This window comes from Pseudomonas sp. 2957 (assembly GCF_031456345.1).
Classification (GTDB): Bacteria; Pseudomonadota; Gammaproteobacteria; order Pseudomonadales; family Pseudomonadaceae; genus Aquipseudomonas; species Aquipseudomonas siliginis.
Genome location: NZ_JAVDUL010000004.1, coordinates 513,112 through 625,124 on the forward strand (window position 1 = coordinate 513,112; position 112,013 = coordinate 625,124).

Genomic DNA, 112,013 nt, shown 5'->3' on the forward strand with positions numbered 1-112,013 from the left:
CGGACCTGGACGTGGTGCCGGACAAGACCATCACCGACATCGACGCTGAGCTGGCGCTGTTCAAGACTGCCATCGAAGGCGTGCGCGCCGACATGCGCGCCTTGTCCGCCAAACTCGCGACCCAACTGCGCCCGGAAGAGCGCGCGTTGTTCGACGTCTACCTGATGATGCTCGACGATGCCTCGCTGGGCAGCGAAATCACCACGGTGATCAAAACGGGGCAGTGGGCTCAGGGCGCGCTGCGTCAGGTGGTCACTGAGCACGTCAACCGTTTCGAACTGATGGACGACGCCTACCTGCGCGAGCGTGCTTCGGACGTCAAAGACCTTGGCCGCCGCTTGCTCGCCTATCTGCAGGAAGAGCGCCAGCAGAATCTGGTCTACCCGGAAAAAACCATTCTGGTCAGCGAAGAGCTGACGCCGGCGATGCTCGGCGAGGTGCCGGAAGGCACGCTGGTCGGTCTGGTTTCGGTACTCGGTTCGGGTAACTCTCACGTCGCGATTCTCGCCCGAGCCATGGGCATTCCGACGGTGATGGGCCTGGTCGATCTGCCGTACGCCAAGGTCGACGGCATCGAAATGATCGTCGACGGCACCCGTGGCGAGGTCTACACCAACCCGAGCGAAGTGCTGCGCAAGCAGTTCGCCGAAGTCGTCGAGGAAGAGAAACAACTGGCGCTGGGCCTCGACACCCTGCGCGACCTGCCGTGCGTGACCCTCGATGGTCACCGCATGCCGCTGTGGGTCAACACCGGCCTGCTCGCCGATGTGGCGCGGGCGCAGAAGCGTGGCGCCGAAGGGGTCGGCCTGTACCGCACCGAAGTGCCGTTCATGATCAACCAGCGCTTCCCGAGCGAGAAGGAACAGCTGGCGATTTACCGCGAACAGCTCGCCGCGTTCCACCCGCAACCGGTGACCATGCGCAGCCTCGACATCGGCGGTGACAAATCGCTGTCGTACTTCCCGATCAAGGAAGACAACCCGTTCCTCGGCTGGCGCGGTATCCGCGTCACCCTCGACCACCCGGAAATCTTCCTGGTGCAGACGCGCGCGATGCTCAAGGCCAGCGAAGGCCTGAACAACCTGCGGATTCTGCTGCCGATGATCTCCGGCACCCACGAACTCGAAGAAGCCCTGCACCTGATCCACCGCGCCTGGGGCGAAGTGCGCGACGAAGGTACCGATGTGCCGATGCCGCCGATCGGCGTGATGATCGAGATCCCTGCAGCGGTGTACCAGACCAAGGAGCTGGCGCGGATGGTCGATTTCCTTTCGGTCGGCTCCAACGACCTGACCCAGTACCTGCTGGCGGTAGACCGCAACAACCCGCGCGTCGCCGACCTCTACGACTATCTGCACCCGGCGGTGCTGCAAGCCCTGCAAACCGTGGTCACTGACGCCCACGCCGAAGGCAAGCCGGTGAGCATCTGCGGCGAGATGGCCGGGGATCCAGCGGCGGCGGTGCTGTTGATGGCGATGGGCTTCGACAGCCTGTCGATGAACGCCACCAACCTGCCGAAGGTGAAGTGGATGTTGCGTCAGGTGAACCTGAGCAAGGCGCAGGAGATGCTGGCGGAACTGATGAAGATCGATAACCCGCAGGTTATCCACAGCTCGCTGCAACTGGCACTGAAGAATCTCGGGTTGGCGAAGATGAATTCGCCGGTGGTGACCAAGGCTCTCTAAAGATCAAAAGCCCCTCACCCTAGCCCTCTCCCAGAGGGAGAGGGGACTGATTGGGGGATGCTGCAGAACTCCGTCGACCTGTAAGTGCTTTGCTGAATCCATAATCGACTCGATCTTTCAGGTCGATGTATACCGCAAGACACCTCGGTCGGCCCCCTCTCCCAGAGGGAGAGGCGACTGATTGGGGGATGCTGCAGAACTCCGTCGACCTGTAAGTGCTTTGCTGAATCCATAATCGACTCGATCTCTCAGGTCGATGTATACCGCAAGACACCTCGGTCCGCCCCCTCTCCCTCCGGGAGAGGGCTGGGGTGAGGGGCTGCTGTTAGACACAAACCTCAACTTCCCCGAGATGCCCGCCATACGGCCCAAAACTGCGCTCTACCATCCGCCGCGTGCCGTCCGCCTGTACAACCAACGCTGTACTCGCCCGCGTCCCGTAACTCTGGCTGGCAATAAACACGCTCGACAACAACGACTCCGTCGCCATGCCTACCCCGGTATCCGGCAACTCCGCCTCGGGTGCGGTCTGTGCATCGCTGAGCAAGGTCAACAAGCGCTCAGACTGCGGATCATCCAGCACCGCGCTCAACGCCGCCCTGGCCTTGAGCAGTTTCGGCCAGGGCGTATCCAGCCCCGCGTTGGATAAACCATAAACCCCCGGCTGCAACATCACCGGCTCTGACGCCCGCGCATTGAAGTGCCACAACTCATGGGCATTGCCCAGCAGCAGATTGAACCCGGCATATTCGGCGGCACGACCCACCACATCGCTCAAATAATCATCAATCGACAGATCGCCCGCAAGAAACCGCGCCACCAGCTCGCCCCGGGATTTGGTCGCGGGCGGCTGTTGCGGATCGCGGATATTGGTCAGCGCGGCGAAGCGTCCGTTGCTGCCGATCCCCAGCCACGTGCCGCCGGCTTCAAGATCGCGCCCGGCATGCACCTGTGACGCCTCGGGCCAAGGTGCCAATGGCAGGCTGGGGCGGGCGTAGAACTCGTCGCGGTTGGCCGCGACGATCAGCGGCTGGGCATGGCCCGGGCGCCAGGCGAAAACAATCAGGCACATAAGGTGGTCCTTGTGTGTTTTTTGCCCACTCTACGCATCCGGCGTCCGTGCATCCATCGCCAGTGGAGCAGAAGGCTGCGCATCCGTTAACATGCCGCTCCTGTTTTGCCGATGCGTGCTGGAGACGGTCATGGAATTTCTGCTCTACCTGGCGCTCGGCGCCTGTGCGGGCGTGCTCGCCGGGCTGTTTGGCGTTGGCGGCGGGATCATCATCGTCCCGGTGCTGGTGTTCAGCTTCACTTTGCAGGGCTTCGATCAGTCGATTCTTACGCACCTGGCGGTGGGCACGTCGCTGGCGACGATCATATTCACCTCGGTCAACGCCGTGCGTGAACATCACCGCCGTGGCGCGGTGCGCTGGGCGATTTTTCGCTGGATGACCGTGGGTATCCTGCTCGGTGCCGGTTTCGGTGCGCTGACCGCCGAAGCCATCTCCGGGCCGAACCTGCAAAAGATCATCGGCGTATTTGCCCTGGTGATCGCCGTGCAACTGGCGCTGGACGTCAAACCCAAGGCCAGCCGAACGGTACCGGGCAAACTCGGTCTGACCGCTGCCGGTACGGTGATTGGCTGGGCCTCGGCGATTTTCGGTATTGGCGGCGGCTCGCTGACCGTGCCGTTTCTGACCTGGCGCAGCGTGCCGATGCAGCAGGCCGTGGCGACCTCATCGGCCTGTGGCCTGCCGATCGCTCTGGCCAGTGCAGCAAGTTTCATGATTCTGGGGTGGCACGATCCGTTGTTGCCGGCCCATAGTCTCGGTTTTGTTTATCTGCCGGCATTGTTGGGCATCGCCCTGACCAGCATGGTCTTCGCTCGGCTCGGCGCGCGTCTGGCGCACAGGTTGTCGCCGCGCTTGCTGAAAAGGCTGTTCGCCGCTTTGCTGTTCTGCGTGGGTTTGAGCTTTCTGCTCTGACCGCGTGGCAATCCTGGCTTAATCCTGAGGTGGCAGCGTCACCCGGGAATTTTGCTTTCAACTCTAACAAGGAGTCGCAATGCTGCCTTACCCGCAGATCGACCCGGTGGCCCTGGCCATCGGTCCGCTGAAAATCCACTGGTACGGTCTGATGTACCTGATCGGCATCGGCGGCGCGTGGCTGTTGGCGTCGCGCCGGCTCAACCGCTTCGACCCGACCTGGACCAAGGAGAAACTCTCCGATCTGGTGTTCTGGCTATCGATGGGCGTGATCGTCGGCGGCCGTCTGGGTTACGTGCTGTTCTATGATCTGAGCGCGTACCTGGCCAACCCGACGCTGATTTTCGAAGTGTGGAAGGGCGGCATGTCGTTCCACGGCGGATTCATCGGCGTGATGCTCGCGGCCTTGTGGTTCGGCAAGCGCAATGGCAAGTCGTTCTTCCAGCTGATGGACTTCGTCGCGCCGATGGTGCCGATCGGCCTGGGCGCCGGGCGCATCGGCAACTTCATCAACGCCGAGTTGTGGGGCAAGGCCACCGACGTGCCGTGGGCAATGGTGTTCCCGCCGTTCAGCGATCCGGCGCAGTTGCCGCGCCACCCGTCGCAGCTGTATCAGTTCGCCCTCGAAGGCGTGGCGCTGTTCCTGATCCTGTGGATCTTCTCGCGCAAACCGCGTCCGACCATGGCGGTCTCCGGCATGTTCGCGCTGTTCTACGGCATCTTCCGTTTCATCGTCGAGTTCGTCCGCGTCCCGGATGCTCAGCTCGGCTACTTGGCGTGGAACTGGCTGACCATGGGCCAGGTGCTCTGCGTGCCGATGATTGTCGGCGGGCTGTTGCTGATCTGGCTGGCCTATCGTCGCGCCCCGGCAGCGCCGCTCGCGCCGACGGCTGAAACTACGAACCCCGGCGCGCGACGCCGGGGCTCCAAGGACACAGGTAACTCATGAAGCAATATCTCGAACTGGTCTCGCACGTCATTCAGAACGGCACCAAACAGGCCAACCGCACCGGCATCAACACCATCAGTTTCCCGGGGGCGATGCTGCGTTTCGATCTGCAGGAAGGCTTCCCGGCGATCACCACGCGCAAAATGGCCTTCAAATCGGCCATCGGCGAGATGTGCGGCTTTCTGCGTGGCGTGAACAACGCCGCTGAATTCCGCGCGCTGGGCTGCAAGGTCTGGGACCAGAACGCCAACGAAAACGCGCAGTGGCTGGCCAACCCGTTCCGTCAGGGCGACGACGACCTCGGTGAAATCTACGGCGTGCAATGGCGCAAGTGGCCGGCGTACAAGCAGATCCCGCTGAGCAATACCGCCGCCATCGAACAGACCCTGAGCAACGGCTACAAGCAGATCGCTCAGGGCGAAGAAGACGGCCAGGCCTACGTCGTGCTGTACAAGGCGATCGATCAGGTGCGCCAGTGCGTCGACACGATCATCAACGATCCGGGCAGCCGCCGCATCCTGTTCCACGGCTGGAACGTCGCCCAGCTCGATGAAATGGCCCTGCCGCCATGCCACCTGCTGTACCAGTTCCACCCGAATGTCGAGACCAAAGAGATTTCTCTGACCCTCTACATCCGCTCCAATGATCTGGGCCTGGGCACGCCGTTCAACCTCACCGAGGGCGCCGCGCTGCTGAGCCTGATCGGTCGCCTGACCGGCTACACGCCGCGCTGGTTCACCTATTTCATCGGCGATGCGCACGTCTACGAAAACCACCTGGACATGCTCAACGAACAGCTCAAGCGCGAGCCGTTTGCCATGCCGAAACTGAAGATCTCCGACCGCGTGCCGGAGTTTGCCAAGACTGGTGTATATCAGCCGGAATGGCTGGAACTGGTGGAACCGGGTGATTTCTCGCTGGAAGGCTATGAGCACCATCCGCCGATGACCGCGCCGATGGCGGTCTAAACCACACCGCAATATCCCTGTGGGAGCGAGCCTGCTCGCGAAGAGGGCGTGTCAGTCACAGATGTGTCGACTGATACACCGCTTTCGCGAGCAGGCTCGCTCCCACATTTGTTTTTGCGGTGTGCTTAGTGGCCGTGGCTACGGCCGACGTGGGAATGCTCAACTTCGGTTGCGACAACCCCGCCACTCACTTCCAGCCGCTGCAAGATCCCGCATTGATCCGCCTCCGGCCCTTCGCCACAGCGTTGGCGCAGGTCGAGCAGTTGTGTCTGCAAGGCCAGCAAGCCATCAATCCGCGCCTTCACATGCTGAATATGTTCGTCGATCAGCGCATTGACGCTCTCGCACTGATCCTGCGGGCTGTCGCGCAGGGCGAGCAGGCTGCGGATTTCTTCGAGGGTCATGTCGAGGGTGCGGCAGTTGCGGATGAAGGTCAGGCGCTCGGCGTGGGCTTGGGTGTAGACGCGATAGTTGCCGTCGCTGCGCGCCGGTTCCGGCAGGAGGTTTTCGCGCTCGTAGTAGCGGATGGTTTCAACCGCACAGTCGGTGAGTTTCGCCAGTTCGCCGATCTTCATGACCGCCATCTCCAAAAGGGTGCTTGACCCTATAGTGGCTACAGGGTCTTTACTTGGCAACAGGCACCTTCATGGACGCGACCAATGAGCGATTCCCTGCACACCCACAAGCCCGGCGACGGTCACGATCACAGTCATAAATTGCAGCCCGTGCATAAACATGCGCATGGCGGCGATTCCTGCTGCTCGTCAAAAGCCGCCGCACCTGCGCGGGTGCAACTGAGCGAAAAGACCAGCGCCGACGCGCGCCTGAGCAGCTTCCGCATCGAGGCGATGGACTGCCCGACCGAGCAGACGCTGATCCAGAACAAACTCGGCAAACTCGCTGGTGTGCAGCAGCTGGAATTCAATCTGATCAACCGCGTGCTTGGCGTGACCCACAATCTGCCGGGCACCGAGCCGATTACTGAGGCGATCAAGTCCCTCGGCATGCACGCCGAGCCGCTCGAGGCGGGTGTCGACGCGCCGGCACCGGCAGCGGTAAAAAAACACTGGTGGCCATTGGCGCTGTCCGGCTTGACCGCGCTGGGCGCCGAAGTCATTCATTTCACCAGCGCCGCGCCGGACTGGGTGGTGGCAGTCGTTGCGCTGGTGTCGATTCTCAGTGGCGGCCTCGGCACCTATAAAAAGGGCTGGATTGCCCTGAAGAACCGCAACCTCAACATCAATGCGCTGATGAGCATCGCCGTGACTGGCGCGATCCTCATCGGCCAGTGGCCGGAAGCGGCGATGGTGATGTTCCTGTTCACCGTCGCCGAGCTGATCGAAGCACGCTCGCTGGACCGCGCGCGCAATGCGATCAGTGGCTTGATGCAGATGACCCCCGAGCAAGCCACGGTCTTGCAGGCCGACGGCAACTGGCGCGAACAAGAGGTGAAAAGCGTCGAACTGGGCGCCCGCGTGCGGGTGAAGCCCGGCGAGCGCATCGCGCTGGACGGCGCGGTGGTCAGCGGCAGCTCGACCATCGACCAGGCGCCGATCACCGGCGAAAGCCTGCCGGTGGAAAAAACCGTCGGTGACAAAGTCTTCGCTGGCACCATCAATCAGGCCGGTTCGCTGGAATATACGGTGACCGCTGCGGCGAACAATTCGACCCTGGCGCGGATCATTCACGCCGTCGAACAGGCCCAGGGCGCGCGGGCGCCGACGCAGCGTTTCGTTGACCAATTCTCGAAAATCTACACCCCGGCGGTATTCGTCTTCGCCATGGCCGTGGCGATCATCCCGCCGTTGTTCATGGGCGCGGCGTGGTTCGACTGGATCTACCGCGCGCTGGTGTTGCTGGTGGTTGCCTGCCCGTGCGCACTGGTGATTTCCACCCCGGTGACCATCGTCAGCGGCCTCGCGGCGGCGGCGCGCAAGGGCATTCTGGTCAAGGGTGGCGTGTATCTGGAGGGCGGCTTCAAGCTTGATTATCTGGCGCTGGACAAGACCGGCACGATCACCCACGGCAAACCGGTGCAAACCGATTACCTCTCGCTCGACCCGACCGCAGACGCCACGGCACCGGCCATCGCCGCCGCGCTGGCCAGGCGCTCCGATCACCCGGTGTCGCTGGCGATTGCCAACGCCGCTGTGGATAAAAACTTCGCCGCGCTTACTGTGGATAACTTCGCCGCGCTGGGCGGGCGGGGCGTCAAAGGCGACATCAACGGCCAGACTTATCACTTGGGCAACCATCGTCTGGTCGAAGAGCTCGGCCTGTGCTCACCGCAGCTGGAAGAAAAGCTGTTCGCCCTGGAAAAGCAGGGCAAATCCGTGGTGCTGCTGCTCGACAGCTCAGGCCCACTGGCACTGTTCGCCGTGGCCGACACGGTCAAGGAAACCAGCCGTGAAGCGATTCGTCAGTTGCATGAACTCGGGGTGAAAACCCTGATGCTGACCGGCGACAACGTCCACACCGCGCAAGCGATTGCCGCCCAGGTCGGCATCGACGAGGCACGCGGCGATTTGCTGCCGACCGACAAGCTGCAAGCCATCGAAGATCTGTACAAGCAGGGCCACCGGGTGGGTATGGTCGGCGATGGCATCAACGACGCGCCGGCACTGGCCCGCGCCGAGATCGGGTTCGCCATGGCCGCCGCCGGCACCGACACCGCGATCGAAACCGCCGATGTCGCCCTGATGGACGACGATCTGCGCAAGATCCCCGCGTTCATCAGCCTGTCGCGCAACACCGCGAGCATCCTGAAACAGAACATCGCACTGGCGCTGGTGATCAAGGCGATCTTTCTTGCGGTAACCTTTGCCGGGCTCGCCACCATGTGGATGGCGGTGTTTGCCGATATGGGTGTGAGCCTGCTGGTGGTGTTCAACGGTTTGCGCCTGCTGCGCAAATAAACGTGAGGGATGGTTGTGCTGAGTGCCGAGCTGAAAGCGTTTTACATGGTCGCCCGCTTGGGCAGCATTACGCTGGCGGCGAAAAAACTCGGCCTCAGCCAACCGACCGTGACCACGCAAATCCGCAATCTGGAGAGTCAGTATTCGGTGGAACTGTTCTACCGTGGCGGGCGCCGCTTAAGCGTCAGTGACGAAGGCGCGCGCTTGCTGCCGATGGTCAAGACCCTGTTGCAGCAAGAGGCGGACATCGAGTTTTTCCTGCGCAACAGCGGCCAGGTGCAGGGCACGCTGCGCATTGCCGCGACGGCGCCCTATTACATCCTCGATCTGGTGAAGACCTTCCGCGAGCGTTTGCCGCAGGTGGAAGTGTCGGTGGAGATCGGCAATTCGCAGCAAGTGCTGGAAGCGCTGGAGGATTACCGCGTGGATGTCGCGGCGTCGTCACAGCTGCTCGACGATGCGCGGTTGATTCGCCGGGTACTCGGCACCGATCCGCTGGTGCTGGCGGTGCATCGCAATCATCCGTTGGCCTCGTTGGAGCATGTGAGGCTGAACGCGCTGGCCGGGCATACGTTGTTGATGCGCGAGCCGGGTTCGACCACGCGGCGGTTGACCGAAGAGTTGCTGGCCAGCGCCGGAGTGAGCTTCGGACCGCTGTTGGAAATCGGCAGCCGCGAGTCGATCCGCGAAGCGGTGCTGCGCAATATCGGCATCAGCATCATTGCCCGGCAGGAAGTGCCGCATGATCCGCAATTGCGCGTGCTGACCATCGAGAATGCGCCGCAGATTCCGGAGTATCTGTATTGCCTCAAAGAGCGCAAGGGTGCGCGTCTGCCGGCGGCGTTCCTCGGCTTGGCACAAGAGATGTCTCCGGCATGAGACCTTCAATGTCTGAGAAGGCCTCTTCGCGAGCAGGCTCGCTCCCACATTGGATTTGGGTTGTGAACACGATCCCCTGTGGGAGCGAGCCTGCTCGCGAAGGCGTCAGCCCAGGCAAAACACAATCTGAACCAAAATCCCCGAATACCACTATCAGCCGTTTTTGCCTCGCTGCCACATGACGGACGCATTACAACTCTAGGATTGGCCTCATCCGTTTGCTGAGGTCCGTCCATGAATCCTGCCATCGCAACTGCCCTGACCAACCCCGGCGCGCCGATGAAAGTGCGCGGCGTGCACAAGCGTTTCGGTGCGTTCACTGCGCTGGATAACGTCTCCCTTGATGTCGCCGCCGGCGAACTGGTGTGTCTGCTCGGCCCGTCGGGCTGTGGCAAGACCACGTTGTTGCGCTGCATCGCCGGGCTGGAGCAGCAGGACAGTGGCGAGCTGTACCTGGGCGATCGCGATGTCTCGCACCTCGCCCCGCAAGCACGGGATTACGGGATTCTGTTCCAGTCCTACGCGCTGTTCCCGAATCTGACGGTCGAGGCGAACATTGCCTACGGCCTCGCCGGCAGCGGTCGCGATGAAGTGCGCCGGCGTGTCGGTCAGATGCTGGAACTGGTCGGCCTCAGCGGCAGTGAGAAAAAGTACCCAGGCCAATTGTCCGGCGGTCAGCAACAGCGGGTGGCGCTGGCTCGCGCATTGGCGCCGGCACCGTCGCTGCTGTTGCTGGATGAACCGATGTCGGCCCTCGACGCGCGGGTGCGCGAGCATCTGTGCACTGAGCTGCGTCAGCTGCAACGCAACCTCGGCATCACCACGCTGATGGTCACGCACAATCAGGACGAAGCGATGTTGATGGCCGATCGCATCGCCGTGATGAACAACGGCCGCGTCGAGCAGTACGCCACGCCGCAGGAAATCTACAACCGTCCGGCCACGCCGTTCGTGGCCGAGTTTGTCGGCCAGGGCAACTGGCTGCCGTTCCAGCGCAGCAGCGACAGTCACGCCCAGGTCGGCGGGATGAATCTGCGTCTGGCCGAGGGCAGCGTGCACGGCGCTTCGGGTCGACTGTTCTGCCGCCCGGAGGCGATCAACGTCAATCCGCTGGTGCACGAAGAAAACCTGTTCCCGGCCAGGGTTCGCGAAATCACTTTCCTCGGCAATCGCTGCCGGATGAGCTTCGAACTTGATCAATTGCCGGGCCACGCACTGCTCGCCGAAATCGCGCCAGAAGCCATGCCGCGCCTCGGCGCCCAGCAGATCATGGTCGCCTTGCCGCCGCGCAGTTTGCAGGTGTTCGCCTGATGAACAGCAACCTCGCGCTGCCGCTACCGCACAAGCAGGTGCGACAGTCTTCGAAAGCCGAGATCGGCGATCGCCTGTTCGTGGTCGGCGGCAAAGTCGTTCTGCTGGTGTTGCTCGGCCTCGCGGTGCTGCTGCCGTTGTTGGCGATCTTCTGGCGCGGCTTCAGCAATGACGCCGGGCAGGGCGGTGGCTGGCTCGCGGCGAAAGAGTTGGTGACCAGTGCCAATTTCCATTGGTTGCTCGGCAACAGCCTGAAAGTGTCCCTCAGCGTTGCGGCCATTGTCGTACCGCTGGCCTACCTGTTTGCCTACGCGCTGCAACGCACGCTGATTCCGGGCAAAGGCATCTGGCGCGGGATCTCCCTGCTGCCGCTGATGGCGCCGTCGATGCTGCCGGGGATTGCGCTGGTCTATCTGTTCGGCAATCAGGGCATGCTGCGTGGGTTGCTCTCGGACAATATCTACGGGTTCTGGGGCATTGTGCTGGGCGAGGTGATCTACACCTTTCCCCATGCGCTGATGATTTTGCTCTCGGCATTGTCGCTGGCCGATGCGCGGCTTTTCGATGCCGCATCGAGCATGGGCGCCAGCCCTGCGAAGGCGTTTCGCAGCATCACCTGGCCGGCGACCCGTCAGGCGGTGTTCGCCGCGTTCTGTCTGGTGTTCACCCTGACCATCACCGATTTCGGCGTGCCGGTGGTGGTCGGTGGCGACTATCAAGTGTTGGCGCTGGAAGCCTACAAAGCCGTGGTCGGCCAGCAGCAATTCGGTCGCGGCGCGTTGATCGGCATGGTGCTGTTGCTGCCGGCGCTGTTCAGTTTCGGTGTCGATGCCTGGTTGCGTCGCCGCCATGGCGACTCCATGAGCGGACGCGCGCAGGTGTTCAAACCGCTGCCGTGCAAGCTGCGCGACGGCTGCTATCTGGCCATTGTTTTGCTGATCAGCGCGGCGTTGATTCTGGTGTTCGGCATGGCGGTGTTTTCGTCGCTGGTGAAGTTCTGGCCGTACAACCTGTCGCTGTCGCTCAACCACTATCAGTTCAACGATACCGCCGGCGGTGGCTGGCTCGCCTACGGCAACAGTCTGAAGATGGCGCTGGGCACGGCGCTGATTGGCAGTGTGCTGATTTTTACCGGCGCCTATCTGATGGAGAAAACCCGCACTCAGCGCGGGCTGAACCTGGCTTTGCGTATGCTCAGCTTCGTGCCGATGGCGGTGCCGGGGCTGGTGCTGGGCCTGGGTTACGTCTTCTTCTTCAACCTCAGCGGCAATCCGCTGCACGTGCTCTACGGGACGATGACGCTGCTGATCGTCTGCACCATTGCGCACTACCTGACCACCGCACAAATGACCGCGACCACCGCGCTGCGCCAGCTCGATGCTGAGTTCGAGGCTGCGGCGCTGTCGCTGAAGGCGCCGCTGTACCGGCATTACCTGCGCGTGACTGTGCCGATCTGCCTGCCGGCGCTGCTGGACATCGTGCGCTACCTGTTCGTCTCGGCGATGACCACGGTTTCCGCCGCGATCTTCCTCTACAGCCCCGACACCATCCTCGCGGCGGTGGCGGTGCTGAACATGGACGATGCCGGCAACGTTGGCGGCGCGGCGGCGATGTCGACCCTGATTCTGTTCACTTCGGCCGGCGTGTCCTTGCTGCTGGCGTGGGCTTCGCGCGGTTTGCTGCGCCGTTCCCAGGCCTGGCGGCAAACCGCGCCCGGTCACTGATTGCAACTCCGTTCAACTCATCTACAGGAAAACGCTCATGTTCAAGCCTATGGCCCTGGCCGCTGCTGTGCTCGCGACTTTCAGCCTGAATGCCTTTGCGGCAAAAACCGAGTTGACGGTGTACACCGCACTCGAAGCCGAACAGTTGAAGTCCTACAAGGACGCTTTCGAAAAGGCCAACCCGGACGTCGAGATCAAATGGGTGCGCGATTCCACCGGGATCATCACCGCCAAACTGCTCGCCGAAAAGGCCCGTCCGCAGGCTGACGCCGTTTGGGGGCTGGCCGCTTCCAGCCTGGCGATCCTCGACCAGCAAGGCATGCTGCAAAGCTACGCGCCGAAGGATCTCGGCAAGATCGGTGCAAACTACCGCGATGCCGCCAACCCGCCAGCCTGGGTCGGTATGGACGTGTGGGCCGCGACCATTTGCTTCAACACCGTCGAGGCTGAGAAGCAGGGTCTGAGCAAACCGGTCAGTTGGCAGGACCTGACCAAGCCTGAGTACAAGGGCAAGATCGTCATGCCCAATCCGGCGTCGTCCGGCACCGGTTTCCTCGACGTCAGCGCCTGGCTGCAAACCTTCGGCGAGAAACAGGGCTGGGCCTACATGGACGGCTTGCACCAGAACATCGGCCAGTACGTTCACTCCGGTTCCAAGCCGTGCAAACTGGCGGCGGCGGGGGAGTTTCCGATCGGGATTTCCTTTGAATATCCAGCCGTACAGTTGAAACGCCAGGGCGCGCCACTGGACATCATTCTGCCGAAGGAAGGTCTGGGCTGGGAGATCGAAGCGACGGCGGTGATCAAGGGCACGCCGCATGAAGAGGCAGCGAAAAAACTCGCCGACTTCTCCGCCAGCGCCGAGGCGATGGATCTTTACAAGGAGAACTTCGCCGTGCTCGCCCAGCCGGGGATTGCCAAGCCGCAAACCGAATTGCCAGCCGACTATGAGCAGCGCCTGATCAAGAACGACTTTGCCTGGGCCTCAAAGAATCGCGACGAGATCCTGGCTGAATGGCGCAAGCGGTATGACGGCAAGTCCGAGAAAGTTGTCGCCAAGTAAGATCTTTATCGACTGACAAGGCCTCTTCGCGAGCAGGCTCGCTCCCACAGTTGCAATGCTGTCCCCTGTGGGAGCGAGCCTGCTCGCGAAAGCGGTTTCTCATTCAGAGCACCTCTTCATGACACAACCCAAAGACCTGCTCATCATCGGCGCTGGCATCCTCGGTCTGTCCCACGCCTATGCTGCTGCCAAACGCGGCCTGAAAGTTGCGGTATTCGAACGCACCGCCACGCCCCTCGGCGCTTCGGTGCGCAACTTCGGCCAGGCGCTGGTGACCGGTCAGCCGCCCGGCATCATGCTCGAACTGGCCAAGGCCAGCCGCGAGGTCTGGGGCGACTGGGCGCAACTTGCCGGCCTGCAGATCAAGCGCAACGGCTCATACCTGTTCGCCCGCAGCGCGGCCGAAGAATACTTGCTCGAAGCCTTCTGCGCCGACCGCGCGGTCGAGCATGGCTACAACGTCGAGCTGCTGCGCGGCGCGGCGTTGCGTGATCTCTATGGCGGCCAGTTCAGCCATCACCGCGCCGCGCTGCACGGTATCGATGATCAGCAGTTGTACTCGCGCGAAGCGATTCCGGCGCTGATCGATTATTTGCGCCGAGATCTGGGCGTCGAGTTTCACTTTTCCACGCTGGTGCGCGACGTCGAGCCGGGGCGTCTGCACAGCACCGCCGGCAGTTTTACCGGCAAGCAGATCATCGTCTGCTCCGGCCACGATTATCAGACCCTGCTGGCCGAGCCGATTGCCGCGCTCAATCCGCAGATCTGTCGTTTGCAAATGCTCCGCGCCAGACCGCAGGCCGGTCTCAATCTGCAACACGCCGTGCTCACCGGCCTGAGCTGCGTGCACTACGGCGCTTTCGCCGATCTGCCGGAAGCCGCAGCGGTGCAGGCGCAGATCCTCCGTGAACAACCGCACCTGCACGCTAACGGCATTCACTTGCTGATCAGTCCGACGCCGTATGGCGAGTTGATCATCGGCGATTCGCATCATTACGGCAGCGATGCTTCACCGTTCAACGCCGAACAGGTCGACAACTGGATGCTCGAACTCGCCGAGCAGACGCTGGGCTGCCAGGTGCAAGTGGTCGAACGCTGGCAGGGCGTCTATGGTTCTCGGGGGCCAGGGCCGTTTTCATTCCTGCGTCCGGCACCGGGCCTGAGCGTGGCGCTGATGCACACCGGCGTCGGCATGAGCGTCGGCCCGGCGCTGGCCGAACGCAACATCGCGCAGTTACTGGAGGAGGCATGAATCACGAACAGGTGATCGCCCGGGTGTTCGGCCTGTATGAACGCTTCGGCGCCAGCGATTACATCGGCGAACCGGTGTCGCAGCTCGAGCACATGTCCCAGGCCGCAGAACTGGCCATGGCTGAAGGCTGTGACGATGAAGTGGTGCTGGCGGCGTTCTTTCATGACATCGGCCATTTGTGTGCCGAGGGCGCGGAAAACATGGGCGGTTATGGCGTGGTCAGCCATGAACGGCTCGGTGCCGACTATCTGCGTGAGGCAGGTTTCAGCGAACGGCTGGCGCGACTGGTGGAATATCACGTCCAGGCCAAACGCTATCTGACCTTACGCGAGCCGGGCTATTACGCGCGGTTGAGTGAGGCGAGTCGGCGCACCCTGGAATATCAGGGCGGGGTAATGAGCGAGGCTGAGGCGGATACGTTTGCGGCTGATCCGTTATGTGCGCTGAGTTTGCGCATGCGGTGTTGGGATGAGTTGGCGAAGGAGGTTGCAGTGCCGCTGGTGGATCTGAGTGTGTTAAAGCGCAAGGCTGAGAAATTGTTGTCGGCTGAGTGATTGCAGCCCTCACCCCAGCCCTCTCCCGGAGAGGAGAGGGAGCTGATCTCCATGCTTTTCAAACCTGAGTTCGACTGGATATCTCAGGTCGGTGTATGACCCAAGAGCAACACAGTCGGCCCCCTCTCCCTCCGGGAGAGGGCTGGGGTGAGGGGGTAGCGATCTAAAGCTCAAGCACCCGATCAACCAACGCCTCAACCTGCTCCTGCCTTTCCGCCTGATTCAACTTCGCCTGCGGATTGAGCGACGACCACTGCGGATGCGCGCGCGCCTTGTTCAGCGCTTCCGGCAACTTGCCTTCGCGCCAGGTCTTGTCCAGAGGCGTGGCCACCTGAATGCTGTCCATCGCCGCATGCCCGCGCTGATCCAGGGCCAGCAGCAACTGGCGCTGGCGCAACGCCAACAGGCGCAGCACGGCGTCATCCACTGTCAATTCCCGCTGGCCTTTGATTTTGCCGAGCAGGCGACTGCCATAACTGCGCGCGGTTTGCAGCGCACCGCCGGCGATCGCACCGGCCAACGCCGCCGCGCCAAGGGTAATCCCGCCGACCAGCAAATCCACCCCAGCCCCGGCCGCTGCACCGGCAGCAATGCCGCCGCCGACGCGCACGCCGAGTTGCTTCAGGGTTTCCGGGTTGAACAGATCATCGCCCCAGCGCCCGTCGAGCAACGGCAAGTCACTGGCCGCCGCGTCCTGCGGGCGAAACGCGTAGAGCTTGAGCAGCGCCTCAACGCACTTCTGCTCACGCTGACGTACGGCTTTGCGCAGCTCGCTGATCGCCTGTTGTTCCTGCTCGGCTTCGCTGACCACACTGCGTCGGCACGCAGCGCAGTCGATCAGCAATTCGGCAATCAAGCGCGCGGCGCTTTGCTGACGGGCGAGGCGCTGCGCCTGCTGGTCGGCGATCAACCGCTCCAGTTGCGGCCGGGCGTTTTCCAATAGCAGGGCGAGGCTCTCGTACAAGCGCCGCTCGCCATCCTCGGGCGGCGCGACGCTGTCGAAACGTACCAACGCATGCAGCCCCAACCGCGCCAGCGCTTCACGCCAATCGGGTTCGCGATGGTTGGCGCTGCTGACGAAATTCAGCACCGGCAGCAGCGGTTTGCCGCAACTGGCGAGCACTTCCAGCTCGTCGCGGTACTTGGCCAGCACCGGTTCGCGGGCGTCGATCACATACAGACCGGCATCGGAGGCCAGCAGTTGTCGCAGTACCTTGGCTTCCTGTTCGAAACGCTGGCGCGCCTCGCTGCCGTCGAGAAACCGCGCCAGTCGTGCCGGGCCGTCGAGGCGTTCGCCGGGGCGTTCCAGACGCTCGAGAAAATCCAGCAGGGCGATCGCATCTTCCAGCCCCGGCGTGTCGTACAGATCGAGCAACGGCTCGCCATCCACCGACAACCGCGCGCCTTCGACATGCCGGGTGGTGCTCGGCCTGTGCGAGACTTCGCCGAAGCCGACGTCACGGGTCAGCGTGCGCAGCAGCGAGGTCTTGCCGACGTTGGTGTGGCCAACCACTGCCAGTTTCAGCGGGGCCTTGCGTGCATCAGTCATGTCCGCTCTCCAGCCAGTTCATCGGCGCGCAATCGGCGAATGGCAGTTCCAGCTGTTGCAGCGCCGCGTGCCAGTCACCCAGACGTTGCCCGTCCAGCGCTTCGCCGGGTGGCGCTTGCAGCAGCCAGATGCGAGTGGCGCTGGCGTTGCGCGCGAGTTCGGCGATCAGCGCGAGGCTGCCGCGATCCGGCGAACGTCGCGGATCACAGGCGATGGCCAGCCGCGCTGGCGGGAAGCGACTGAGTTGCTCGAGCAGTTTGTGCCGCGATTCGCGACTGTCGAGGATGCCCGCGTTGCTGACGTTTTTCGGCAGCGCGGGTGGCCACGGACGCTGTTCGTCCAACTCGATCGCCACCAGCAGCGCGCCTTCGCTGGCGCGTTCGCCGATGTTGCTTTCGACGCGATGCAGTTGCGCCGGCTCCGGGTCGTTGACACCAAGGCGCTCGCTGGTCGGCATCAACCGTTCGCGCAGTTGCGCGTAGCCGGGCAGGTTCAGATCCAGGCGCAGCGCCGCTTTGCCGCTGTTCCAGCGCCACAGGCACAACAGCGCGAGCAGCAGGCGCGGCAGCACGCCGTAGACCACCAGCACACCGACCAGCCAGGTTGCCCAGGCTTGTCGTGCGCTTTCAATATCCAGTGCGCCGTCGCCGCTGGCGCGGATCATTTCCTCGGTCGGCACATTGAAGCCGAGCAGCGACGGCAGATAGCCAAGGGCCTGGGTGACATGGATAAAGGTGTCGGCGCCGAGGATCGTGGTTTCCCAGACAAAGCCGTAGCGCCGCGTGGCCATCAGGGTCAGCAACAGAATCAGCGCGCTGAGCATTGCCAGTAGCCACAGGCCATTGACCAACGCGCCGAGCGCCCAGCGGTTGAGTTTCTTGCGTTGCAGCAGCAACAGCAGGGCCGGTGCCAGTTGCGCGGCTTTGGCGTCGCGGGCGAATTTTTCGCTGAGCCACAGCCACAAGCGCCCGAGGGTGGCGCCGTGTTCGCCAGCGAAAATCAAGCCCAGCGCCCAGCTCAGCAGCAAAATCATATTGATCCCGAGCAGACTGCCCAGCGCCCAGAACACATTTACCGGCGTCTGCCCAAGTGCGGCGAATGCCAGACCGGCGCCGCTGAGCACGGCGACAATCATCAACAGCACCAGCGCCAGGCGCGCGCCTTGCAGCCAGTGCTTGAGCGCGGCGGTCAGTCCGTCGCGCTCGGCCAGCCATAGCGCCCGGCGCGCAATGCGGCTCGGCAGATCGCCACCAGCGGCGCGGGCCAGACGATTGGCTTCCAGGTCATCCAGCGGCCCCGCGTGTTCTTCGCGCAGGCGGATGGTTTCGGTGAGCCAGAGGTTTTGCAGTGGAGTCAGTTCAGTCACGCGGCGTCCCGTCGCTAAATCGAGCGCTGAGCATAACCGCTGTGGCGCTTATCGGGGTAAGCGCGGCTCTGGTATCCTCGCCGGCATGACTAAATCACTGCCCCTCAGCCTGATCGCAGCCCTCGGTGAAAACCGCGTGATCGGCGTCGACAACAGCATGCCCTGGCACCTGCCGGGGGACTTCAAATACTTCAAGGCGACCACGCTCGGCAAGCCGATCATCATGGGCCGAAAGACCTGGGATTCGCTCGGCCGGCCGTTGCCGGGGCGCTTGAACATCGTGGTCAGCCGTCAGCCTGATCTGCAGCTCGAAGGCGCCGAGGTCTATCCGTCGCTGGAAGCCGCCGTGGCCCGCGCCGAGGAATGGGCGAAAGCCCAGGGCGTTGATGAACTGATGCTGATTGGCGGCGCGCAGTTGTATGCGCAAGGGCTGGCGCAGGCCGATCGGCTGTACCTGACCCGCGTAGCGCTGAGCCCGGAAGGGGATGCGTGGTTTCCGGAGTTTGATCTGAGCGAATGGAAGCTGGTGTCGGATGTACCGAATCCGGCAGAGGGCGATAAACCTGCATATAGCTTTGAGGTTTGGGAGAAAGCCTAACAGCTTCGCGAGCAGGCTCGCTCCCACAGGGGAACGCATTTCAGTGTGGGAGCGAGCCTGCTCGCGAAGAGGCCCGCTCAGTCGCTGAGAAGCTTAAGCCTGGGCCAACTCTGCGTGTTCATCGGCATCCAGCAACGCTTTATCAGTCTGCTGCATGACCTGACTGGTAATCGCCCCTGCGGTAATCGAGCCACTCACGTTCAACGCGGTGCGGCCCATATCGATCAGCGGCTCGACCGAAATCAGCAACGCCACCAGTGACACCGGCAGGCCCATCGCTGGCAGCACGATCAGTGCGGCGAACGTCGCGCCTCCACCCACTCCGGCGACACCGGCCGAACTCAACGTGACAATCGCTACCAGCGTCGCGATCCACAGCGGATCCAGCGGGTTGATGCCGACCGTTGGTGCCACCATCACGGCCAACATCGCCGGGTACAGGCCGGCACACCCGTTCTGGCCGATGGTCGCACCGAACGAGGCAGCGAAACTGGCGACTGACGACGGAATGCCCAGACGACGGGTCTGCGCTTCGATGCTCAGCGGAATGGTTGCCGCGCTGGAGCGGCTGGTGAAGGCGAAGGTCAGCACCGGCCAGATCTTGCGGAAGAAGCGCAGCGGGTTGATCCCGGCGGCCGACACCAGCACGCCGTGCACGACGAACATCAGGCCCAGGCCGATATACGAGACCACGACGAAACTGCCCAGCTTGATGATGTCCTGCAGGTTGGAACCGGCGACCACTTTGGTCATCAGCGCCAGCACACCGTACGGGGTCAGCTTCATCACCAGACGCACCAGACGCATCACCCAGGCTTGCAGGGTGTCGATGGCGTTGATCACTTTCTGACCTTTCTCGACGTCGTCCTTGAGCAGTTGCAGCGCGGCAACCCCGAGGAACGCGGCGAAGATCACCACACTGATGATCGAGGTCGGCTTGGCCCGGGCCAGGTCGGCGAACGGGTTCTGCGGAATGAACGACAGCAGCAATTGCGGCACATTCAGGTCGGCGACCTTGCCGGCGTAGTCGTTCTGAATGGTTTGCAGGCGTGCCATTTCCTGAGTGCCGGCGACCAGACCTTCAGCGCTGAGGCCGAACAGGTTGGTCAGGCCGATGCCGATCAGCGCTGCGATGGCGGTGGTAAACAGCAGCGTGCCGATGGTCAGGAAACTGATCTTGCCCAGCGACGAGGCATTGTGCAGGCGGGCCACGGCGCTGAGGATCGAGGCGAACACCAGCGGGATCACGATCATCTGCAGCAACTGTACGTAACCGTTGCCGACCAGATCGAACCAGCCGATCGAGGCTTTCAGCACCGGGTTGCCGGCACCGTAAATCGTGTGCAGCGCGACGCCGAACGCCACGCCGAGGACCAGTGCAAGCAGGACTTTTTTCGCCAGGCTCCAAGTGGTGTGGCGGGTTTGCGCCAGACCGAAGAGCAAGGCGAGGAACACCAGCAGGTTGAGAATCAGCGGTAGATTCATGAGAACTCCAGTAAAGACTGTGCCAACAGCCATCCGGGGCTGCTGCGAACCGGCAAGCCTAACAGCTTGATTTGCAATGATTTAATACCAAAATGGCTGGGCAACCGTCGTTTTTGGAATAAGCGCGTGTCGCTGTCGGCAATGCAACTGACGCGCAGGGGACGTCAGCGGTCGCTGACAGGCGAGGCTTGTCACAATGATTTGTTAGCGTCGAACTCTTTGCATCGGGGAGTAGCGCTATGAAAATTGCACGCACGTTGTTGGCTATGGCACTGGCGGCTGGCCTTGCTGGCCAGGCATTGGCCACGGACCTCAAGCATTGGCCGGCGGATCAGGCCAAGGCGCTGGACGCGATGATTGCCGCCAACGCCAACAAGGGTAATTACGCGGTGTTCGACATGGACAACACCAGTTACCGCTACGACCTCGAAGAATCCTTGCTGCCGTTCATGGAAAACAAGGGCCTTATTACCCGCGACAAGCTCGACCCCTCGCTGAAACTGATGCCGTTCAAGGACACCGCCGAGCACAAGGAAAGCCTGTTCAGTTATTACTACCGGCTCTGCGAAGTCGACGACATGGTCTGCTACCCGTGGGTGGCGCAGGTGTTCTCTGGCTTCACCCTCAAGGAACTCAAGGGCTACGTTGACGAGCTGATGGCTTCGGGCAAACCGGTGCCGGCGACGTATTACGAAGGCGATGTGGTGAAGAAGCTCGATGTCAATCCGCCGAAGATCTTCACTGGCCAGCAGGAGCTGTACAACAAGCTGATGGAGAACGGTATCGAGGTCTACGTGATGACCGCCGCTTCAGAGGAACTGGTACGCATGGTCGCGGCGGATCCCAAGTACGGTTACAACGTCAAACCGCAGAACGTCATTGGCGTTTCAATGCTGCTCAAGGATCAGAAGACCGGCGAGCTGACCACTGCGCGCAAACAGATCACTGCTGGCAAATATGACGAGAAGGCCAACCTCGGCCTGGAGCTGACGCCGTACCTGTGGACCCCGGCAACGTGGATGGCCGGCAAGCACGCAGCGATCCTGACCTATATCGATGAATGGAAAAAACCGGTACTGGTCGGCGGCGATACCCCGACGAGCGACGGTTACATGCTGTTCCACGATGTCGATGTGGCCAAGGGCGGCATTCACTTGTGGATCAACCGCAAGGACAAGTACATGACGCAAATCAACGGCATGATGGCCAAGCACGCGGCGGCGCAGGCCAAGGAAGGCTTGCCGGTGACGGCGGACAAGAACTGGGTGATCGTCAAACCGGAAGACATCCAGTAAGCCACGATCGCATGTAGATACCGTCTTGAGCCTCACCGGGCAAGCGCAAGTTTCGGGTCATATGGCAGTCCTGACTTGAGCACTCCGTAAATGAAGTGCAGCAGCTTGCGCATTGCTGCGCAGATGATCTGCTTGGGGGCCTTGCCATTGGCTTCCAGGCGTTCTTTCATCGCCTTGATCGCCTTATTGTGTTTCAGCGCCACCATGCCAGGCATGTAAAGGCCTGCACGCAGCCGTGCTGACCCTACTCTTGAGATCAGGGTGTGACCTTTGAGCTTTCCTGATTCCTGCAGCTTTGGATTGAGCCCTGCGGCAGCGACCAGTTGGCGAGGATCACTGTATTTGCGCAGGTCACCCAGTTCGGCGAGCAATCGTTCAAGCGTTTTTTGTCCGATGCCGTCGATGGTTACGATGAGATCCCGCATCTGACGCATATCCGGGTCGTCATCGATGTGTTTTTTGATCGCCTTATGCGTTTCTACGATCTCTTTTTCGATATGGCGCAGAACGGAGTTGATCGAGTCTTTGACCTTTTCGTCGGAAACGTCCAGACGATTAAGCTCCATTTGTTCCATTTCCTGAAGGTCATCCAGGCGGCGCACCATTGCTTTTAACTGGCGGTATTTCAGCGGCTCAGGCGCCCATGGGTGAAGTTTTTGATCCTTTTCCCGGGCAAAGTCGGCGATCAGTTTGGCATCGCTTTTATCGGTCTTGATGCGGCGCAGTTCGCTGTCAGCGTACGCTTTGGTCGTAGCCGGGTTCACGACGCAGACCCGGAAGCCTTTGTTGTAAACGAATTCCGCGAGCTCCAAGTGGTAGACGCTGGTGGCTTCCATCACGATCAGGGCCGAACGCTCGGCGTTTTTTTCTAGCCACGCCTCAAACTCTTTAAAGCCCTTTGGATCGTTGGCCAGCTTGGCCTTGGTTTTGTGCTTGCCGTTGGGCTGGTGTGTAGCGATATCAAAGGTGTTCTTTGCGATGTCGACGCCAACGAAACCGGACATGATCGTTTCTCCACTTGTTCCCTGTTGCGATCATCACGTCACTCTGTCCAACCTTGCGAATGCGGGCTCTCGCCGCAGGCGGGCCCAAGATACCGTGCGAACTGTACGAGTGAGTGTGGAGGGCTGGAGCACGATCTACGTCACAGGCAAAAAGCCTAAGGAGCTGCGCGGCTTCCAAGTCCCTCCCTCGATGATCAGTCGAGAACTATCGCTCCTGACGGAGCGTTAGTCGAGATACAAGGAGCTGCCGAAGGCTGCGATCTTTTGATCTTGTTTTGGATCGTTCCCACGCTCTGCGTGGGAATGCAGCCCGTGACGCTCCGCGTCACTGGACGCGGAGCGTCCCTTGAGACATTCCCACGCAGAGCGTGGGAACGATCAGCCCCGCACATGGCGGGGCATTTTTGCATCGACGATTTGACGGTTACAGCCCGTCGAGCATCGCTTTGTTGCGCACCGCGCCCTTGTCGGCACTGGTGGCCAGCAGGGCGTAGGCCTTGAGCGCGGTGGTCACTTTGCGTGGACGCACCTCGACCGGTTTCCAGCCTTTCTTGTCCTGCTCGGCACGGCGTGCCGCCAGTTCTTCGTCGCTGACCAACAGGTTGATCGAGCGGTTCGGAATGTCGATCAGCACCTTGTCGCCATCCTGCACCAGACCAATCGCGCCGCCGGCCGCAGCTTCTGGCGAAGCGTGACCGATTGACAGGCCGGAAGTACCGCCGGAGAAACGCCCGTCGGTGAGCAGCGCACAGGCTTTGCCCAGACCTTTGGATTTCAGGTAGGACGTCGGGTAGAGCATTTCCTGCATGCCCGGGCCGCCTTTCGGGCCTTCGTAGCGAATGATGACGATGTCGCCTTCCTTCACTTCGTCAGCGAGGATGCCGCGCACGGCGCTGTCCTGACTTTCGAAAATTTTCGCGTTGCCTTCGAAGACGTGGATCGACTCATCGACCCCGGCGGTTTTCACCACGCAACCGTCCTGCGCGATGTTGCCGTACAGCACGGCGAGGCCGCCTTCTTTCGAATAGGCGTGCTCGAAGCTGCGGATGCAGCCGTTTTCACGATCGTCGTCGAGGGTTTCCCAACGGGTCGACTGGCTGAACGCGGTCTGGGTCGGAATGCCCGCAGGACCTGCCTTGAAGAAGTGATGCACGGCTTCGTCGCTGGTCTGGGTGATGTCCCACTTGGCGATGGCTTCTTCCATGCTGCGGCTGTGCACGGTCGGCAGGTCGGTGTGCAGCAGGCCGCCACGGGCCAGCGAACCGAGGATGCTGAAAATGCCGCCGGCGCGGTGCACGTCTTCCATGTGGTACTTCTGGATGTTCGGTGCGACTTTGCACAGCTGCGGCACGCTGCGCGAGAGACGGTCGATGTCGCGCAGGTCAAAATCGATCTCGGCTTCCTGGGCGGCTGCGAGCAAGTGCAGGATGGTGTTGGTCGAACCGCCCATGGCGATGTCGAGCATCATCGCGTTCTCGAACGCCTTGAAGTTGGCGATGTTGCGCGGCAGCACGGAGTCATCGTTCTCGCCGTAGTAACGCTTGCACAGCTCGACGATGGTGCGACCGGCCTGCAGGAACAGCTGCTCGCGGTCGCTGTGAGTGGCCAGAGTGGAACCGTTGCCCGGCAAGGCCAGACCCAGTGCTTCGGTCAGACAGTTCATCGAGTTGGCGGTGAACATGCCGGAGCATGAACCACAGGTCGGACAGGCGCTGCGCTCGTACTCGGCGACTTTCTCGTCAGAAGCGCTGGAGTCGGCGGCGATCACCATGGCGTCGACGAGGTCGAGGCCGTGGGAGGCGAGTTTGGTCTTGCCCGCTTCCATCGGGCCACCGGAAACGAAGATCACCGGGATGTTCAGGCGCAGCGCGGCCATCAGCATGCCCGGGGTGATCTTGTCGCAGTTGGAAATGCACACGATAGCGTCGGCGCAGTGGGCATTGACCATATACTCGACGGAGTCGGCGATGATCTCGCGGCTCGGCAGCGAATACAGCATGCCGTCGTGGCCCATGGCGATGCCGTCATCGACGGCGATGGTGTTGAATTCCTTGGCCACGCCACCGGCGCGTTCGATCTCGCGGGCGACCAGTTGACCCAGGTCCTTCAGGTGCACATGCCCCGGGACGAACTGGGTGAACGAGTTGGCGATGGCAATGATCGGCTTCTTGAAGTCGTCATCTTTCATGCCGGTGGCGCGCCACAGTGCGCGGGCGCCGGCCATGTTGCGGCCGTGGGTGGATGTTTTCGAGCGGTAATCTGGCATGGAGCACTCCGGGCGGCTAATCACGTACTAAAGGGGAGTGAGCTTCTGTTGACCTCTGAAACACCCGAAAAATGGCCGTGTGTCCGGAAGCTGCCGATGACGTTGCGGGATCGCCGCTGGTCTCAGCCTGAGCTCATAAACCCGCCGGGGATGAATGGCGATGAATGAGGCGATTCTACACCGCTGGCGTCGCGAGGGAATGGCGCAAAGCATCGTTGACTTGCTGATGCGGTGCGCGGGATGACGACTGGCAGGGTCAATGGTCGCCTCCGGGCATCAACCTGTTGCTGCGCAGGTTGCTGACGCGGCGGCCAATCACGCTGTTGAGCAACAGGGATATGCCGCTCAACAGGACGAAACCGTAGCCCAGCGTCGCTTGCAGGTTGGCCGGGCCGAGGCTGATCAAGGCGCTGACCAGCCCGCCACAGATAAAGATGATGGTGCTGCCGGCAGACGCCGATGCGCCGGCATTTTCGGCAAACAGGCTCATGGCGCGGGAGGTAGCCGGTGGCCGGGTAATGGTCGTGCCCACCGTGCAGATGAGCATTGGAATCAGCACAGTCGCAGCTGACAAATCATGGTTGGCGGCCAGATAGAGCATTACCAGTCCCGAGAGCAGGATCAGACTCAGCCCGGTAAAAATCTGCTGTTGCGCATTGATATGCCGGTTCAGCACGCTGGCGAGCACGCCGCCAAAGACATAGGCGGCGCCGTAGATCAGCAGGATCAAGGCGAAATCGTAAGGTGCCATCTGCAGCTGCTCCATGAAGATCAGCGGGGAAATGACGATGAAGGAAAAGTGGCAAGCGAAAGCGAATGCGGAAATCAGCCAACAGCCGACAAATTCGAAATTGCCCAAGACGCGCTGATAGGACTGGATGAAGCCAAGGCGGCTGGGATCATGAGGAGGACGGCTGTTATCGAGCAATCGCCAGGTCTTGATCAGAACTGCTGCGGCCAGGGCGATGAAGACCCAGAAGCTGCCGCGCCAGCCGAGCGTGGCCTGCAGAAACGTGCCCGCCAATGGTGATATCGAAATGAAGATGCCCGTTGCGGTGACCATCAGGATCCGCAGGCGATCACGCTCGTTGCCTTCGAACAGATCCTGCACCAGTGCCTGGGACAGCACGAAGCAACCGCATCCCAGCGCCTGCATCACCCGGAAAATCAGGAACAGCGTGTAGTCATTGCTCAGCACGCAGCCCAGTGCGCCGAGCAGCGACACGCTCATGCCGGCAAGCAGCAGACCTTTGCGCCCGATCACATCTGACAGCGGGCCGATCAATAACTGGGCAAATGCGATGCCCACGGCAAACAGACTGATCGACAGCGCGATGTCGTTAGACGATCGGCCAAAGTGTGCTGCCAATGCCGGAAAGGAAGGCAGCAGCACATCCAGCGGAAACACGCCAAGCAGGATCATCGCCAACAACAGGCTGACGGCACCGCGTTGTTGCCGGCGGGTAGCTACACGGCTGTGTTTATCCATCGATCAATCCTGCTTTGGCGAAGAGTGTCTGGTTATGGGGCAATGCAAAGAAGCCCGCCTTGTGCAAGGCCTCCACCGTAGGTTTGCAGCCAACGCGTGCACGGGCGCGGTTGGCCTGCACCGTTGCCGTGCCGCCGACAATCTCCATCACGTCGATCTCGGCAATACCGGCCGAACGCAGGCTTTGTTGCAGCCAGCCTTCATCTGCTTCGAAGAAGATGGAAATGATCTCCACGAGGGTCTTGCTGGCGAACAGGCGTTGACGACTGTTCATCGCAATCCAGAAGTAATGGAAGGCTTCGGCGAAATAGCGGCTGTGCCGGGCTTCGTCGGCAAGGTGATCACGCAACATGTCACTCACACTGGATACCAGCGTGTCGCGGCAGACCTCCAGCAACTCGCGGGCAATGATGGTTTCCGAGACAAATCCCAGCAGGAACCAGGCCAATGCACGGTTTTTCTCCGGCGTGCGCGCGATCAAAGCGTTCATGCGGCTGATCCGCTTCGGAATGACCGGTCGCCGGGTGATGCCGTAGAGCGCAGCGATCTGCTCGGCAATCTGGTTGGAAAACAGCGCGTGGTAGCCCTCGTCGGTATACAGCTGCAGTGCCGCATGTTTCATCGGTAGCGGTATATAAATGGGCAGTTCGCGGTGCACGATGACTTCCACCGCGCGGTTGACGATGCGGTGTTCGAGCAGGGTGGTGTAGTCGAGGAAATACACCAGATGATTGGCGGTAAGGCGGTGCAGGGTTTCGCGACCTTTGGCCTGGATGGCCGGATGCGCCAGATAGGGCACAAAGGCCGGGGGTAACCAGTAGCGGGTTTGCAATTGCTGCTCGACATCGCCCGGTAACCGATAGTCATGGACACTGCTGCGTACCGATGCACGGTTCTCCCAGCCTGGAAGCGTGAATTTGAGCGACCATGACACCGGGGCTTCGCTCTCGTCCATAGCCGTGGGAATCATGACTGTGCTCCGCTGAGCAGATCACGCATTTCCTGGCACATGGCCTGGCCATCGCTTTGTCCGCAACCGACGAAGAACAACGGTTGCTCGGCGCTGTCCGCGATGCCGAGCAGGGTTTCAATCTGTGCGTCGGCAAACGCGCCGGTCAACCAGGTGTTCAACCCTAGCGTCGTCGCTACCAGTTGAAAGGTTTGCGAGAGATGACCGGCTTCGATGAAGGCCATGCGATAGGCACGCGAGTGCTCGTACTTCCACCAGAGACGATCAAACCTTGCAGTGATGAACACGCCCAGTGGCAGGTTGTTGATGAAATGCTGGCCGCCGAGCAATTGACCCAGCTCCGGATCCGGCAGCGCATTGATCCGACTCAGGGCGTGTTCGGCAGGGTGATAGGCGTAGATGCCGGGTTCCAGTCCGCTGACATTTTGCGCCAGGACAAATCCCTCACAGGCGTTCAATCCGCCGCCGGACGGGCAGCTTCGGCGTGCCTCGAGACCCGGTGCGACCGGATCGTCGTGGGCATTGTCGCGTGGGGGAAGATAGCCGAGGGTCAAATACAGCAGCGTGCCAACCTCATCCAGTGTCACCGCTGCACCGGTGTAGGAACGACAGGTTTTGCGCCTCATCAGGGCCTGAGTCAGGCTGTCATCATCAATGGCGCCCGGTACGGGCAGGGTAATCAGGGGCTGCACTGATCGCCGCGCCCGGGTGTCTGCAGGTTCTGGCTTCGCCAGCACTTCGCTGCAGTGCGCCAGATATTGCCTGGACCACTCGTGGATATTCCGAGGCGTATGTGCGCAAGGTATGTTTTGTGTGCCGATGTGATAAATCTTCGACAATTCATCCCAGCCCCAATTCGGGCTGTCTATTTTTGAAGTTGTCAGAATTCCTGCGTCCAGAAGTTGTGTGTCTATTATGTTGTTCGGATCAAATAATTCAGGGTTGTGTATAAGTCTGGCGAGGCGATGGGAGTAATCAAGATCAAGTTCGTGTTGAGTGTGGTTCTTGTAGTTCCAGACAACTTGTCCAGGCGGGCGCGGCAATATAAAAAGAAAAGGATTGATATACATGGGCTCAGGTCACTCGGGAAAAAGTCTGATGGACGCCAGAGTGCCGGCACTCTCCGGCGTCCAGGCTTACTTAGCGGCCGGTGGCTGCAACCAGAAAGGCCAGGTTGGCGAGTTTGTCTGTTTCGAGATAAATGGTTTTCATGATGTGAACTCCTTGTTCGTTGGTAGTTGAGTCGCTTCGTTGCGACAACTTCATATTAGTTTGTAATCGAATATTGGCAAGCGGATATTAAGTAGGAATATTCCAGTAATTTTGTCGGAGTGATCTTTTGCAGGAGGCTTACTGTGTAGGTTTAATTTCCATGATTGACAGGCATGACGAAACTTCCTGCAAGGCAGCGAGAAAGAAGTTGTAGGAAGAGGGCAGGACACTCATGTCGAGTGTGAAAAAACGGGGGGAGGGCGCGCAAAAAAAACGGGGAGCTCAGTGGCTCCCCGGCGTTCAAGCGCAATCAGCTGTTGGGCAGCAGACGGCAGGTGATGCTTTTGATGTAACGGGTTTCAGCGATGGCCGGATGCACCGGATGATCCGGACCCTGACCGCCACGCTCGAGCATCTGGATATTGCGGTCCAGGTGACGGGCGCTGGTCAGCAGGATGTTCTGCAGATCATCTTCCGGCAGGTGCATGGAGCACGAAGCACTGACCAGAATGCCGTCCTTGGTCAGCAGGCGCATGGCTTGCTCGTTCAGACGACGGTAGGCGCCTTCGCCATTCTTCATGTCTTTCTTGCGTTTGATGAACGCTGGCGGATCGGCAACGATCACGTCGAAACGCTCTTCGCTGGCTTTCAGTTCCTTCAGCGCTTCAAAGACGTCGCCTTCGATGCAGGTCATCTTGTCAGCGAAACCGTTCAGCGCAGCGTTGCGCTCGACACCGTCGAGGGCGAATGCAGAGGCATCGACGCAGAACACTTCGCTGGCGCCGAACGCCGCGGCCTGCACGCCCCAGCCACCGATATAGCTATAGAGGTCGAGCACGCGTTTGCCTTTGGCGTAGGGTGCCAGGCGCGCGCGGTTCATGCGGTGATCGTAGAACCAGCCGGTTTTCTGCCCTTGAATGACCGGCGCTTCGAACTTGACGCCGTTCTCTTCCAGCGCGACCCATTCCGGCACCAGACCGAATACGGTTTCGACGTAGCGGTTGAGGCCTTCGGCGTCGCGGGCTGCGGAGTCGTTCTTGAACAGGATGCCGCTTGGCTTGAGCACTTGAGTCAGCGCGGCGATCACGTCGTCTTTGTGCGCTTCCATGGTCGCCGAGGCGATCTGCACCACAAGAATGTCGCCGAAACGATCGACCACCAGACCCGGCAGCAGGTCGGAGTCGCCGTAGACCAGACGATAGAACGGCTTGTCGAACAGACGCTCGCGCAACGACAGCGCGACGTTCAGACGGTGCACCAGCAACGACTTGTCGAGTGCCAGTTTGATGTCGCGTGACAGCAGACGCGCGCAGATCAGGTTGTTCGGGCTCATGGCGACGATGCCCAACGGCTTGCCGCCAGCGGCTTCGAGCACCGCCTGATCGCCGGCCTTGAAGCCGTGCAGAGGCGTGGCGGCCACGTCGATTTCGTTGCTGTAGACCCACAAGTGGCCGTTGCGCAGGCGACGGTCGGCGTTGGCTTTGAGGCGCAGGCTAGGCAGGGACATGACGTCGCTCCGGAAAAAAGAGCGGGAGTATAGCGTGTTGACGCGTGCTCCGGTCTGGCCTGCGATGAAAAGCGGATGGCCCCTTCGCGAGCAGGCTCGCTCCCACACTTGGAATGCATTCACCTGTGGGAGCGAGCCTGCTCGCGAAAGCGATTTCAGCTCTTATGCATCCAGTGCGTCAATCAGGGCCTGACTGAACGCCGGCACATCATCCGGCTGGCGGCTGCTGATCAGGTTGCCGTCCTTGACCACCTCCTGATCGACCCAGTTGACCCCGGCATTGACCAGATCGTCCTTGACCGTTTTGTAGCTGGTCATGGTCTTGCCATTGACCAGCCCTGCAGAAATCAGCAGCCAGCTGCCATGACAGATCACGGCAATCGGCTTGCCCGCCGAAGCGGCAGTCTTGACCAGATGCTGAGCATCCTGGTCGATACGGATGGTGTCGGAATTTTGCACACCACCCGGCAGCAGCACGGCATCGTATTGATCGATGCTCACGGCCTGAAAAGTGTTGGCGACCGGAAAGTCGTCCGCCGGTTTGTCATGGTTCCAGCCTTTGACCGTGCCAGCCTCGGCGGAAAGAATATCCACCTGCACGCCGGCCTGCTCCAGGGCATCCTTGGGGCCGGTCAGTTCGACCTGTTCGAAACCATCGGTAACCAAAATAGCGACGCGTTTGCCATTGAGGGAAGTTGCCATCGGTAAGCTCCTGAGCCTGTGGAGATTTTGCCTTCGCAGCGGACCGTTGAGGTCCGATGCGCCCTACAGATTCCGAAGCCTGGGCACAGATGAAAGTTCCGGCGATGTGCCCATCGGTGTGTCGCCCTGCGGTTTCAGCGGTTAGAATCGCCGCCTGCCCCGGAGTGTGTACTTATGTCCCAAGAGCTGACCACCGAACAGATTCAACAATCGCTGCAAGGCATCAGTGTGCCGGCGCAACCGCAGATCATGGTGGATCTGCAAATGGAGCAGTACATGCCCGATCCGGACCTGGAGGTGATCGCCAAGCTGATCTCCCAGGATCCCGGCCTGTCCGGCGCGCTGCTGAAAATCGTCAACTCGCCGTATTACGGCCTGAGCAACAAGATCACCTCGATCCAGCGTGCGGTGAACCTGTTGGGCAGCCGCTCAATCATCAACCTGATCAACGCGCAGTCGATCAAGGGCGAGATGAACGACGACACCATCGTCACCCTCAACCGTTTCTGGGACACCGCGCAGGATGTGGCGATGACCTGCCTGACCCTGGCCAAGCGTATCGGCACCCAGGCCGGTGACGAAGCCTATGCGTTGGGCCTGTTCCACGATTGCGGCGTGCCATTGATGCTGCAGCGGTTCCCCAATTACATGACCGTGCTGGAAGAGGCCTATGCCAGCGCCAGCCCGGAATGCCGTGTGGTCGATACGGAAAACCGTGTGTTCAACACCAACCACGCCGTGGTCGGTTACTACACTGCCAAGTCCTGGCGCCTGCCGGAGCATGTCAGCGCCGCCATCGCCAACCACCACAACGCGCTGGCGATTTTCAGCGACGAATCGTCGAAGAACAGCCAGCTGAAAAACTTGCTGGCGATTCTGAAAATGGCCGAGCACATCTGCGCCTCGTATCGGGTGCTGGGTAACCAGACCGAAGATTTCGAGTGGAACGCGGTCGGCCCGCTGGTGCTCGATTACGTCGGTCTGTCGGACTACGACTTCGAAACACTCAAACAAACGATTCGCGACCTCGGCGCGCATTGATCCGAGGACACCATGCCTGAACTGCCGGAAGTCGAAACCACCCGTCGCGGGATCGCCCCGCACCTGGAAGGCCAGCGGGTCAGCCGGGTCATCGTCCGCGACCGGCGCCTGCGCTGGCCGATCCCCGAAGACCTCGATGTGCGCCTGTCCGGGCAGCGCATCGTGCTGGTCGAGCGGCGCGCCAAGTACCTGTTGATCAATGCCGAGATCGGCACACTGATCAGCCATTTGGGCATGTCGGGCAATCTGCGTCTGGTCGAGGCCGGGTTGCCGGCGTTGAAGCACGAACACGTCGACATCGAACTGGAATCGGGTCTGGCCCTGCGCTACACCGACCCGCGACGCTTCGGTGCGATGCTGTGGAGCAACGACCCGCTCAATCACGAACTGCTGATTCGCCTCGGGCCTGAGCCGCTGACCGATCTGTTCGATGGCGAAAGATTGTTCAAGCTGTCACGCGGACGTTCGATGGCGGTCAAGCCGTTCATCATGGACAACGCGGTGGTGGTCGGGGTCGGCAATATCTACGCGACCGAAGCGCTGTTCGCCGCCGGCATCGATCCGCGCCGCGAAGCCGGGGGCATCTCCCGCGGGCGTTACTTGAAACTGGCAATCGAGATCAAACGCATCCTTGCCGCCGCCATTGAGCGTGGCGGCACGACATTGCGCGATTTCATTGGCGGCGACGGTCAGCCCGGCTATTTCCAGCAGGAACTGTTTGTCTACGGCCGGGGAGGGCAGCACTGCAAGGTCTGCGGCACCGGTCTGCGCGAAGTGAAGCTCGGTCAGCGCGCCAGCGTGTTTTGCCCGCGTTGCCAGACCTGAAAAAATCCTTGGGTCTATATTGAGAAGTCTCACTGTTCAGCCCGAAGGATCGTGCCATGAAACTCCTGCAAGTCTTCTTCGTCACGCTGCTGCTGTGTTCCAGTCTGGCTGCTCAGGCCTCGGAAAACGGCAGCGGTGACCCGCGATACACCATCCAGAATCCCCCGGCCTACGCCATGCTCGGCGACCTGCTGATTGCCCGACCTTTGCTGGTGGTGGCAACGGTGATCGGTGCGGGAGCGTTTGTGGTGTCGTTGCCGTTTACCGCGCTCGGCGGCGGTGTTGGCGATGCCGGTCAGGCGCTGGTGGTAGACCCGGCGAAAGCGGCGTTTGTGCGGTGTCTGGGGTGTACGGGGGAGGGGTTCGAGCAGCGCGAGTGAGCTAATCGGGTTTCAGGGGTGTGGCTGATGGCCCATTCGCGAGCAGGCTCGCTCCCACAGGAGAATGCATTGCAAATGTGGGAGCGAGCCTGCTCGCGAAGAGGGCCGGAACGGGCACTGAAGAGATCAGGCCTTGCCGGTGATCTTGCGGTACTTCTCCATCAACTGTTCTTCAGTTTCCGGATGGGCTTCGTCCAGTGGAATGCAATCCACCGGGCAGACCTGCTGGCACTGCGGCTCGTCGTAGTGGCCGACGCACTGGGTGCACAGGTTCGGGTCGATCACGTAGATCTCTTCGCCTTGGGAAATGGCGGCGTTCGGGCACTCGGGTTCGCAGACGTCGCAGTTGATGCAATCGTCGGTGATGATCAGGGACATGCTAACTCCAGCCGGGGCGGCAGGCCCGGGCGCTATAAATCAATGCGCGCAATTGTGCCGCATTGGCGAGCGCAGTGCACGCGGGGGCGATCAAGGGCACGAGACTGCAATCTTCAAAAGCAAAGATCGCAGCCTGCGGCAGCGCCTATTTCTTGAAGCGCAGGGTCAGCGCGTCGGCCACGGCCGGGTGGACGAACTTGCTGATATCGCCGCCCAGCGCAGCAATTTCCCGCACCAGCGTCGAGGAAATGAACGAATAACGCTCCGACGGCGTGAGAAACAGGCTCTCCACATCCGGTGCCAGTTGGCGGTTCATGTTGGCCAGCTGGAATTCGTATTCGAAGTCCGAGACCGCGCGCAGACCACGCAGGAACACATTGGCGTTCTGCTCTTTGGCGAAATGCGCGAGCAGCGTCGAGAAACCGACCACTTCCACGTTCGGCAGGTGTTTGGTGACCTCGCGAGCCAGTTCGACCCGTTGTTCCAGCGGGAACAGCGGGTTCTTTTTCGGGCTGGCGGCGACCGCAATGATCACGTGATCGAACAGGCGCGAGGCGCGTTCGACCAGATCGCCATGGCCCTTGGTAATAGGGTCGAAGGTACCTGGGTACAACACTCGGTTCATCGCGTCGTCCTGGCGGGAGTCCGTTGGGGAGTCGGATGGTATCGCAGCCTTCCCGGTCGGCCAAGTCGCCTGTTGGGTAAGAAAGCACTATAGACGATAGGAATATTCTGCTTTTTCATGGATTTTTCAGTCGGTCAGCCAAGGCTGTCGCCAGTTGCGCGGTCAGGCCATACACCGACAACTGCGGGTTGGCGCCGATGCTGGTGGGGAACAGCGAGCCGTCGTGAATCGACAGATTGCGCAGTTGATGATGGCGACCGAGGCTGTCGGCGACCGCGCTTTTCGGATCTTCCCCCATCGCACAACCACCCATCACGTGGGCACTGCCCAGCCGCGTGCGGTACAGCTCCAGGCTCAATCCGTCGATCAGCGAGCGCGCCTCAGCCAGTGTCTTCACATAGCGACCGTCGGCGTGCATCGGCATGACCGATTGCGCGCCGCCGGCGAACTGGATTTCGGCCATCACGTGAAAGGCCCGGCGCAAACCGTCCCAGGCGTACTGCGAAACCTGATAGTCGAGCACCGGCGAGCCGTCGCCGCGCAGCTCCACCGAGCCACCGCTGCTGTCCGGGTGGAAGCCATCGCGCAGCAGCGCCAGCATTGCGTGGGTGTGCGGCAGGTCGGCCATGTGTTGCGCATTCTCTTGACCGAAACCGCCGAGCAGTGTGGCGGCCAGCGCCGGGTGCAGCGGTGGCACTTCAAGTTTGAACGCCATCGGCCCGGTGGTGCCGTCCTTCCATTGAAAATGGTCGGAATAAATCGACTGCGGCGCGCCGTAGAACGGATTGACCACCTCGGCGAAACGCGCGGCGGACATGTTCACCGGGTGCAAAAAGGTGCGCTTGCCCACGCGCTCATGCGGATCCGGCACGTCGGAGCGCAGCAACAGCGCCGGGCTGTTGATGCCGCCGCCGGCCAGCACGTAATGCCGCGCCTTGACGGTGATGCTGCGCCCGGTCGGCTCGACGCAGCGTTGGTCCATCGCCACGCAATGCAGCCCGGTAACCTTGTCGCCACTGATCAGCAGTTTCTCCACCCGCGCCAGATACAGCAGCTCGCCGCCCTTTTCCAGCGTCGCCGGGATGGTCGTGACCATCATTGATTGCTTGGCGTTGCTCGGGCAGCCCATGCCGCAATAGCCAAGATTCCAGCAGCCGCGAACGTTGCGCGGGATCACGTGCCAGCTGTAGCCGAGTTGCTCGCAGCCTTTGCGGATCACATCGTTGTTGGCATTGGGCGGCACCATCCACGGCGCGACCCCGAGGCGCTGCTCCATTTTTTCGAACCACGGCGCCATCTCTGCCGGACTATGGCCTTTGACGTTGTGCTCGCTGGCCCAGTGTTCGAGGGTCGGCTCGGGTGTGCGGAAGCTCGAGGTCCAGTTGATCAGCGTCGTGCCGCCGACCGCGCGGCCCTGCAGGATCGTGATCGCGCCGTCCTTGCTCATGCGCCCGATGCCTTCCTGGTAGAGGCTGCTATAGGCCTCGTCTTCGAGCAGTTTGAAATCCGAGCTGGTCTTCAGCGGGCCTTCTTCGATCAGCAGGACTTTGTAGCCGGCCGCGCTGAGGATCTCTGCCGTGGTGCCGCCGCCGGCGCCACTGCCGATGATCGCCACGTCGGCTTCGAGGGTGAGGTCGTCGCTCAGTTGCGCGCCGTTGTAGGTTTTCCAGCCTCGGGCGAGGCCTTCGCGGAAGGGATCGGGTACGGGCATCGGTCAGGTTCTCTTTATTATTCTGGATGCTGAGGTGATGCAGCAGGCCCCTTCGCGAGCAGGCTCGCTCCCACAGGGACATGCATTTCAAATGTGGGAGCGAGCCTGTTCGCGAAGGCCGCGCCCTGGTTTCAGACCTTCGGCGGACCGGGATAACCGCAGTGAGCCCAGGACTCGGCGCGGGTGTACCAGGCCATCATCACCATCTGCTGCAACGAGCTGTGGCCCATGCGCAGCAAGCTCAGTGAACTGTTCTCCCAGCGTTCAAGGAAATGCCGCATCGCTTCAGGGCTGGCGTTTTCCCAACTGCCCCAGATGCCGGTGAGCGGGCCACGGGTCACGGCCATGCCGAGCACATCGAAGAGTTGCCGAGTGAGCTTGAGCATTTCCGGCGACACGTGATCAAGGCTGTAGTCCAGCGACTTCAGCGTGCCGTCTAGCGCTGCGGGCATTTCCCCGGCGGCGACGGCGCCGTCGAGCATCACCGGGATCAGCGCGCGCAGGAACAGCAGATCGCCGTCGCGCAAACTGACGAAGCCGTTGGCGCTGACGCTCGACGAGCAGCCAGTGAGGCTGGCGCCAAGGCCGGCGGTGGCGAGAAACGCGCTGGCGCCGAGGCTGAATTTCAGCAGGCCACGGCGCGACAGGGCAGGTGTTTCGGTCAGGCTTGGGTGCATTGTTTTTATTACCCGGCGTCGACGAACGTTTAGCGAATGAACAGCTTCTGAATCAGTTTCTGAATCGATGTGCCGTAGGGCGGGTAGATAAGCCGGGCCGCGTTGAAGCGCTGTTTGATCAGCACGCCCTTGGCCTTGCTGAAGGTCAGGAAACCTTCGTGGCCGTGGTAATGGCCCATGCCCGAGGGGCCGATGCCACCGAAGGGCATATCGTCCTGAGCGACATGCAACAAGGTGTCGTTCAGGCATACGCCGCCGGAATGGGTCTCGTGCAGCACGCGATGCTGTTCGCGTTTGTCGTAGCCAAAGTAGTAAAGAGCCAGAGGACGAGGCCGCTGATTGATGTAAGCGAATGCCTGCTCCAGATCGCGATAGGGCACGATCGGCAGCAACGGGCCGAAAATCTCGTCCTGCATCACCGTCATCTCATCGCTGACATTGAGCAGCACGCTGTGTGGCATGCGTCGGCCCTGGCCTTGTTCGAACAGTGGGATCAGCAGCGCGCCCTTGCTGGTCGCGTCGCTGACGTAACCGTTCAGTCGGGCCAGTTGGCGTTCGTTGATGATCGCGGTGTAGTCGGCGTTGTCGGCCAGGGTCGGGTAGAAGCCTTTCACAGCCTGACGGTAGGCCTCGACGAAGGCGCCGACGCGGTCTTCCGGCACCAGCACATAGTCGGGCGCGACGCAGGTCTGCCCGGCGTTGAGGGTTTTGCCGAAGGCGATGCGTTCGGCGGCGTCCTTGAGCGGTACGTCTGTGGAGACGATGGCCGGCGACTTGCCGCCCAGTTCCAGGGTGACCGGCGTGAGGTTTTCCGCCGCAGCGCGCATGACGTGTTTGCCGACGCTGGTGGAACCGGTGAACAGCAAGTGATCGAACGGCAGACGCGAGAACGCCACGCCGATATCTGCCTCACCCAGCACCACGCAAACCAGGTCTTCGGGAAAGATCCGCGCGAGCAGCTCTTTGAGCAACAGGCCGGTGGCCGGGGTCGATTCGCTGAGCTTGAGCATCACCCGATTGCCCGCCGCCAGGGCGCCGACCATCGGCCCTACGGCCAGATACAGCGGGTAGTTCCACGGCACGATCACACCGACCACGCCCAGCGGCTGGTAAACCACCTTTGCCGAAGCAGGCTGGAACGCCATGCCGACCTTGCGCCGCGATGGCTTCATCCAGTTCTTCAGATGACGGCTGGCGTAGTGAATGCCGTGCAGGCTCGGCATCAGTTCGGCGAGCAGGGTTTCGTCGGCGCTGCGGTGACTGAAATCGGCGCTGATCGCCTCGATCAATGCCTGACGCTCAGCGCTGAGCAGATCGCGCAAAGCCTTGAGCCATTGCTGACGTTGTGCGGCCGGCGGCATCGGGTTGGCGGCGTACGCGGCCCGTTGTGCCTGGAACTGCCGATCGAGGGTTTCAAGAGGCTGTTGCAGGGTTTGCAGGTAGGCAATGTCGGCAGTCATCGCGGGCTCCGGATTTTATTGTAATGGGCACTTTTTAGAGTCTAAGCTCTAGAAAGTCAAACGACTTCCGTGCACGGCAAGGTTTTATCCATTTCCGGTTAGGTCGTAAGATGCGCCGTCTACGCACTCTGAATTAAAGCTCAAGCCATGGCCCCACGAATAAAAACCAGCGAGCGCATCGTTCAGAACAGCCTGGAGCTGTTCAATCAGCAGGGCGAGCGCAGCGTCAGCACCAACCACATCGCCGCGCACATGGAGATTTCTCCGGGCAACCTGTACTACCACTTCCCCAACAAGCAGGCGATCATCGCCGTGTTGTTCAGTGAGTACGAAGCCCTGGTGGACAGCTTTTTGCGTCCGCCTCAGGGTCGCCCGGCGACCGTCGAGGACAAGCGTTTCTATTTGAAGGAACTGCTCTCGGCCATGTGGCGCTACCGTTTTCTGCATCGCGACCTCGAGCATCTGCTCGACAGCGATGCGGAACTGGCCGCGCGCTATCGGCGCTTTTCCCAGCGCTGCGTGATCCAGGGCGCAGCGATCTACGAAGGCTTCGTCGCCGCCGGCATCCTGAAAATGGACCGTGTGCAGATCGAATCGCTGACCCTCAATGCGTGGATCATCCTGACCTCGTGGGTGCGTTTTCTGTGCACCACCCGGGAAAACTCCAACCACCTCAGCGAACAGGCCGTGAAGCGTGGCGTGTATCAGGTGCTGGTGCTTGAGGCAGGGTTTGTCACCGATCAGGCGCGGGATGAAGTCAACGCACTGTTCGACGAGTTCTATGTGCCGCTGGCGCAGGCCCTTGAAGACGTGAAATAAACCGTTCAGCCGAATTCCACAGGAGCCCGTTATGTCGATTGCGCAGTTGATCAGCCCACAAGCTTTGGACGCTCGCAAAGAGCAGCCGGGGCTGGTGATTCTCGATTGTCGTTTCGCCCTCGAAGATCCGGATTACGGCCAGCGCAGCTACGCCGAAGGGCATATTGCCGGGGCGAGTTTCGCCGATCTGGAACGGGATCTGAGCGGTAAAGTCGAGAAGGGTGTGACCGGGCGTCATCCGTTGCCCGAGCCGGCGGTGTTGATCGAGCGCCTGCAAGCTTGGGGCATCAGCAACGACAGCGATGTGGTTTTGTACGACGACGGCCCTGGTGCGTATGCGGCGCGGGCGTGGTGGTTGCTGGCATGGCTGGGCAAGCGCGACGGCGTGTTCATTCTCGATGGCGGGCTCAAGGCCTGGCACGCGGCCGGCCTGCCGCTGAGCCTGGATCCGCCGAGCGTGACGCCGGGTAACTTCAGTGGCCAGCCGGACATGAGCCTGTTGCTCAGCGCCGAGCAATTGCAGCAGCGCCTCGGCCAGCCAACCCTGACCCTGCTCGACGCCCGCGCCTTGCCGCGCTTCAAGGGCGAAGTGGAACCGATCGATCCGGTCGCCGGGCACATTCCCGGCGCGCAGTGCGCGGCGTTCACCGACAACCTCGGCAGTGATGGACGTTTTTTGCCGGCGGAGCAGCTCAAGCAGCGCTTTGCGGCGAAGCTGGGTGATCGCTCACCGTCGGAACTGGTCGCCTACTGCGGCTCCGGGGTGACGGCGTGCCATAACCTGTTCGCACTGTGCCTGGCTGGCTATCCGCTGGGGGCGCTGTATGCCGGATCGTGGAGCGAGTGGATCAACGAACCGTCGCGCGGCATTGCCACGGGCGAATAAACACAGCGATCTCTCTGTAGGAGTGAGCCTGCTCGCGATGGCGGTGTGTCAGTGAGTTAAATGCCATCTGACCCACCGCATTCGCGAGCAGGCTCGCTCCCACATTGAACCAGGTTGTGCCATGCATTTTCATGCCGACACAAATCCCTGTGGGAGCGAGCTTGCTCGCGAAGGCGTCCTGTCAGGCATTGAATTTCCAGACTGACCCACCGCCATCGCGAGCAAGCTCACTCCTGCAAGGGCCATGCGGCGTTTATTGACCGAGTGCGGCCAGCCATTGCGGGACACGCCGCTCCAGGTAATACCCGGGCCGGCGAAACGAGCCGTCGACGAAGCCGACATGACCGCCACGCGCCTGCAATTCGAACCGGGTGCAGGCTGACAACTCATCGGCTTGCGGCAGGCTGTGGGGAAATACGAACGGATCATCCGCTGCCTGAATGATCAGCGTCGGCGTGCGGATCTCGCCGAGGTAGTAGCGGCTCGAGGCGCGGCGGTAGTAATCCTCGGCATCGGTGAAACCATGCAGCGGCGCGGTGACCCGGCCGTCGAAATCCCAGAACGTACGCATGTTTTCCAGCGAGCCGAGCGCGGCCAGTTTCGCCAGGCCGTCTTCGCGTCCGTCATGCTGGAACTGGCGCTGCTTGTTCTTGATGTAGGCGACCATTTCGCGCATGAAATGCGCCTGGTAAACCCGCGAAAATCCCTGGCCAATCCGGTCTGCGCACTGGTCGAGCCTGAACGGCACCGACACCGCCACCGCGCCGAGCACGCCGCTGTTGCTGCCGGTTTCGCCAAGATGTTTGAGCAGCACGTTGCCGCCCAGTGAATAGCCGACCGCGTACAACGGCGCCAACGGTCGTTTCGCGCGCAGATGCTGGATGGCTTCGGCAAGGTCTTCGCTGGCGCCGGAGTGGTAGCTGCGCGGCAACAGATTCGGCTCGCCGGAACAACCGCGCCAGTTCAGCGCGACGCTGGCCCAGCCCTGCTCGGCCAAGGCCTTTTGAATGCCCGCCACATAGGGCGAATTGGATGAGCCGGTCAAACCGTGCAGCACCAGTACCAACGGCGCCTCGGCGCTGTGCGGGCCGTGCCAGTCGAGGTCGAGGAAGTCGCCGTCCTCGAGCCACAGGCGTTCGCGTTCGCGCTCGATGTGCACGGTCTTGCGCCACAGCGGACCCCACAGGGTTTGCAGATGCGGATTGCCGAGGCCGAAGGCCGGAACGAAACGCGAGGCGGGAAGCGGGGACGGTGATTGCACGGCAAATCTCGACAGGTCTTGCGTAAAGCGACCGGCGCACAGGGCGGGCTGTCGCTTCTCAACGAAAGCGCCTAACTTGCCACAAAGCCCGGGTCGGCGCGACACATGTCCTCTTCAGCCTGACCGATCGGCGCAACCTCCGGTCCAGGCAGTGGCTGTTGCTCGACACTGGGGCCGACCGTAACCGACACCCAGCGATCAACAGACAAGTGACGGTTCATGGCGAGTTTGATGTCGTCCACCGTCAGCTTCTGCACTTGTTGCATTGTGTAATCCAGATCGAGCGGCAAGTCGTAGCGGTTGATCTCCACGAGTCTGGCCAGAATGTGCCGGTTGCTGGCGCTGGTGAGCACATTTCTGTTGGCCAGCCTGCGCTTGAGGTGCTCGAGTTCCGGGGCGGTCGGCCCTTCCCGAAGAAAATCATTGAGCATCGAGCGCACCAAAGCGACGGTGCTGTCGCTCATGGAGCTACCTGTCTGCAAGGTGACGGTCAGCAACCCGGCGCCACCAGCCCAATTGACGCTGGCGCCATACACGTCATAAACCTGTCCGCGCTTGTGCCGCAGTTCATTCATCAACCGACTGTTGCTGCCTCCGGCGAGAATCTGACTGGCGGCGTACAAGGCGGTGTGATCGGCATGTCGTCGCGGCACGCTGATTTGGGCAAAGGCAATGTGGGTCTGCAGTTGATTCAGTTCCAGGTGACTGGACTGGACGTTTCCGGGCGTTGCCATTGCTGAAGACACCAGCGCGTCAGGAGGCTTGGGCAGGGCATTGCTGATCTGCAGGCTGATCGCTTGTGCCTGGTCCAGAGTGAGGTCGCCGACCAGGGTGATTTGCGCATGTCGGGCAGCGTAATAGCGGCGATGGAAATCCTCCACGGCGGCCCGGGTCACGGCATTGAGGCCCCATTGCGTGCCATAGACCGGAAGGCTGTAGGGGCTGTCCGGCGCAAGCAGTGCCTTGATGTTCTGCGAGGCCAGACCCGCGGCATCGCCTTGCTCTGCGATGAGCGCGGCGCGCAGTTCGTCTTTCACTGGCGGCAGGCGCTGGGCGCTGAGCGATGGCTCGCTGAATATTCGCGTCAACAGATCCATCGCCGGTAGGCGCTTGGCCGGATCGCTGAGGCTGCGCAGGGAGAACACGGCGCGGTCGTGATCGATGTCCATTTCCCATTGCGCGCCGAGCCCGTCGAAGGTTTCGACGATGGCGGACAAATCCTTGCCGGGGATACCTTCATTGAGCATGGAAAAGGTCGTGGCAGCCAGGCCCGGCAGGCTACCGTCGCGGGCGCTGCCTGCGGCGAAGCTGACGTGAATATCGAACATCGGCAGATCGCTCGTGCGCACGAACAGCACCTTGGTGCCGGTCAGGGTTTTCCAGCCCCTGATCTGCAATGCGCGCGGCTTGATTTCCAGCGCCTGGACTTCGCTGAGCGATTGCAGGCGCGATGTCCGCGCTTGTTCAGGCTGGCCATCAGCGCAAGCCGCCGCAGCCGACAGCCACATCAGGATCAATCCCGTGCACCTTGAGAACCTGCTCATCGGACGTCCACCTTGCGCACTTGGGCAACGCTGAGACGCTCGGGTATCAGCCAGGTGGCGGCCACTTCGCGGATCTGTTGCGGCGTCACTTTCGCCAATGCAGCGGCATCTTCGTCGAGTATTCGCCAAGGCAAGCCGATGGCCTGGAGCCTGGCCAGCTGACGCGCCTGTTCCTGAATCGAATCGCGGGCATACACCTGCTGCGCAATCAGTTGCGTGCGTGCCCGCTCGAGCTCTTCCGGCGACGGTGGTGTGGTGCGCAACGTTTCGATCTGCTCCCACACCCGCGCTTGCGCACCTTCAAGATCGGTCAGCGGCGGATCGGCCAGCTCGGCAGTCAACATCAGCAGGCTGTCGCCGCGCGTCCGTTCGTCGTAGTGAGTGTCGACACGATTGAGCACGCGGTCGGTGAAAATCAGTTTCTTTTGCAGGCGCGCGCCATGTGCGCCGCCGAGTATCGCGTTGATCAGGCGCAGGGCGTGCACGGTGTGCAGGTCTTTGGCCGTGGCCAGTCCGGGCAGATTGAAAGCCATCAGTAACCGCTCTGCTGGGACATGGCGCTGCAAGGTCAGTCTGCGTTCGCCCGGCACTTTCAGCTCCACGGGCCGTAAGAGGCGCGGCACGGGACGATTTGCGAGCGCGCCAAAATAGCGCTCGGCCAGCGGCTGCACGTGTGCGAGCGTGACATCGCCGACGATCACCAGTACGGCGTTGCCCGGCGCATAACGGCTTTGATACCAATGGCGAAGTTCCTCGGCGTCCACGTGCTGCAGGTCGTGCATCCAGCCGATGACTGGCGTGCGATAGCTGTTGGCGACATGCGCCTGGCTGGTGAAGTGTTCCAGCACAGCGGCGTCGACATCGTCGTCGATGCGCAGCTGGCGCTCTTCGCGAATGACTGCCAGTTCGGTTTTCAGGTCGTCGACGTGCAAATCAGCAGTCGTCATCAGGTCGGCCATCAGCTCGAAAACCACGCCCAGATAGCGCGGCGACAAGGTCTGGTAGTAGCCGGTGACGTCCTCGGCGGTGAAGGCATTTTCTTCGGCACCCAGGGATTCCAAAAGACGCGAAGCCTCACCGGCGCAGGTCTTGCGGCTGCCTTTGTAGAGCATGTGTTCAAGAACGTGCGATAGCCCGGCTTGCCCCGGCGCCTCGTCTGCCGAGCCGACCTTGAACCACAAATGCGAAGTGACCAGCGGCGCACGGTGATCCTCGCGCACCAGTACCTGCAAACCGTTTTCCAGGGTGAATTGATGAGTCGGCGGGGGCGTGGCGGCCAGCGTCATGAACGGCGCGAGGCCAAGAAAAAGCAGCATCCGGCTGCAGAGCGTATCCATACGCGAAATCCTCAGTGGTTAACGCAGATTGCGGTAACCACTGTGGCGGACTGCGAGGCACTGGGTGCGGTAACTATCTACCGCACGCTAAAGCGCAGTACGGATGGTTCAAGCGCTGCGCTGCCACAGCGCGTAATACACACGACCGGATTTCTGTTCGCGGTGCAGGCGCCAGTTGCCCGGCAGGCCCAGCGTCGATGGCGCTGTTTCGCTTTCCGTGTAGATCCATGAATCGGCCGCCAGCCATTGGCGCTCTTCCAGCAAAGTACAAACCGCTGGTAACAGGTTCTGGTTGAACGGCGGGTCGAGGAACACCAGATCGAACGGCGTCGCGGCCTGGGTTTCCAGGTAGCGCAGCGCGTCGGCGGTTTGCACCTGGCCGTTGCTGCAACGCAAGGTGCCGAGGTGCTCTTTCAGGCTGGAAACTGCAACGTTGCTGGCGTCCAGCGCCTGGGCCGTGGCCGCGCCTCGGGACAGCGCTTCGAGAAACAGCGCGCCGCTGCCAGCGAACGGGTCGAGCACTTTCGCCCCTTCGACATAGGGCGCGAGCCAGTTGAACAGGGTTTCACGCACGCGATCCGGGGTCGGGCGCAGGCCCGGTGCGTCGGGGAAGCTCAGCTTGCGGCTGCGCCACTGGCCGCCAATGATGCGCAGCTGATTGACGCCGTTGTGCACGTTTTGCACAGGTTTTTTCGGTGCTCGAGTGGCCATTAATGCTCCGGAACCCCGAGCGGTTGCTCGGCAGGTTTATCAGATGGGGCCGGTAACGGCTTTTGCGGCACGGTCGGGCCAGCGGTGACGATGACCATTTTCTCCGTGCTCAGGTGTTTGTTCAGCGCAGCGCGGACCTGCTCTACGGTCAGGCTCTGCGACTGACGCATGAAATCGTCGAGATAGCTCAGCGGCAGATTATAGAAGCCCATCGCGCCGAGCTGACCAACGATGTCGGCGTTGCTCGCGGTGGACAGCGGGAAGCTGCCGGCCAGTTCGCGCTTGGCATCGTCGAGTTCTTTCTGTGTCGGCCCGGTTTTCAGGTAGTCGGCGAGCACGTCCTGCACCAGTTTCAGGGTGCCTTCGCTCATCTCGGCGCGGGTCTGCAGGTTGATCATGAACGGCCCACGGGCCTGCATCGGGCTGAACGCCGAATACACGCCGTAAGTCAGGCCGCGCTTCTCGCGCACTTCGCTCATCAGGCGCGTTCCGAAACCACCGCCGCCGAGGATCTGGTTGCCCAGCGACAGCGCGGCGTAATCCGGATCATCGCGATCGATGCCCAGTTGCGCGAGCATCAGGTTGGTCTGTTTCGACGGAAACTCGATGTGGTTGACGCTGGCTTGCGGTTCCTGCGGCGCGGCGATTTTCGCCAGTGCCGGGCCTTTCGGCAGGGACGAGGAAACCTGATTGGCAATCGCCTCGGCTTCGGCTCGCGACAAATCACCAACCAGCGCAATCACCGCATTGCCGGCGGCGTAGGCCTTGGCATGAAACTCGCGCAATTGCGCCAGGGTGATCTTCGGCACGCTCTGGGCAGTGCCATCGCTGGAATGCGCGTACGGGTGATCGCCGTACAGACGCTTCATCAGCTCCAGGCTGGCGAGTTTGCCGGGGTTCTGTTTCTGGTATTCGAAACCGGCGAGCAGCTGGTTCTTGATGCGCGCGAAGGAATCGGCGGGGAAGGTCGGTTTGCCGACCACATCGGCGAACAGCTTCAACGCCGGTTCACGCTGCTCAGGTGCGCTCAGGCTGCGCAACGAGGCCAGCGCCATGTCCTTGAACGCACCGTTGCCGAAGTCGGCCCCGAGACCTTCAAAGCCCTGGGCGATGGCGCCGACGTCTTTGCCGGCGATGCCTTCGTTGAGCATGGCGTTGGTCAGCACTGCGAGGCCGGGGACGTTGCCATCCTGGCTGCTGCCAGCGGCGAAGATCAGGCGCATGTCGAACATCGGCAGCTCATGCGCTTCGACGAACAGCACTTTGGCGCCTTCAGCGGTGTTCCAGGTCTGCACATCGAGCTTGCGGCTGGCCGGGGCCTTGCCGTCGAGTTCGGCCAGCGATTGCAGTTTCTGGCTGGACTTGGCGTTATCCAAGGCTTCGCTGGCGTGGCTGTCAGCGCCGGGCGACAGATACACAGCCGCCGAGCCGATCACCGCGACAGCAATCAGGCCAAGCAGCATCAGGCGTGGGGTTTTGCGCTCACTCATGAGTCGTCTCCAAAGGCAGGACGTGGGCGACGCTGAGACGTTCGCGGGTGAAATACTTTTTCGCGGCGTTCTGGATGTCTTGCGGGGTCACGCTTTCCAGATCGGCCAGTTCGGTGTCCATCAGCTTCCACGACAGACCGACCGTTTCCAGTTGACCGATCGCGGTGGCCTGGCTGGTGATCGAGTCACGCTCGTAGACCAGGCCGGCGATGACTTGAGCGCGGACGCGTTCCAGCTCTTCGGCAGACGGCGCGGTGGTTTTCAGTTGCTCAAGCAGTTTCCACAAGCCGGCTTCGGCCTGGGCGATGGTCTTTTTCTTCTGCGTATTTGGCGTGGCCGACAGGGTGAACAGGCTGTCACCACGGGTGTAGGCGTCATAGTCCGACGAGCCGCCGGAGACCAGCTCTTCGCCACGTTCCAGCTGCGTAGGGATGCGCCCGCTGTAGCCGCCATCGAGCAGCGCGGAGATCAGGCGCAGGGCGTTGACCGAGCGTTTGTCTTCAGCGGTAGCAATGCTCGGCACGTTGAAGCCAAGCATCAGGCTCGGCAGTTGGGTCTGCACGCGCAGGGTGATCTGGCGTTCGCCGGGCTCGGCCAGTTCCAGCGGTTTTTTCGCCGGTGGCACGTCGCGTTTGGCGACCGGGCCGAAGTAGCGCTGGGCGAGGGTTTTCACTTCGTCCGGAGTGACGTCACCGACCACCACCAGCGTGGCGTTGTTCGGCGCGTACCAGGATTGGTACCAGTGACGCAGTTCCTCGACTTTCATGCGGTCCAGGTCAGCCATCCAGCCGATGGTCGGCGTGTGGTAACCGCTGGCCGGGTAGGCCATGGCCTTGTAGCGCTCGTAGGCCTTGGACATCGGCTTGTCATCGGTGCGCAGGCGGCGCTCTTCCTTGATGACTTCGATTTCCTTGGCGAACTCGTCGGCCGGCAGGCGCAGATTGGCCATGCGGTCTGCTTCCAGCTCAAACGCCACGCCGAGGCGGTCACGGGCCAGCACCTGGTAATAAGCAGTGAAGTCGTCGCTGGTGAACGCGTTCTCTTCGGCGCCGAGGTCGCGCAGGATCAGCGAAGCTTCGCCGGGACCGACTTTTTCGCTGCCCTTGAACATCATGTGCTCGAGCGCGTGGGACAGACCGGTCTGGCCCGGAGTCTCGTAGCTGGAGCCGACCTTGTACCAGATCTGCGAAACGACCACCGGCGCACGATGGTCTTCGCGCACGACGACCTTGAGGCCGTTGTCGAGGGTGAATTCATGGGTCGGTTGCGGGTCGGCCGCCAGGGCCGAAAGGGGCAGGCAGACTGCGCTGAGCAGCAGGCCAGCAGCGCGGCGGGCTAGAGCATTCATTCGTTTTTCAACCTGTTGGGCTGCCCGCTTGGTCTTAGCGTCGGCGGGCGAGAGGTAGGGCGTGTCATTGATCATTACCAGTACCGCGCCGGCGCCTGATAGTGTGCAGGGCAAGGCGCGAGGAGTGTGGTTTGGTTGTTCCAAATAAACTCCGAGCAACGCAGCCCTGCACACTATCAGGCCCGGCCCTCCGGGTGGCGCCTGAAAACGGGCCATACTGCGTTGCAGTCCTTGGCAAGGAAAGCACATTCCCTGCGGCCTGCGCCTTGTCTGGCCCGTTTTCAGGCGGCCACGCGGTACTGGTAATGATCAATGACACGCCCTAGGATACTGATCCGTTTTACTGGCGGCCACGCCTATCAGGCTTCAGGGTTTGATAAGGCTGTATAGGTTCGCGGCGAAAAGCTGTGTTTTTCCCACTAAACTCCGCGTTTTCGCCGATCTTTGCCGGTTTAGATCAACGTTAATACGATCCTTGAGGTGCCTTCGGTGCCTCGACAAAATGTTGCGCGTGAACAAGCTGGGTGAAACACAGTCTGTTCTGCATCGAATATTTATTTGCCGGGGCGCCCTGTTGGCGCGTCGCTACCGTGAGATAGCCGTCCTCCATGTTTGGTTCCAACGACGACAAGAAGAGCCCAGCTGCGGCTGGCGAGAAGAAAAGCCTGTTCGGATGGCTGCGGAAAAAACCGCAGGAACCCGTCGTCGAACAGCCGCCCGCGATTCCTGAACCGGCCCCGGCGCCAGCTCCTGTAATAGAAGAAGAGCCGGCGCCGATTGTGCTGCCGATCGCCGAGCCGGTGCTGCAACCGGAGGCTGAAGCCGAGCCGGAAGCGCCCGCCGCTGCCGAGTTGCCGCTGACGCCCGCCGCCGAGCCGTGGCTGACCTTGCCGGTGGCAGAAGAGCCGGTCGCGCTGGTTGAAGAAGCAGCGCCGCATGTGACGCCAGTGATTCCTGCGCCGGTTGCCGAGGTGGCTACGCAGCCTGTGCCTGAGCCGGTTGTCGAGCCAGCGCCGGTCATTTCTGAACCAGCCGCCCCGGTTGTTCCGCCGTCCGAGCCTGAGCCCGCACCGATTGCCGCTGCGCCAGTTGTCGCTCCGGTCGTACCGGTCGAAGCACCTGTAGAAACGCCCGTCGAAACCCCGCGCACCGAAGAAACCAAAGCCGGTTTCTTCGCCCGCCTCAAGCAAGGCCTGTCGAAGACCAGCGCCAGCATCGGCGAGGGCATGGCCAGCCTGTTCCTCGGGCGCAAAACCATCGACGACGATCTGCTCGACGACCTCGAAACCCGTCTGCTCACCGCCGACGTGGGTGTTGAAGCCACCACGCAGATCATTCAGCGCCTGACCCAGAAGGTCGCACGCAAGGAACTGGCAGACGCCGACGCCCTGTACAAATCCCTGCAGGCCGAACTGGCCGCAATGCTCAAACCGGTCGAACAACCGCTGAAAATCGCCTCGCAGAACAAACCGTTCGTGATTCTGGTGGTCGGCGTCAACGGCGCCGGCAAAACCACCACCATCGGCAAACTGGCGAAGAAGCTGCAACTGGAAGGCAAGAAAGTCATGCTCGCCGCTGGTGACACCTTCCGTGCTGCGGCGGTAGAGCAATTGCAGGTCTGGGGCGAGCGCAACAAGATTCCGGTGATCGCTCAGCACACCGGCGCCGATTCCGCTTCGGTGATCTTCGACGCCGTGCAAGCGGCCAAGGCCCGTGGCATCGACGTGCTGATCGCTGATACCGCCGGTCGCCTGCACACCAAAGACAACCTGATGGAAGAGCTGAAAAAGGTTCGCCGGGTGATCGGCAAGCTCGACGCCGACGCGCCGCATGAAGTGCTGTTGGTGCTCGACGCCGGCACTGGCCAGAACGCGATCAACCAGGCCAAGCAGTTCAACCAGACCGTCGAACTGACCGGCCTGGCCCTGACCAAGCTCGATGGCACTGCCAAGGGCGGGGTGATTTTCGCCCTGGCCAAGCAATTCGGCCTGCCGATCCGCTACATCGGCGTCGGTGAAGGCATCGACGATTTGCGTACCTTTGAAGCCGAACCCTTTGTCCAGGCACTGTTTGCCGAGCGGGAGCGTTCATGATTCGTTTCGAACAGGTCGGTAAACGCTACCCGAACGGTCACGTCGGCTTGCATGAGCTGAGCTTTCGAGTCCGTCGTGGCGAGTTCTTGTTTGTCACCGGCCACTCCGGTGCCGGTAAATCCACGCTGTTGCGCCTGTTGCTGGCAATGGAACGGCCGACCAGCGGCAAATTGCTGCTCGCCGGGCAAGACCTGAGCACTATCAGCAATGCGCAGATTCCGTTTCTGCGCCGACAGATCGGCGTGGTGTTCCAGAATCACCAGTTGCTGTTCGATCGCACGGTGTTCAACAACGTCGCCTTGCCGCTGCAGATCCTCGGCCTGTCCAAGGTCGAGATCGCCAAGCGCGTCGATTCGGCGCTGGAGCGCGTGGCGCTGTCGGACAAATCCGATCTGTACCCGGGCGACCTGTCCACCGGTCAGCAACAGCGCGTCGGCATTGCCCGCGCCATCGTCCATCGCCCGGCCTTGCTGCTGGCGGACGAACCGACCGGTAACCTCGACCCGCGTCTGGCGGCGGAGATCATGGGCGTGTTCGAAGACATCAACCGTTTGGGCACCAGCGTGCTGATCGCCAGTCACGACCTGGCACTGATCGCGCGCATGCGTCATCGCATGCTGACCCTGCAACGCGGCCGCCTGATCGGCGACGGGGAGGCCGGGGTATGAGTGCGACACGCAGTCCGAAGGTATCCGAGCGCGTGGCCCCGAAGGCCGCCGATCCGCATCCGCAGAAAAAGAAAAAGCACGACGATGACGACGGCCCGGACTTCGCCACGCTGTTTCGCGCCTGGATCGAAAGCCATCGCGCCAGCCTGCTCGACAGTCTGCGCCGTCTCGGCAAACAGCCGATCGGCAGCTTCTTCACCTGCATGGTGATGGCCGTGGCGTTGAGTCTGCCGATGGGGCTGTCGCTGTTGCTCAATAATGTCGAACGTCTCGGCGGTTCCTGGCAGCGCGCGGCGCAGATTTCACTGTACTTGCAACTCGACGCCAGCCCGGAACAAGGCGAAGCGCTGCGTGAGCAGATCAAAGGCATGCCGGGCGTCGCTGATGCCGAATATGTCGGCCGCGATCAGGCGCTGGAAGAATTCCAGCAGCAGTCCGGCCTGGGCGAGGCCCTGCGTGAGCTGCCTGACAACCCTTTGCCGGGTGTGGTGCTGGTGACACCGAACGAAGTCGACAAGCCGACACTCGAAGCATTAAGACAAAAACTTTCCGAGCTGCCGAAGGTACAACAGGCGCAACTTGATCTAGTCTGGGTCGAGCGTCTGGCCGCCATCCTCAAGCTTGGCGACCGATTTGTCTTCGGTCTGACGGTGTTGTTGGTGTCTGCATTACTTTTGGTGATAGGCAATACCATTCGTCTTCATATTGAAAACCGCCGCACCGAGATAGAAGTGATTAAACTCGTCGGCGGCACTGACAGTTATGTGCGCCGCCCTTTCCTTTATATGGGCGCGTTGTATGGCTTCGGTGCAGGGCTGTTGTCCTGGGGCGTATTGGCGTTCGGCCTCAACTGGCTGAACGATGCGGTGGTCGGACTGGCCGGCTTGTACGGCAGTGATTTCGCCCTGGCCGGTGTGCCAGTGGCCGACGGTCTGTCGCTCTTGCTTGGCGCGGTGCTGTTGGGTTATATCGGTGCATGGATTGCAGTCGCACGTCATCTCAGGGAGCTGGCGCCGAAGTAGAATCTTTTTTGCGCGTGATTGACCTTGCGGTTTTTATGGGAACTTGTACCTGAGTTCCCGGTCAATTTTTCGCAGTGCCGAGAGGCACGAGTATGTGAGTGGGAGGTTTTTTCGTATGACCAATTCTTTGCAACCTGCGTATGCGTTGGTTCCGGGTGCGAACCTGGAAGCCTACGTGCACACCGTCAACAGCATTCCATTGCTGACGCCGGAGCAGGAGCGTGAACTGGCCGAGAGTCTCTACTATGAGCAGGATTTGGGGGCGGCTCGGCAGATGGTGCTCGCCCACCTGCGTTTTGTCGTACACATTGCCCGTAGCTATTCCGGCTACGGTCTGGCTCAGGCTGACCTGATCCAGGAAGGCAACGTCGGCCTGATGAAGGCCGTCAAGCGCTTCAACCCGGAGATGGGCGTGCGTCTGGTGTCGTTCGCCGTGCACTGGATCAAGGCGGAAATTCACGAGTTCATCCTGCGCAACTGGCGCATTGTGAAAGTCGCGACCACCAAGGCCCAGCGCAAGCTGTTCTTCAACCTGCGCAGCCAGAAGAAGCGTCTGGCGTGGCTGAACAACGAGGAAGTCCACCGTGTGGCGGAAAGCCTCGGCGTCGAACCACGTGAAGTGCGCGAGATGGAAAGCCGCCTGACCGGCCATGACATGGCCTTCGACCCGGCTGCCGAAGCCGACGACGACAGTGCTTTCCAGTCTCCGGCCAACTACCTGGAAGACCACCGGTACGACCCGGCGCGTCAACTGGAAGATGCCGACTGGAGCGACAACTCCAACACCAACCTGCACGAAGCACTGGAAGTGCTGGACGAGCGCAGCCGTGACATCCTCTACCAGCGCTGGCTGGCGGAAGAGAAAGCCACGCTGCACGATCTGGCGCAGAAGTACAACGTGTCGGCCGAGCGAATCCGTCAGCTCGAAAAGAGCGCGATGAACAAGCTCAAGTTGTCGATCGCCGCTTAACTGGCGAATCCGCAATAAAAAACGCCCCGATCAGCGATGATCGGGGCGTTTTCATTTCTGTTTCAACACAAATCCCTGTGGGAGCGAGCCCGCTCGCGAAAGCGGTTTATCAGTACCATCAATGCAAGCTGACACACCGCTTTCGCGAGCAGGCTCGCTCCCACATTGGAATTTCGGTGTTATTCAGCCCAAGGCGCCCGCCGCGAATCGTTCAGCCCGAGCAAGTAACTGTCTCCGCCCAACTGACTCATCTGCTGCCGAATCCACCCAGCCCGGCGCGATACATAACCGGTCGGATGACTCGCGCTCCACACCCGTGGATTGGGCAGTACGGCAGCCAGATAACTCGCCTGCTGGCGCGACAACGACTTTGCGCTCACACCAAAGTGATGGCGGGCCGCCGCTTCAGCGCCAAATACGCCGTCATCCCACTCGACGCTGTTCAGGTACACCTCGAGAATTCGCTGCTTGGGCCAGAACACCTCGATCAGCGCGGTAAACCACGCCTCCAGGCCTTTGCGCAGATAACTGCGGCCCGACCACAGAAAGAGGTTTTTCGACACCTGTTGGCTCAAGGTGCTGGCACCGCGAATCGAACCGCCCAGTTCGTTGTGGGCCAGAGCAGCCTGAATCGCGCGCAGATCGAAACCCCAGTGCTCAGGGAATTTCTGGTCTTCGCCGGCAATCACCGCCACTTTCAGGTCATCGGAGATCTCGTTCCACGGTTTCCAGGTGCGCTGCAGGTCAATCGGCTCGCCGTCGACCCAGGATTCGACCTTGCGCTCGACCATCAACGCCGTGCCCGGCGGTGGCACAAAGCGAAACACCAGCACCAGCAAGACACTGCCGCCGGCGAACCAGAGCAGGGCCTTCGTGAGACGACGGAAAATTGAACGCAGCATAGAGATGGCTTGGCCGAACCCGTGGAGCGGGCCATTATACAGACCCTGCCGATGGCGTCTGACTGGAGTTCCCCATGCTGCGTGGCTTTTTGATGCTGGCCGCTTTTTTCGGATTCACCGGTGTTGCGCTGGGCGCGTTTGCCGCCCACGGCCTGAAAAACCGCCTGACGCCGGAATACCTGACGATCTTCCACACTGGCGTCACCTACCAACTGGTGCACACGCTCGCACTGTTCGGCGTTGCGCTGCTGGCCACGCAGATTCCAGGGCGGCTGGTCACTTGGGCCGGCGTGTCCTTCACCGTCGGCATTGTGTTGTTCTCCGGCAGCCTGTATCTGCTGACCACCACCGGCATCAGCAAGCTCGGCATCATTACCCCTTTTGGTGGCCTCGCGTTTCTCATCGGTTGGGTTTGCCTCGGCCTCGCCGCCTGGCGCTTGCAGCTAACCGCTTGACGCTTGGTACTGACCTTTAGGTCATGATCGGGCTAGAATGCCAGCCCCTAAAAATGATGGCGGCGTTGTGCATGCGCATTCAGTTGAACGGTGAGTCCTTTGAACTGCCCGACGGTGAAACCGTTGCGGACCTGATCACCCGTCTGGATCTGACCGGACGTCGGGTGGCGGTCGAGCTCAATCTGGACATCGTCCCGCGCAGCCAGCATGCCGACACCACGTTGAACGACGGCGACAACGTCGAAGTGGTCCACGCCATCGGCGGCGGCTGATTGTCCCGGCCCGCAAGGGCACAGAATTCTGCAAGACCCTCACCCTTAAAGAGGATTCCCCATGAGCATCGTTCGTAGCGACAAGCCTTTTGTGCTGGCCGGTCGTACTTACCAGTCGCGTTTGCTGGTCGGTACCGGCAAGTACCGTGACATGGAAGAAACCCGCCAGGCCATCGAAGCCTCGGGTGCCGAAATCGTCACCTTCGCCGTGCGCCGCACCAACCTGGGCCAGATCGAAGGCGAGCCGAACCTGCTCGAAGTGCTGTCGCCGGATCGCTACACCTTCCTGCCGAACACCGCCGGTTGCTACGACGCTATCGAAGCCGTGCGCACCTGCCGCTTGGCGCGTGAGCTGCTCGATGGCCACAATCTGGTGAAGCTGGAAGTGCTGGCCGACCAGAAAACCCTGTTCCCCAACGTGATCGAAACCCTCAAGGCCGCCGAAACCCTGGTCAAGGAAGGCTTCGACGTGATGGTCTACACCAGCGATGACCCGATCATCGCCCGGCAACTGGCGGAAATCGGCTGCATCGCCGTGATGCCGCTGGCCGGTCTGATCGGCTCCGGTCTGGGTATCTGCAATCCGTACAACCTGCAGATCATCCTCGAAGAAGCCAGGATCCCGGTGCTGGTGGATGCGGGTGTCGGTACCGCTTCCGACGCGACCATCGCCATGGAACTGGGTTGCGACGCCGTACTGATGAACTCGGCCATCGCCCACGCCCAGCAACCGGTCATGATGGCGCAAGCCATGCAGCACGCCATCGTTGCCGGTCGCCTGGCGTACCTCGCCGGTCGCATGCCGAAAAAACTCTATGCCAGCGCCTCTTCGCCGCTGGATGGTCTGATCAAGTAAGAGCCATTGATGACTGAATCGAACGACACGCCTGTCCAGCCGGACGAAGGCGACGAGCGCCAACACCGCCGCATCAAGAGTTTCGTGATGCGCGCCGGGCGCATGACCGAAGGCCAGCAACGCGGCCTGGATCAGGGCGCGCCGCTGTATGTGCTGCCGCTGGCCGATGCGCCGGTCGATTACGACCAGGTGTTCGGCCGCTCGGCGCCGCGCTCGCTGGAAATCGGTTTCGGCATGGGCCACTCGCTGCTGGAAATGGCCGCTGCTGCTCCAGAGCAGGATTTCATCGGTGTTGAAGTACACCGTCCGGGTGTCGGCGCGCTGCTCAATGGCGTGCTGACCCAAGGGCTGACCAACCTGCGGGTCTACGATTGCGACGCGATCGAAGTGCTCAACCGCTGCATCGCCGACAACAGTCTCGATCGCCTGATGCTGTTTTTCCCGGATCCGTGGCACAAGAGCCGCCACCACAAGCGCCGCATCGTCCAGGCCTCGTTCGCTGAGCTGGTGCGCAGCAAGTTGAAGGTTGGCGGCATTCTGCACATGGCCACCGACTGGGAGCCTTACGCCGAGTACATGCTGGAAGTGATGAACGTCGCCCCGGGGTACCGCAACCTTGCCGAAGACGGCAAATGCGTCCCACGCCCGGCCGAACGCCCGATCACCAAGTTCGAACGCCGTGGCGAACGACTTGGCCATGGCGTGTGGGATCTGAAGTTCGAGAAGATCGCTTAAGCATCACGCAAAAAAAACTGTGGGAGCGAGCCTGCTCGCGAAAGCGGTCTGACGTTCAACGATGATGTTGGATGTCAAGACGCCTTCGCGAGCAGGCTCGCTCCCACAATTGTTTTGTGTATGAGGAGATTACAGGGGGGCAAGAAATCGAGCGGGCACCTGCTCTGTCAACCAGACGCCATTTTCGGCCTGATAGAACTTGAAGCCCTGTTCTTCCATCTGCTTCGCGGCAACCTTCAGAACGACTGGCGTTCCGTAGCGTTGACCCACGGCCGACGCGGTGGCGATTTCGTCGGACAGATGCACCTGATGGCGTTGTCCTGGAATCAGGCCTTGTCTGTGGATCGAGTCGAGAAAACGCGTCGCTGTTCCGTGGTAGAGCGTTTGCGGTGGCTGTTTCTGCTCGAATTGCAGATCAACGCTTTTCGTCGAGTGGCCTTGAACAGCGCGTATACAGTGGCCATCAGCGGAAATCGTAAAACGCTTCTTGTCACTGCTGGTCACGACGTTTTCAATCAGCTCACGACTTAAATGCCTGCCATCACGCGCCGCGCCGCTGATCAGTGCTTCGATATTTGCCCAGCCTTCCGAATTCAGATTCAGTCCGATCGCCTGAGGCTCGTGACGCAACACGAAGCTAAGAAATTTGCTCGTCTCATCCAGTAGTTTTTTACTCATGAACTTCCCTTTCATTGCGATCAACAGTGGGAGCGAGCCTGCTCGCGAAAGCGGTCTGACAATCAACGATGATGTTGGATGTAAAGACGCCTTCGCGAGCAGGCTCGCTCCCAAATTTTGTTTTGGGGTGTTTGCGGGGTCAGCGGCGATCAGCAACCACACCGATCAACACCAGTACCACCAGCAGCACCGGCGCCAGGCTGTAGTTGTTGAACTGGCTCAGGCCTTTGATCACCCATGGCGTGGCGTAGATCAGCGCGGCGCCGCTGCCGATCAGGCAGAGCAGGGCCATCAGGGGCACGCGCAGGGCGCCGGCGATGCTGCCCAGGCGTTGCTCGACCCAGCCTTTGAAGTCAGCGCCGAACAGCACCAGCAGGCAACCGACCAGCGCCAGGGCGATTTCCGAGAGATTGCTGCGGCTCCAGCGGGAGACGGTGGCCAGCAGGTCGAGTATCAAATCCATGCGTTTTCCCTTTGAGCTGAAGTCAGTTCAGAAATTGTTGCAGCAAATCGTTGAGAAACAGCTGGCCGCGTTCGGTCGCCGCCAGGCGTGACGGTTCGACCTGCAACAGGCCGCTTTGTTCGGCTTCGCGCCGGCCTTCGGCGAGGGTCTCCAGCGACAAACCGGTGCGTTCCGGATACAGGCGCGACTCGACCCCGGCAGTCAGGCGCAGGGCGTTCATCAGGAACTCGAACGGCATCTCGTCATTGCTCAGCGATTTCTCGCCGGCCTGAAAGCTTTTCGCCGGGTTCAGATAATCCTTCGGCAGGCGGGTTTTCCATGTGCGCACGATGCGCCCGTCCGGGTGGCTCAACTTGCCATGGGCACCGGCGCCGATGCCGATGAAGTCGCCAAAACTCCAGTAATTAAGGTTATGCCGCGCCGGTCGACCGGCCTGGGCATACGCCGACACTTCGTATTGCGCGTAACCGTGCTCGGCCAGCAGCGCCTGACCGGCTTCCTGAATGTCCCACAGCGTGTCGTCTTCCGGCAGCACTGGCGGCTGATTCCAGAACACCGTGTTCGGCTCCAGCGTCAGCTGATACCAGGAAATGTGCGTCGGCTGCAGCGCAATGGCCTGACGCAGATCGCTCAAGGCATCGTCCAGCGACTGATCGGGCAAACCGTGCATCAAGTCCAGGTTGAAGTTATCGAACCCTGCCTGTCGCGCCATGCCCGCCGCACGCACGGCTTCGTCACCGTTGTGGATGCGGCCAAGGGCCTCAAGCTTCTCCTGCTGAAAGCTCTGGATACCGATCGACAGCCGATTGATCCCCAGCTTGCGATAGGCGACAAACTTCTCTTGCTCGAAGGTGCCTGGATTGGCCTCAAGGGTGATTTCGATGTCGGCGGCGAACGGGATGCGTTGTTCGACGCCCTTCAACAAGCGCCCGAGGGCTTCGGCGCTGAACAGGCTCGGCGTCCCGCCACCGAAGAAAATCGAAGTCAGCTCACGGCCATACACCGCATGCAGATCCTGATCGAGATCGGCCAGCAGCGCGTCGACGTATTCCTGCTCCGGCAGCACCGGGCTGGCGGTGTGCGAGTTGAAATCGCAATACGGGCATTTGCGTACACACCACGGAATGTGGATGTACAGCGCCAGGGGCGGCAGGGTTGGCAGCGGCGCCCGAGGCGAGGACGCGGCGCCGCCGATAATCAGCGACGACGCGGAAGAATCAGTGGTCATTTCAAGCCCAGACGCTGGCGCAGCAGATCCATTGCACGGGCGCGGTGGCTGATCTGGTTCTTGTCGGCCGGGCTCAGTTCGGCGCTGGAGCAGTCGCGCTCCGGCACCCAGAACAGTGGGTCATAACCGAAGCCGTGCTCGCCGCTGGCAGCGGTGAGGATGCGCCCGTGCCACAGGCCTTCGCAGAGAATCGGCAGCGGATCATCGGCGTGGCGCACCAGTGCCAATACGCAGACGAACTGCGCGCCGCGCTCGGCTTGCGGTACGTCCTTCAGCGCATCGAGCAGTTTGGCGTTGTTCGCCGCATCGCCCTGGCCGTCGGCGTAACGCGCCGAGTAGATACCCGGCGCACCGCCAAGGAAATCCACCGCCAGCCCGGAATCATCGGCCAGTGCCGGCAGCCCGGAAATACGCGCGGCGTTGCGCGCCTTGAGAATCGCGTTCTCGACGAACGACAGGCCGGTTTCTTCCGGCTCGACCTTGCTCCATTCGCCAATCGAGCGCAGTTGCACCGAGTCACCGAGCATGGCCTGAAGTTCTTTGAGTTTGCCGGCGTTATGGCTGGCCAGTACGAGCTGCTTGATGTTCATCATTCGCCGGGAAAGAGTTCTTGGTTGAAGTTGATGGTGTTGATCTTGTCGCCGTTCTGCACCTTGATTTCAAAGGTGCGGGTTTCCTGCTGCGGCACCGGGTACTGGGCGATGTAGTAGATCGCGCCCTGTTCGGTGACCTGGCGAAAGTTCAGCGGCACGCTGTTGCTGGTCAGGTCCTTGATCGTGCCGGTGACGCTGGCGATCACCGGTTTGCCGTCCTTGACCACCGAGACGTTGATCACGCCTTGGTTCTTGCTGCGGATCAGCTCGGCAGCCTTGGCGATGTCCGGTTGCAGGAACGTCGAGTTGAAGGTGTTGTAGTGCACCGTGATGTCGCCGAAGGTTTCCTTGCGCTCACCTTTGATGACGTCCGCCGCCATGGTGCTGGCGCTCAGGCAGGCGGTGAATAACAGCAACGCTAGACGGCTCATGTTCGTGCTCCTTCAAATGCCCTGGCTCAGACCGCGACTCGGGCGTCCGCCAACTGCGGACTGCTGACGCGGTAGATACCGATTTCACCTAACAGATTAGGCCATAGCTTACTGGCCCACCCGTGGCGGTGCTGTTGATCCACGGCAAGCCGATCAATGACCTTGGCGTCACGTTCGCGGCACAACTCTTCGAAGTCCTCGAAGGTGCAGAAGTGAATGTTCGGCGTGTTGTACCAGGTGTAAGGCAGGAATTCCGAGACCGGCATGCGGCCCTTGCTCGCCAGATACCAGCGGCAGCGCCAGTGGCCGAAGTTGGGGAAGGTAATGATGCACTGGCGACCGACCCGGAGCATTTCGTCGAGGATCTTGTCCGGGTAATGCACCGCTTGCAGGGCCTGGGTCATGACGACGATGTCGAAACTGTTGCTGGCAAAATTGCCCAGGCCTTTGTCCAGATCCTGCTCGATGACGTTGATGCCCTTGGCCACGCACTCGGCGATGTTGTCGGCGTCGTTTTCCAGGCCATAACCGGTGACGTTCTTGTTGTCGCGCAGCCAGGTCAGCAGCTCGCCGTCACCGCAACCCAAGTCGAGGACGCGGCTGCCGGCGGGGATCCATTCCTGGATGATTTCCAGATCAGCTCTCATGGCTTTCTCACAACGAAATGCGGTTCATGTAATTGCCGAACGCCTGCAAGTAACGCGGGATCGGAATCAGGAAGGCGTCGTGGCCCTGCGGTGCGTCAATTTCCAGATAACTGACGTCCTTGCGCGCGGCCATCAGCGCATCCACCAGTTCCCGCGAGCGCGCCGGGGAGAAGCGCCAGTCGGTGGTGAACGACATCACGCAGAACTTGGCCGTGGCGTTTTCGAAGGTTTTCGCCAGATCATCGTCGAAGTTCGCCGCCGGATCGAAGTAGTCCAGCGCTTTGGTCATCAACAGATAAGTGTTGGCATCGAAGCGCCCGGAGAACTCTTCGCCCTGATAACGCAGGTAGCTTTCGACCTGGAACTCGACACTGTGGAAGTCGTAGTTGAGCTTTTCGCTCTTCAGGCCACGGCCGAATTTCTCACCCATGGAATCATCGGACAGATAGGTGATGTGCCCGACCATGCGCGCCAGCATCAGCCCGCGCTTGGGGATCACGCCTGCTTCCTGGAACGAGCCGCCGTGGAATTCCGGATCGGTGAGGATCGCCTGGCGCGCGACTTCGTTGAAGGCGATGTTCTGCGCCGACAGTTTTGGTGCCGAGGCGATGGCCAGGCAGTGCCGCACGCGATCGGGGTAGGTGATGGTCCATTGCAACGCCTGCATGCCGCCGAGGCTGCCGCCGATCACCGCCGCCCACTGGCCGATGCCGAGCAGGTCAGCAAGGCGCGCCTGGCTGTGCACCCAGTCTTCCACGGTGAGTACCGGGAAGTCAGCGCCGAACGGCTTGCCGGTCTCCGGGTTGATACTGCTCGGGCCGGTGGAGCCGTTGCAGCCGCCGAGGTTGTTCAGGCTGACCACGTAGAACTTGTTGGTGTCGATCGGCTTGCCGGGGCCGATGCAGCTGTCCCACCAACCGGGCTTGCGGTCGTCGACGCTGTGATAACCAGCGGCGTGATGATGACCGGACAGCGCGTGGCAGATCAGCACGGCGTTGCTCGCCTGGGCGTTCAGCGTGCCGTAGGTTTCATAAATCAGGTCATAAGCGGCCAGCGAACGGCCACAGGCCAGCGTCAGCGGTTCGCTGAAATGCGCGGTTTGCGGCGTTACCAGACCAACAGAATCGGCGGGAAAGGCAGTTGGCATCGACCCTGCTCTCGTTGAAATGAGGCGTAAGTCTAAAGACCGGGGGGGTTAGCGGCAAGCAGCCCTCACCCTAACCCTCTCCCGGAGGGAGAGGGGACTGACCGCGGCGATCTTCAGAGTGATGCTGACCTGAGATATCGAGTCGAACACAGGCCTTGAAAACAACCCGATCGGCTCCCTCTCCCTCGGGAGAGGGCTGGGGTGAGGGGCGCAGACGACGCCATATCAAGCCGAGCGCCAATCCCTCTCACCTCACATCAGCAAGCGCAGGATTTCCGGCATCATCGTCATCGCCGCCAGATTGTTGATCACCAGCATGTCGATCAATTTCAGCGCAAGGAAAGCGAAGATCGGCGACAGATCCAGGCCGCCGAGGTTCGGCAGGAAGCGGCGGAACGGTGCCAGCGCCGGTTCGCAGATCTGGTTGACCAGCTCAGCGCCCGGATTGTGGCTGCCCGGTGCGACCCACGACAGAATCACGCTGATGATCAGAGCGAAGAAGAAGATCTTCAGGAACAGCGCAGTGACGCCGATCAGCGACCAGATCAACAGTTGCAGCGGGTTTCCGGTGGTGCCGTAGGTCAGCAGCAGGGTCAGCGCCATCAGCAGCAGTTGCACCAGAATCGCCAGCACCAGCGACGACATGTCGAGGCCGAACAGGCTCGGGATGATCCGGCGCAAAGGCTTGAGCAGCGGCTGGGTGGCCTTGACCACGAACTGGCACAGCGGGTTATAGAAGTTCGCCCGCACCAGTTGCAGGACGAAGCGCAGCAGCACGATCAGCAGGTACAGGCTGCCGAGGGTTTGCAGCACGTAAACCGCTGCGGTGTTCAATCCGATCATGTAAGGCTCCTTTATTTGCCCAGTTGTTCGGCCATTTCGGCCGAGCGGTGCGCGGCGGCGCCGAGTGCGGTTTCAACCAGCGCTTCGAAGCCGCCAGCCTGGAATGATTTGATCGCAGCTTCCGTGGTGCCATTCGGCGAGGTCACGCGGCGGCGCAGTTCGGCTGCATCGACATCGCTGGACACCGCCATGTGCGCGGCGCCCAGAGCAGTCTGCACGGTCAGTTGCTCAGCGATCTCTTTTGGCAGGCCAAGTTTGACGCCGGCGGCGGTCATCGCTTCGATCAGCAGGAAGAAGTACGCCGGGCCGGAGCCGGACACTGCGGTGACTGCGTCCAGTTGCTGTTCTTCTTCCAGCCACAGGGCGATGCCGACGGCGGACAGCAGCTCTTCGGCTTGCTGACGCTGCTCGGCGGTTACTTCGCTGGTCGCGTACAAACCGCTGACACCCTGACGCAGCAGCGCCGGGGTGTTCGGCATGCAGCGCACGATTGGCTGTTCGCCGAGCCACGCGGTCATGCTCGCGCAGGTAATGCCGGCGGCGATCGACACCACCAGTTGATTCGGTTTCAGGCTTGGGCGAATCGCCTCGCACACGGCTTTCATCGCCTGTGGCTTGACCGCCAGCACGATGACATCGACGCCGTCGATGGCCTGGGCGTTGTCAGCGAAGGTTTCGATGCCGTGTTCGGCGCTGACCTTGGCACGGGTGTCTTCGCCCGGATCGCTGGCGCGGATCTGCGCCGCTTCCAGACCTTTGGCGCGCAAGCCGCCAATCAGACTGGCCGCCATGTTGCCCGCACCGATAAACGCAATACGTGTGTTGCTCATGTGTGGTCCTTATCTGGAAACGTTCAAGACTGGGAATAATCTCTGGCGCCAAACAGCGCGGTACCGATCCGCACCCAGGTGGCGCCTTGGGCAATGGCCGACTCGAGGTCGTGGCTCATGCCCATGGACAATGTGTCGAGCGGCAGAGCGAGGCTCGCCTGCAATGTCTGCACGGCGGCGAAGGCAGCGTCCTGTTCAGCGCGCTCTTCGGTCGGCTCGGGAATCGCCATCAGTCCGCGCAATTTCAGCCGGGGCAGGGCGCTGATGGCCTCGGCCAGCGCCGGCAGATCGGCCGGGGTGCAACCGGATTTGCTCGCCTCGCCGCTGACATTGACCTGAATGCAGATGTTCAGGGGCGGCAGTTCGGCCGGGCGCTGCTCGGACAGGCGTTGGGCAATTTTCAGACGATCCACGGAGTGCACCCAGTCGAAATGCTCGGCAATCGCGCGAGTCTTGTTCGATTGAATGGGGCCGATGAAGTGCCAGATCAAGGGCAGGTCGGCCAGCTCCAGCTGTTTGCCCAAAGCTTCCTGCAAGTAGTTCTCGCCGAAGTCGCGCAGGCCGGCGGCATAGGCTTCACGCAGGGCCTGGGCGGGTTTGGTCTTGCTCACGGCGAGCAAATGGATGCTGTTTTCGTCGCGGTGCGCAGCTTTCGCCGCTGCCTGGATGCGCGAACTAACCTGAAGGATGTTGTCTGCTATCGTGGACATCAAGAGGCGCCGGCGGTCTGTAGGTTCGCGGCATTCTACTGGAATTGAGGGACGCTATGGATATCACTGAACTGCTGGCCTTCAGCGCCAAACAGGGCGCTTCCGACCTGCACCTGTCGGCCGGCCTGCCGCCGATGATCCGTGTCGATGGCGACGTGCGACGGATCAATCTGCCGGCGCTGGATCACAAGCAAGTGCACGATCTGATCTACGACATCATGAACGACACCCAGCGCATCGAATTCGAGAAAAATCTGGAAACGGATTTTTCCTTCGATGTACCCGGCGTGGCGCGCTTTCGGGTCAACGCATTCAACCAGAACCGTGGCGCCGGCGCCGTGTTCCGCACTATTCCGTCGAAAGTGCTGAGCATGGAAGACCTCGCCATGGGCGATGTTTTCCGCAAGATCACCGACGCGCCGCGCGGGCTGGTGCTGGTCACCGGGCCGACCGGCTCCGGCAAATCGACCACGCTGGCGGCGATGATCGATTACCTCAACACCCATCGCCATCACCACATCCTCACCATTGAGGACCCCATCGAGTTCGTCCATGAATCGCGCAAATGCCTGATCAATCAGCGCGAAGTCCATCGCGATACGCGCAGCTTCGCCACCGCACTGCGTTCGGCCTTGCGTGAAGACCCGGACGTGATTCTGGTCGGCGAAATGCGTGATCTGGAAACCATTCGCCTGGCGCTGACCGCCGCCGAGACCGGGCATCTGGTGTTCGGCACCCTGCACACGACCTCGGCGGCGAAGACCATCGATCGCGTGGTTGACGTGTTTCCCGGCGACGAGAAGTCGATGGTGCGTTCGATGCTGTCGGAGTCGTTGCTGGCGGTGGTGTCGCAGACATTGATCAAGAAGATCGGCGGCGGGCGGGTGGCGGCGCACGAAATCATGCTCGGGACGTCGGCGATCCGTAACCTGATCCGCGAGGACAAGGTGGCGCAGATGTATTCGGCGATTCAGACCGGTGGGTCGTTGGGGATGCAGACACTCGATATGTGCCTGAAGGATCTGGTGACCAAGGGCCTGATCAGCCGCGAGCATGCGCGGGAGAAGGCGCGTACGCCTGATAATTTCTGAGGGTCGCTGGTGCGGCTGCCGGCCCCTTCGCGAGCAGGCTCGCTCCCACATCAAACCGCATTCCTTCAGCTGGAATGCATTCTTCTGTGGGAGCGAGCCTGCTCGCGAAAAGGCCGGTACTGCTGAAGCTGATTCAGGAGATCAAACAGCTCAGCGCTGGACTACGCGCAGCTGCTGTTGTTCTTTCGGCAATACGCGCTTGGCCACGACGTAATGCTTTTCCCAGTACGGCTTGTTCAGCGTGTCGATGCTCACCGCTTTGCCACGGCGCGGGGCGTGGATGAAGCGGTCGTTGCCCAGGTAGATGGCAACGTGGTTGACCCGACGGCTCTTGATGTTGAAGAAAATCAGATCGCCCGGCTTCAGATCCTTGCGCTCGACTTTCTCGCCGTGACCGCTGGCCATGGCGTTGGAGGTGCGTGGCAGGTCGAAAGTAGCGTCGTTGAACGCGTATTTCACCAGACCGCTGCAATCGAAGCCTTTACTTGGGCTGCTGCCGCCCCAACGATAAGGTGTACCGAGGACGTTTACCGCACGGCTCAGCACATTGCTGCTTTCCTTGCTCGCCATCGGTGGCACCAGCTTGCTGCGGCTCTTGCTGCTCAGCGTGGTGGTCTTGCTCTTGCTGCTTTTGCTCGAGGGAGCCGAAGCATGGGATTTAGGGGTGAAGCCGTTGACGTTGGGAAGACGTTGCTCACGATTGGTGGCGTGGGCGGCCAGTGGCATTAATAGGCAAATAGTCAGCCATGTCTTGAAAAATGGTCGCATTAGGCGTGGCTCATAAGTGATAGCGCGCAACTTTATAACAGCTTTTTTTGCCGTTCCGAGGCCGTTCATCGATTCATTCGGCTGGCTACGGAACCAAAAACGCTCAAAAAGTACGCAATTGTCCGACAGAAGTCAGGTTCTATAAGGGTTTCGCGCTAGCAACGGTAACATTTGCCATACGTCGGCCACCTGTAAAAAAGTCACAAAGAAATGAAGAATATTTATCTATCGAGTGCAATGAGGTCTTAATGAACAGCTATCAGCTACCCCGCGTGAAAGAAAAAGACACTCACAGCAAAGTCATCGGCTACCTGCTGTGGATTTTCGGATTCACTGGCGCGCACCGCTTTTATTACGGCAAACCGGTGACCGGGACGATCTGGTTCTTCACCTTCGGTTTGCTGGGGATTGGCTGGCTGATCGACCTGTTTCTGATCCCGGCGATGGATCGCGAAGCGGATTTGCGCTTTGCTGCCGGGCCGATCGAGTACAACGTCGCGTGGATTCTGCTGACCTTCCTCGGTGTGTTCGGCGTGCACCGGATGTATCAGGGCAAATGGATCAGCGGCCTGCTGTATCTGCTGACCGGCGGGTTGTTCTTTATTGGCGTGCTGTATGACTTCTGGACGCTGAACGATCAGGTGTCGGTGCGCAACGCGCAGAATCGGGGCGCCTTTCAGTAAGCTTTCGCGAGCAGGCTCGCTCCCACAGGAATCATCGCAATACCTGTGGGAGCGAGCCTGCTCGCGAAGGGGTCAACTGGCTATCAAGCCTGGTGCGTAATCCGCCCATCCACCAGCGTATAGCGCACCACGCCCGGCAGACTATGCCCGATGAACGGGCAGTTCTCGCCCTTCGACAGCCATTGTTCACCGGCCACCGTGGATGACTTCGGATCGAACAGCACGATATCCGCCGCACCGCCCACCGCCAGTTTGCCCGCCGGCAGGCGCAGCGCTTCGGCCGGGCCTGCGCTCAACCGAGCCAATAGCGTCGGCAAGTCGAGCAAACCATCCTCAACCAGCGTCATCGCCAGCGGCAGCAGCAACTCAACACTGCTGATGCCCGGCTCGGTGGCGCCGAACGGGGCCAGTTTGGCGTCGCGCTCGTGGGGCTGGTGATGGCTGGAAATGGCCGAGACCACCCCGGACTTCACTGCCTCACGCAGGCCATCGCGATCGGCGCGGGTGCGCAGCGGCGGTTGCACATGATAGAGGCTGTTGAAGTCGATCAGCGCTTCGTCAGTCAGGATCAGCTGATACAGCGCTACATCGGCGGTGACTTTCAGGCCACGGGCCTGCGCTTGGGCAATCAGGGCAACACCGCGCGCACTGGTCAACTGGCTGAAATGCGCACGTACGCCGGTTTGCTCGACCAGCAGCAGATCGCGAGCGAGCGCCACGGTTTCCGCCGTCTCCGGGATGCCCGGCAGGCCAAGGAAACTGGCGACCGCGCCTTCGTGGGCCAGACCGCCCTCGGCCAGATCGTGATCCTGCGAGTTGAAGATCACCGTCAGGTCGAAAGTCGCCGCATATTCCAGCGCCCGGCACAGGGTGCGAGTGTTGCGGAAGCTTTCCAGATCGTTGCCGAACGCCACGCACCCGGCGTCGCGCAGGGCGACCAGTTCGGCCAATTGCTCACCGTCCAGTCCTTTGCTCAGGGCGCCGATCGGGAACACCTTGGTGTTGCCGGCCTCGCGGGCGCGGTCGAGGATCAGTTCGGCGACGGCCGAGGTGTCGAGCACCGGTCTGGTCTTCGGTGGGCAGCACAGGCTGGTCACGCCACCGGCAGCGGCGGCGCGGGTTTCGCTGACGATCGAGCCTTTGCGGCTGTAACCCGGCTCGCGCAGGGCGACATTGAGATCGACCAGGCCAGGTGCGGCGACCAGACCTTGGGCATCGATGGTTTCTACTGCGCTGAAACCGGCCGGTGCGGCGCCGAGGGCGACGATCTTGCAGGCTTCAACGTGGATGTCGGTGATTTGATCCAGGCCGCTGCTGGGATCGATAACGCGTGCGCCGAGAATGCTGAGCTTCACTGGGCGTTCTCCTGCTCGAATTGACGTTGCGCAGTCTGCCCGCTCATGGCCATGGACAGCACAGCCATACGAATCGCGATGCCGTAGGTCACTTGATTGAGGATCACCGAGTGCGGGCCGTCGGCCACCGCCGACTCGATCTCCACGCCACGATTGATCGGCCCCGGGTGCATGACGATGCAATCGGGTTTGGCCCCGGCCAGACGCGCGGTGGTCAGGCCGAACAGGCGATAGAACTCGCCTTCGCTGGGCAGCAGGCCGCCGGTCATGCGCTCACGTTGCAGGCGCAGCATGATCACCACGTCGACGTCTTTCAGGCCTTCAGCCATGTCGGTGTAGACCTTGACGCCGTATTGCTCGATGCCGATCGGCAGCAGGGTTTTCGGCGCGATCACGCGGATGTCCGGGCAGCCGAGGGTTTTCAGCGCGAGCATGTTCGAGCGCGCCACCCGCGAATGCAGGATGTCGCCGACGATGGCGACCGAAAGGTTTTCGAAACCGCCCTTGTGCCGACGGATGGTGAGCATGTCGAGCATGCCCTGGGTCGGGTGCGCATGCCGGCCGTCGCCGCCGTTGATGATCGCCACTTGCGGGCAGACATGCTCGGCGATGAAGTGCGCCGCACCGGAGTCGCCGTGGCGCACGACAAACATGTCGGCGGCCATGGCCTCAAGGTTGCGCAGGGTATCGAGCAGCGTTTCGCCCTTGCTCGCCGACGATGTCGACACGTTCAGGGTGATCACGTCCGCCGACAGCCGCTGGGCCGCCAGTTCAAACGTGGTGCGGGTGCGCGTGGAGTTTTCGAAGAACACGTTGCACACGGTCTTGCCGCGCAGCAACGGGACCTTCTTCACCGCCCGGGCACCGACTTCAAGGAACGAGTCGGCAGTGTCGAGGATTTCCGTCAGCAACTCGCGGCGCAAACCGTCGAGCGAGAGGAAGTGGCGCAGCTGGCCCTGATCATTGAGCTGCAGCGGGCGCTTGGTATCTAGAGGCGTCATCGCGAGGGGGACTCTCAATAGGGCGGATTAAAGGGTGACGTCTTGCAGTTCGAGCGTCAGCGGCTCGGGGCCGGACAACTTGACCCGCTGGTTGCCGGCCAGGGTCAGGGTGGCGCCGACCACGTTCGGGCGGATCGGCAGCTCGCCGGCGTCCAGGTCCAGCAGGCAAACCAGGGTGACGCTGGCCGGGCGGCCGTAATCGAACAATTCATTCATCGCGGCGCGGATAGTCCGACCGCTCATCAGCACGTCGTCGATCAGCACCAGATGCTGGCCTTCGATCTCGAAGGGCAGGGCGGACGGGCGCACTTGCGGGTGCAGGCCATTCTGGCTGAAGTCATCGCGATAGAAGGACACATCCAGCGTGCCCAGTGGCGCATCGCTGTTCAGTTCCTTGAGCAGCGCCTGCGCGACCCAGATGCCGCCGGTGCGGATGCCGATGTAACGCGGTTCGCTGATGTCACGCTGGGCAAGGTGCGCCTTGAGGCGGGTCGCCATCTGGCTGATCAGATCGGCGGGATTGGGCAGGCTCATGGTTGCTCCTTCGTGATTCCGCGCTGCGTCCTGCCGGACGAAGCTCGGTTTATAACCAAAAGAAAAGCGCCGAAGCGCTTGTCAGGATTCAAACAATGCAGTGTTTTCATCGAGCCAGCCCTGCAGCAGCAGGGCAGCGGCGATGGCGTCCACCGGGTTGTCGCGGTAACTGCCTTTCTGCCCGCCACGCACCAGTCGCTCGCCCTTGGCTTCGAAAGTGGTCAGGCGTTCGTCGTGGGTATAGAAGGGCAGGTTGTAGCGGCCGTTGAGGCGGCGGGCGAATTTCTCGGCGCGCACGCACATGTCGCTCGGCGTGCCGTCCATGTTCAGCGGCAGGCCGACCACCACGGCGTCGGGTTTCCATTCTTTTATCAGCGCTTCGACCTGATCCCAGTTCGGCACGCCGTTCTGCGCTTTCAAAGTGCACAGCTCGCGGGCCTGGCCGGTGATGACCTGGCCGACCGCGACGCCGATCTGTTTGGTGCCGTAGTCGAAGCCGAGAATCAGGCGCAGGGCCATCAGGCGTGACCTGCCTGGCTGGTGAGCAGATTGAGGTCGATGCCCAGATGCCGCGCTGCCGCTTCCAGGCGCAATTCGCTGCGAGTGTTGAACAGGATGTCGGCGTTGAACGGGCAGGTCAGCCAGGCGTTGTCGGCCAGTTCGGCTTCCAGTTGCCCGGCTTCCCAGCCGGCGTAACCCAAGGTAATCAGGCTCTGCGCGGGGCCGACGCCGTCAGCGATGGCGAACAGCACGTCCTGCGAAGTCGACAGGGCCAGGTCGCCATCCAGTTGCGCCGTGGCCTGGAACGTTTGGCCCGCCGGGTGCAGGACAAAACCGCGATCGGTCTGCACCGGCCCGCCGATGAAGATCGGCACATCCTGGCAGCGTGCCGGCGGCTCGATGTCCGGGCGCAACTGTTCGAGGATGTCGGCCAGGTTCAAGTCTTGCGGCCTGTTGACCACCAGCCCCATCGCGCCATTGGCCGTGTGCTCGACGATGTAGGTCAAGGTGTGGGCAAAGTTCGGGTCGGCCATGTGTGGCATGGCGATCAGGAAGTGATGCTTGAGGTAGCTGGGGCTGACGTTTTTCATGAGCGCTAGTGTGGCGTCGAAGGGGCAAACTGACAAGCTGAGGCTTTAAAAGATCGCAGCCTTCGGCAGCTCCTGCAGGGTGTACGCAGGCCCACTGTAGGAGCTGCCGAAGGCTGCGATCTTTTGATTTTGCTCTTAATTGCTTGAGAGCTTGTCGCCCCGGGCAAATTTCCAGGTGCGGATGATTTCCAGGCGGTCGATGTCCGACAGATCGCCGGTAAACGGTGCAAACGGCGCGGCCAGGCGGACAATGCGCTGCGCCGCCTGATCGAGCAGCGGCTGGCCGGAGGATTCCAGCACCAGCACCTCATACAGCGAACCGTCGCGGTTGATCGAGACCATCAGGCGCAAATTGCCGTAGATCTGCTTGCGCCGTGCTTCTTCGGGGTAGTTGAGGTTGCCGATGCGCTCGACCTTCTTGCGCCAGTCGTCCTTGTACCAGGCGCCCTTGTCGCGCATGGTCGAGGCCGCGCTCAAGCGGTGGATGCGCGGGCGTTTGGCGTACAGCTGTTGTTCCTTGGCCAGCTCTGCTTCGAGGCTGGCGATGTCGCTGGACAACTGCGAGCTGTCGAACACCGGCGCGTCGACGGTCGGTTTGACTTCGGTTTTGCTTTCTTCTTTCTTGGTCGGCGCCTTTTTCGGTTTCGGCGCGACGGTGGTCACCGCTGCCTTCGGTGCCGCTTCCTGCACCACTGGCTTGGCGGCGGGCGGCGGGGTGACCTTTTTGACCTGATTGTCCTGGAAAGGCGCGACTTCAGTGGTCTTGGGCAGGGCCTTCTTATCGAGCGTGCCGCTGCCTTCCTGGTTTTCCTGGGCGAGAAAATCTGCCTTTTCCGGCTTCTTCTCGGCCTTGAAGGTGGCCAGGGTGATTTCCAGGGTTTTGCTGATCTGCTGCGGCTCGACCATGGTGAAGCCGACGCCTAGCAGCAGCGCCAGGTGAATCAGCGCTGCCAGAAACAGTGTAAAACCGAGGCGATCGGCCGGGCGCACGCCACGATGGGCGAGTTCAGCGGGCAGATCGGACGGAAGGGTCATGACAAGAAAACCAACATCGCGTTTTTCAGAGGCTGCGCATGATAACGCAATGTTGGTTTCGCGCCTTGGGCTTCACGCTTCAAGCGACAGGCTGCATGTGACGTACATCAAGCTTGTGGCTTTTTGCCGGCCGCTTGCAGCTTTTTATCGATCGCATCCATCAGCATGCCGCCGATATCAGTGCCGAACGCATTGTCGATTTCGCGGATGCAGGTCGGGCTGGTGACGTTGATTTCGGTCAGGTGCTCGCCGATTACGTCGAGGCCGACAAACAGCAGGCCTTTCTCGCGCAAGGTCGGGCCGACCTGGGCGGCGATCCAGCGATCCTTCTCGGTCAGCGGACGCGCTTCGCCACGGCCACCGGCGGCGAGGTTGCCACGGGTTTCGCCCAGAGCCGGAATCCGCGCCAGGCAGTAATCCACCGGCTCGCCATCGATCATCAAAATGCGCTTGTCGCCATCGACGATCGCCGGCAGGTAGCCCTGAATCATGATCTGCTGCTTGCCATGCAGGGTCAGGGTTTCGAGGATCACCGAGAGGTTCGGGTGCCCGGCGGTGTGGCGGAAGATCGACGAACCGCCCATGCCGTCCAGCGGCTTGAGGATCACGTCACCGTGATGGTCGGCGAACTCACGCAATACGTCCGGGCGGCGGCTGACGATGGTCGGCGGCGTGCACTGCGGAAACAGCGTGGCGAACAGCTTTTCATTGCAGTCGCGCAGGCTCTGCGGCTTGTTCACCACCAGCACGCCGGCGGCTTCGGCCTGTTCCAGCAGATAAGTGGAATAGACGAATTCCATGTCGAACGGCGGATCCTTGCGCATCAGGATCACGTCCAGGTCGCTTAGCAGCTTGTCCTGTTCGGCGTCCAGCTCGAACCATTTGTCCGGGTTGGCGAAGACTTTCAGCGGGCTCATCCGCGCCCGCGCCTGGCCTTCGGCCTGATACAGGTCTTTCTGTTCCATGTAGAACAGTTCCCAGCCACGCTTCTGCGCGGCCAGCAGCATGGCCAGCGAGCTATCCTTTTTATAGGAGATGCTGGCGATAGGGTCCATGACAATCCCGACGCGAACGCTCATTGGGTTTTCCTCGAAATTTGGCTACCGGATCGGTATTGAAAAAGTGCCGCCAGAGTGGCGCCGGGCGGGTTTCGGGTCAAGGAAAAACCCGTCGATAGATTGCATCTGGAGACTGTGCTAAAAAGGCTGGCAGATCGCGCCGCCCCATGGGTTTCAAGGGTTTCAGGCCATTATTCACAGCAAAACGGACAATTTGATTCGCAAAGGCGACGGTAGAACCCTCTTATGGAACAGCAGTCCAGCGCCTTGAAGGTCATGGTGATCGACGACTCGAAAACGATTCGCCGCACCGCCGAAACATTGTTGAAGAATGTCGGTTGCGAAGTGATCACCGCCATCGACGGTTTCGACGCGCTGGCGAAGATTGCCGACCACCATCCCGGGATCATCTTTGTCGACATCATGATGCCGCGTCTGGACGGTTATCAGACCTGCGCCCTGATCAAGAACAACAGCGCCTTCAAGGCGACGCCGGTGATCATGCTGTCGTCCAGGGATAGTCTGTTCGACAAGGCCAAGGGGCGGATTGTCGGCTCTGATCAATTTCTGACCAAGCCGTTCAGCAAAGAAGAACTGCTCAACGCGATCCAGGCCCATGTTCCGGGCTTCGCCGCCGTTTTGCCGCAGTAAGACACGCACAGTGACGCTCGGCCAGCGGGCCGGCAGTCGACCAGAAAAATGGGGAAGACCATGGCACGTATCCTGATCGTCGATGATTCGCCGACTGAAATGTACAAACTCACCGGCATGCTCGAAAAGCACGGCCATGAAGTGCTCAAGGCCGAGAACGGCGCCGACGGCGTGGCCCTGGCCCGTCAGGAAAAACCCGACGCGGTGCTGATGGACATCGTCATGCCCGGCCTCAACGGTTTTCAGGCGACCCGGCAGTTGACCAAGGATGCCGACACTGCGCACATCCCGGTGATCATCATCACCACCAAGGATCAGGAAACCGACAAGGTCTGGGGCACCCGCCAGGGCGCCAAGGATTACCTGACCAAACCGGTCGACGAAGACACCCTGATCAAGACCCTGAACAACGTACTCAACGGCTGATCGCGCGATCATGAACGAATCGCTGACCGCGTTCGAACTGCTCTGGCAGATCGACCAGCGCTGCCGCCTGCTGGCAGCGGACCTGCCGTCGCAAGCGGCGCGCCCGGATCGCTGGAGCGGCATCGGCTTTCGCCTCGGCGAACATTGGTATGTGGCGCCGATGGGCGAAGTCAGCGAAGTCCTGCATGAACCGCGCTTCACCCAGTTGCCCGGGGTCAAGCCGTGGGTCAAGGGTGTCGCCAATCTGCGCGGGCGGCTGCTGCCGATCATGGACCTGTGCGGCTTCTTCGGCCATGAGCTGTCGCCGCTGCGCAAACAACGGCGGGTATTGGTGGTGGAACATGAAGACGTGTTCGCCGGGGTAATGGTCGACGAAGTCATCGGCTTGCAGCATTTCGAACAGGGCAGTTTCGAGCCTCTGTCGATCAGCAAGCGCCAGGGCTCCAAGGCCGAATTCGTCAAAGGCTATTTCCGCCGTGAACAGAACTGGCGGGTGTTCAGCCTGTTCGCACTGGCCAGGTCTCCGGTGTTCATGGGTGTGGCTCTATAGCACGAACAACAGAACCCATGTGGACGCGGGCCATGTGGCGAGGGGATTTATCCCCGTTGGGTCGCGCAGCGGCCCCAAAAACTGCAATGCCTGACACCGTCAGCGCATGCGATATTTTTGCGACTGCTTCGCAGCCGAACGGGGATAAATCCCCTCGCCACAAGGCTCGCTCCCACAAGGGCCATGGCAGGTTTCATAGGCGAGGACCGATGACAAAAGCAAAAACAGGCAAGTCGGCAGAAGCATCGCGCAGTCGCGCACAGATCATCGTGCTGTTTATCGCACTGATCGTGTTCATCATGCTGCTGTTCGCCAACTTCGCGTACCTCAACACCCAGGCGAACTACGACAAGCAGTACATCGGCCATGCCGGCGAACTGCGCGTGCTCTCGCAACGCATTGCCAAGAACGCCACCGAAGCGGCGGCGGGCAAGGCTGCGGCGTTCAAGCTGCTCAGTGATGCGCGCAACGATTTTGCCCAGCGCTGGGGCTACCTGAAGAAGGGTGACCCGAACACCGGCCTGCCGCCGGCACCCGTCGCGGTGCGCCCGGAAATGCGCGCGGTGCAGATGGACTGGGAGCGCCTGTTGAAAAACACCGATGCGATCCTCAGCAGCGAACAGACCGTGCTGTCGCTGCATCAAGTCGCCGCGACGCTGGCCGAAACCGTGCCGCAGTTGCAGATCGAATACGAAAAAGTCGTGGAAATCCTGCTCCAGCGCGGCGCTCCGGCGGCGCAGGTGGCAATGGCGCAACGGCAATCGTTGCTTGCCGAACGCATCCTCGGTGCCGTCAACACGGTGCTCGCCGGTGACGAAAACTCGCAGCAGGCCGCCGATGCCTTTGGCCGCGATGCCGCGCGTTTCGGTCTGGTGCTCAACGGCATGTTGCAGGGCAACCCGGCGCTGAAAATCAGCCAGGTCGAAGACCGCGACGCCCGTGCGCGTTTGAGCGAAATCTCCGAGCTGTTCCAGTTCGTTTCCGGCTCCGTGGACGAAATCCTCGAAACCTCGCCTGAGCTGTTCAAGGTGCGCGAATCGGCGAGCAACATCTTCACCCTGTCGCAAACCCTGCTCGACGAAGCCTCGCACTTGGCCACCGGATTCGAGCATCTGGCCGGCGGGCGCAACACCGACACCATTGGCGGCTATGTGCTGGGCTTGCTGGCGCTGGCCTCGATCATCCTCATCGGTCTGGTCATGGTCCGTGAGACCAATCGCCAGTTGCGCGAAACTGCCGAGAAGAACGAGCGCAACCAGAACGCGATCATGCGCCTGCTCGACGAAATCGAAGACCTCGCCGATGGCGACCTCACCGTGACCGCTTCGGTGACCGAAGACTTCACCGGCACCATCGCCGACTCGATCAACTATTCCGTCGACCAATTGCGTGATCTGGTCGCCACCATCAACCTCACCGCCGGCCAGGTTGCCGCCGCTGTGCAGGAAACCCAGGCCACCGCCATGCATCTGGCCCAAGCGTCTGAGCAACAGGCCCAGCAGATTTCCGAAGCCTCGACAGCGATCAGCGACATGGCCGAGTCCATCGATCAGGTCTCGGCCAACGCTGCCGAATCGTCGGCGGTGGCCGAGCGTTCCGTGGAAATCGCCAACAAGGGCAACGAGGTGGTGCACAACACCATCCACGGTATGGACAACATCCGCGAACAGATTCAGGACACGGCCAAGCGCATCAAGCGCCTCGGCGAGTCCTCTCAGGAAATCGGCGACATCGTCAGCCTGATCGACGACATCGCCGACCAGACCAACATCCTCGCCCTCAACGCGGCGATCCAGGCATCGATGGCCGGCGACGCCGGGCGCGGTTTTGCCGTGGTTGCCGACGAAGTGCAGCGCCTGGCCGAACGTTCGTCCGCCGCGACCCGGCAGATCGAAACCCTGGTGCGGGCGATTCAGGCCGACACCAACGAAGCGGTGATTTCCATGGAACAGACCACCACCGAAGTGGTGCGCGGCGCGCGACTGGCGCAGGATGCCGGTGTGGCTCTGGAAGAAATCGAAGGCGTGTCCAAGACCCTCGCGGCGCTGATCCAGAGCATTTCCAACGCGGCGCAGCAGCAGACCTCCTCGGCCGGGCAGATCTCGCTGACAATGAATGTGATCCAGCAGATCACCTCGCAAACCTCGTCGGGGTCCACGGCCACCGCCGAGAGCATCGGCAACCTGGCGAAAATGGCCAGTCAGCTGCGTCGTTCGGTGTCCGGATTCACCTTGCCGGCGGCGACAGATAAAGCGTGAGTGGAGTGGTTATGGGTGATCGGCACGACTACGTGGCCCTGGAATGGGTCAAGGGCGAAATTGCCGAAACGCTGAGGCTGGCGCATCAGGCGATCGAAGCCGTGCTTGACGATCCGCAGGCCTTTCCCGGTCTGGACGAGTGCCTGGCGTACATTCATCAGGTCCACGGCAGTCTGCAGATGGTCGAATTCTACGGCGCAGCGTTGCTCGCCGAAGAAATGGAACACCTGGTCGAAGCCCTGCAACATCAACGCGTGCCACACCGCGACGAGGCCTTGCACCTGCTGCTGCAAGCCCTGGGGCAACTGCCGCTTTACCTTGACCGCGTGCAGAGCGCCCGCCGCGACCTGCCGCTGGTGGTGTTGCCGCTGATCAACGATCTGCGCAGCGCCCGTGGTGAAAGCCTGTTGGCGGAAACCAGCCTGTTCAGCCCGCCACTGCCCGAGCTGGCGCCGCTCGGCGACGCGGCACTCGCCGCGCTGGAACCGCCCGATCTGCCGAACGTGCTGCGCAAACTGCGGCAGATGCTGCAAATGGCTCTGGTCGGTCTGCTGCGCGAACAGGACGACCAGACGCACCTTGGCTATCTGGCCAAAGTCTTCAGCCGTCTCGAAGCGCTGAGCGGCGATGCGCCGTTGAGCCCTTTGTGGCAAATCGCCTCGGCATTGGTCGAGGGCATGCGCGAGGGCGTCATCGCCAACAGTCCGGCGCTGCGCAGCCTGTTCAAGGACGCCGACCAAGAGCTCAAGCGCCTGCTCGAGCAGGGCATCGTCGGGCTCAATCAACCGGCGCCGGCCGAGCTGCTGAAAAGCCTGTTGTTCTATATTGCCAAAGCCGAACATCCCACCGGGCAGATGCTGACCATGAAAGATCACTACTCCCTGGACGACGCGTTGCCCGACAGCGCGATGGTCGATGAAGAACGCGCGCGCCTCGCCGGCCCCGACCGCGATGCCATGCGCTCGGTGCTGGCGGCGCTGTGCGAAGAGCTGGTGCGGGTCAAGGAGCGCCTCGATCTGTTCGTGCGCAGCGACCGCCAGCACGCCTCGGATCTGGACAGCCTGCTCGCGCCGCTGCGACAGATCGCCGACACCCTCGCGGTGCTGGGTTTCGGCCAGCCGCGCAAGGTCATCATCGACCAACTGGCGGTGGTGCTCAGCCTCGCTCAGGGCCAGCGCGAACCGAACGACGCCATTCTCATGGACGTCGCCGGGGCCTTGCTCTACGTCGAAGCGACGCTGGCCGGCATGGTCGGCACGGTGGAGACGCAAAGCGCCGAAGACGCACGCCTGCCGACCACCGACCTGACGCAGATCCATCAGATCGTGATCAAGGAAGCGCGCATCTGCCTGCAACAGGCCAAGGACATGATCGTCGACTACATCGACGCCGATTGGGACCGCCAGCATCTGCAACCGCTGCCCGAACTGCTGACGCAGGTGCGCGGAGCGCTGGCGATGATTCCGCTGGCCCGCGCGGCGAGTCTGGTCGAGGCCTGCAACGGTTTCATTCGCGAGCATTTGATGCTCGATGCCCACGAACCGGGCTGGGAACAACTCGATCATCTGGCCGATGTGATCAGCAGCCTGGAGTATTACCTCGAACGCCTGAGCGACGACCCGCAGGCGCCCGCCGAGCATCTGCTCGATGTCGCGCAAAACAGCCTTGCCAGCCTCGGCTTCTTTGCCAACGAGCAGCCCGGCGAAGCGCAAGTGCCGGTGCTCGATGAGGTGCTCAGCCCCAGCGAAGCGCAGCTCATGCAGGATCTGCAAACCCTTGACGACCCTGACGTCGTGCAGTCGCTCGCCGAGGTGCTGGCCAGCCCGGTGTCGGCGCTCAACCCGCCGGCGCGCAACACCCCTGACAGCCTGATGCCGCCGCCGACCGATGAAGAACCGGTCGACGATGAACTGCGCGAAGTATTCCTCGAAGAGACCGACGAAGTCCTCGCGGTCCTCCACGAATACCTGCCGCGCTGGAGCGCCAATCCCCAGGACCGCGCCGCCCTGATTGAGCTGCGTCGGGCCTTCCATACCTTGAAGGGCAGCGGGCGCATGGTCCGCGCGTTGGTCCTTGGCGAACTGGCCTGGGCGGTGGAAAACCTGCTCAACCGCGTGCTCGAACAAAGCGTCGAACCCGGGGCAGTGCTGCGCCAATTGCTCGGCGACACGCTGTTGCTGCTGCCAGAGCTGATCAACGAATTCGCCACCCAGCGTCAGCGCCAGCGCAACGATGTCGACCAACTCGCCGCCCGCGCCCACGCGTTGGCCAAAGGCGATGAGCCGCTGGCTGCCGAAGACACCGACGACGTCGCCGCGCTTGATCCGCTGCTGCTGGAGATCTTCCGCAAGGAAGCTGAAACCCATCTCGCCAGCCTCAACCGTTTCCTCGATCAGGCCGCCGAACGGGTGCCGTTGCCGGCCAGCGACGAGCTGCAACGCGCGCTGCACACGCTCAAAGGCAGTGCATCCATGGCCGGCGTATTGCCGATGGCCGAACTGGCGGCTTCACTGGATCAACTGGCTCGCGAGTTCAAGGCGCATCAGTTGCCGCTGGATCTGGACGAGGTTGAATTGCTGCTCGAAGCCGAGGGCTTGTTCCGCGTCGGCCTGCGTCAGCTCAAACACGATCCGCTGGCGCCGATTGTCGGTGCGCAGTCGCTGATCAAACGCACCGAGGCGCTGCTCGCCGAGCGCCTGCAAGCCAGCTCCGATGGCGCTGACAGCGGCCTGCGCCTCAAGCGCGATCCGCAGCTGATCAACAACTTCCTCGCCCAGGGCATGGACATCCTCCTCGACGCCGAAAACCTCTTGCAGCGCTGGCAGCAACACCCCGGCGAGCGCCAGGAACTCAGCGCCTTGCTCGATGAGCTGACCACTCTGGGCGAGGGCGCGCACCTTGCCGATCTGCTTCCGGTCGATGGCCTCTGCGAAGCTTTGCTCGACCTGTATGGCGCGGTGGAAGAAAGCAGCCTGGCGGTCAGTGAGCGGTTTTTCCACGAGGCGCAACTGGCCCACGAAGCGCTGATCAACATGCTCGACGAGCTCGCTGCCGGCCAGGAAATCACCGCGCAACCGGAGCGGATTCGTGCCTTGCAGGAACTGCTCGACGAAGGCCTCGACCCGGCGGCGATGGGCCTGATCCGCAGCGACGGCAGTCGCACCCTGGACATTCGCGAACTGGGCAGCGCCACCGCGCAATTGCAGCAATCGGTTGCCGTCCTCGAGCCTGACGACGAGATCGTCGAAATCTTCCTCGAAGAGGCGGTGGACATTCTCGACAGCGCCGGGCAAGCCTTGCAGCGCTGGCGCAAGGATCCGGACAACGCCGCGCCGCTGTCGTCATTGCAGCGCGACTTGCACACGCTGAAGGGCGGCGCGCGCATGGCCGAAGTCGAGGCCGTCGGCGACCTTGCCCAGGAGCTGGAAAACCTCTACGAAGGGCTGGTCGATCGGCGTTACAGCCACAGCGTCGTGCTCGAAGGTTTGCTCCAGCAAAGTCACGAGCGTTTGGCGCTGATGCTGGAGCAACTGCAAGCGCATCAAGCGCTGACCCCGGCGCAGGATCTGATCGACGCGATCCGTCAATTGCGTCAGGGCCAGGCCGCCAGCGAATCTGCCCCCGCAGCGGTCGAACACGACAACGCCGGGCATGATCCGGAACTGTTGGAAATCTTCCTCGAAGAAGGTTTCGACATCATCGAAAGCTCCGGCGCCGCGCTGTTGCGCTGGCAGGCCGAGCCGGGTAACCGTCAGGAGATTGAAACCCTGCTGCGCGATCTACACACCCTCAAGGGCGGCGCGCGCATGGTCGAAATCGGCCCGATCGGCGACCTCGCCCATGAGCTGGAATTTCTCTACGAAAGCCTCTCTAGCGGTGCGCTGCAACCGTCTGCCGAACTGTTCGCGCTGGTGCAGCGCGGCCATGACCGACTGGCGCAAATGCTCGATGGTGTGCGCGCCGGGCAACCGTGCCCGCCGGCCGATCGGCTGATCAACGCGATCCAGAATTTCAGTCACCCGGTGCAGGTTGAAGCGCCGCCGGCGCCGGCTCCAGTCATCAAGCCCGAGGCCGCGCCGCCGAGCGCCGATGCTGGCGCGGACATGGTCAAGGTCTCGTCCGAACTGCTCGATGAGCTGGTCAATCTGGCCGGGGAAACCTCGATTTTCCGTGGGCGAATCGAGCAGCAGGTCAACGATGCGCAGATTGCCCTCAACGAGATGGAAACCACCATCGAGCGCATTCGTGATCAGTTGCGCCGCCTCGACACCGAAACCCAGGGGCGCATTCTCAGCCGCCAGCAAGTCGATGGCGAACGCCTCGGTTATGAAGACTTCGATCCGCTGGAAATGGATCGCCATTCGCAGTTGCAGCAATTGTCGCGGGCGCTGTTCGAATCCGCCTCGGACCTGCTCGACCTCAAGGAAACCCTCGACCGCCGCAATCACGACGCAGAAAACCTGTTGCAACAACAGGGGCGGATCAACACCGAGCTGCAGGAAGGCCTTATGCGTACGCGCATGGTGCCGTTCGAACGCATGGTGCCGCGTCTGAAACGCATCGTTCGTCAGGTCGCCGAAGAGCTGGGCAAGGATGTCGCATTCGTCGTCGGCAACGCTGATGGCGAGATGGATCGCAACGTGCTGGAGCGCATGGCCGCGCCGCTGGAACACATGCTGCGCAACGCCGTCGACCATGGCCTCGAACCCGCTGATGTGCGGCTGGCGGCAGGCAAACCGGCGCAAGGGCAGATCACCCTTGATCTGTCCCGCGAAGGCGGTGACATCGTTTTCGACATCCGCGACGACGGCGCCGGGGTGCCGCTGGAAGCCGTGCGGCGCAAGGCGATCAAACGCGGCTTGCTGGCGCCCGACGCCGAGATCAGCGATCGCGACGTTTTGCAGTTCATCCTCCAGCCGGGGTTTTCCACGGCGGAAAAGATCACCCAGATTTCCGGGCGTGGCGTCGGCATGGACGTGGTCCACGAAGAGGTGCGTCAGCTCGGCGGCAGCATGAGTATCGATTCGGTGCCGGGGCAGGGCGTGCATTTCCGCATTCGCCTGCCGTTCACCGTGTCGGTCAACCGCGCGCTGATGGTGCAGTGCGGCGAGGATCAGTACGCGATTCCGCTGAACACCATCGAAGGCATCGTGCGCGTGTTGCCGAATGATCTGGAAGGGCATTTCCGTCACGATCCACCGAGCTATCAATACGGCGGCCAGCGGTATGAGCTGTGCTATCTCGGCGAGCTGTTGAAGACTGCGCCACGGCCAAAACTGCTCGGGCAGAACCTGCCGTTGCCGGTGCTGCTGGTGCATTGCAACGACCGCCACATTGCCGTGCTGGTCGACGCCATGGCCGGCACTCGCGAGATCGTGGTCAAGAGCCTCGGCCCGCAGTTCGCGGCGGTGCAGGGCGTGTCGGGGGCGACGATTCTCGGCGACGGCCGGGTGGTGCTGATTCTGGATCTGCTCGCACCGATCCGCGCGATGCAGGCGCGGCTGGCGCAGGAACCGACGCCCACGGAGATCGACAGCGAACCGCACAAGCCGTTGCTGATTATGGTCGTCGATGACTCGGTGACGGTGCGCAAGGTCACCAGCCGTTTGCTCGAGCGCCACGGCATGAACGTGCTGACCGCCAAGGACGGCGTCGATGCGATGCTGCTGCTCGAAGAGCACCTGCCCGACCTGATGCTGCTCGACATCGAAATGCCGCGCATGGACGGCTTCGAAGTCGCCACCCAGGTGCGCGCCGACGAACGCCTGCGCCACTTGCCAATCATCATGATCACCTCGCGCACCGGGCAGAAACACCGCGACCGCGCCATGGCCATCGGCGTCAACGACTACCTCGGCAAGCCGTATCAGGAATCGGTGTTGCTGGAGAGCATCGCCCAGTGGAGCAAGAAACATGCATGAGCACCGGCACAACCCGCGCACCAGCCAGCTTACCGGGCTGCTGCTGCCGCTGGCCGATCGCAACCTGATTCTGCCCAATGTCGCCATCGCCGAGCTGATCGACTACCAGGCCAGCGCCTTCGATCTCGACACGCCGCCGTGGTACCTGGGGCGGGTAACGTGGCGCGAGCGGCAGATTCCGCTGATCAGTTTCGAATCGGCCTGCGGGCAGAAAATCGTCATCGGCGAACGGGCGCGGATCGTGATTCTGAATGCGCTGGGCGGCTTGCCCGAGCTGAGATTCATCGCCCTGTTGGTGCAGGGGATTCCTCGGTCGTACAAGCTCGACAGTCAGTTGAGTTACGTGGATGTGCCGTTGTGTGCGCTGGAGCAGGCGGCGGTGCAGGTCGGCGAGCAGGTGGCGAAGGTGCCGGATTTGTTGGGGCTGGAGCAGTTACTGGTGGATGCGGGATTGGCCCGCTGATCCAAGGCTTGACTGATCATTCCCACGCTCCGCGTGGGAATGCAGCCCGGGACGCTCCGCGTCCCATCAAGAGCCGAACGCGGAGCGTCCGTGGAGGCATTCCCACGCAGAGCGTGGGAACGATCAAAAGCCCCTCACCCCAGCCCTCTCCCAAAGGGAGAGGGAGCCGACCGAGGTGTCTCGCGTCCTACATCGACCTGAATGACCGAGTCGATTATGGATTCACTACAACGGGCTCAGGTCAGCGTCATTCCCAAGCATCCCCCAATCGGTTCCCTCTCCCTCCGGGAGAGGGCTAGGGTGAGGGTAGCTTTTGAACGTTACGCTCAGCGTAATGATTCACCACCCAGCTTGATTGATGCCCTCACCACACACGCCTAACTTGGCTCCACGACAGCGAACCCGTGGAGTGAGCATGACAACAACAATTTCCCCCGACTCGCGCTGGACGCGGCGGCGTGACGAAAAGCAGCGCCGGCTCGACAAGGTGCGCGGGCTCGCCGATGGCGCGGTGCTGCCCAGCGACAAAATCGTCGCCGCGCTCGAAGCGCTGATCCATCCCGGCGACCGTGTGGTGCTGGAGGGCAACAACCAGAAGCAGGCGGATTTCCTTTCGCGCTCGCTGGCCAAGGCCGACCCGGCCAAGCTCCACGATCTGCACATGATCATGCCCAGCGTCGGCCGCTCCGAACATCTTGATCTGTTCGAACGTGGCATTGCCCGCAAGCTCGATTTCTCCTTCGCCGGCACCCAGAGCCTGCGCATCAGCCAGTTGCTCGAAGATGGCTTGCTCGAAGTCGGCGCCATTCACACGTACATCGAACTCTACGCCCGCCTCGTCGTGGACCTGATCCCCAACGTTGTGCTCTCGGCCGGCTTCATGGCCGACCGCGCTGGCAACATCTACACCGGCCCGAGCACCGAAGACACCCCCGCACTGATCGAACCGGCGGCGTTCAGCGACGGTATCGTTATCGTCCAGGTCAACCAATTGGTCGATGACGTCAGCGAGCTGCCTCGCGTAGACATTCCCGCTTCATGGGTCGATTTCGTCGTGGTCGCCGACAAGCCGTTCTACATCGAACCGCTGTTCACCCGCGACCCACGGCACATCAAGCCTGTGCACGTGCTGATGGCGATGATGGCGATTCGCGGGATCTACGAAAAACACAACGTGCAGTCGCTCAACCACGGCATTGGTTTCAACACCGCCGCCATCGAACTGATCCTGCCGACCTACGGCGAATCCCTCGGCCTGAAAGGCAAAATCTGCCGCAACTGGACGCTCAATCCGCACCCGACGCTGATCCCGGCGATTGAAAGCGGCTGGGTCGAGAGCGTGCATTGCTTCGGTACCGAACTGGGCATGGAAAACTACATCGCCGCTCGGCCCGATGTGTTCTTCACTGGCCGCGACGGCTCGCTGCGCTCCAACCGCATGGTCTGCCAACTCGCCGGGCAATACGCGGTGGATCTGTTTATTGGCGCGACATTGCAGGTCGATGGCGACGGCCATTCCTCGACGGTGACCCGAGGCCGTCTCGCCGGTTTCGGTGGTGCGCCGAACATGGGTCATGATCCGCGCGGCCGGCGTCACGGCACTCCGGCGTGGCTGGACATGCGCCACGCCGATGGGCCGCAACCGATGCTCGAACGTGGCAAGAAACTCGTGGTGCAAATGGTCGAGACCTTCCAGGAGGGCGGCAAACCGACCTTCGTCGAAACCCTCGACGCCGTGGAGGTGGCGAAGAAAAGCGGCATGCCGCTGGCGCCGATCATGATCTACGGCGACGACGTTACCCACCTGCTCACCGAAGAAGGCATCGCCTACCTGTACAAGGCGCGCTCGCTGGAAGAACGCCAGGCGATGATCGCAGCGGTCGCCGGGGTTACCGCCATCGGCCTGCGGCACAACCCGAAAGACACCGAACGCATGCGCCGCGAAGGCCTGATCGCCTTGCCCGAAGACCTCGGCATCCGCCGCACCGACGCCACCCGCGAATTGCTCGCGGCGAAAAGCGTCGCCGATCTGGTCGAGTGGTCCGGCGGCCTGTACAACCCGCCCGCCAAATTCAGGAGCTGGTAATGCACGCATTCAACCTGCAAGCGAAACCGCTTTCTCTGGCTGACCGCTTGGCCGATCTGGCGGTGGACGCACTGATCGACGAAGCCGATCTGTCGCCGAAACCGGCGCTGGTCGATCGTCGCGGCAACGGCGCGCACACCGATCTTCACCTGGGCCTGATGCACGCGTCGGCGCTGGCATTGTGGCCGGCATTCAAGGAAATGGCCGAGGCCGCGCTGGAGACCGGTGAAGTCGGTGTGCCGTTGCGCGAAGCGATCGGCCGCATCGGCCGCGAGGGCGAACAAGCGATGCTCGTGACCACCAACGGCGTCAACACCCATCGCGGTGCGATCTGGGCATTGGGACTGTTGGTGACAGCCGCCGCGCTGCAACCGAAATCCATCGCCCTGTGCGCCGCACGCCTGGCACTGCTCGACGATCGCTACGCACCGACACCGCTCAGCCACGGCGCACAGGTCGCCCAGCGTTACGGCGCACGCGGTGCTCGCGAAGAAGCGCAACTGGGCTTCCCGTCCGTGCTGCAACGCGGCCTGCCGCAACTGCACAAAAGTCGCGCCAACGGCCACGGCGAACAGAACGCCCGGCTCGATGCGTTGCTGGCGATCATGACCGAGCTGGCCGACACCTGCGTGCTTTACCGCGCCGGCGAACCGGGCCTGCACGCCATGCAGGCCGGCGCGCAAGCGGTACTTGATGCCGGCGGCAGCGCCAGCCTCAGCGGTCGCCGGCGCCTGCACGAACTGGATCAACAACTCATCGCATTGAATGCCTCGCCCGGTGGCGCCGCTGACTTGCTCGCGGCCACGCTGCTGCTCGATCGCATCGAGCGCGACGGCATTGTTCAGGGAGCGTTTTGATGGAAAGCCTATCGTTTGAATTCCCCGCCGGGCAGCCGCCACGCGGGCGGGCGCTGGTCGGTTGTGTCGGCTCGGGTGATCTGGAAGTGCTGATCGAACCGGGTCTGGCCGGCAAGCTGACGATCAACGTGCAGACCTCGGTCAACGGCGCGCAGCAGCGCTGGCAGCACCTGTTTGCGCGGATGTTCGACGGCACCACGCCACCGGCGATGGCCATCGATATCCACGATTTCGGCGCGACGCCGGGGGTGGTGCGCTTGCGTCTGGAACAGGGTTTCGAGGAGATCGGCCATGACTGACAGCGCAGCGTTGCTGAACAAACACAGTTTCGTTGAACTTGGCGCACGGCAGCGGGCGAAAGCCTTGCTCGACGCCGGGACCTTTCGCGAACTGCTTGATCCGTTTCAACGGGTCATGTCGCCATGGCTTGAGCGCCAAGGTGTGGTGCCGCAAGCCGACGACGGCGTGATCATCGCCAAGGGCAGCCTCGACGGTTTGCCGGTGGTCATCGCAGCGATTGAAGGTGCGTTTCAGGGCGGCAGCCTTGGCGAAGTCGGCGGGGCGAAGATTGCCGGTGCGCTGGAACTGGCTGCCGAAGACAACCGCAACGGCATCCCCACCCGCGCGGTATTGCTGCTGGAAACCGGTGGCGTGCGCTTGCAGGAAGCCAATCTAGGGCTGGCGGCGATTGCCGATATTCACGCGGCGATTGTCGATCTGCAGCAATACCAACCGGTGGTCGGCGTGGTCGCCGGCAGCGTCGGTTGCTTCGGCGGCATGTCGATTGCTGCGGCGCTGTGCAGTTATTTGCTGGTGACCCAGGAAGCACGTCTCGGCCTGAACGGCCCGCAGGTGATCGAGCAGGAAGCCGGGATCGAGGAATACGACTCCCGCGACCGGCCCTTCATCTGGAGCCTGACCGGCGGCGAACAGCGTTTCAACACGGGACTAGTGGACCGTTATGTCGGCGATGATGTGGCGCAGATTCGCCAGCAGGTCGGTGAATTGCTCCAGCAAGGCTTGCCGGCACAGGCACGCAGTCAACGCGCCGAGTGGTTCCTGCAACGCCTCGGCAAGCTGAACACTGACCAGCAAATCGAACCGTCGCTGGTTCGCGATCTGTATCAAGGAGTGCGCTCATGAGCGGTTATTCATTGCGCGGTTTGCACTGGTTCAACGCCTTGAGCACCGGCGCTGAAAGCGTCGAAGGGTTGCCGCCGTCATTGAAAGTGGCCGACGCTGAGCTCGGGCGTTTTATCGCCGTGGTCGCCGACCCGGACAATCGTTTCCCCCGCGCCCGCAATGGCGAAGTCGGTCTGCTCGAAGGCTGGGGGTTGGCCAAGGCTGTGGATGACGCGATCAGCGCCGATCGCGACAACGCGAAGATGCGCCCGATCATCGCCATCGTCGATGTACCGAGCCAGGCGTATGGCCGCCGCGAAGAAGCCCTCGGCATTCATCAGGCGCTCGCCGGCGCGGCGGACAGTTATGCCCGTGCACGCTTGGCCGGCCATCCGGTGATTGCGCTGCTGGTGGGCAAGGCCATGTCGGGTGCGTTTCTCGCCCATGGTTATCAGGCCAATCGCCTGATCGCGCTGCGCGACCCCGGCGTGATGGTCCACGCGATGGGCAAAGCCTCGGCGGCGCGGGTGACCTTGCGCAGTGTCGAGGAACTGGAAGCGCTGGCCTCGAGCGTGCCGCCGATGGCCTACGACATCGACAGCTACGCCAGCCTCGGCCTGCTCTGGGAAACCCTCTCGGTGCAGCAGATCGAACAACCGACGGCGGAAGATCTGACGCGCGTGACTGAGTGCCTCAAGCAAGCGATCAACGATGTGACCAGCACAGATTTGAAAGGGCGACTTGGTGCGAGCAATCGTGCCGCCTCCAGCAAAGTCCGCGAGTTGCTGAGGGCGCAGTGGTGAACCTGCCCCTGGCCCACGATCTGCTCTGGGGCATGACCCCGGCGCAGTTGCCGGCGGATGCGCCGCAGTGGGCGGTCGCGGCGCTGGCGGCCGGGCAACCGGTGGTGGTGCGCCGGGCCTTGAGCGAGGAAGGTCAGGTCGCGGTCGGTGTGCGCGGTGTGTTGCGCGAGCAGCGGCTGGCGGCGGTTATGGCGCTGGATTCGATTGCCTGTCGGGTCAGTCCCGAAGCCCTTTGTCATGTTGAGTGTGAGCGAGATCTGCCGGTGATGCAGGCGCTCAAACAGCTGCGGCCGATGCTCGATGACTGCTGTTGGGTCTGGGGTGTCAGCGGCAGTGTCGGGTTTGAATTGGCCAGTGGTTTCAGAGCAATGCATGCGGCCAGTGATCTCGATCTGATTCTGCGTGCGCCGCAGATGATCGGCCGTGATCAGGCGCGCGAACTGGTCGCGCTTTTTGATCAAACTGCGTGCCGGGTCGACATGCAATTGCAGACGCCGTTCGGCGCTGTGGCGTTGCGGGAATGGGCCAGCGGTTCGTCCCGAGTGCTGCTGAAAAATGCTTATCAGGCCTGTCTGGTGACGGATCCGTGGAACCCGCAGGAGCAGGCAGCGTGAGCAGCCTGTTGGTGTTTCCCGGCCAAGGCGCGCAGCAAGCGGGCATGCTCCAGCGTTTGCCAAGGGAAACGCTGGTCGAGGCCAGTGATGTGCTCGGCGAGGATGTCTTGCTGCTGGATTGTGCCGAGGCATTGCGCACGACACGAGCGGTTCAGTTGTGCCTGCTGATCGCCGGTGTCGCTGCTTCGCGGCAGTTATTGCAGGATGAACTGACTGCGGATTACGTCGCCGGCCTGTCCATCGGCGCCTACCCGGCGGCAGTGGTGGCGGGGGCATTGAGCTTCAGCGATGCGCTGCATCTGGTCAGCCTGCGCGGTGAGCTGATGCAACAAGCCTATCCACAGGGCTACGGCATGACCGCGATCATCGGCTTGCAGTTATCCACCGTCGAAACGCTGCTGGCGCAAGTGCACAGCGAAGATGCGCCGGTGTATCTGGCCAACATCAACGCCGATAACCAAGTGGTGATTGCCGGCAGCGACAAGGCCATGCACGCGGTGGCCGAACTGGCGCGCAGTCGCGGCGCCGGAGTGGCGAAGCGGCTGGCGGTGAGCGTGCCGTCGCATTGCCCATTGCTGGAAAAACCGGCGCAGGCGCTTGCCGAAGCCTTCGCCAGGGTCGAACTTAAAACGCCACGGATCGGCTATCTCAGCGGCAGCCGCGCCCGCCCTGTGAGCAAAGTCGAAGCGCTGCGTGACGACCTCGCTTTCAACATGTGCCGCGTGGTGGACTGGCGCGGCACCGTGCAAAGCGCCTACGAGCGCGGCGTACGTCTACAGATCGAACTGCCGCCCGGTGCGGTGCTGACCGGGCTGGCGCGCCGGGTGTTCGAGCAAGGCACCGTCACTGCCTTCGACAGTGCCCGCCTAGACACCCTGCAAGCGCTGTTGCGCGAGGAGGGTGGCCGCCAACTCTAAAACCGCCGCGACTCAAGCTTCGAACAACAAAAACAACATTCGACGATGCACTTTGAGGACTACAACAATGATTATTTACGGTGTGGCATTTCTCGCCTTTTGCACGCTGGTCGGTATCTGGGTCGGTGAACTGCTCGGCAAGCTGATCGGCGTGCCGGCCAACGTCGGCGGTGTCGGTATTGCGATGCTGCTGTTGATCGGCCTGGGCAGCTATCTCTACAAGAGCGGCTGGCTCAAGGGCAAGACCGAGCAGGGCGTGGAGTTCTGGAGTGCGATCTACATTCCCATCGTGGTCGCCATGGCCGCACAGCAGAATGTCTACGGTGCGCTGAAGGGCGGCCCGATGGCGATTCTTGCCGGCACCCTCGCCGTAGTGATCGCTTTTGCCTTGGTGCCGGTGCTGACGCGCATGGGCAACAAGCAAGAGACGCCGATTGCTCCTGCCAAGACTGCGGGGTAATCGCCATGTACGAATCAATGATGAAAGTGATCACCGGCTACGGTTTGATCAGCGGCTTTTTGATTGTCGGCCTGACCATGTGGGTGTCCTACTGGATGTCCAACACTTTCACCAAGGGCCGTCTGCACGGTTCGGCGATCGCCATTCTGCTCGGGCTGGTGCTGTCGTATATCGGCGGCGCACTGACCGGTGGGCAAAAAGGCGTGGTGGATATTCCCCTGCTGTCCGGCATCGGCCTGCTCGGCGGTGCGATGCTGCGGGATTTCGCGATTGTGGCGACGGCGTTTGGCGTGAGTGTCGATGAGCTCAAACGCGCCGGATTCGTCGGTGTGCTGGCGCTGTTTGTCGGCGTTGGCACCTCGTTCGTCGCCGGGGTCGGCGTGGCGATGGCGTTCGGCTACACCGATGCGGTAAGCCTGACTACCATTGGCGCGGGTGCCGTGACCTACATTGTCGGCCCGGTGACCGGCGCGGCGATCGGCGCCAGTTCCGAGGTGATGGCGCTGTCGATTGCGGCGGGGCTGATCAAGGCGATTCTGGTGATGGTGATGACACCGTTCGTGGCACCGATGATCGGCCTGAACAACCCGCGCAGCGCGGTGATTTTCGGCGGGCTGATGGGCACCTCCAGCGGCGTTGCCGGAGGCCTGGCGGCCACCGATCCGAAGCTGGTGCCATATGGTTGCCTGACGGCGGCGTTCTACACCGCGCTCGGGTGTCTGCTCGGGCCTTCGCTATTGTTTCTGGCGATGCGCGGGTTGATGGGCTGACGCTTTCGCGAGCAGGCTCGCTCCCACAGTTGGAATGCATTTTCCTGTGGGAGCGAGCCTGCTCGCGAAGGGGGCGACTCGGTATCAAGCCTGGCGATTGGCATACATCCGACACTCCGCCAGCAACGCCAGCAAATTCGGATCACGCTCCTTGGCCTTCAGAAACACCACGCCAATGTGCTGCTGCAAGCGGTACTTCTCCTGCAACGGGATGAGCTTCACCCGGTTCTCGTACACCGCCGCAATCCGCCCCGGCAGCAACGCATAACCCACCCCCGAGCTGACCATGCTCAGCAGGGTGAAGATGTCATTGACCTGCATCGCCACCTTCGGCTCGAACCCCGCTTGCTTGAATACCCGCACACCGTCCTGATGCGTGGCGAAGCCCTGGGTCAGGGTGATGAAGGTTTCATCGCGCACTTCCGCCAGATCGACTTCACTGCGCTGAGCGAATTTTGAATCCGCCGGGGTGGCGAGGAAGATGTCGTCGGAGAACAGCGCAATCTGTTCGCAATCGGGGTCGTTGATGCTGTCGTCCAGCGACACCAGAATCGCGTCGACTTCCATGTTTTTCAGCTTGTAGAGCAGGTCGATGTTCGAGCCGAGGATCAGGTCGATGTTGAGTTCGCTGCGGCGGATCTTCAGGCCCATGATCAGCTGCGGCACGGTCTTCACCGTCAGTGAATACAGCGAGCCGAGCTTGAAGCGCTCGGCGGAGAACCCGGCGGCTTCGCGGGTCAGGCGCACGCTGTCGACGACGTCGTTGATCAGCTTCTGCGCACGTTCCTCCAGCACATAAGCGCTTTCCAGCGGCGTCAGGTTGCGCCCTTCGTGTTTGAACAGCGGGCAGCGCAGAGCATTTTCCAAAGAGTGAATGGCGCGGTGCACGCTGACGTTGCTGGTCTGCAGTTCGGCGGCGGCGCGGGCGAGGTTGCCGGTGCGCATGAAGGCGAGGAACACCTCGAGTTTTTTCAGGGTCAATTCTTCGTCGATCAGCATGGCGCGGACTCTTTTTGGTATCGGCCGATTGTGCCCAATTCCCGCGGGCCGCGCAGGCGAGGTTGAACAGAAACATTGCGCTTTTACGCTCAAGGCCCGAGCCTTGCGCGCTGCGGTAACGAATGTGAGGTGAGCAATACATGTATCACGGGGAAAAACTCAACGCCTGGACCCATCTGGTCGGGGCCATCGCCGCGTTTATCGGCGGCGTGTGGATGCTGGTGATTGCCAGCCTCGACGGCAGTCCGTGGAAGATTGTCAGCGTGGCGATCTACGCCTTCACTTTGCTGGTGCTCTACAGCGCCTCGACCGTGTATCACAGCGTGCGCGGGCGCAAGAAAGCGATTATGAAGAAGGTCGATCATTTCTCGATCTACCTGTTGATCGCCGGCAGCTACACGCCGTTCTGTCTGGTGACGTTACGCGGGCCTTGGGGCTGGACGCTGTTCGGGATTGTCTGGGGGCTGGCGCTGATCGGCATCCTGCAAGAGATCAAACCGCGCTCCGAGGCACGGATTCTGTCGATCGTGATTTACGCGGTGATGGGCTGGATCGTGCTGGTCGCAGTCAAACCGCTGATTGCCGCACTGGGCACAGCGGGGTTTGCCTGGCTGGCATCGGGCGGGGTTTTGTATACGGTGGGGATTATCTTCTTTGCCCTGGATCACCGCCTGCGGCATGCCCATGGCATCTGGCATCTGTTCGTGATTGCCGGGAGTCTGCTGCACTTTGTCGCGATTCTGTTTTACGTCCTGTAAATGCAATCCCTGTGGGAGCGAGCCTGCTCGCGAAGGCGTCAGGTCAGCCAACACCTTCGTTGAATGAAACACCGCTTTCGCGAGCAGGCTCGCTCCCACAATAAATCTTCAGTGAACTCTGGTTTTGTGAACACCCTAGATCCAATGTGGGAGCGAGCCTGCTCGCGAAGGGGCCTTAGAAGTCACCCCACAGTTGCTGGGCCACCGCCAACGCCACCACCGGCGCGGTCTCGGTGCGCAACACGCGCGGGCCGAGGCGGGCGGCGTGGAAGCCATTGCCTTTGGCCTGCTCGACTTCGCCATCCGTCAACCCACCTTCCGGTCCGATCAGAAACGCCAGCGTCGCCGGTTTGGCATGGCTGACCAGCGGTTCTGCGACCGGATGCAGCACCAGTTTCAATTCGGCTTCAGTCTGCTTGAGCCAGTCCGCCAGCAACACTGGCGGATGAATCACCGGCACCCGTGAACGCCCGCACTGTTCGCAGGCACTGATCGCCACCTGGCGCCAGTGCAGCAAGCGCTTGTCGGCGCGTTCGTCCTTGAGGCGCACTTCGCAGCGTTCGCTGAAGATCGGGGTGATTTGCGTCACGCCCAGTTCAGTGGCTTTCTGAATCGCCCAGTCCATGCGCTCGCCCCGGGACAGGCCCTGGCCGAGGTGGATCTGCAGCGGCGATTCGATTTGCCCGGCGAACTGCTCGTCGATCTGCACGACCACGCGCTTCTTGCCGACTTCGACGAGCGATCCGCGAAACTCATGGCCGGAACCGTCGAACAACTGCACCGCATCGCCTTCGGCCATGCGCAGCACGCGGCTGATGTAATGCGCCTGAGCCTCCGGCAGTTCGTGTTCGCCAGTGCTCAGCGGGGCGTCGATAAAGAAGCGGGACAGTCTCATTTCGGGTCTCTGGAAAGATATGAATCAGTTGGATCGGTGTCGACTTCATTCGCGAGCAGGCTCGCTCCCACACTTGAAATGCATTCCCCTGTGGGAGCGAGCCTGCTCGCGAAAGCGGCAGTCCAGCCACCGCAAATCTCAAGCAAGGCGAATCAGCCCGGGTCGCGGAATCCCGGATGGAAGTCTTTCGGCACCGCAACACTGACGCTGTCACGCGTAGCAATATCAATACCTTCACTGGCCACTTCGGCCAGAAAGTCGATCTGCTCCGGGGTGATCACATACGGCGGCAGGAAATACACCACGCTGCCCAGTGGCCGCAACAACGCGCCACGTTCAAGCGCATGTTGGAAGACCTTCAAACCGCGACGCTCCTGCCAAGGGTAGGCCTCTTTGGTGGCTTTATCCTTGACCATCTCGATGGCCAGGACCATGCCGGTCTGGCGCACTTCCGACACATTCGGATGATCCACCAGATGCGCGGTCGCCGAGGCCATGCGTTGAGCGAGGGCCTGGTTGTTCTCTATGACGTTGTCCTGCTCGAAGATGTCCAGGGTCGCCAATGCCGCAGCGCAGGCCAGCGGGTTGCCGGTGTAGCTGTGCGAATGGAGGAAGGCGCGCAGGGTCGGGTAGTCGTCGTAGAAGGCGCTGTAGACCTCGTCGGTGGTCAGGCACGCGGCCAGCGGCAGGTAGCCGCCGGTGAGGGCTTTGGACAGGCAGAGGAAGTCCGGGCGGATGCCGGCCTGTTCGCAGGCGAACATCGTTCCGGTGCGGCCGAAGCCGACGGCGATTTCGTCGTGGATCAGGTGCACGCCGTAACGGTCGCAGGCCTCGCGCAACAGCTTGAGGTAGACCGGGTGATACATGCGCATGCCGCCCGCGCCCTGAATCAACGGCTCGACGATCACTGCCGCGACGCTGTCATGATTCTCTGCCAGCGTCTGTTCCATGGCCGCGAACATATTGCGTGAGTGTTCTTCCCAGCTCATGCCGTCGGGCCGGCCGTAGCAATCCGGGCTCGGCACTTTGATGGTGTCCATCAGCAGCGCTTTGTAGGTCTCGGTGAACAGCGGCACATCGCCGACCGCCATCGCCGCCATGGTCTCGCCGTGGTAGCTGTTGGTCAGGGTGACGAAGCGCTTCTTGTTCGGCTGGCCGCGATTGAGCCAGTAGTGAAAGCTCATCTTCAGCGCGACTTCGATGCAGGACGAGCCGTTATCGGCGTAGAACACCCGGTTCAGGCCTTGCGGGGTCATCTTCACCAAGCGCTCGGACAGCTCGATCACCGGCTGATGGCTGAAACCGGCAAGGATCACGTGTTCGAGTTGATCGACCTGATCCTTGATGCGCTGGTTGATGCGCGGGTTGGCGTGGCCGAACACGTTGACCCACCAGGAACTGACTGCGTCGAGGTAGCGCTTGCCTTCGAAGTCTTCGAGCCAGACGCCTTCGCCGCGCTTGATCGGGATCAGCGGCAGCTGTTCGTGGTCTTTCATCTGGGTGCAGGGATGCCACAACACCGCGAGATCGCGTTGCATCCACTGGTTATTCAGGCCCATTTACAGTCTCCTCGAGGCGGCTCGCGTCAGGCGCGGGCGAACAATCGCGCAAGCCTATGCAATGCATCGCGCGGGAACAACCCATTGTGTCGATTGAACTACTTTGTCTGAGCCGATAGACGTCGCTGGCGGCGTTTTGATGGCTAACGTATTCTTCGCGGTTCTTTGAGTCGTCTGACTCGCAAAACTGCTTTTTTCCCACATGTTTTTCCGGAGTTCGCTGAATGTCTGTCGGTTGGCTGCGCGCCTGTGCGCTGGTGATGTTGGGGCTGTTCAGCGTTACGGCGCTGGCCAAGGATAAAACCGCAATCGTGATCGGCGGCGGCCTCTCGGGTCTGACCGCTGCTTACGAACTGCAGAACAAAGGCTGGCAGGTCACCCTGCTGGAAGCCAAACCGAGCCTGGGCGGGCGCTCGGGCATGGCCACCAGCGAGTGGATCGGCAACGACAAGACTCAGCCGGTGCTGAACAAGTACGTTTCGACCTTCAAGCTCGGCACCACGCCGGCGCCGGAATTCGTGCGTACGCCGGGTTATCTGATCGACGGCGATTATTTCTCCGCCGCTGATCTGGCCACCAAACAGCCAGCCACCGCCGATGCGCTCAAGCGCTACCAGAAAACCCTCGACGATCTGGCGCGCTCGATCGACGACCCGCAGAACCCGGCGGCGACCGCCACCCTGCATGCACTGGACCAGATCACCGTATCGAGCTGGCTCGACAAGCAGAACCTGCCGGCCACCGCGCGTCAGTTGATCAACCAGGACATTCGCACCCACTACGACGAACCTTCGCGTCTGTCGCTGCTGTATTTCGCTCAGCAGAACCGCGTCTATCGCGGCGTTTCCGACCGCGACCTGCGCGCCTCGCGTCTGGTCGGCGGCAGCCAGGTCCTGGCCCAGGCCTTCGTCAAACAGATCAAGACCATCAAGACCAGCTCGCCGGTCTCGGCCATCATCCAGGACAAGGACGGTGTGACCGTCAAAGTCGGCAGCGTCGGCTATCAGGCCGACTACGTTGTGCTGGCGGTACCGCTGCGCGCGCTGAACAAAATCGCCCTGACCCCTGCGCTGGATGCTCAGCACCTGGCGGCGATCAAAGGCACCAACTACGGCTGGCGCGACCAGATCATGCTGAAGTTCAAGACGCCAGTGTGGGAAAGCAAATCGCGCATGTCCGGCGAGATCTACAGCAATACCGGTCTGGGCATGCTCTGGATCGAACCGGCACTGAAGGGCGGCGCCAACGTGGTGATCAACCTGTCCGGCGATAACGCCCGTGTGATGCAGGCGTTCGGCGACAAGCAGATGGTCGATCAGGTGCTGATCCGTCTGCACGCGTTTTACCCACAGGCCCGTGGCTCGTTCACCGGTTATGAAATCCGTCGCTACAGCACCGACCCGTCGATGGGCGGCGCCTACCTGGCTTACGGCCCGGGGCAGATCAGCAAGTTCTGGCGCCTGTGGGAACGTCCGCTGCAACGCGTAGCGTTCGCCGGCGAACACACCGACACCTTGTACCCGGGCACCTTGGAAGGCGCACTGCGCACCGGCCAGCGCGCGGCTAGCCAGGTTGAAGATCTGGCGGCAGGCAAGTCGTTCGAACCGGCCAAAGTGGTTCCGGCTGCAGCTGCGGCAGGCGCGGCGGGTGCGGTAGCGGCGAAGAAGGGCAACTTCTTCAGCAACCTGTTCGGCGGTTCGGATGACGAGAAAAAGCCAGAGCCTGTTAAAGCGCCAGAGCCAGCACCTGCTCCGGCCGCTCCAGCGCCTGCACCGACCCCGGCACCTGCACCTGCGCCGGTGGAAGCACCGAAGCCAGCGGCCCCGGTAAAAGCCGAGCCAGCGAAGAAAGCAGCGGCCAAGCCAGCGGCGAAGAAACCGGCGGCAAAAACCGAAACGAAAAAGCCGGCGGCCAAACCGGCGGCGAAGAAGGCTGAACCGGCGAAGAAGCCAGCGGCCAAGCCTGCTGCAACGACCGAGACCAAGGCGCAGTAAGGCTTTGTTCACATGAAAACGCGGCCCTCGGGTCGCGTTTTTTTTTGCCCTGCGTTTCAGTCCTTCGTCATCCGGTTACGGGACTTACCGGCGTACCGGAGCCTTCCCACAAGATGCTCGGAATGAGGTGATAGCGGCTGCCAGCGCGCCAATTTTATGCTGGAAAAAATTGGAGGCATGCTATGAAAACGCTTATCGCGATACTGGTTTTGATTGCACTTTCCGGATGTAGCAACGGGCAATTTTTCCCCGGCGGCTATGGTTCTGAACTGGCGCACAAGTGCCACATAGACCCCTACAGTGCCGAATGCCTGCAACCGCCGGCAGTACTCCATAACTGATCGGCCATGAATGGCTGGTCAGTCAAAACTCCCACTTGAAGAATTCTGTCCCGTTCGGCAGTTTCCTCAGCCACTTTTGCTTGGGTTTGCACAGGCGCCCGGGAATGAAACCGAAACGCGCCCAGCGCAGACTGCCCGTGCGCTGGTCGTAAATCACCAGGTTTCCATCGTCCTGCACAGTCATGTATGTGTTGTACCAAAGCGACTTGTCGGTGCTGTGCGTGCTTTCCGCGATCCATAATCGTCGCCTGGAGGGGTCATAAAGAAAGCCGCTGTTGCTGATCACAAACTGCAGCGGCTCGCGCATCTTCTTCGGGTGCAAAGTTGCGCTTTAAGGTTGATTGGCGTCGGCGATCCAGATGATCGCCTCACCGTCCTTGAGCACGAGGTTCCCGTCGCTTTGCAGCATCAGACGAAATCGACCGTTCTCGGATTGCAGGAATTGGCCCGCAGACATCGTTTGATTGGGCGGCAGTACAGACGAACCACTTGCTTGAAAGGGCGTATATCGCAGAGCCATGTTTTCGTGCCTGTTTGAATAATGAAAAGAAGCATCATTCGAGCAGGTTTGAATTGCGCATCAGCGGTACATAGTTATCAGGGTCGAGTTTCGCCGTATGCGTGTGCAGAGATGACGATGGTCAATGCAGCCCCCGTCATTTGTACAAGCGCTCTACGCAGGAATCGCCTTTAATCCTTCCTTAACACCCCGCTCGCAGACTCTTGATCGTATTTATCGATATTTCAAAGCAAAATTTTCCGCTTTAATTCGATAGATAACTCGCTAGTCTTGGTTCGCAGTTCTCACAGGATTTGGGCAATGCAGCTACGTAACTCTTCTTCGCGCTATGGTTGGGTCAGCATCTTCATGCACTGGGGCGTGGCGCTGGCGGTCTTCGGGCTGTTTGCGCTGGGTCTGTGGATGGTTGGGCTGGATTACTACAGTACCTGGCGCAAAGACGCGCCGGATCTGCACAAGAGCATCGGTCTGGTGCTGCTTGGTGTGATGGTGTTGCGGGTGCTGTGGCGCTTCATCAGCCCACCGCCGCCAACGCTGCAAAGCTACAGCCGCATGACCCGTATCGGCGCTAAATTCGGCCACGGGTTTCTGTATCTGGCGCTGTTCGCTGTGATGATTGCCGGTTACCTGATTTCCACCGCAGACGGTGTCGGGATCCCGGTGTTTGGCCTGTTTGAAGTCCCTGCTCTGCTCTCCGGACTACCGGATCAGGCAGATACCGCTGGGGTGATTCATCTGTGGCTGGCGTGGGCACTGGTAATTTTTTCCGGTCTCCATGCGTTGGCAGCATTGAAGCACCACTTTATCGATCGTGATGCGACCCTCACTCGAATGCTCGGTCGCAAAGCCTGAAATTCAACCTCGACTCAAAGGAAAAGAAAGCATGTTGAAAAAGACTCTGGCCGCTCTGGCAATCGGTTCGGCCGTGCTGTCCGCCAACGTAATGGCTGCTGACTATGTAGTAGACAAGGAAGGCCAGCACGCCTTCGTCGACTTCAAGATCAGCCACCTGGGCTACAGCTACATCACCGGTACCTTCAAGGACATCGACGGCAAGTTCAGCTTCGACGCTGCCAAGCCTGAAGACAGCAAGATCGAGTTCAACGTCAACACTGCCAGCGTGTTCACCAACCACGCCGAGCGCGACAAGCACATCGCCAGCGCTGATTTCCTCAACGCCAGCAAGTTCGGCAAGGCTACTTTCGTATCCACCAGCGTCAAGTCCACCGGTGCCAACACCGCTGACGTGACCGGCGACCTGACCCTGCTGGGCGTAACCAAGCCGGTTGTCGTCAAGGCCACCTTCCTGGGCGAAGGCAAGGATCCATGGGGCGGCTACCGTGCCGGCTTCGAAGGCACCACCACCATCAAGCGCTCCGATTTCGGCAAGCAGAAAGACCTCGGTCCGAAGTCCGATGCGGTCGAGCTGTATGTTTCGTTCGAAGGTGTGAAAGCGAAATAAATTTCGCCGCCACATGAAAACGCCCCCGGTCGAAAGGCCGGGGGCGTTTTTTTTTGCCATAACACGCTATTCCTTGTGGGAGCGAGCCTGCTCGTGAAAGCGGTGTGTCAATCGGCAAAGATTCAGCTGACCCGCCGCCTTCGCGAGCAGGCTCGCTCCCACAGGGGTATTGCGGTGTGGCAGAGATAATCGAGGTAAAAAAATGCCCCGGCTCTTTCGAGTCGGGGCATTTTTCATGGCGGGTTGAAACTCAGCGATTGCGGGTCAGCAGTGCTGGTTTCTCGCCACGCGGGCGGCTTGGCAGTTGATCGAGCTGCTCAGGCGTCGGGAAGCGGTCGGCTTTCGATTCCTTGTGCATGATCTTCGGCCCGTTGCTGCGCGGGTTCTGCACGGCCGGTTCGCTGCGAGGTTGATCGTCACGGGCCGGGCGGCGGTTGCGCGGCGCGGATTCGTCACGACGACCCTGACCGTCACGCGGTGCGCCATTGCGCGGGCCGCTGCGTTTGGCCGGTGGCGTGCCGGTGCTCGAGCCGTTGCTGTTGCGTGGACCGTTCTGACGACCCTGAGGCTGGCCACCGCGTGGTGCGCCCGCGCCTTGCGCCGGTGCACCCGGACGACGGCCACGGCCGCCGGCAGGAGCGGCTTTCGGCACGTAGTCGACGCGGTTACCGAAGTTATCGATATCGTCGTCAAGGAATTCGTCCGGGGCACGGTCAGCCGCTGCACGCGGTGGCTGGCTCGGGCGCTGTTCGCGGCTCGGGGTGCCTTCGCGCGGTTTCTGCTGACGGGCAGGGCGCTCGCCACGTTCACCGGCCGGTTTTTCCTTGCCCTTGTCTTTGCCTTTGTCCTTGCGACCACCACCACCGCCGCCGCCATTCGGGCCGTCGCCACGCGGGCCACGGGAATTGCGCGGGTTGCGGATGTCCGGACGCTCGCGGGCTTCCGGCTTCTCGGCTTCGATGGTGCTGGAGTCGAAGCCCATCAGATCGCCGTCGGCAATCTTCTGCTTGGTCATGCGCTCGATGCTTTTCAGCAGTTTTTCTTCGTCCGGCGCGACCAGCGAGATCGCCTCGCCTGAACGACCGGCGCGGCCGGTACGGCCGATACGGTGCACATAGTCTTCATCGACGTTCGGCAGCTCGAAGTTGACCACATGCGGCAACTGATCGATGTCCAGGCCACGGGCAGCGATGTCGGTGGCAACCAGAATGCGTACTTCGCCGGCCTTGAAGTCGGCCAGGGCTTTGGTGCGCGCGTTCTGGCTCTTGTTACCGTGGATTGCCACAGCCGGCAGGCCGTGTTTGTCCAGGTATTCAGCGAGACGGTTGGCGCCGTGCTTGGTGCGGGTAAAAACCAGTACCTGTTCCCACGCGCCGGCGGTGATCAGGTGCGCCAGCAGCGCACGCTTGTGGCTGGCCGGCAGGCGGAACACGCGTTGTTCGATGCGCTCGACCGTGGTGTTCGGCGGCGTCACTTCGATGCGTTCCGGGTTGTGCAGCAGCTTGCCGGCGAGGTCGGTGATGTCTTTGGAGAAGGTCGCCGAGAACAGCAGGTTCTGACGCTTGGCCGGCAGACGCGCGAGGACTTTCTTCACGTCGTGGACAAAACCCATGTCGAGCATGCGGTCGGCTTCGTCGAGAACGAGAATTTCCACGTGGGACAGATCGACGCTGCCCTGGCCGGCGAGGTCGAGCAAGCGACCCGGGCAGGCGACGAGAACGTCGACGCCACGGGACATGGCCTGGACCTGCGGGTTCATGCCGACGCCGCCGAAGATGCAGGCGCTGACGAATTTCAGGTCACGGGCGTAGATCTTGAAGCTCTCGTGCACCTGGGCCGCGAGTTCGCGGGTCGGGGTCAGGACCAGCACGCGAGGTTGGCGCGGGCCGTGACGCTGGGATTTGTCCGGGTGACCGTTGGGGAACAACCGCTCCAGAATCGGGAGGGCGAAGCCGCCGGTTTTACCGGTACCTGTCTGAGCCGCCACCATCAGGTCGCGACCTTGCAACACGGCGGGAATGGCCCGCTGTTGCACCGGAGTAGGCTCGGTATAGCCCGCATCTTCGATGGCACGGACTAAAGCCTCGGAGAGACCGAGGGAAGCAAAGGACATGAGTAATCCTGTTTTAGTTAGGGCTTGGCCCAATGGGAGTCTTGCCTGGCGCGAATCACGTTTAAGAGGACGCAATCCCGTCCGGTCCAGCGGCGGTTCCGAAGGCACGTCAGGAGCGCTCGCGCGGGCTGAAAGCTGCGCTGTAGCGGGTCGAGAGACCTGTTACGGTTCCGGGCGTCCGGGCGTGAGCCTGGCGGGAACGCCGGAGTATAACAGAGCAATCACTGCGCGCTGCTTTCCTGCTGCTCAACGGTTTCGCCGCTGGCCGTGGCCGAGCGCAGTGATGCGCTATCGACAGGCGCGGCACCGTAGCGCGCGCTGAGCTCGGCGTAGGCCGGTTCGCGCTTGAAACGCTTGAGCTCGGCACCGAAACGCTGCACCAGCAAATCCATGCCGGCATTGCGCCGAACTGCTAGAAACTGGCTCTGGCGGCTGATAACCGTCGGGTTTTCCGTGATCAGATCGCGAATATTCAGCTCATCGAGCAAATGCTGACCGACGCGGCGATCGGTAATCAGCAGGTCAATCCGCCCGCGCACCAGTTTGCCGAAATTGGCTTCATGAGTTGGCGCCGGCTCACGGGTAAACAGGTCCGACTGGCTGAAGTCAGGGCTGTACAGATAACCCGGCGAGGTGCCGATGGTCAGGCCTTTGAGTTGTTCGAGGGTGTTGAATGGATGCGGCCGCTCGTTGGCGTAGAACATCACGAATTCGACGTCGGACAGCGGTTCGCTGGGGTAGAGCAGAGTGGCGTCGCGTTCGGCGCTGTGAAAGATGTCCAGCGCACCGTCGGCTTGACCGGTCTCGAGCATCGACAGGCAGCGCTTCCACGGCAGGAACTGCCATTCCACTTCAATGCCCAGGCGCTGGAACACGATGGCGGTGGTTTCGTAGTCAAGACCGAGGTTTTTACCACCCTGTTCGTAGACGTAAGGCGCCCACGGCTCGGTGACAATACGCAACTTCTCCCCCCGAGCGGCGACGCTCAGGCAAGTCAGAAGAATAACGCTCAGCAGTTGGGCAATAAGGGGCATGGCCTGAGGTTAGTACGCGAAACGCCTGATGAGAAGCTCTGGCATGCATGTTTCGCGCAGACCCCGGGCGCAATGGCCGCGATGGCCTTATTTGCTTGCGGTTTTCAGCAGGTGTTGGTGGACCTTCGCGTGGCGCGAACCAAGGATCCGCTTGACCAGGCCGCGACTGAACCAGTCCCTGAGCAAGTGCCTGCAAACCGGCTTGCCGATGCGTTGCTGCTGGTTTTCCAGCGCCTTGTCCCACCAGACCGCTGCACATGCCTGATCGAACTCGTTGGGATGTTCATAGCAGCCGTAAAGGATTTCGCGAATGAACTGACGCAGATGTGCCGGCAGCAGCAACGTGACGAGCTTGTAGAACATCCGCTGCAGTCGCGGTGGTCGAGGCAGTTGCGGTGATACACGTCGGGTGTCGTCCAGTGCAGCCTCGCCGGTCGGGTTGTCGCCATGTTTGGCGACCCAGGCCTGAACCTTGGCCCTGAACAGGTGCTTGCGGCTCCAGTAATGGTGAATCAGATCCGGGCACTTGTTGACGTCCAGCGTGCGATAGGCAGCCACTGACAGGCAGAACTCTTCGAGGGTGTAGGCGCCCTGTGCCGACGGGAACAGCTCATCGATCAAAGCGATGGAGCGGTCGAGCACGTGAGCGTCCTGGCGGTGCAAGCCGATGACGCCGGAGTTGAGCAGGCGCATGTGATCGTCAGTCAGACCTTTGTCCAGCAGTGTGGCCGACAGCGTGCGGTAGAGCAGGCTCATCTTGTTGTCGCCATAGCGGGCGTAGTAGTCATTGCACAGCAGGGTGCCGGGCTGCACCCGCTCGAACAGTTTGAGCGGCGAGCAGTGGAAGAACGTGTCGGTGTCGATCAACAGCGCCGTTTCATGCTCTTCAAGTACCGAGCGCAAAGCGACATGTTTGATGCGGAAATGATAACCGTGGGGCTCGCTCCATTTCTGGCGCGTTTCGGCGTCCAGCGGGCGAACGCGTACGGGGAGATGTGCATAGGGTTGCGGATTGTCGCTGAAGACCTGGATATCGATCGGGGCATCCGGTGTCTCGCGCAACCACGCCAGAGCACTGGCGATGCTGAAAACAGCTTCCTGATGGTAAGTCTCGGCACCGAAAACCAGATAGACCAGTTGAGGGCGTGTTTTTGTTTGCGCGCAGATCATCGACGACAATATTCCATTTGTGCTTTTCAGTGAAAAGGCCCGGTGAGGGCCTTTTTTATCGCATGGAAAACCTTCAGCGCGGCAGCTTGAGGTTGTTCCAGATGGCCAGGCTAGGTTCGGCCTGGTTCATTGAGTAGAAGTGCAGCCCCGGTGCGCCGCCCTGCAGCAGGCGTTCGCACATTTCGCTGACGACTTGTTCGCCAAAGCTTTGAATGCTTCGCGTGTCATCGCCGTAGGCTTCCAGTTGCTTGCGGATCCAGCGCGGGATTTCCGCACCGCAGGCATCGGAGAAGCGCGCGAGTTTGCTGTAGTTGGTGATCGGCATGATCCCCGGCACGATCGGCAGATCCACGCCCAGCGCCTGCAAACGGTCGACGAAGTAGAAGTAGCTGTCGGCGTTAAAGAAGTACTGGGTGATCGCGCTGTCGGCACCGGCCTTTGCCTTGCGCACGAAGTTGGCGAGATCGTCTTCGTAGTTGCGTGCTTGCGGATGCATCTCCGGGTAAGCCGCGACTTCGATATGGAAATGATCGGCGGTTTCTTCACGAATGAATTCCACCAGTTCATTGGCGTGACGCAGCTCACCGCTGGTCATGCCCATGCCGGACGGCAGGTCGCCACGCAGGGCAACGATGCGCTTGATGCCGGCAGCCTTGTATTCGTTCAGCAGGCCGCGCAGGTCGTCCTTGCTGTCACCGACGCACGACAGGTGCGGTGCGGCGGGTACTTTGACTTCGCTTTCCAGCTGCAACACGGTGTTGAGCGTGCGATCACGGGTCGAACCGCCAGCGCCGTAGGTGCAGGAAAAGAAATCAGGATTGTAGGTGGCCAACTGGCGGGCAGTGGCGAGCAGCTTTTCTTGCCCGGCATCGGTCTTGGTCGGGAAAAACTCGAAGCTGTAGCGACGGTCTTGGGACATGGTCATACCCTTGGAAACAAGTACCTTCGAGGCGCTGCAATCCCGTGTGGTAGCGAGCCTGCTCGCGAAAGCGCTGGGTCAGACAACACGGATGTTGAATGATAAGCCGCCTTCGCGAGCAAGCTCGCTCCCACAGGGAGAGCGAGCATTCAGCGCCTGTTAGTAGCGGTAGGCGTGCGGCTTGAACGGGCCTTCGACGGTGACGCCGATGTAGTCAGCCTGTTGCTTGGTCAGTTGGGTGACCACGCCGCCGAAGCCGCGAACCATTTCCAGGGCCACTTCTTCGTCGAGTTTCTTCGGCAGCACTTCAACGGTCAGACGCTCGGCTTTCTGCGCTGGCGACAGGTCGGCGTATTTCTGACCGAACAGGAAGATCTGTGCCAGTACCTGGTTGGCGAACGAACCGTCCATGATGCGGCTCGGGTGACCGGTGGCGTTGCCCAGGTTCACCAGACGGCCTTCGGCCAGCAGGATCAGGTAATCGTCGTTCTGTGGATCGAAGCTGCCGGCACCGGTGCGGTGAACCTTGTGCACCTGTGGCTTCACTTCTTCCCATGCCCAGTTCTTGCGCATGAAAGCGGTGTCGATTTCGTTGTCGAAGTGACCGATGTTGCAGACCACGGCGCGCTTCTTCAGGGCTTTGAGCATGTTCGCGTCGCAAACATTGACGTTGCCGGTGGTGGTCACGATCAGGTCGATCTTGCCCAGCAGCGCTTTGTCGATGCTCGCTTCGGAACCGTCGTTGATACCGTCGATGAATGGCGACACCAGTTCGAAACCGTCCATGCAGGCTTGCATGGCGCAGATCGGGTCAACTTCGGAGACTTTAACGATCATGCCTTCCTGACGCAGCGACTGAGCCGAACCCTTGCCCACGTCACCGTAACCGATGACCAGCGCTTGCTTGCCGGACAGCAGGTGGTCGGTGCCGCGCTTGATCGCATCGTTCAGGCTGTGACGGCAGCCGTACTTGTTGTCGTTCTTGGACTTGGTCACCGAGTCGTTGACGTTGATCGCCGGGATCTTCAGCTCGCCCTTGGCCAGCATGTCCAGCAGACGGTGTACGCCAGTGGTGGTTTCTTCGGTCACGCCGTGAACGCGATCCAGCACTTGCGGGTATTTCTTGTGCAGCAGCTCGGTCAGGTCGCCGCCGTCGTCGAGGATCATGTTGGCGTCCCATGGCTGGCCATCCTTGAGGATGGTCTGCTCCAGGCACCACTCGTACTCTTCTTCAGTCTCGCCTTTCCAGGCGAACACCGGGATACCGGCGGCAGCGATAGCGGCAGCGGCCTGATCCTGAGTGGAGAAAATGTTGCAGGACGACCAGCGCACTTCGGCACCCAGGGCAACCAGGGTTTCGATCAGCACGGCGGTCTGAATGGTCATGTGGATGCAGCCGAGGATTTTTGCGCCTTTGAGCGGCTGCTCGGCAGCGTATTTGCGGCGCAGACCCATCAGGGCAGGCATTTCCGATTCGGCGATGATGGTTTCGCGACGGCCCCAGGCAGCCAGGGACATGTCGGCAACTTTGTAATCGGTAAAATCGGCAGGCGTGTTGACAGCGCTCATGAAGAGCCTCCATTCGTAATGTATGCGAATGGGCGCCGTTGTGCGTTTAGTGTCCGGCGTGAGCCGGTCAACGCCCCATCCGAGCCTGACAGGTCGAACCTGCTGCAGCGCCCCTCGGACAGGTGGCGGGAAAACGGTAGCCAATGAACGTTACCGTTTTTTGAAACGGGGGCGATTATAGCCGCCCGGGCTGATCTTCCAAAGGGTTTCTGTCGGCCAGATGAAGATCGCCAATGGCGACCATAGTCGCAGCTGCCTGGAGCCTGACTGATCAGTCTGCCAAGATGGGCGCATCTTTCGGCAAGCGCTCAGGAGTGAACATGAATTTCCACACCCGCAAATGGGTTAAACCCGAAGACCTCAACCCCAACGGCACCCTGTTCGGCGGCAGCCTGCTGCGCTGGATCGATGAAGAAGCGGCGATCTACGCCATCGTGCAACTGGGCAACCAGCGCGTGGTGACCAAGTACATCTCGGAAATCAACTTCGTCAGCGCCTCGCGCCAGGGCGACATCATCGAACTGGGCATCACCGCCACCGAATTCGGCCGCACCTCGATCACCCTGACCTGCGAAGTGCGCAACAAAATCACCCGCAAGAGCATCCTCACCGTCGAGAAAATGGTGTTCGTCAATCTCGGCGAAGACGGCCTGCCGGCGCCGCACGGGCGGACCGAGATCAAATATGTGAAAGACCAGTTCAAGGATGACGAGGCCGTTCAATAAGATCGGCGGCGCATTCTTCGCGAGCAGGCTCGCTCCCACAGGTACAGCGTGATCCTTGTGGGAGCGAGCCTGCTCGCGAAAGCGGTTGCCAATTCAGCGGAGATTCGCCTGGCCACTGAACAGCCATGAAGCGCAACGGTCGTAGCTACATCCCCCCCCACCGGTTGCCACGCCATGACCACCCCCACCAGCGAAAAGACCCCCGACCTCTCGGCCAAGGAGCAGCACGAAGTCGAGAAGAGCCAGCCGCCGCGCGCGGCCGTTCTGCATGAAATCATCCGCACCCAGGGCGACCAGGAACTGGAGCGCAGCATTGCCGCGCTGTGGTGGTCGGCGCTGGCGGCAGGATTGACCATGGGCCTGTCCCTGATGGGCATGGGCCTGCTCAATTCGCGCCTGCCCGACGGCGACGAATTCAAGGTGATCGCCAGTTTCGGCTACTGTGCCGGTTTCCTCGCGGTGATCCTTGCCCGCCAGCAGCTGTTCACCGAGAACACCTTGACCGCCGTGCTGCCGGTGATGACCAAGCCGACGCTGAAGAACTTCCTGCGACTGATCCGTCTGTGGACAGTGGTACTGGTCGGCAACCTCTGCGGGACGATTCTGGTCGCCTACGTGATGCTGGAACTGCCGATTTTCGACAGCAAGACCGACGTCGCCTTCCTCGAGATCGGCCGCAAGGTCATGGAGCACAGCGCCAGTCAGATGTTCGCCAAGGGCATCGTCTCCGGCTGGATGATCGCCACCATGGTCTGGATGATCCCCTCCATGGAGAGCGCGAAGATGTGGATCATCATCCTCATCACCTACTTCATGGCGCTGGGCGACTTCACCCATATCGTCGTCGGATCGGCGGAAGTGTCCTATCTGGTGTTTGCCGGCGAGTTGCCGTGGAGTGATTTCTGGGCGGTGTTCGCCGCGCCGACGCTGGCGGGAAATATCATCGGCGGCAGCTTTATCTTCGCGCTGATCAGCCATGCGCAGATTCGCAGCGAAAGCGGTGCGCCGAAGGAGCCTGCGGATCAGGCTGTTAAGCCCGATCCGCAGTCGATCAAGAAATGATCAGTGGTGGGCTGGCTCAGGCACGCTCGCCGGCTCGTTGCGCGTCGCGTGCTTGACCAGTTTGCCGATGGTCAGGCCCTGCAGCAGGATCGACGACAGCACGACGATGTAGGTGATGCTCAGCAGCAGATCGCGCTCCGGGCCCAGCGGCAGGGCCAGCGCCAGTGCCACCGAAACACCGCCGCGCAAACCGCCCCAAGTGAGGATGCGGATCGTGCCGGCCGGCACTGAGCGCCAGCGCCGCAGCAGCAGGATCGCCGGCGCCACGGTAAGCAGGCGCGACAACAGAATCGCCACCGCCAGCAGACCTGCGGCGGCCATGTGCAGCCAGTTGAACGGCAGCAGCAACAACTCCATGCCGATCAGCGCGAATAGCAAAGCGTTGAGCATGTCATCGAGCAGCTCCCAGAAACCGTCCAGATAGCGACGGGTCATGTCGTTCATCGCCAGATTGCGCCCGAGGTTGCCGATGATCAGACCGGCCACCACCATCGCAATCGGCGCCGAGACGTGCAACTCGGTGGACATCGCCGAGCCACCGATCACCAGGGCCAGGGTCAGCATCACGGTGATCTGATGCTGCTCGACGCTTTTGATCATCCGATAGACCAGATAACCAATCAGTCCGCCGAACAACACACCACCAATCGCCTCATGGACGAAGAGCATGGCCGTGGCGCTGACGGTCGGGGTTTCGCCCAGTTGCGCGATGCCCAGCAGCACGGTGAAGACCACCACCGCCGTGCCGTCGTTGAACAGTGATTCGCCGACGATGGTGGTTTTCAGTGGCTTCGAAGCATTGGCGGTACGCAACACGCCGAGTACCGCAATCGGGTCGGTCGGTGAGATCAGCGCGCCGAACAACAGGCAGTAGAGGAAACTCACGTGCCAGCCGAACAGGGCAAAAATGTAGAAGGCCAGGCTGCCGATCACCACGGTGGCGATCAACACGCCGAAGGTCGCCAGCAGGCCGATCGGCCAGCGGTAGCTGCGCAAATCATTGAGGTTGACGTGCAGGGCGCCGGCGAAAAGCAGGAACGAGAGCATCCAGTTCATCAGCAGATCGCCGAAATCGATCTGTCCGATCAGTTGCTGCACGCGATCTTCGAGGCCGGGAAAGCCGAGGACGCTGAGGCCTTGCAGGAGCAATGAGAACAGCAGGGCGGTAACCATCACGCCGATGGTCGGCGGCAGGCCGATAAAGCGGAAATTGACGAAGGTCAGGAGAGTGGTGAGGCAGATGAAAGCGGCGACAAGTTCAAGCATCCGGGGTCCTTTGGATGAAGGGTGAATGGAGCGCGACCGGAGGTTGGACGCAGGGGTTTGATGGGGCGGGGTTGGCTGAGGGCACATTCGAATGGCGCGTCATGCTCAACAACCCCCTCACCCCAGGCCTCTCCCGAGGGAGAGGGAGCTGACCGAGGTGTCTGGCGAGGTGCATCGACCTGGACGATCGGGTCGATTATGGATTCAGCAATGCACGTTCAAGTCGGCGTGGGTATCGAGCATCCCCCGATCAGTCCCCTCTCCCTTCGGGAGAGGGCTAGGGTGAGGGCTCTATCTGACACACCACGATCAGCCAGTCACATTGACCGCACTCGCCTGCCGACGTTGCAGGTAAATGAACAATAGCGCCGTCAGCACCGTCAGCACGCCAACCAGCGCCCCGGTCCACGGCAGATCCGCCAGATCCGCGCCGCTGGCCACCACCAGCCCGCCAATCCAGGCACCTGCTGCGTTGCCCAGATTGAACGCGCTCTGGTTCAGCGTCGAACCGAGGTTCGGCGCTTCATGCGCCTGATCGATGATCAGCAGCTGCAGAATCGGGCACAGCGCAAAGGCGAAAATCCCCCATAGCACCAGGGTGATCGCCGCCGGAATCACCGCACGGCTGGTCTGGCTGAACGCCGCCAGAATCACCACAACTGCCAGTGCCACGCCGACCAGTGACGGCAGCAAGCGGCTATCGGCCAGACGCCCGCCGAGCATGCTGCCCGCTGTCAGGCCGACGCCGAACAACAGCAGCATCACCGTCACGCCGTGGGGGCTGACGCCAGTGATGTCTTGCAGGATCGGTGCGATATACGTGAACACGCTGAACAGGCTGGTCGAGGCCAGCACGCTCATGCCCAGCGCCAACAAGACGTTGGCCTTGCCCAGCACTTTGAATTCGCTGGCGAGATTGGCCTTGTCCATCGCGATGTGTTTGGGCAACCACAACCATTGCGCCAACGCCGCCACAATGCCGATCACCGACACCGCCCAGAAGGTCGAGCGCCAGCCAGCGTATTGGCCCAGCGCTGTGCCGAGTGGCACGCCGAGCACGTTGGCCAGGGTCAGGCCGGTGAACATCATGGCAATGGCTTGCGCGCGTTTGTTCGGCGCAACCAGGCCGGCGGCAACCACCGAGCCAATGCCGAAAAACGCGCCATGACACAGCGCCGTGACCACGCGCGCCGCCATCAGCGTCGCGTAGTTCGGCGCGAGCGCGCAGAGCACGTTGCCGAGGATGAACATCAGCGTCATGCCCAGCAGTGTCGCTTTGCGCGGCATATTGGCGGTGCCGATCGCCAGGATCGGTGCGCCGAACACCACGCCCAGGGCGTAACCGGTGATCAGCAGCCCGGCATGAGGAATGCTCACCGCCAGATCGCGGGCAACGTCGGGCAGCAGGCCCATGATGACGAATTCGGTGGTGCCGATGCCGAATGCGGCAACGGCGAGTGCAAGTAAAGCGAGGGGCATGCGCAAGGTCTCTGTCGGTAGTCTTGACGCTTTGATCAGGCATACGCGTGCCAGCGACCGTTTTCGAAGAAAGCGGAGCAGGCAGCTTTTATTGGAGTTTTTGGTGTGCAGCTGAGTACGGCGTGGTGGGTTGCAGTATAAACAGCTGCTGACACATGGCGAATCAATAATCTGACTAATCGACGGCTCACTGGAATTGCCGTGTTATATCCAGCTGAAAGAACCTTTCGGCCGGGCGCTGCTCTTAGCCTGTGGGCAGGTGCTGATCGGCATGCTGGTGATGAAGTTCTGACCGCTCGCCAATTTCTCCAATCGAAAAAAGGACGACGTTATGACAGTGGCTCTGTGGTGTGTGTTGATCGCGATTTTCCTGCCGTACGTGTGCACGATCGTGGCGAAGGCCACCGGCGGTTTCCGCCTCAAGGACAATTACGATCCACGGGACTTTCTCGACAGCGTCGATGGCGTCGCCCGTCGCGCCCACGCCGCGCAACTGAACAGCTTTGAAGTAACGCCCGCGTTTGCCGCTGCGGTGATCGTTGCGCATCTGGTCGGCACTGCGGAGCTGGTGACGGTCAATGTGCTGGCCGTGCTGTTTATCACCAGTCGCCTGCTGTACATCATTTGCTACCTGGCTGACTGGGCTGCACTGCGTTCGGTGGTGTGGTTTATCGGGATGGGGCTGATTGCTTCGTTCTTCTTTGTGTCGATCTGACTATCGGCTGTTGCTGCCGGCCTCTTCGCGAGCAGGCTCGCTCCCACATGGAATGCATTCCAGATGTGGGAGCGAGCCTGCTCGCGAAAGCGATGGATCAGACCACGAAGAACCTAAGACTTTTGCTTCGGTGTATCCGCCACCTGCGGCACTTGCGGCAACTCTTTTCCTTTAGGCCAGAGCATCCAGATCTGCCCCTGCTGTTTCATGTCCCCGGCCAGTTGCCCGGCCGCATCGCCGGTGCCCCAGAACAGATCCGCGCGCACCTCGCCGGCAATCGCGCCGCCGGTGTCCTGCGCCGCGACCGGGCGCACCAGTGGGGTGCCATCCGGTTTGGTGGTCGACAGCCATAACAGACTGCCCAACGGAATTACTTTGCGATCCACTGCCGCGCTGTAGCCGGCGGTCAACGGCACGTTCAGCGAGCCGCGCGGGCCTTCGTTGCTGTCCGGGTTGCGGGTGAAGAACACGTAGCTCGGGTTGCTGGCCAGCAGTTGCGGAATGCGCGTGGGGTTGGCCTTGGCCCAGTTGCTGATCGCGGTCATGGTCACGTCTTCTTTCTTCAGCTCGCCTTGCTCGACCAGCCAGCGACCGATCGGTCGGTACGGGTGGCCGTTCTGATCGGCGTAGGCAATGCGCAGCTGTTTGCCGTCCTCGGTCTGAATCCGGCCCGAGCCCTGGATCTGCAGAAATTGCAGGTTCATCGGATCAGTCAGATAGGCGACCACTGGCGCTTTCACGCCATTGGATTCAATGGTCGCCGCGTCGTCGTAAGGCTTGAGCACGCGTCCTTCGAGGCGGCCGCGCAGGCGCTTGCCTTTCAATTCCGGGTAGATGCTGTCGAGCGAGACGATGATCATGTCTTCCGGCACGCCATACACCGGCACGTTCGCCGTTGCGGTTGGCGTCAGGCTGCCGGGGTACACCGGTTCGTAGTAGCCGGTGATCAGACCGTTGGGGTTGTCGTTCTCGGCGCGCAGGCCGTAGACATCGAGATTCTGCTTGAGGAATGCACGAATCTCGGCGGCGCTTTGCGGCACATTCGCCGCCGCAGCGCAGGTCGGCCCCCAGACTGCGTCGGCTTTGAGTCGGGTGCACGCGCTGCGCCAGGAACCGAAACCTGCGACCAGATCGCTGTCGGAGACCGCGGGCAAGGCTTCCCAGGTCGCGCTGGAATAGGTGGCCAGCGCATGGGTTTTTGGTTTGGCGCTGTCGCCGCCTGTGCAACCGGCGAGGATGGCGAGCAGTGGAAGGGTGACGATAAGCGGGTGACGCCAGGCCGTGAAGCGGCTGTTCATGGAGTGATTCCTGTGCCGGTTGGCCGAAAGCTCCATGCGCTCGACCAACCCGTATTTTTAATAGGGCTATTGGTGTTTGGCAGTGAGCCGAGGATACTGGCCGCCGATTTCCGCGACCTGAAGCCATCATGACTCTGAAACCAATTGCTGTTGTATTGCTGGCCTGTCTGACCTTGTCCGCCTGTGGCGGCGTCGACCCGAATTCGCCGCTGGGCCAGCGCAAGGCCATCTTCAAGCAGATGCTCAAGACCAGCGAAGACCTCGGCGGCATGTTGCGTGGGCGCATCGCCTTCGACGGGCCGAAATTTGCCGAGGGCGCGGTCAGACTTGATGCGTTGGCCCATGAACCGTGGAAGCATTTTCCGCAGGTGCGCGAGGAAGATCACACCAGCGCCAAGGACGATGTCTGGCAGAAACAGGCGCGTTTTCAGCAACTGGCCCGCGCCCTCGAAGCGGCAACCGGTGAACTGGTGGTCGCCAGTCAGGTTCAGCCGTACAAGGCCAGCAATCTCGGACCGGCAGTGCAGAAAGTCGAGGATGCCTGCAGTGCTTGCCATAAAGAGTTTCGCGATCATTGATTCCTGAGGCTGCTGAGTACCTTGTGGCGAGGGGATTTATCCCCGATGGGCTGCGAAGCAGCCCCAAAACCATACAGCCGGGTTTTTTCAGTCGGACCCGACCAGTCGAATTTGCGACAGCTTCGCCGCCGGACGGGGATAAATCCCCTCACCACAGGGCTTGGGTTACTTATCGATCTCGTCCAGCGCTTCCTGCAGTTCCTTGCGCGACTCGGCGAGCTTTTCCTTGCGCTTGTTGATCTTCTCCGGATCGCCCTTCTTCATGGCCTTGTCGAGGTC

Annotated in this window: 107 protein-coding genes and 1 riboswitch (2 of these 108 only partly in view); of the genes, 51 read left to right on the forward strand and 56 right to left on the reverse strand. The window is 61.5% G+C overall.

The window, feature by feature from the left end; translation table 11 throughout:
• Positions 1-1,685, forward strand: partial view of a phosphoenolpyruvate--protein phosphotransferase gene (gene ptsP, locus J2Y39_RS17000; protein ID WP_041476855.1) — the 3' portion only. Its footprint begins 595 nt before the window's first position; 1,685 of the gene's 2,280 nt are visible here — the last part of the coding sequence; its start codon lies off the left edge, out of view; it ends in the stop codon at positions 1,683-1,685.
• 325 nt (positions 1,686-2,010) lie between these two features.
• Here the strand turns inward: ptsP and J2Y39_RS17005 are convergent, their stop codons facing one another.
• Complete coding sequence (locus J2Y39_RS17005; RefSeq protein ID WP_310218853.1) at positions 2,011-2,757, reverse strand: NRDE family protein; 747 nt, start codon at positions 2,755-2,757, stop codon at positions 2,011-2,013.
• A 130-nt stretch (positions 2,758-2,887) separates the two neighbouring features.
• On the opposite strand from J2Y39_RS17005, the gene J2Y39_RS17010 reads away from it, so the two are divergent.
• From J2Y39_RS17010 to J2Y39_RS17020, 3 genes are all read left to right on the forward strand, one after another.
• Positions 2,888-3,670 (forward strand): sulfite exporter TauE/SafE family protein, encoded by a 783-nt coding sequence (locus J2Y39_RS17010; RefSeq protein WP_016772682.1) that lies wholly within the window; start codon positions 2,888-2,890, stop codon positions 3,668-3,670.
• Positions 3,671-3,749: 79 nt separating this feature from the next.
• Positions 3,750-4,619, forward strand: a complete 870-nt coding sequence (lgt, locus tag J2Y39_RS17015) for a prolipoprotein diacylglyceryl transferase (protein WP_310218855.1) — start codon at positions 3,750-3,752, stop codon at positions 4,617-4,619.
• Positions 4,616-5,587 (forward strand): thymidylate synthase, encoded by a 972-nt coding sequence (locus tag J2Y39_RS17020; protein WP_236167733.1) that lies wholly within the window; start codon positions 4,616-4,618, stop codon positions 5,585-5,587. Before lgt ends, J2Y39_RS17020 begins: the two co-directional genes overlap by 4 nt.
• Positions 5,588-5,712: 125 nt before the next feature.
• Here J2Y39_RS17020 and cadR read toward each other — a convergent pair whose 3' ends face one another.
• Complete coding sequence (gene cadR, locus J2Y39_RS17025) at positions 5,713-6,162, reverse strand: Cd(II)/Pb(II)-responsive transcriptional regulator (RefSeq protein ID WP_016772685.1); 450 nt, start codon at positions 6,160-6,162, stop codon at positions 5,713-5,715.
• A gap of 84 nt (positions 6,163-6,246) precedes the next feature.
• Here cadR and J2Y39_RS17030 point away from each other — a divergent pair, with 84 nt between their 5' ends.
• From J2Y39_RS17030 to J2Y39_RS17060, 7 genes are all read left to right on the forward strand, one after another.
• Positions 6,247-8,502, forward strand: coding sequence for a heavy metal translocating P-type ATPase (locus J2Y39_RS17030; RefSeq protein ID WP_310218858.1), 2,256 nt, complete (start codon positions 6,247-6,249; stop codon positions 8,500-8,502).
• Positions 8,503-8,517: 15 nt separating this feature from the next.
• Positions 8,518-9,381, forward strand: coding sequence for a LysR family transcriptional regulator (locus J2Y39_RS17035; RefSeq protein ID WP_150636962.1), 864 nt, complete (start codon positions 8,518-8,520; stop codon positions 9,379-9,381).
• A gap of 234 nt (positions 9,382-9,615) precedes the next feature.
• Complete coding sequence (locus J2Y39_RS17040) at positions 9,616-10,692, forward strand: putative 2-aminoethylphosphonate ABC transporter ATP-binding protein (protein WP_160769642.1); 1,077 nt, start codon at positions 9,616-9,618, stop codon at positions 10,690-10,692.
• Positions 10,692-12,416: a putative 2-aminoethylphosphonate ABC transporter permease subunit gene (locus J2Y39_RS17045; RefSeq protein WP_041476848.1), complete on the forward strand. Its 1,725-nt coding sequence runs from the start codon at positions 10,692-10,694 to the stop codon at positions 12,414-12,416. Before J2Y39_RS17040 ends, J2Y39_RS17045 begins: the two co-directional genes overlap by 1 nt.
• A 37-nt stretch (positions 12,417-12,453) precedes the next feature.
• Positions 12,454-13,479, forward strand: coding sequence for a putative 2-aminoethylphosphonate ABC transporter substrate-binding protein (locus J2Y39_RS17050; protein WP_130900350.1), 1,026 nt, complete (start codon positions 12,454-12,456; stop codon positions 13,477-13,479).
• Positions 13,480-13,597: 118 nt separating this feature from the next.
• Positions 13,598-14,731: a TIGR03364 family FAD-dependent oxidoreductase gene (locus tag J2Y39_RS17055; RefSeq protein ID WP_252868434.1), complete on the forward strand. Its 1,134-nt coding sequence runs from the start codon at positions 13,598-13,600 to the stop codon at positions 14,729-14,731.
• A complete protein-coding gene (locus tag J2Y39_RS17060; RefSeq protein WP_095181315.1) occupies positions 14,728-15,285 on the forward strand; it encodes a phosphonate degradation HD-domain oxygenase in 558 nt (185 codons plus the stop codon). Before J2Y39_RS17055 ends, J2Y39_RS17060 begins: the two co-directional genes overlap by 4 nt.
• A 163-nt stretch (positions 15,286-15,448) precedes the next feature.
• Here J2Y39_RS17060 and J2Y39_RS17065 read toward each other — a convergent pair whose 3' ends face one another.
• Both J2Y39_RS17065 and J2Y39_RS17070 read right to left on the reverse strand, forming a co-directional pair.
• Positions 15,449-16,834 carry a GTPase/DUF3482 domain-containing protein gene (locus J2Y39_RS17065; RefSeq protein ID WP_095181316.1) on the reverse strand — a complete coding sequence of 462 codons (1,386 nt, stop codon included), beginning with the start codon at positions 16,832-16,834 and terminating at the stop codon, positions 15,449-15,451.
• On the reverse strand, positions 16,827-18,200 hold the full coding sequence (locus J2Y39_RS17070; protein ID WP_310218862.1) for a DUF2868 domain-containing protein: 1,374 nt from the start codon (positions 18,198-18,200) through the stop codon (positions 16,827-16,829). Before J2Y39_RS17070 ends, J2Y39_RS17065 begins: the two co-directional genes overlap by 8 nt.
• Before the next feature lie 85 nt (positions 18,201-18,285).
• Between J2Y39_RS17070 and J2Y39_RS17075 the strand changes: the two genes are divergently transcribed.
• On the forward strand, positions 18,286-18,798 hold the full coding sequence (locus tag J2Y39_RS17075) for a dihydrofolate reductase (protein WP_095181318.1): 513 nt from the start codon (positions 18,286-18,288) through the stop codon (positions 18,796-18,798).
• Positions 18,799-18,891: 93 nt separating this feature from the next.
• Here the strand turns inward: J2Y39_RS17075 and J2Y39_RS17080 are convergent, their stop codons facing one another.
• Entirely contained in the window at positions 18,892-20,283 is a 1,392-nt protein-coding gene (locus J2Y39_RS17080; RefSeq protein WP_056786302.1) for an L-cystine transporter, read from the reverse strand.
• Between the two features lie 239 nt (positions 20,284-20,522).
• Between J2Y39_RS17080 and J2Y39_RS17085 the strand changes: the two genes are divergently transcribed.
• Positions 20,523-21,578 (forward strand): haloacid dehalogenase-like hydrolase, encoded by a 1,056-nt coding sequence (locus J2Y39_RS17085; RefSeq protein WP_310218864.1) that lies wholly within the window; start codon positions 20,523-20,525, stop codon positions 21,576-21,578.
• 32 nt (positions 21,579-21,610) lie between these two features.
• Here the strand turns inward: J2Y39_RS17085 and J2Y39_RS17090 are convergent, their stop codons facing one another.
• From J2Y39_RS17090 to J2Y39_RS17120, 7 genes are all read right to left on the reverse strand, one after another.
• Entirely contained in the window at positions 21,611-22,582 is a 972-nt protein-coding gene (locus tag J2Y39_RS17090; RefSeq protein WP_252867835.1) for an IS110 family transposase, read from the reverse strand.
• 424 nt (positions 22,583-23,006) lie between these two features.
• A complete protein-coding gene (ilvD, locus tag J2Y39_RS17095; RefSeq protein ID WP_024014684.1) occupies positions 23,007-24,848 on the reverse strand; it encodes a dihydroxy-acid dehydratase in 1,842 nt (613 codons plus the stop codon).
• Between the two features lie 256 nt (positions 24,849-25,104).
• Positions 25,105-26,337, reverse strand: a complete 1,233-nt coding sequence (locus J2Y39_RS17100) for an MFS transporter (RefSeq protein WP_310218867.1) — start codon at positions 26,335-26,337, stop codon at positions 25,105-25,107.
• Positions 26,330-27,307, reverse strand: coding sequence for a diiron oxygenase (locus J2Y39_RS17105; protein ID WP_095181321.1), 978 nt, complete (start codon positions 27,305-27,307; stop codon positions 26,330-26,332). The genes J2Y39_RS17100 and J2Y39_RS17105 overlap by 8 nt, the downstream gene beginning before the upstream one ends.
• Positions 27,304-28,377, reverse strand: a complete 1,074-nt coding sequence (locus J2Y39_RS17110; protein ID WP_310218869.1) for a SagB family peptide dehydrogenase — start codon at positions 28,375-28,377, stop codon at positions 27,304-27,306. The genes J2Y39_RS17105 and J2Y39_RS17110 overlap by 4 nt, the downstream gene beginning before the upstream one ends.
• Positions 28,378-28,829: 452 nt before the next feature.
• Complete coding sequence (locus J2Y39_RS17115; protein WP_016772700.1) at positions 28,830-30,026, reverse strand: class I SAM-dependent rRNA methyltransferase; 1,197 nt, start codon at positions 30,024-30,026, stop codon at positions 28,830-28,832.
• Between the two features lie 162 nt (positions 30,027-30,188).
• Entirely contained in the window at positions 30,189-30,728 is a 540-nt protein-coding gene (locus J2Y39_RS17120) for a type 1 glutamine amidotransferase domain-containing protein (protein ID WP_310218871.1), read from the reverse strand.
• 228 nt (positions 30,729-30,956) lie between these two features.
• On the opposite strand from J2Y39_RS17120, the gene J2Y39_RS17125 reads away from it, so the two are divergent.
• From J2Y39_RS17125 to J2Y39_RS17135, 3 genes are read left to right on the forward strand one after another with little or no spacing between them, the layout of a single operon-like run.
• Positions 30,957-31,769, forward strand: a complete 813-nt coding sequence (locus J2Y39_RS17125) for an HDOD domain-containing protein (protein ID WP_164558347.1) — start codon at positions 30,957-30,959, stop codon at positions 31,767-31,769.
• Between the two features lie 12 nt (positions 31,770-31,781).
• Entirely contained in the window at positions 31,782-32,594 is an 813-nt protein-coding gene (gene mutM / locus J2Y39_RS17130; protein ID WP_252879047.1) for a bifunctional DNA-formamidopyrimidine glycosylase/DNA-(apurinic or apyrimidinic site) lyase, read from the forward strand.
• Between the two features lie 56 nt (positions 32,595-32,650).
• Complete coding sequence (locus J2Y39_RS17135) at positions 32,651-32,974, forward strand: multidrug transporter (protein WP_252868429.1); 324 nt, start codon at positions 32,651-32,653, stop codon at positions 32,972-32,974.
• A gap of 126 nt (positions 32,975-33,100) precedes the next feature.
• On the opposite strand, the gene J2Y39_RS17140 is transcribed toward J2Y39_RS17135, so the two are convergent.
• The 5 genes from J2Y39_RS17140 to J2Y39_RS17160 form a co-directional block, all read right to left on the reverse strand.
• Positions 33,101-33,352, reverse strand: a complete 252-nt coding sequence (locus tag J2Y39_RS17140; RefSeq protein WP_003195146.1) for a YfhL family 4Fe-4S dicluster ferredoxin — start codon at positions 33,350-33,352, stop codon at positions 33,101-33,103.
• Between the two features lie 145 nt (positions 33,353-33,497).
• Positions 33,498-33,977, reverse strand: coding sequence for a pantetheine-phosphate adenylyltransferase (gene coaD, locus J2Y39_RS17145; protein ID WP_003229157.1), 480 nt, complete (start codon positions 33,975-33,977; stop codon positions 33,498-33,500).
• 115 nt (positions 33,978-34,092) lie between these two features.
• Positions 34,093-35,688, reverse strand: a complete 1,596-nt coding sequence (locus J2Y39_RS17150) for a GMC family oxidoreductase (protein WP_310218878.1) — start codon at positions 35,686-35,688, stop codon at positions 34,093-34,095.
• Between the two features lie 131 nt (positions 35,689-35,819).
• A complete protein-coding gene (locus J2Y39_RS17155; RefSeq protein ID WP_150743576.1) occupies positions 35,820-36,365 on the reverse strand; it encodes a twin-arginine translocation pathway signal protein in 546 nt (181 codons plus the stop codon).
• Between the two features lie 29 nt (positions 36,366-36,394).
• Positions 36,395-37,825, reverse strand: a complete 1,431-nt coding sequence (locus tag J2Y39_RS17160) for a coniferyl aldehyde dehydrogenase (protein WP_252884972.1) — start codon at positions 37,823-37,825, stop codon at positions 36,395-36,397.
• A gap of 147 nt (positions 37,826-37,972) precedes the next feature.
• Between J2Y39_RS17160 and J2Y39_RS17165 the strand changes: the two genes are divergently transcribed.
• Positions 37,973-38,644: a TetR/AcrR family transcriptional regulator gene (locus J2Y39_RS17165; protein WP_016772708.1), complete on the forward strand. Its 672-nt coding sequence runs from the start codon at positions 37,973-37,975 to the stop codon at positions 38,642-38,644.
• 31 nt (positions 38,645-38,675) lie between these two features.
• Positions 38,676-39,530, forward strand: coding sequence for a sulfurtransferase (locus J2Y39_RS17170; protein WP_310218880.1), 855 nt, complete (start codon positions 38,676-38,678; stop codon positions 39,528-39,530).
• A gap of 253 nt (positions 39,531-39,783) precedes the next feature.
• Here the strand turns inward: J2Y39_RS17170 and J2Y39_RS17175 are convergent, their stop codons facing one another.
• The 6 genes from J2Y39_RS17175 to J2Y39_RS17200 form a co-directional block, all read right to left on the reverse strand.
• Positions 39,784-40,791, reverse strand: a complete 1,008-nt coding sequence (locus tag J2Y39_RS17175) for a hydrolase (RefSeq protein ID WP_305381695.1) — start codon at positions 40,789-40,791, stop codon at positions 39,784-39,786.
• Positions 40,792-40,862: 71 nt separating this feature from the next.
• Positions 40,863-42,299, reverse strand: coding sequence for a pitrilysin family protein (locus tag J2Y39_RS17180; RefSeq protein ID WP_310218882.1), 1,437 nt, complete (start codon positions 42,297-42,299; stop codon positions 40,863-40,865).
• A gap of 32 nt (positions 42,300-42,331) precedes the next feature.
• Positions 42,332-43,672 (reverse strand): pitrilysin family protein, encoded by a 1,341-nt coding sequence (locus tag J2Y39_RS17185; protein ID WP_310218884.1) that lies wholly within the window; start codon positions 43,670-43,672, stop codon positions 42,332-42,334.
• Positions 43,673-43,780: 108 nt separating this feature from the next.
• On the reverse strand, positions 43,781-44,383 hold the full coding sequence (gene rsmD / locus J2Y39_RS17190) for a 16S rRNA (guanine(966)-N(2))-methyltransferase RsmD (protein ID WP_041476826.1): 603 nt from the start codon (positions 44,381-44,383) through the stop codon (positions 43,781-43,783).
• The gene (locus J2Y39_RS17195) at positions 44,383-45,873 is read right to left on the reverse strand and encodes a pitrilysin family protein (RefSeq protein ID WP_310218886.1); all 1,491 of its coding nucleotides are present in this window, start codon (positions 45,871-45,873) and stop codon (positions 44,383-44,385) included. Before J2Y39_RS17195 ends, rsmD begins: the two co-directional genes overlap by 1 nt.
• Complete coding sequence (locus J2Y39_RS17200; RefSeq protein WP_041476824.1) at positions 45,866-47,221, reverse strand: pitrilysin family protein; 1,356 nt, start codon at positions 47,219-47,221, stop codon at positions 45,866-45,868. The genes J2Y39_RS17195 and J2Y39_RS17200 overlap by 8 nt, the downstream gene beginning before the upstream one ends.
• Positions 47,222-47,829: 608 nt before the next feature.
• Between J2Y39_RS17200 and ftsY the strand changes: the two genes are divergently transcribed.
• The 4 genes from ftsY (at position 47,830) to rpoH (ending at position 51,974) form a co-directional block, all read left to right on the forward strand.
• Positions 47,830-49,314, forward strand: coding sequence for a signal recognition particle-docking protein FtsY (gene ftsY, locus J2Y39_RS17205; protein ID WP_310218889.1), 1,485 nt, complete (start codon positions 47,830-47,832; stop codon positions 49,312-49,314).
• A complete protein-coding gene (ftsE, locus tag J2Y39_RS17210) occupies positions 49,311-49,982 on the forward strand; it encodes a cell division ATP-binding protein FtsE (protein WP_016772715.1) in 672 nt (223 codons plus the stop codon). Before ftsY ends, ftsE begins: the two co-directional genes overlap by 4 nt.
• Positions 49,979-51,004: a permease-like cell division protein FtsX gene (gene ftsX, locus J2Y39_RS17215; protein WP_310218891.1), complete on the forward strand. Its 1,026-nt coding sequence runs from the start codon at positions 49,979-49,981 to the stop codon at positions 51,002-51,004. Before ftsE ends, ftsX begins: the two co-directional genes overlap by 4 nt.
• A gap of 115 nt (positions 51,005-51,119) precedes the next feature.
• Positions 51,120-51,974, forward strand: a complete 855-nt coding sequence (rpoH, locus tag J2Y39_RS17220; RefSeq protein WP_016772717.1) for an RNA polymerase sigma factor RpoH — start codon at positions 51,120-51,122, stop codon at positions 51,972-51,974.
• 179 nt (positions 51,975-52,153) lie between these two features.
• Here the strand turns inward: rpoH and mtgA are convergent, their stop codons facing one another.
• Positions 52,154-52,876, reverse strand: a complete 723-nt coding sequence (gene mtgA, locus J2Y39_RS17225) for a monofunctional biosynthetic peptidoglycan transglycosylase (protein WP_095181330.1) — start codon at positions 52,874-52,876, stop codon at positions 52,154-52,156.
• 74 nt (positions 52,877-52,950) lie between these two features.
• Here mtgA and J2Y39_RS17230 point away from each other — a divergent pair, with 74 nt between their 5' ends.
• From J2Y39_RS17230 to trmB, 4 genes are all read left to right on the forward strand, one after another.
• Positions 52,951-53,331 (forward strand): DUF423 domain-containing protein, encoded by a 381-nt coding sequence (locus J2Y39_RS17230; RefSeq protein WP_056786365.1) that lies wholly within the window; start codon positions 52,951-52,953, stop codon positions 53,329-53,331.
• Between the two features lie 71 nt (positions 53,332-53,402).
• The gene (thiS, locus tag J2Y39_RS17235) at positions 53,403-53,603 is read left to right on the forward strand and encodes a sulfur carrier protein ThiS (RefSeq protein ID WP_052392133.1); all 201 of its coding nucleotides are present in this window, start codon (positions 53,403-53,405) and stop codon (positions 53,601-53,603) included.
• Between the two features lie 61 nt (positions 53,604-53,664).
• Positions 53,665-54,459, forward strand: a complete 795-nt coding sequence (locus J2Y39_RS17240; protein WP_041476820.1) for a thiazole synthase — start codon at positions 53,665-53,667, stop codon at positions 54,457-54,459.
• Between the two features lie 9 nt (positions 54,460-54,468).
• Complete coding sequence (gene trmB / locus J2Y39_RS17245) at positions 54,469-55,194, forward strand: tRNA (guanosine(46)-N7)-methyltransferase TrmB (protein ID WP_024014663.1); 726 nt, start codon at positions 54,469-54,471, stop codon at positions 55,192-55,194.
• A 129-nt stretch (positions 55,195-55,323) separates the two neighbouring features.
• On the opposite strand, the gene J2Y39_RS17250 is transcribed toward trmB, so the two are convergent.
• From J2Y39_RS17250 to J2Y39_RS17295, 10 genes are all read right to left on the reverse strand, one after another.
• Entirely contained in the window at positions 55,324-55,872 is a 549-nt protein-coding gene (locus tag J2Y39_RS17250) for an RNA 2'-phosphotransferase (RefSeq protein WP_150636923.1), read from the reverse strand.
• A gap of 139 nt (positions 55,873-56,011) precedes the next feature.
• Positions 56,012-56,335, reverse strand: a complete 324-nt coding sequence (locus J2Y39_RS17255) for a DUF3392 domain-containing protein (protein WP_008083808.1) — start codon at positions 56,333-56,335, stop codon at positions 56,012-56,014.
• 22 nt (positions 56,336-56,357) lie between these two features.
• Complete coding sequence (gene hemW / locus J2Y39_RS17260; RefSeq protein WP_125925439.1) at positions 56,358-57,563, reverse strand: radical SAM family heme chaperone HemW; 1,206 nt, start codon at positions 57,561-57,563, stop codon at positions 56,358-56,360.
• Positions 57,560-58,156, reverse strand: a complete 597-nt coding sequence (rdgB, locus tag J2Y39_RS17265; protein WP_024014661.1) for an RdgB/HAM1 family non-canonical purine NTP pyrophosphatase — start codon at positions 58,154-58,156, stop codon at positions 57,560-57,562. The genes hemW and rdgB overlap by 4 nt, the downstream gene beginning before the upstream one ends.
• Positions 58,153-58,587, reverse strand: coding sequence for a DUF4426 domain-containing protein (locus J2Y39_RS17270; protein ID WP_110644428.1), 435 nt, complete (start codon positions 58,585-58,587; stop codon positions 58,153-58,155). Before J2Y39_RS17270 ends, rdgB begins: the two co-directional genes overlap by 4 nt.
• 26 nt (positions 58,588-58,613) lie before the next feature.
• Entirely contained in the window at positions 58,614-59,234 is a 621-nt protein-coding gene (gene metW, locus J2Y39_RS17275) for a methionine biosynthesis protein MetW (protein WP_056786380.1), read from the reverse strand.
• A 7-nt stretch (positions 59,235-59,241) separates the two neighbouring features.
• The gene (locus tag J2Y39_RS17280) at positions 59,242-60,381 is read right to left on the reverse strand and encodes a homoserine O-acetyltransferase (RefSeq protein WP_041476816.1); all 1,140 of its coding nucleotides are present in this window, start codon (positions 60,379-60,381) and stop codon (positions 59,242-59,244) included.
• Positions 60,382-60,633: 252 nt separating this feature from the next.
• Positions 60,634-61,224 carry a YggT family protein gene (locus J2Y39_RS17285; protein ID WP_039757546.1) on the reverse strand — a complete coding sequence of 197 codons (591 nt, stop codon included), beginning with the start codon at positions 61,222-61,224 and terminating at the stop codon, positions 60,634-60,636.
• Positions 61,225-61,235: 11 nt separating this feature from the next.
• A complete protein-coding gene (proC, locus tag J2Y39_RS17290) occupies positions 61,236-62,054 on the reverse strand; it encodes a pyrroline-5-carboxylate reductase (protein ID WP_041476815.1) in 819 nt (272 codons plus the stop codon).
• Between the two features lie 23 nt (positions 62,055-62,077).
• The gene (locus J2Y39_RS17295; RefSeq protein ID WP_071172225.1) at positions 62,078-62,764 is read right to left on the reverse strand and encodes a YggS family pyridoxal phosphate-dependent enzyme; all 687 of its coding nucleotides are present in this window, start codon (positions 62,762-62,764) and stop codon (positions 62,078-62,080) included.
• Positions 62,765-62,820: 56 nt separating this feature from the next.
• Between J2Y39_RS17295 and J2Y39_RS17300 the strand changes: the two genes are divergently transcribed.
• Positions 62,821-63,855: a type IV pilus twitching motility protein PilT gene (locus tag J2Y39_RS17300; RefSeq protein WP_016772732.1), complete on the forward strand. Its 1,035-nt coding sequence runs from the start codon at positions 62,821-62,823 to the stop codon at positions 63,853-63,855.
• Between the two features lie 150 nt (positions 63,856-64,005).
• Here J2Y39_RS17300 and J2Y39_RS17305 read toward each other — a convergent pair whose 3' ends face one another.
• Positions 64,006-64,623 carry a C40 family peptidase gene (locus J2Y39_RS17305; protein ID WP_024014657.1) on the reverse strand — a complete coding sequence of 206 codons (618 nt, stop codon included), beginning with the start codon at positions 64,621-64,623 and terminating at the stop codon, positions 64,006-64,008.
• A gap of 248 nt (positions 64,624-64,871) precedes the next feature.
• Here J2Y39_RS17305 and J2Y39_RS17310 point away from each other — a divergent pair, with 248 nt between their 5' ends.
• Positions 64,872-65,306 (forward strand): TM2 domain-containing protein, encoded by a 435-nt coding sequence (locus J2Y39_RS17310; RefSeq protein WP_016772734.1) that lies wholly within the window; start codon positions 64,872-64,874, stop codon positions 65,304-65,306.
• Positions 65,307-65,389: 83 nt separating this feature from the next.
• Here the strand turns inward: J2Y39_RS17310 and J2Y39_RS17315 are convergent, their stop codons facing one another.
• From J2Y39_RS17315 to gshB, 7 genes are all read right to left on the reverse strand, one after another.
• Positions 65,390-66,661 carry a dihydroorotase gene (locus J2Y39_RS17315; protein WP_310218903.1) on the reverse strand — a complete coding sequence of 424 codons (1,272 nt, stop codon included), beginning with the start codon at positions 66,659-66,661 and terminating at the stop codon, positions 65,390-65,392.
• Positions 66,658-67,662, reverse strand: coding sequence for an aspartate carbamoyltransferase catalytic subunit (locus J2Y39_RS17320; protein ID WP_016772736.1), 1,005 nt, complete (start codon positions 67,660-67,662; stop codon positions 66,658-66,660). Before J2Y39_RS17320 ends, J2Y39_RS17315 begins: the two co-directional genes overlap by 4 nt.
• A gap of 27 nt (positions 67,663-67,689) precedes the next feature.
• Positions 67,690-68,196 carry a bifunctional pyr operon transcriptional regulator/uracil phosphoribosyltransferase PyrR gene (gene pyrR / locus J2Y39_RS17325; protein WP_016772737.1) on the reverse strand — a complete coding sequence of 169 codons (507 nt, stop codon included), beginning with the start codon at positions 68,194-68,196 and terminating at the stop codon, positions 67,690-67,692.
• Positions 68,197-68,277: 81 nt separating this feature from the next.
• Positions 68,278-68,715 (reverse strand): Holliday junction resolvase RuvX, encoded by a 438-nt coding sequence (gene ruvX / locus J2Y39_RS17330; RefSeq protein ID WP_041476809.1) that lies wholly within the window; start codon positions 68,713-68,715, stop codon positions 68,278-68,280.
• Entirely contained in the window at positions 68,715-69,287 is a 573-nt protein-coding gene (locus J2Y39_RS17335; protein WP_016772739.1) for a YqgE/AlgH family protein, read from the reverse strand. Before J2Y39_RS17335 ends, ruvX begins: the two co-directional genes overlap by 1 nt.
• A 135-nt stretch (positions 69,288-69,422) precedes the next feature.
• Positions 69,423-70,322: an energy transducer TonB gene (locus tag J2Y39_RS17340; RefSeq protein WP_039757551.1), complete on the reverse strand. Its 900-nt coding sequence runs from the start codon at positions 70,320-70,322 to the stop codon at positions 69,423-69,425.
• A 107-nt stretch (positions 70,323-70,429) separates the two neighbouring features.
• On the reverse strand, positions 70,430-71,401 hold the full coding sequence (gshB, locus tag J2Y39_RS17345; protein ID WP_056786399.1) for a glutathione synthase: 972 nt from the start codon (positions 71,399-71,401) through the stop codon (positions 70,430-70,432).
• A gap of 225 nt (positions 71,402-71,626) precedes the next feature.
• Here gshB and pilG point away from each other — a divergent pair, with 225 nt between their 5' ends.
• The 15 genes from pilG to madM all read left to right on the forward strand — a co-directional run bounded on the left by pilG (position 71,627) and on the right by madM (position 89,278).
• Complete coding sequence (gene pilG / locus J2Y39_RS17350; protein ID WP_310218905.1) at positions 71,627-72,031, forward strand: twitching motility response regulator PilG; 405 nt, start codon at positions 71,627-71,629, stop codon at positions 72,029-72,031.
• Between the two features lie 60 nt (positions 72,032-72,091).
• Positions 72,092-72,457 carry a twitching motility response regulator PilH gene (gene pilH, locus J2Y39_RS17355; RefSeq protein WP_016772744.1) on the forward strand — a complete coding sequence of 122 codons (366 nt, stop codon included), beginning with the start codon at positions 72,092-72,094 and terminating at the stop codon, positions 72,455-72,457.
• A gap of 10 nt (positions 72,458-72,467) precedes the next feature.
• Entirely contained in the window at positions 72,468-73,007 is a 540-nt protein-coding gene (locus J2Y39_RS17360) for a chemotaxis protein CheW (RefSeq protein WP_016772745.1), read from the forward strand.
• A gap of 209 nt (positions 73,008-73,216) precedes the next feature.
• Positions 73,217-75,265: a methyl-accepting chemotaxis protein gene (locus J2Y39_RS17365; protein ID WP_041476807.1), complete on the forward strand. Its 2,049-nt coding sequence runs from the start codon at positions 73,217-73,219 to the stop codon at positions 75,263-75,265.
• A gap of 11 nt (positions 75,266-75,276) precedes the next feature.
• Entirely contained in the window at positions 75,277-81,186 is a 5,910-nt protein-coding gene (locus tag J2Y39_RS17370) for an Hpt domain-containing protein (RefSeq protein WP_310218908.1), read from the forward strand.
• On the forward strand, positions 81,179-81,649 hold the full coding sequence (locus J2Y39_RS17375; protein WP_071172230.1) for a chemotaxis protein CheW: 471 nt from the start codon (positions 81,179-81,181) through the stop codon (positions 81,647-81,649). The genes J2Y39_RS17370 and J2Y39_RS17375 overlap by 8 nt, the downstream gene beginning before the upstream one ends.
• Positions 81,650-82,064: 415 nt before the next feature.
• Positions 82,065-83,735, forward strand: a complete 1,671-nt coding sequence (gene mdcA / locus J2Y39_RS17380; protein WP_016772750.1) for a malonate decarboxylase subunit alpha — start codon at positions 82,065-82,067, stop codon at positions 83,733-83,735.
• Complete coding sequence (locus J2Y39_RS17385) at positions 83,735-84,592, forward strand: triphosphoribosyl-dephospho-CoA synthase (RefSeq protein WP_150636910.1); 858 nt, start codon at positions 83,735-83,737, stop codon at positions 84,590-84,592. Before mdcA ends, J2Y39_RS17385 begins: the two co-directional genes overlap by 1 nt.
• A complete protein-coding gene (locus tag J2Y39_RS17390; protein ID WP_056786420.1) occupies positions 84,592-84,891 on the forward strand; it encodes a malonate decarboxylase subunit delta in 300 nt (99 codons plus the stop codon). The genes J2Y39_RS17385 and J2Y39_RS17390 overlap by 1 nt, the downstream gene beginning before the upstream one ends.
• Positions 84,884-85,735, forward strand: coding sequence for a biotin-independent malonate decarboxylase subunit beta (locus J2Y39_RS17395; RefSeq protein ID WP_150636908.1), 852 nt, complete (start codon positions 84,884-84,886; stop codon positions 85,733-85,735). The genes J2Y39_RS17390 and J2Y39_RS17395 overlap by 8 nt, the downstream gene beginning before the upstream one ends.
• A complete protein-coding gene (gene mdcE / locus J2Y39_RS17400) occupies positions 85,732-86,517 on the forward strand; it encodes a biotin-independent malonate decarboxylase subunit gamma (protein ID WP_150636906.1) in 786 nt (261 codons plus the stop codon). Before J2Y39_RS17395 ends, mdcE begins: the two co-directional genes overlap by 4 nt.
• Positions 86,511-87,131 carry a malonate decarboxylase holo-ACP synthase gene (locus tag J2Y39_RS17405; RefSeq protein WP_150636904.1) on the forward strand — a complete coding sequence of 207 codons (621 nt, stop codon included), beginning with the start codon at positions 86,511-86,513 and terminating at the stop codon, positions 87,129-87,131. The genes mdcE and J2Y39_RS17405 overlap by 7 nt, the downstream gene beginning before the upstream one ends.
• Positions 87,128-88,048, forward strand: a complete 921-nt coding sequence (gene mdcH / locus J2Y39_RS17410; protein ID WP_056786434.1) for a malonate decarboxylase subunit epsilon — start codon at positions 87,128-87,130, stop codon at positions 88,046-88,048. Before J2Y39_RS17405 ends, mdcH begins: the two co-directional genes overlap by 4 nt.
• 67 nt (positions 88,049-88,115) lie before the next feature.
• The gene (madL, locus tag J2Y39_RS17415; RefSeq protein WP_016772756.1) at positions 88,116-88,508 is read left to right on the forward strand and encodes a malonate transporter subunit MadL; all 393 of its coding nucleotides are present in this window, start codon (positions 88,116-88,118) and stop codon (positions 88,506-88,508) included.
• Between the two features lie 5 nt (positions 88,509-88,513).
• Entirely contained in the window at positions 88,514-89,278 is a 765-nt protein-coding gene (gene madM / locus J2Y39_RS17420; RefSeq protein ID WP_041476796.1) for a malonate transporter subunit MadM, read from the forward strand.
• Positions 89,279-89,362: 84 nt separating this feature from the next.
• On the opposite strand, the gene J2Y39_RS17425 is transcribed toward madM, so the two are convergent.
• Positions 89,363-90,277, reverse strand: coding sequence for a LysR substrate-binding domain-containing protein (locus tag J2Y39_RS17425; RefSeq protein WP_122506124.1), 915 nt, complete (start codon positions 90,275-90,277; stop codon positions 89,363-89,365).
• Between the two features lie 140 nt (positions 90,278-90,417).
• Between J2Y39_RS17425 and trhA the strand changes: the two genes are divergently transcribed.
• Positions 90,418-91,035 carry a PAQR family membrane homeostasis protein TrhA gene (trhA, locus tag J2Y39_RS17430; protein ID WP_039757573.1) on the forward strand — a complete coding sequence of 206 codons (618 nt, stop codon included), beginning with the start codon at positions 90,418-90,420 and terminating at the stop codon, positions 91,033-91,035.
• A gap of 175 nt (positions 91,036-91,210) precedes the next feature.
• On the opposite strand, the gene J2Y39_RS17440 is transcribed toward trhA, so the two are convergent.
• Together J2Y39_RS17440 and J2Y39_RS17445 are read right to left on the reverse strand one after the other, a co-directional pair.
• The gene (locus J2Y39_RS17440; RefSeq protein WP_056786439.1) at positions 91,211-91,930 is read right to left on the reverse strand and encodes a 16S rRNA (uracil(1498)-N(3))-methyltransferase; all 720 of its coding nucleotides are present in this window, start codon (positions 91,928-91,930) and stop codon (positions 91,211-91,213) included.
• Positions 91,931-92,082: 152 nt separating this feature from the next.
• The gene (locus J2Y39_RS17445) at positions 92,083-93,489 is read right to left on the reverse strand and encodes an adenosylmethionine--8-amino-7-oxononanoate transaminase (RefSeq protein WP_056786442.1); all 1,407 of its coding nucleotides are present in this window, start codon (positions 93,487-93,489) and stop codon (positions 92,083-92,085) included.
• Between the two features lie 224 nt (positions 93,490-93,713).
• Here J2Y39_RS17445 and J2Y39_RS17450 point away from each other — a divergent pair, with 224 nt between their 5' ends.
• The gene (locus J2Y39_RS17450) at positions 93,714-95,483 is read left to right on the forward strand and encodes a flavin monoamine oxidase family protein (protein ID WP_236167701.1); all 1,770 of its coding nucleotides are present in this window, start codon (positions 93,714-93,716) and stop codon (positions 95,481-95,483) included.
• A gap of 363 nt (positions 95,484-95,846) precedes the next feature.
• On the opposite strand, the gene J2Y39_RS17455 is transcribed toward J2Y39_RS17450, so the two are convergent.
• Positions 95,847-96,131 carry a hypothetical protein gene (locus tag J2Y39_RS17455; protein ID WP_310218917.1) on the reverse strand — a complete coding sequence of 95 codons (285 nt, stop codon included), beginning with the start codon at positions 96,129-96,131 and terminating at the stop codon, positions 95,847-95,849.
• Positions 96,132-96,155: 24 nt separating this feature from the next.
• Positions 96,156-96,344 carry a hypothetical protein gene (locus tag J2Y39_RS17460; protein WP_236708172.1) on the reverse strand — a complete coding sequence of 63 codons (189 nt, stop codon included), beginning with the start codon at positions 96,342-96,344 and terminating at the stop codon, positions 96,156-96,158.
• 300 nt (positions 96,345-96,644) lie between these two features.
• Here J2Y39_RS17460 and J2Y39_RS17465 point away from each other — a divergent pair, with 300 nt between their 5' ends.
• Positions 96,645-97,196, forward strand: a complete 552-nt coding sequence (locus J2Y39_RS17465) for a cytochrome b (protein WP_041476792.1) — start codon at positions 96,645-96,647, stop codon at positions 97,194-97,196.
• Between the two features lie 31 nt (positions 97,197-97,227).
• Complete coding sequence (locus tag J2Y39_RS17470; RefSeq protein WP_039757580.1) at positions 97,228-97,806, forward strand: YceI family protein; 579 nt, start codon at positions 97,228-97,230, stop codon at positions 97,804-97,806.
• A gap of 250 nt (positions 97,807-98,056) precedes the next feature.
• Here J2Y39_RS17470 and J2Y39_RS17475 read toward each other — a convergent pair whose 3' ends face one another.
• From J2Y39_RS17475 to ahcY, 5 genes are all read right to left on the reverse strand, one after another.
• Positions 98,057-99,919, reverse strand: coding sequence for a DEAD/DEAH box helicase (locus J2Y39_RS17475; protein WP_016772767.1), 1,863 nt, complete (start codon positions 99,917-99,919; stop codon positions 98,057-98,059).
• A gap of 221 nt (positions 99,920-100,140) precedes the next feature.
• On the reverse strand, positions 100,141-100,953 hold the full coding sequence (locus J2Y39_RS17480; RefSeq protein ID WP_252868412.1) for an ABC transporter substrate-binding protein: 813 nt from the start codon (positions 100,951-100,953) through the stop codon (positions 100,141-100,143).
• 87 nt (positions 100,954-101,040) lie between these two features.
• Positions 101,041-102,123 (reverse strand): hypothetical protein, encoded by a 1,083-nt coding sequence (locus tag J2Y39_RS17485; protein ID WP_056786451.1) that lies wholly within the window; start codon positions 102,121-102,123, stop codon positions 101,041-101,043.
• A gap of 73 nt (positions 102,124-102,196) precedes the next feature.
• Positions 102,197-103,042 (reverse strand): methylenetetrahydrofolate reductase [NAD(P)H], encoded by an 846-nt coding sequence (metF, locus tag J2Y39_RS17490; RefSeq protein ID WP_056786871.1) that lies wholly within the window; start codon positions 103,040-103,042, stop codon positions 102,197-102,199.
• Positions 103,043-103,201: 159 nt separating this feature from the next.
• Positions 103,202-104,611 (reverse strand): adenosylhomocysteinase, encoded by a 1,410-nt coding sequence (ahcY, locus tag J2Y39_RS17495; RefSeq protein WP_016772771.1) that lies wholly within the window; start codon positions 104,609-104,611, stop codon positions 103,202-103,204.
• A 23-nt stretch (positions 104,612-104,634) separates the two neighbouring features.
• A riboswitch (S-adenosyl-L-homocysteine riboswitch) is annotated at positions 104,635-104,733 on the reverse strand.
• Between the two features lie 198 nt (positions 104,734-104,931).
• On the opposite strand from ahcY, the gene J2Y39_RS17500 reads away from it, so the two are divergent.
• Both J2Y39_RS17500 and J2Y39_RS17505 read left to right on the forward strand, forming a co-directional pair.
• Positions 104,932-105,336 carry an acyl-CoA thioesterase gene (locus J2Y39_RS17500; protein ID WP_016772772.1) on the forward strand — a complete coding sequence of 135 codons (405 nt, stop codon included), beginning with the start codon at positions 104,932-104,934 and terminating at the stop codon, positions 105,334-105,336.
• 174 nt (positions 105,337-105,510) lie between these two features.
• Positions 105,511-106,398, forward strand: a complete 888-nt coding sequence (locus tag J2Y39_RS17505; RefSeq protein ID WP_056786455.1) for a formate/nitrite transporter family protein — start codon at positions 105,511-105,513, stop codon at positions 106,396-106,398.
• On the opposite strand, the gene J2Y39_RS17510 is transcribed toward J2Y39_RS17505, so the two are convergent.
• Both J2Y39_RS17510 and J2Y39_RS17515 read right to left on the reverse strand, forming a co-directional pair.
• Positions 106,399-107,664, reverse strand: a complete 1,266-nt coding sequence (locus J2Y39_RS17510) for a sodium:proton antiporter (protein WP_016772774.1) — start codon at positions 107,662-107,664, stop codon at positions 106,399-106,401.
• Between the two features lie 309 nt (positions 107,665-107,973).
• Positions 107,974-109,143 carry an MFS transporter gene (locus tag J2Y39_RS17515; protein ID WP_150743445.1) on the reverse strand — a complete coding sequence of 390 codons (1,170 nt, stop codon included), beginning with the start codon at positions 109,141-109,143 and terminating at the stop codon, positions 107,974-107,976.
• A 331-nt stretch (positions 109,144-109,474) separates the two neighbouring features.
• Here J2Y39_RS17515 and J2Y39_RS17520 point away from each other — a divergent pair, with 331 nt between their 5' ends.
• A complete protein-coding gene (locus J2Y39_RS17520; RefSeq protein ID WP_024014628.1) occupies positions 109,475-109,858 on the forward strand; it encodes an MAPEG family protein in 384 nt (127 codons plus the stop codon).
• A gap of 113 nt (positions 109,859-109,971) precedes the next feature.
• Here the strand turns inward: J2Y39_RS17520 and J2Y39_RS17525 are convergent, their stop codons facing one another.
• Positions 109,972-111,156, reverse strand: coding sequence for a murein transglycosylase A (locus J2Y39_RS17525; RefSeq protein WP_252886921.1), 1,185 nt, complete (start codon positions 111,154-111,156; stop codon positions 109,972-109,974).
• A gap of 128 nt (positions 111,157-111,284) precedes the next feature.
• On the opposite strand from J2Y39_RS17525, the gene J2Y39_RS17530 reads away from it, so the two are divergent.
• A complete protein-coding gene (locus J2Y39_RS17530; protein WP_095181353.1) occupies positions 111,285-111,734 on the forward strand; it encodes a cytochrome c in 450 nt (149 codons plus the stop codon).
• Between the two features lie 165 nt (positions 111,735-111,899).
• Here J2Y39_RS17530 and J2Y39_RS17535 read toward each other — a convergent pair whose 3' ends face one another.
• A protein-coding gene (locus tag J2Y39_RS17535) for a DUF1090 domain-containing protein (RefSeq protein ID WP_016772779.1) crosses the window boundary here: on the reverse strand, positions 111,900-112,013 show its final stretch. 282 nt of this gene lie beyond the right edge of the window; only the last 114 of its 396 coding nucleotides appear in the window; its start codon lies off the right edge, out of view; its stop codon occupies positions 111,900-111,902.

Excerpts from the sequence above, each read along its gene's own strand:
- J2Y39_RS17005 (WP_310218853.1), bottom strand. The coding sequence starts at position 2,757 with ATGTGCCTGATTGTTTTCGCCTGGCGCCCGGGCCATGCCCAGCCGCTG.
- J2Y39_RS17010 (WP_016772682.1), top strand. The coding sequence starts at position 2,888 with ATGGAATTTCTGCTCTACCTGGCGCTCGGCGCCTGTGCGGGCGTGCTC.
- lgt (WP_310218855.1), top strand. The coding sequence starts at position 3,750 with ATGCTGCCTTACCCGCAGATCGACCCGGTGGCCCTGGCCATCGGTCCG.
- J2Y39_RS17020 (WP_236167733.1), top strand. The coding sequence starts at position 4,616 with ATGAAGCAATATCTCGAACTGGTCTCGCACGTCATTCAGAACGGCACC.
- cadR (WP_016772685.1), bottom strand. The coding sequence starts at position 6,162 with ATGAAGATCGGCGAACTGGCGAAACTCACCGACTGTGCGGTTGAAACC.
- J2Y39_RS17030 (WP_310218858.1), top strand. The coding sequence starts at position 6,247 with ATGAGCGATTCCCTGCACACCCACAAGCCCGGCGACGGTCACGATCAC.
- J2Y39_RS17040 (WP_160769642.1), top strand. The coding sequence starts at position 9,616 with ATGAATCCTGCCATCGCAACTGCCCTGACCAACCCCGGCGCGCCGATG.
- J2Y39_RS17045 (WP_041476848.1), top strand. The coding sequence starts at position 10,692 with ATGAACAGCAACCTCGCGCTGCCGCTACCGCACAAGCAGGTGCGACAG.
- J2Y39_RS17050 (WP_130900350.1), top strand. The coding sequence starts at position 12,454 with ATGTTCAAGCCTATGGCCCTGGCCGCTGCTGTGCTCGCGACTTTCAGC.
- J2Y39_RS17055 (WP_252868434.1), top strand. The coding sequence starts at position 13,598 with ATGACACAACCCAAAGACCTGCTCATCATCGGCGCTGGCATCCTCGGT.
- J2Y39_RS17060 (WP_095181315.1), top strand. The coding sequence starts at position 14,728 with ATGAATCACGAACAGGTGATCGCCCGGGTGTTCGGCCTGTATGAACGC.
- J2Y39_RS17065 (WP_095181316.1), bottom strand. The coding sequence starts at position 16,834 with ATGACTGATGCACGCAAGGCCCCGCTGAAACTGGCAGTGGTTGGCCAC.
- J2Y39_RS17075 (WP_095181318.1), top strand. The coding sequence starts at position 18,286 with ATGACTAAATCACTGCCCCTCAGCCTGATCGCAGCCCTCGGTGAAAAC.
- J2Y39_RS17080 (WP_056786302.1), bottom strand. The coding sequence starts at position 20,283 with ATGAATCTACCGCTGATTCTCAACCTGCTGGTGTTCCTCGCCTTGCTC.
- J2Y39_RS17085 (WP_310218864.1), top strand. The coding sequence starts at position 20,523 with ATGAAAATTGCACGCACGTTGTTGGCTATGGCACTGGCGGCTGGCCTT.
- J2Y39_RS17090 (WP_252867835.1), bottom strand. The coding sequence starts at position 22,582 with ATGTCCGGTTTCGTTGGCGTCGACATCGCAAAGAACACCTTTGATATC.
- ilvD (WP_024014684.1), bottom strand. The coding sequence starts at position 24,848 with ATGCCAGATTACCGCTCGAAAACATCCACCCACGGCCGCAACATGGCC.
- J2Y39_RS17100 (WP_310218867.1), bottom strand. The coding sequence starts at position 26,337 with ATGGATAAACACAGCCGTGTAGCTACCCGCCGGCAACAACGCGGTGCC.
- J2Y39_RS17105 (WP_095181321.1), bottom strand. The coding sequence starts at position 27,307 with ATGATTCCCACGGCTATGGACGAGAGCGAAGCCCCGGTGTCATGGTCG.
- J2Y39_RS17110 (WP_310218869.1), bottom strand. The coding sequence starts at position 28,377 with ATGTATATCAATCCTTTTCTTTTTATATTGCCGCGCCCGCCTGGACAA.
- J2Y39_RS17115 (WP_016772700.1), bottom strand. The coding sequence starts at position 30,026 with ATGTCCCTGCCTAGCCTGCGCCTCAAAGCCAACGCCGACCGTCGCCTG.
- J2Y39_RS17120 (WP_310218871.1), bottom strand. The coding sequence starts at position 30,728 with ATGGCAACTTCCCTCAATGGCAAACGCGTCGCTATTTTGGTTACCGAT.
- mutM (WP_252879047.1), top strand. The coding sequence starts at position 31,782 with ATGCCTGAACTGCCGGAAGTCGAAACCACCCGTCGCGGGATCGCCCCG.
- J2Y39_RS17135 (WP_252868429.1), top strand. The coding sequence starts at position 32,651 with ATGAAACTCCTGCAAGTCTTCTTCGTCACGCTGCTGCTGTGTTCCAGT.
- J2Y39_RS17140 (WP_003195146.1), bottom strand. The coding sequence starts at position 33,352 with ATGTCCCTGATCATCACCGACGATTGCATCAACTGCGACGTCTGCGAA.
- coaD (WP_003229157.1), bottom strand. The coding sequence starts at position 33,977 with ATGAACCGAGTGTTGTACCCAGGTACCTTCGACCCTATTACCAAGGGC.
- J2Y39_RS17150 (WP_310218878.1), bottom strand. The coding sequence starts at position 35,688 with ATGCCCGTACCCGATCCCTTCCGCGAAGGCCTCGCCCGAGGCTGGAAA.
- J2Y39_RS17155 (WP_150743576.1), bottom strand. The coding sequence starts at position 36,365 with ATGCACCCAAGCCTGACCGAAACACCTGCCCTGTCGCGCCGTGGCCTG.
- J2Y39_RS17160 (WP_252884972.1), bottom strand. The coding sequence starts at position 37,825 with ATGACTGCCGACATTGCCTACCTGCAAACCCTGCAACAGCCTCTTGAA.
- J2Y39_RS17165 (WP_016772708.1), top strand. The coding sequence starts at position 37,973 with ATGGCCCCACGAATAAAAACCAGCGAGCGCATCGTTCAGAACAGCCTG.
- J2Y39_RS17170 (WP_310218880.1), top strand. The coding sequence starts at position 38,676 with ATGTCGATTGCGCAGTTGATCAGCCCACAAGCTTTGGACGCTCGCAAA.
- J2Y39_RS17180 (WP_310218882.1), bottom strand. The coding sequence starts at position 42,299 with ATGTGGCTGTCGGCTGCGGCGGCTTGCGCTGATGGCCAGCCTGAACAA.
- J2Y39_RS17185 (WP_310218884.1), bottom strand. The coding sequence starts at position 43,672 with ATGGATACGCTCTGCAGCCGGATGCTGCTTTTTCTTGGCCTCGCGCCG.
- rsmD (WP_041476826.1), bottom strand. The coding sequence starts at position 44,383 with ATGGCCACTCGAGCACCGAAAAAACCTGTGCAAAACGTGCACAACGGC.
- J2Y39_RS17195 (WP_310218886.1), bottom strand. The coding sequence starts at position 45,873 with ATGAGTGAGCGCAAAACCCCACGCCTGATGCTGCTTGGCCTGATTGCT.
- J2Y39_RS17200 (WP_041476824.1), bottom strand. The coding sequence starts at position 47,221 with ATGAATGCTCTAGCCCGCCGCGCTGCTGGCCTGCTGCTCAGCGCAGTC.
- ftsY (WP_310218889.1), top strand. The coding sequence starts at position 47,830 with ATGTTTGGTTCCAACGACGACAAGAAGAGCCCAGCTGCGGCTGGCGAG.
- ftsE (WP_016772715.1), top strand. The coding sequence starts at position 49,311 with ATGATTCGTTTCGAACAGGTCGGTAAACGCTACCCGAACGGTCACGTC.
- ftsX (WP_310218891.1), top strand. The coding sequence starts at position 49,979 with ATGAGTGCGACACGCAGTCCGAAGGTATCCGAGCGCGTGGCCCCGAAG.
- rpoH (WP_016772717.1), top strand. The coding sequence starts at position 51,120 with ATGACCAATTCTTTGCAACCTGCGTATGCGTTGGTTCCGGGTGCGAAC.
- mtgA (WP_095181330.1), bottom strand. The coding sequence starts at position 52,876 with ATGCTGCGTTCAATTTTCCGTCGTCTCACGAAGGCCCTGCTCTGGTTC.
- J2Y39_RS17230 (WP_056786365.1), top strand. The coding sequence starts at position 52,951 with ATGCTGCGTGGCTTTTTGATGCTGGCCGCTTTTTTCGGATTCACCGGT.
- thiS (WP_052392133.1), top strand. The coding sequence starts at position 53,403 with ATGCGCATTCAGTTGAACGGTGAGTCCTTTGAACTGCCCGACGGTGAA.
- J2Y39_RS17240 (WP_041476820.1), top strand. The coding sequence starts at position 53,665 with ATGAGCATCGTTCGTAGCGACAAGCCTTTTGTGCTGGCCGGTCGTACT.
- trmB (WP_024014663.1), top strand. The coding sequence starts at position 54,469 with ATGACTGAATCGAACGACACGCCTGTCCAGCCGGACGAAGGCGACGAG.
- J2Y39_RS17250 (WP_150636923.1), bottom strand. The coding sequence starts at position 55,872 with ATGAGTAAAAAACTACTGGATGAGACGAGCAAATTTCTTAGCTTCGTG.
- J2Y39_RS17255 (WP_008083808.1), bottom strand. The coding sequence starts at position 56,335 with ATGGATTTGATACTCGACCTGCTGGCCACCGTCTCCCGCTGGAGCCGC.
- hemW (WP_125925439.1), bottom strand. The coding sequence starts at position 57,563 with ATGACCACTGATTCTTCCGCGTCGTCGCTGATTATCGGCGGCGCCGCG.
- rdgB (WP_024014661.1), bottom strand. The coding sequence starts at position 58,156 with ATGATGAACATCAAGCAGCTCGTACTGGCCAGCCATAACGCCGGCAAA.
- J2Y39_RS17270 (WP_110644428.1), bottom strand. The coding sequence starts at position 58,587 with ATGAGCCGTCTAGCGTTGCTGTTATTCACCGCCTGCCTGAGCGCCAGC.
- metW (WP_056786380.1), bottom strand. The coding sequence starts at position 59,234 with ATGAGAGCTGATCTGGAAATCATCCAGGAATGGATCCCCGCCGGCAGC.
- J2Y39_RS17280 (WP_041476816.1), bottom strand. The coding sequence starts at position 60,381 with ATGCCAACTGCCTTTCCCGCCGATTCTGTTGGTCTGGTAACGCCGCAA.
- J2Y39_RS17285 (WP_039757546.1), bottom strand. The coding sequence starts at position 61,224 with ATGATCGGATTGAACACCGCAGCGGTTTACGTGCTGCAAACCCTCGGC.
- proC (WP_041476815.1), bottom strand. The coding sequence starts at position 62,054 with ATGAGCAACACACGTATTGCGTTTATCGGTGCGGGCAACATGGCGGCC.
- J2Y39_RS17295 (WP_071172225.1), bottom strand. The coding sequence starts at position 62,764 with ATGTCCACGATAGCAGACAACATCCTTCAGGTTAGTTCGCGCATCCAG.
- J2Y39_RS17300 (WP_016772732.1), top strand. The coding sequence starts at position 62,821 with ATGGATATCACTGAACTGCTGGCCTTCAGCGCCAAACAGGGCGCTTCC.
- J2Y39_RS17305 (WP_024014657.1), bottom strand. The coding sequence starts at position 64,623 with ATGCGACCATTTTTCAAGACATGGCTGACTATTTGCCTATTAATGCCA.
- J2Y39_RS17310 (WP_016772734.1), top strand. The coding sequence starts at position 64,872 with ATGAACAGCTATCAGCTACCCCGCGTGAAAGAAAAAGACACTCACAGC.
- J2Y39_RS17320 (WP_016772736.1), bottom strand. The coding sequence starts at position 67,662 with ATGACGCCTCTAGATACCAAGCGCCCGCTGCAGCTCAATGATCAGGGC.
- pyrR (WP_016772737.1), bottom strand. The coding sequence starts at position 68,196 with ATGAGCCTGCCCAATCCCGCCGATCTGATCAGCCAGATGGCGACCCGC.
- ruvX (WP_041476809.1), bottom strand. The coding sequence starts at position 68,715 with ATGGCCCTGCGCCTGATTCTCGGCTTCGACTACGGCACCAAACAGATC.
- J2Y39_RS17335 (WP_016772739.1), bottom strand. The coding sequence starts at position 69,287 with ATGAAAAACGTCAGCCCCAGCTACCTCAAGCATCACTTCCTGATCGCC.
- J2Y39_RS17340 (WP_039757551.1), bottom strand. The coding sequence starts at position 70,322 with ATGACCCTTCCGTCCGATCTGCCCGCTGAACTCGCCCATCGTGGCGTG.
- gshB (WP_056786399.1), bottom strand. The coding sequence starts at position 71,401 with ATGAGCGTTCGCGTCGGGATTGTCATGGACCCTATCGCCAGCATCTCC.
- pilG (WP_310218905.1), top strand. The coding sequence starts at position 71,627 with ATGGAACAGCAGTCCAGCGCCTTGAAGGTCATGGTGATCGACGACTCG.
- pilH (WP_016772744.1), top strand. The coding sequence starts at position 72,092 with ATGGCACGTATCCTGATCGTCGATGATTCGCCGACTGAAATGTACAAA.
- J2Y39_RS17360 (WP_016772745.1), top strand. The coding sequence starts at position 72,468 with ATGAACGAATCGCTGACCGCGTTCGAACTGCTCTGGCAGATCGACCAG.
- J2Y39_RS17365 (WP_041476807.1), top strand. The coding sequence starts at position 73,217 with ATGACAAAAGCAAAAACAGGCAAGTCGGCAGAAGCATCGCGCAGTCGC.
- J2Y39_RS17370 (WP_310218908.1), top strand. The coding sequence starts at position 75,277 with ATGGGTGATCGGCACGACTACGTGGCCCTGGAATGGGTCAAGGGCGAA.
- J2Y39_RS17375 (WP_071172230.1), top strand. The coding sequence starts at position 81,179 with ATGCATGAGCACCGGCACAACCCGCGCACCAGCCAGCTTACCGGGCTG.
- mdcA (WP_016772750.1), top strand. The coding sequence starts at position 82,065 with ATGACAACAACAATTTCCCCCGACTCGCGCTGGACGCGGCGGCGTGAC.
- J2Y39_RS17385 (WP_150636910.1), top strand. The coding sequence starts at position 83,735 with ATGCACGCATTCAACCTGCAAGCGAAACCGCTTTCTCTGGCTGACCGC.
- J2Y39_RS17390 (WP_056786420.1), top strand. The coding sequence starts at position 84,592 with ATGGAAAGCCTATCGTTTGAATTCCCCGCCGGGCAGCCGCCACGCGGG.
- J2Y39_RS17395 (WP_150636908.1), top strand. The coding sequence starts at position 84,884 with ATGACTGACAGCGCAGCGTTGCTGAACAAACACAGTTTCGTTGAACTT.
- mdcE (WP_150636906.1), top strand. The coding sequence starts at position 85,732 with ATGAGCGGTTATTCATTGCGCGGTTTGCACTGGTTCAACGCCTTGAGC.
- madL (WP_016772756.1), top strand. The coding sequence starts at position 88,116 with ATGATTATTTACGGTGTGGCATTTCTCGCCTTTTGCACGCTGGTCGGT.
- madM (WP_041476796.1), top strand. The coding sequence starts at position 88,514 with ATGTACGAATCAATGATGAAAGTGATCACCGGCTACGGTTTGATCAGC.
- J2Y39_RS17425 (WP_122506124.1), bottom strand. The coding sequence starts at position 90,277 with ATGCTGATCGACGAAGAATTGACCCTGAAAAAACTCGAGGTGTTCCTC.
- trhA (WP_039757573.1), top strand. The coding sequence starts at position 90,418 with ATGTATCACGGGGAAAAACTCAACGCCTGGACCCATCTGGTCGGGGCC.
- J2Y39_RS17440 (WP_056786439.1), bottom strand. The coding sequence starts at position 91,930 with ATGAGACTGTCCCGCTTCTTTATCGACGCCCCGCTGAGCACTGGCGAA.
- J2Y39_RS17445 (WP_056786442.1), bottom strand. The coding sequence starts at position 93,489 with ATGGGCCTGAATAACCAGTGGATGCAACGCGATCTCGCGGTGTTGTGG.
- J2Y39_RS17450 (WP_236167701.1), top strand. The coding sequence starts at position 93,714 with ATGTCTGTCGGTTGGCTGCGCGCCTGTGCGCTGGTGATGTTGGGGCTG.
- J2Y39_RS17455 (WP_310218917.1), bottom strand. The coding sequence starts at position 96,131 with ATGCGCGAGCCGCTGCAGTTTGTGATCAGCAACAGCGGCTTTCTTTAT.
- J2Y39_RS17460 (WP_236708172.1), bottom strand. The coding sequence starts at position 96,344 with ATGGCTCTGCGATATACGCCCTTTCAAGCAAGTGGTTCGTCTGTACTG.
- J2Y39_RS17465 (WP_041476792.1), top strand. The coding sequence starts at position 96,645 with ATGCAGCTACGTAACTCTTCTTCGCGCTATGGTTGGGTCAGCATCTTC.
- J2Y39_RS17470 (WP_039757580.1), top strand. The coding sequence starts at position 97,228 with ATGTTGAAAAAGACTCTGGCCGCTCTGGCAATCGGTTCGGCCGTGCTG.
- J2Y39_RS17475 (WP_016772767.1), bottom strand. The coding sequence starts at position 99,919 with ATGTCCTTTGCTTCCCTCGGTCTCTCCGAGGCTTTAGTCCGTGCCATC.
- J2Y39_RS17480 (WP_252868412.1), bottom strand. The coding sequence starts at position 100,953 with ATGCCCCTTATTGCCCAACTGCTGAGCGTTATTCTTCTGACTTGCCTG.
- J2Y39_RS17485 (WP_056786451.1), bottom strand. The coding sequence starts at position 102,123 with ATGATCTGCGCGCAAACAAAAACACGCCCTCAACTGGTCTATCTGGTT.
- metF (WP_056786871.1), bottom strand. The coding sequence starts at position 103,042 with ATGTCCCAAGACCGTCGCTACAGCTTCGAGTTTTTCCCGACCAAGACC.
- ahcY (WP_016772771.1), bottom strand. The coding sequence starts at position 104,611 with ATGAGCGCTGTCAACACGCCTGCCGATTTTACCGATTACAAAGTTGCC.
- J2Y39_RS17500 (WP_016772772.1), top strand. The coding sequence starts at position 104,932 with ATGAATTTCCACACCCGCAAATGGGTTAAACCCGAAGACCTCAACCCC.
- J2Y39_RS17505 (WP_056786455.1), top strand. The coding sequence starts at position 105,511 with ATGACCACCCCCACCAGCGAAAAGACCCCCGACCTCTCGGCCAAGGAG.
- J2Y39_RS17510 (WP_016772774.1), bottom strand. The coding sequence starts at position 107,664 with ATGCTTGAACTTGTCGCCGCTTTCATCTGCCTCACCACTCTCCTGACC.
- J2Y39_RS17515 (WP_150743445.1), bottom strand. The coding sequence starts at position 109,143 with ATGCCCCTCGCTTTACTTGCACTCGCCGTTGCCGCATTCGGCATCGGC.
- J2Y39_RS17520 (WP_024014628.1), top strand. The coding sequence starts at position 109,475 with ATGACAGTGGCTCTGTGGTGTGTGTTGATCGCGATTTTCCTGCCGTAC.
- J2Y39_RS17525 (WP_252886921.1), bottom strand. The coding sequence starts at position 111,156 with ATGAACAGCCGCTTCACGGCCTGGCGTCACCCGCTTATCGTCACCCTT.
- J2Y39_RS17530 (WP_095181353.1), top strand. The coding sequence starts at position 111,285 with ATGACTCTGAAACCAATTGCTGTTGTATTGCTGGCCTGTCTGACCTTG.